This window comes from Nitrospirae bacterium YQR-1 (genome assembly GCA_039908095.1).
Lineage (GTDB): Bacteria > Nitrospirota > Thermodesulfovibrionia > Thermodesulfovibrionales > Magnetobacteriaceae > Magnetomonas.
This window is the reverse complement of record JAMOBJ010000007.1, coordinates 1-101245: the sequence shown is the minus strand read 5'-3', so window position 1 is coordinate 101245 and position 101245 is coordinate 1. Positions and strand designations below refer to the sequence as shown.

General features: G+C 43.1%; 97 protein-coding genes, 2 tRNA genes and 1 pseudogene. 59 read left to right on the top strand and 41 right to left on the bottom strand.

Translation table 11 applies throughout. From position 1 onward, the window contains the following. Nucleotides 1-395 precede the first annotated feature (395 nt). Together H7844_05875 and H7844_05870 are read left to right on the top strand one after the other, a co-directional pair. Nucleotides 396-554 carry a rubredoxin gene (locus tag H7844_05875; GenBank protein ID MEO5356811.1) on the top strand — a complete coding sequence of 53 codons (159 nt, stop codon included), beginning with the start codon at nucleotides 396-398 and terminating at the stop codon, nucleotides 552-554. A 27-nt stretch (nucleotides 555-581) separates the two neighbouring features. Continuing rightward, nucleotides 582-1811 carry a PAS domain-containing sensor histidine kinase gene (locus H7844_05870; GenBank protein MEO5356810.1) on the top strand — a complete coding sequence of 410 codons (1230 nt, stop codon included), beginning with the start codon at nucleotides 582-584 and terminating at the stop codon, nucleotides 1809-1811. A gap of 168 nt (nucleotides 1812-1979) precedes the next feature. Here the strand turns inward: H7844_05870 and H7844_05865 are convergent, their stop codons facing one another. Both H7844_05865 and H7844_05860 read right to left on the bottom strand, forming a co-directional pair. After that, nucleotides 1980-3512: an alginate export family protein gene (locus H7844_05865; GenBank protein ID MEO5356809.1), complete on the bottom strand. Its 1533-nt coding sequence runs from the start codon at nucleotides 3510-3512 to the stop codon at nucleotides 1980-1982. A gap of 357 nt (nucleotides 3513-3869) precedes the next feature. After that, nucleotides 3870-4031, bottom strand: coding sequence for a hypothetical protein (locus tag H7844_05860; protein MEO5356808.1), 162 nt, complete (start codon nucleotides 4029-4031; stop codon nucleotides 3870-3872). A 172-nt stretch (nucleotides 4032-4203) separates the two neighbouring features. Here H7844_05860 and H7844_05855 point away from each other — a divergent pair, with 172 nt between their 5' ends. Further along, nucleotides 4204-5280 carry an LptF/LptG family permease gene (locus tag H7844_05855; GenBank protein ID MEO5356807.1) on the top strand — a complete coding sequence of 359 codons (1077 nt, stop codon included), beginning with the start codon at nucleotides 4204-4206 and terminating at the stop codon, nucleotides 5278-5280. Next, nucleotides 5277-6341, top strand: coding sequence for an LptF/LptG family permease (locus tag H7844_05850; protein ID MEO5356806.1), 1065 nt, complete (start codon nucleotides 5277-5279; stop codon nucleotides 6339-6341). The genes H7844_05855 and H7844_05850 overlap by 4 nt, the downstream gene beginning before the upstream one ends. 73 nt (nucleotides 6342-6414) lie before the next feature. Here H7844_05850 and H7844_05845 read toward each other — a convergent pair whose 3' ends face one another. After that, nucleotides 6415-7890 (bottom strand): PilZ domain-containing protein, encoded by a 1476-nt coding sequence (locus H7844_05845; protein MEO5356805.1) that lies wholly within the window; start codon nucleotides 7888-7890, stop codon nucleotides 6415-6417. A gap of 372 nt (nucleotides 7891-8262) precedes the next feature. Between H7844_05845 and H7844_05840 the strand changes: the two genes are divergently transcribed. The 13 genes and pseudogenes from H7844_05840 to H7844_05780 all read left to right on the top strand — a co-directional run bounded on the left by H7844_05840 (nucleotide 8263) and on the right by H7844_05780 (nucleotide 18365). Beyond that, the gene (locus H7844_05840; GenBank protein MEO5356804.1) at nucleotides 8263-8817 is read left to right on the top strand and encodes a flagellar basal body-associated FliL family protein; all 555 of its coding nucleotides are present in this window, start codon (nucleotides 8263-8265) and stop codon (nucleotides 8815-8817) included. A 13-nt stretch (nucleotides 8818-8830) separates the two neighbouring features. Then, nucleotides 8831-9799: a flagellar motor switch protein FliM gene (gene fliM, locus H7844_05835; protein MEO5356803.1), complete on the top strand. Its 969-nt coding sequence runs from the start codon at nucleotides 8831-8833 to the stop codon at nucleotides 9797-9799. Nucleotides 9800-9830: 31 nt separating this feature from the next. Then, nucleotides 9831-10133 (top strand): annotated as a pseudogene (fliN, locus tag H7844_05830) (flagellar motor switch protein FliN). Beyond that, nucleotides 10130-10477, top strand: coding sequence for a flagellar biosynthetic protein FliO (locus H7844_05825; GenBank protein MEO5356802.1), 348 nt, complete (start codon nucleotides 10130-10132; stop codon nucleotides 10475-10477). Before fliN ends, H7844_05825 begins: the two are co-directional and overlap by 4 nt. Beyond that, complete coding sequence (locus H7844_05820) at nucleotides 10474-10668, top strand: hypothetical protein (GenBank protein ID MEO5356801.1); 195 nt, start codon at nucleotides 10474-10476, stop codon at nucleotides 10666-10668. The genes H7844_05825 and H7844_05820 overlap by 4 nt, the downstream gene beginning before the upstream one ends. Beyond that, a complete protein-coding gene (gene fliP / locus H7844_05815) occupies nucleotides 10665-11303 on the top strand; it encodes a flagellar type III secretion system pore protein FliP (protein ID MEO5356800.1) in 639 nt (212 codons plus the stop codon). The genes H7844_05820 and fliP overlap by 4 nt, the downstream gene beginning before the upstream one ends. Beyond that, nucleotides 11300-11569: a flagellar biosynthesis protein FliQ gene (gene fliQ / locus H7844_05810; GenBank protein MEO5356799.1), complete on the top strand. Its 270-nt coding sequence runs from the start codon at nucleotides 11300-11302 to the stop codon at nucleotides 11567-11569. Before fliP ends, fliQ begins: the two co-directional genes overlap by 4 nt. Before the next feature lies 1 nt (nucleotide 11570). Next, nucleotides 11571-12359 (top strand): flagellar biosynthetic protein FliR, encoded by a 789-nt coding sequence (locus tag H7844_05805; GenBank protein ID MEO5356798.1) that lies wholly within the window; start codon nucleotides 11571-11573, stop codon nucleotides 12357-12359. A gap of 11 nt (nucleotides 12360-12370) precedes the next feature. Further along, nucleotides 12371-13405 (top strand): flagellar biosynthesis protein FlhB, encoded by a 1035-nt coding sequence (flhB, locus tag H7844_05800; protein MEO5356797.1) that lies wholly within the window; start codon nucleotides 12371-12373, stop codon nucleotides 13403-13405. 8 nt (nucleotides 13406-13413) lie between these two features. Next, entirely contained in the window at nucleotides 13414-15447 is a 2034-nt protein-coding gene (flhA, locus tag H7844_05795) for a flagellar biosynthesis protein FlhA (protein MEO5356796.1), read from the top strand. Further along, complete coding sequence (gene flhF, locus H7844_05790) at nucleotides 15437-16780, top strand: flagellar biosynthesis protein FlhF (protein ID MEO5356795.1); 1344 nt, start codon at nucleotides 15437-15439, stop codon at nucleotides 16778-16780. Before flhA ends, flhF begins: the two co-directional genes overlap by 11 nt. Next, complete coding sequence (locus tag H7844_05785; GenBank protein ID MEO5356794.1) at nucleotides 16774-17610, top strand: MinD/ParA family protein; 837 nt, start codon at nucleotides 16774-16776, stop codon at nucleotides 17608-17610. The genes flhF and H7844_05785 overlap by 7 nt, the downstream gene beginning before the upstream one ends. 17 nt (nucleotides 17611-17627) lie before the next feature. Continuing rightward, on the top strand, nucleotides 17628-18365 hold the full coding sequence (locus tag H7844_05780; GenBank protein ID MEO5356793.1) for a FliA/WhiG family RNA polymerase sigma factor: 738 nt from the start codon (nucleotides 17628-17630) through the stop codon (nucleotides 18363-18365). 84 nt (nucleotides 18366-18449) lie between these two features. Here H7844_05780 and H7844_05775 read toward each other — a convergent pair whose 3' ends face one another. The 6 genes from H7844_05775 to H7844_05750 all read right to left on the bottom strand — a co-directional run bounded on the left by H7844_05775 (nucleotide 18450) and on the right by H7844_05750 (nucleotide 26601). Beyond that, nucleotides 18450-18950: a SoxR reducing system RseC family protein gene (locus H7844_05775; protein MEO5356792.1), complete on the bottom strand. Its 501-nt coding sequence runs from the start codon at nucleotides 18948-18950 to the stop codon at nucleotides 18450-18452. 210 nt (nucleotides 18951-19160) lie between these two features. Further along, nucleotides 19161-19826, bottom strand: a complete 666-nt coding sequence (locus H7844_05770; protein ID MEO5356791.1) for a metal-dependent hydrolase — start codon at nucleotides 19824-19826, stop codon at nucleotides 19161-19163. Between the two features lie 108 nt (nucleotides 19827-19934). Further along, nucleotides 19935-21614: a tetratricopeptide repeat protein gene (locus H7844_05765; GenBank protein MEO5356790.1), complete on the bottom strand. Its 1680-nt coding sequence runs from the start codon at nucleotides 21612-21614 to the stop codon at nucleotides 19935-19937. After that, entirely contained in the window at nucleotides 21556-23172 is a 1617-nt protein-coding gene (locus H7844_05760) for a tetratricopeptide repeat protein (protein ID MEO5356789.1), read from the bottom strand. Before H7844_05760 ends, H7844_05765 begins: the two co-directional genes overlap by 59 nt. A 9-nt stretch (nucleotides 23173-23181) precedes the next feature. Continuing rightward, entirely contained in the window at nucleotides 23182-24819 is a 1638-nt protein-coding gene (locus H7844_05755) for a tetratricopeptide repeat protein (GenBank protein MEO5356788.1), read from the bottom strand. A 36-nt stretch (nucleotides 24820-24855) separates the two neighbouring features. Next, nucleotides 24856-26601 (bottom strand): tetratricopeptide repeat protein, encoded by a 1746-nt coding sequence (locus H7844_05750; protein ID MEO5356787.1) that lies wholly within the window; start codon nucleotides 26599-26601, stop codon nucleotides 24856-24858. 167 nt (nucleotides 26602-26768) lie between these two features. On the opposite strand from H7844_05750, the gene H7844_05745 reads away from it, so the two are divergent. From H7844_05745 to H7844_05690, 12 genes are all read left to right on the top strand, one after another. Continuing rightward, a complete protein-coding gene (locus tag H7844_05745; GenBank protein MEO5356786.1) occupies nucleotides 26769-27698 on the top strand; it encodes an ROK family protein in 930 nt (309 codons plus the stop codon). A 380-nt stretch (nucleotides 27699-28078) separates the two neighbouring features. Next, complete coding sequence (gene lepA, locus H7844_05740; GenBank protein ID MEO5356785.1) at nucleotides 28079-29872, top strand: translation elongation factor 4; 1794 nt, start codon at nucleotides 28079-28081, stop codon at nucleotides 29870-29872. Beyond that, nucleotides 29869-30483 (top strand): signal peptidase I, encoded by a 615-nt coding sequence (gene lepB, locus H7844_05735; GenBank protein ID MEO5356784.1) that lies wholly within the window; start codon nucleotides 29869-29871, stop codon nucleotides 30481-30483. Before lepA ends, lepB begins: the two co-directional genes overlap by 4 nt. Then, nucleotides 30480-30830 carry a hypothetical protein gene (locus H7844_05730; GenBank protein MEO5356783.1) on the top strand — a complete coding sequence of 117 codons (351 nt, stop codon included), beginning with the start codon at nucleotides 30480-30482 and terminating at the stop codon, nucleotides 30828-30830. Before lepB ends, H7844_05730 begins: the two co-directional genes overlap by 4 nt. Before the next feature lie 7 nt (nucleotides 30831-30837). Next, entirely contained in the window at nucleotides 30838-31515 is a 678-nt protein-coding gene (locus H7844_05725) for a riboflavin synthase (protein MEO5356782.1), read from the top strand. Between the two features lie 14 nt (nucleotides 31516-31529). Beyond that, nucleotides 31530-32729, top strand: coding sequence for a bifunctional 3,4-dihydroxy-2-butanone-4-phosphate synthase/GTP cyclohydrolase II (locus tag H7844_05720; GenBank protein MEO5356781.1), 1200 nt, complete (start codon nucleotides 31530-31532; stop codon nucleotides 32727-32729). 72 nt (nucleotides 32730-32801) lie between these two features. Next, nucleotides 32802-33215, top strand: a complete 414-nt coding sequence (gene ribE / locus H7844_05715) for a 6,7-dimethyl-8-ribityllumazine synthase (GenBank protein ID MEO5356780.1) — start codon at nucleotides 32802-32804, stop codon at nucleotides 33213-33215. Further along, a complete protein-coding gene (gene nusB / locus H7844_05710) occupies nucleotides 33212-33697 on the top strand; it encodes a transcription antitermination factor NusB (GenBank protein ID MEO5356779.1) in 486 nt (161 codons plus the stop codon). Before ribE ends, nusB begins: the two co-directional genes overlap by 4 nt. Before the next feature lie 19 nt (nucleotides 33698-33716). Then, nucleotides 33717-34445, top strand: a complete 729-nt coding sequence (locus H7844_05705) for a metallophosphatase family protein (GenBank protein ID MEO5356778.1) — start codon at nucleotides 33717-33719, stop codon at nucleotides 34443-34445. 27 nt (nucleotides 34446-34472) lie between these two features. After that, entirely contained in the window at nucleotides 34473-35768 is a 1296-nt protein-coding gene (purB, locus tag H7844_05700; protein ID MEO5356777.1) for an adenylosuccinate lyase, read from the top strand. Nucleotides 35769-35890: 122 nt separating this feature from the next. Next, nucleotides 35891-36511, top strand: a complete 621-nt coding sequence (locus tag H7844_05695) for a TetR/AcrR family transcriptional regulator (GenBank protein ID MEO5356776.1) — start codon at nucleotides 35891-35893, stop codon at nucleotides 36509-36511. 45 nt (nucleotides 36512-36556) lie between these two features. Beyond that, a complete protein-coding gene (locus H7844_05690) occupies nucleotides 36557-37759 on the top strand; it encodes an MFS transporter (protein ID MEO5356775.1) in 1203 nt (400 codons plus the stop codon). Nucleotides 37760-37944: 185 nt separating this feature from the next. Here H7844_05690 and H7844_05685 read toward each other — a convergent pair whose 3' ends face one another. The 4 genes from H7844_05685 to H7844_05670 all read right to left on the bottom strand — a co-directional run bounded on the left by H7844_05685 (nucleotide 37945) and on the right by H7844_05670 (nucleotide 41101). After that, complete coding sequence (locus tag H7844_05685) at nucleotides 37945-39564, bottom strand: ABC transporter substrate-binding protein (GenBank protein ID MEO5356774.1); 1620 nt, start codon at nucleotides 39562-39564, stop codon at nucleotides 37945-37947. After that, nucleotides 39530-40588 (bottom strand): AI-2E family transporter, encoded by a 1059-nt coding sequence (locus H7844_05680; protein ID MEO5356773.1) that lies wholly within the window; start codon nucleotides 40586-40588, stop codon nucleotides 39530-39532. Before H7844_05680 ends, H7844_05685 begins: the two co-directional genes overlap by 35 nt. 97 nt (nucleotides 40589-40685) lie before the next feature. Then, nucleotides 40686-40901: a type II toxin-antitoxin system HicA family toxin gene (locus H7844_05675; protein ID MEO5356772.1), complete on the bottom strand. Its 216-nt coding sequence runs from the start codon at nucleotides 40899-40901 to the stop codon at nucleotides 40686-40688. Next, the gene (locus H7844_05670) at nucleotides 40898-41101 is read right to left on the bottom strand and encodes a type II toxin-antitoxin system HicB family antitoxin (GenBank protein ID MEO5356771.1); all 204 of its coding nucleotides are present in this window, start codon (nucleotides 41099-41101) and stop codon (nucleotides 40898-40900) included. The genes H7844_05675 and H7844_05670 overlap by 4 nt, the downstream gene beginning before the upstream one ends. A 279-nt stretch (nucleotides 41102-41380) precedes the next feature. Between H7844_05670 and H7844_05665 the strand changes: the two genes are divergently transcribed. Further along, nucleotides 41381-42607 (top strand): Nramp family divalent metal transporter, encoded by a 1227-nt coding sequence (locus H7844_05665; protein ID MEO5356770.1) that lies wholly within the window; start codon nucleotides 41381-41383, stop codon nucleotides 42605-42607. Nucleotides 42608-42897: 290 nt separating this feature from the next. Here H7844_05665 and H7844_05660 read toward each other — a convergent pair whose 3' ends face one another. Beyond that, nucleotides 42898-43077, bottom strand: coding sequence for a hypothetical protein (locus H7844_05660; GenBank protein MEO5356769.1), 180 nt, complete (start codon nucleotides 43075-43077; stop codon nucleotides 42898-42900). A gap of 293 nt (nucleotides 43078-43370) precedes the next feature. Between H7844_05660 and H7844_05655 the strand changes: the two genes are divergently transcribed. Beyond that, nucleotides 43371-44957 (top strand): HDOD domain-containing protein, encoded by a 1587-nt coding sequence (locus tag H7844_05655; protein MEO5356768.1) that lies wholly within the window; start codon nucleotides 43371-43373, stop codon nucleotides 44955-44957. 476 nt (nucleotides 44958-45433) lie between these two features. Here the strand turns inward: H7844_05655 and H7844_05650 are convergent, their stop codons facing one another. From H7844_05650 to H7844_05630, 5 genes are all read right to left on the bottom strand, one after another. Then, complete coding sequence (locus tag H7844_05650) at nucleotides 45434-47149, bottom strand: thiamine pyrophosphate-binding protein (GenBank protein MEO5356767.1); 1716 nt, start codon at nucleotides 47147-47149, stop codon at nucleotides 45434-45436. A gap of 227 nt (nucleotides 47150-47376) precedes the next feature. Then, the gene (locus tag H7844_05645; protein MEO5356766.1) at nucleotides 47377-48216 is read right to left on the bottom strand and encodes a type 1 glutamine amidotransferase domain-containing protein; all 840 of its coding nucleotides are present in this window, start codon (nucleotides 48214-48216) and stop codon (nucleotides 47377-47379) included. Nucleotides 48217-48233: 17 nt separating this feature from the next. Continuing rightward, a complete protein-coding gene (locus H7844_05640; GenBank protein ID MEO5356765.1) occupies nucleotides 48234-50759 on the bottom strand; it encodes an alpha-amylase family glycosyl hydrolase in 2526 nt (841 codons plus the stop codon). 58 nt (nucleotides 50760-50817) lie between these two features. Next, nucleotides 50818-52668: an AGE family epimerase/isomerase gene (locus H7844_05635; GenBank protein MEO5356764.1), complete on the bottom strand. Its 1851-nt coding sequence runs from the start codon at nucleotides 52666-52668 to the stop codon at nucleotides 50818-50820. A gap of 24 nt (nucleotides 52669-52692) precedes the next feature. Continuing rightward, nucleotides 52693-53274 carry a DJ-1/PfpI family protein gene (locus H7844_05630; GenBank protein ID MEO5356763.1) on the bottom strand — a complete coding sequence of 194 codons (582 nt, stop codon included), beginning with the start codon at nucleotides 53272-53274 and terminating at the stop codon, nucleotides 52693-52695. A 614-nt stretch (nucleotides 53275-53888) separates the two neighbouring features. Between H7844_05630 and H7844_05625 the strand changes: the two genes are divergently transcribed. The 7 genes from H7844_05625 (at nucleotide 53889) to H7844_05595 (ending at nucleotide 59990) form a co-directional block, all read left to right on the top strand. Continuing rightward, complete coding sequence (locus H7844_05625) at nucleotides 53889-54170, top strand: hypothetical protein (GenBank protein ID MEO5356762.1); 282 nt, start codon at nucleotides 53889-53891, stop codon at nucleotides 54168-54170. Then, entirely contained in the window at nucleotides 54167-56245 is a 2079-nt protein-coding gene (tadA, locus tag H7844_05620) for a Flp pilus assembly complex ATPase component TadA (GenBank protein MEO5356761.1), read from the top strand. Before H7844_05625 ends, tadA begins: the two co-directional genes overlap by 4 nt. Before the next feature lie 27 nt (nucleotides 56246-56272). Continuing rightward, complete coding sequence (locus H7844_05615; GenBank protein MEO5356760.1) at nucleotides 56273-57280, top strand: FecR family protein; 1008 nt, start codon at nucleotides 56273-56275, stop codon at nucleotides 57278-57280. Between the two features lie 40 nt (nucleotides 57281-57320). Further along, a complete protein-coding gene (locus H7844_05610; protein MEO5356759.1) occupies nucleotides 57321-57863 on the top strand; it encodes a DUF4337 domain-containing protein in 543 nt (180 codons plus the stop codon). A gap of 397 nt (nucleotides 57864-58260) precedes the next feature. Beyond that, nucleotides 58261-58932 (top strand): F0F1 ATP synthase subunit A, encoded by a 672-nt coding sequence (gene atpB, locus H7844_05605; GenBank protein ID MEO5356758.1) that lies wholly within the window; start codon nucleotides 58261-58263, stop codon nucleotides 58930-58932. A 32-nt stretch (nucleotides 58933-58964) separates the two neighbouring features. Continuing rightward, nucleotides 58965-59306: an ATP synthase F0 subunit C gene (gene atpE, locus H7844_05600; GenBank protein MEO5356757.1), complete on the top strand. Its 342-nt coding sequence runs from the start codon at nucleotides 58965-58967 to the stop codon at nucleotides 59304-59306. Between the two features lie 57 nt (nucleotides 59307-59363). After that, complete coding sequence (locus tag H7844_05595) at nucleotides 59364-59990, top strand: MBL fold metallo-hydrolase (GenBank protein MEO5356756.1); 627 nt, start codon at nucleotides 59364-59366, stop codon at nucleotides 59988-59990. Nucleotides 59991-60165: 175 nt separating this feature from the next. Here the strand turns inward: H7844_05595 and trpD are convergent, their stop codons facing one another. Genes trpD through trpE form a run of 3 tightly spaced genes read right to left on the bottom strand, consistent with a single transcriptional unit; the run spans nucleotide 60166 to nucleotide 63312 of the window. Then, a complete protein-coding gene (gene trpD, locus H7844_05590) occupies nucleotides 60166-61182 on the bottom strand; it encodes an anthranilate phosphoribosyltransferase (protein MEO5356755.1) in 1017 nt (338 codons plus the stop codon). 3 nt (nucleotides 61183-61185) lie between these two features. Next, nucleotides 61186-61788, bottom strand: a complete 603-nt coding sequence (locus H7844_05585; GenBank protein ID MEO5356754.1) for an aminodeoxychorismate/anthranilate synthase component II — start codon at nucleotides 61786-61788, stop codon at nucleotides 61186-61188. A 36-nt stretch (nucleotides 61789-61824) separates the two neighbouring features. Continuing rightward, entirely contained in the window at nucleotides 61825-63312 is a 1488-nt protein-coding gene (gene trpE / locus H7844_05580) for an anthranilate synthase component I (GenBank protein MEO5356753.1), read from the bottom strand. A gap of 149 nt (nucleotides 63313-63461) precedes the next feature. Here trpE and H7844_05575 point away from each other — a divergent pair. After that, nucleotides 63462-63536, top strand: a tRNA-Gly gene (locus tag H7844_05575). A 163-nt stretch (nucleotides 63537-63699) separates the two neighbouring features. Here the strand turns inward: H7844_05575 and H7844_05570 are convergent. The 5 genes from H7844_05570 to gcvH form a co-directional block, all read right to left on the bottom strand. Continuing rightward, nucleotides 63700-64266, bottom strand: a complete 567-nt coding sequence (locus H7844_05570; protein ID MEO5356752.1) for a DUF4412 domain-containing protein — start codon at nucleotides 64264-64266, stop codon at nucleotides 63700-63702. Between the two features lie 131 nt (nucleotides 64267-64397). Beyond that, nucleotides 64398-64754, bottom strand: coding sequence for a septum formation initiator family protein (locus tag H7844_05565; GenBank protein ID MEO5356751.1), 357 nt, complete (start codon nucleotides 64752-64754; stop codon nucleotides 64398-64400). 88 nt (nucleotides 64755-64842) lie between these two features. Then, entirely contained in the window at nucleotides 64843-66126 is a 1284-nt protein-coding gene (eno, locus tag H7844_05560) for a phosphopyruvate hydratase (protein MEO5356750.1), read from the bottom strand. 84 nt (nucleotides 66127-66210) lie between these two features. Next, nucleotides 66211-67596: a dihydrolipoyl dehydrogenase gene (lpdA, locus tag H7844_05555; protein ID MEO5356749.1), complete on the bottom strand. Its 1386-nt coding sequence runs from the start codon at nucleotides 67594-67596 to the stop codon at nucleotides 66211-66213. Next, a complete protein-coding gene (gene gcvH, locus H7844_05550) occupies nucleotides 67593-67979 on the bottom strand; it encodes a glycine cleavage system protein GcvH (protein ID MEO5356748.1) in 387 nt (128 codons plus the stop codon). Before gcvH ends, lpdA begins: the two co-directional genes overlap by 4 nt. A 178-nt stretch (nucleotides 67980-68157) precedes the next feature. Between gcvH and lptD the strand changes: the two genes are divergently transcribed. The 4 genes from lptD (at nucleotide 68158) to H7844_05530 (ending at nucleotide 72458) form a co-directional block, all read left to right on the top strand. Continuing rightward, complete coding sequence (lptD, locus tag H7844_05545) at nucleotides 68158-70155, top strand: LPS assembly protein LptD (GenBank protein MEO5356747.1); 1998 nt, start codon at nucleotides 68158-68160, stop codon at nucleotides 70153-70155. 101 nt (nucleotides 70156-70256) lie between these two features. Next, on the top strand, nucleotides 70257-71000 hold the full coding sequence (locus tag H7844_05540; GenBank protein MEO5356746.1) for an N-acyl homoserine lactonase family protein: 744 nt from the start codon (nucleotides 70257-70259) through the stop codon (nucleotides 70998-71000). A gap of 167 nt (nucleotides 71001-71167) precedes the next feature. Further along, nucleotides 71168-72166: a hypothetical protein gene (locus tag H7844_05535; protein ID MEO5356745.1), complete on the top strand. Its 999-nt coding sequence runs from the start codon at nucleotides 71168-71170 to the stop codon at nucleotides 72164-72166. Nucleotides 72167-72281: 115 nt separating this feature from the next. Beyond that, on the top strand, nucleotides 72282-72458 hold the full coding sequence (locus H7844_05530) for a hydrogenase maturation nickel metallochaperone HypA (protein ID MEO5356744.1): 177 nt from the start codon (nucleotides 72282-72284) through the stop codon (nucleotides 72456-72458). A 26-nt stretch (nucleotides 72459-72484) separates the two neighbouring features. Here H7844_05530 and H7844_05525 read toward each other — a convergent pair. The 4 genes from H7844_05525 to H7844_05510 form a co-directional block, all read right to left on the bottom strand. Then, nucleotides 72485-72561, bottom strand: a tRNA-Arg gene (locus H7844_05525). Nucleotides 72562-72638: 77 nt separating this feature from the next. After that, nucleotides 72639-74114, bottom strand: a complete 1476-nt coding sequence (gene cysS / locus H7844_05520; protein ID MEO5356743.1) for a cysteine--tRNA ligase — start codon at nucleotides 74112-74114, stop codon at nucleotides 72639-72641. Continuing rightward, a complete protein-coding gene (gene cysE / locus H7844_05515; GenBank protein MEO5356742.1) occupies nucleotides 74102-74743 on the bottom strand; it encodes a serine O-acetyltransferase in 642 nt (213 codons plus the stop codon). The genes cysS and cysE overlap by 13 nt, the downstream gene beginning before the upstream one ends. A gap of 106 nt (nucleotides 74744-74849) precedes the next feature. Next, on the bottom strand, nucleotides 74850-77762 hold the full coding sequence (locus tag H7844_05510; GenBank protein ID MEO5356741.1) for a hsp70 family protein: 2913 nt from the start codon (nucleotides 77760-77762) through the stop codon (nucleotides 74850-74852). A 331-nt stretch (nucleotides 77763-78093) separates the two neighbouring features. On the opposite strand from H7844_05510, the gene H7844_05505 reads away from it, so the two are divergent. Then, entirely contained in the window at nucleotides 78094-78966 is an 873-nt protein-coding gene (locus H7844_05505; protein ID MEO5356740.1) for a hypothetical protein, read from the top strand. A 271-nt stretch (nucleotides 78967-79237) separates the two neighbouring features. On the opposite strand, the gene H7844_05500 is transcribed toward H7844_05505, so the two are convergent. The 3 genes from H7844_05500 to H7844_05490 are packed head-to-tail and all read right to left on the bottom strand — an operon-like array spanning nucleotide 79238 to nucleotide 82505. Next, entirely contained in the window at nucleotides 79238-80326 is a 1089-nt protein-coding gene (locus H7844_05500; protein ID MEO5356739.1) for an N-acetyltransferase, read from the bottom strand. 26 nt (nucleotides 80327-80352) lie between these two features. Beyond that, nucleotides 80353-81552 (bottom strand): pyridoxal phosphate-dependent aminotransferase family protein, encoded by a 1200-nt coding sequence (locus tag H7844_05495; GenBank protein ID MEO5356738.1) that lies wholly within the window; start codon nucleotides 81550-81552, stop codon nucleotides 80353-80355. Next, complete coding sequence (locus H7844_05490) at nucleotides 81543-82505, bottom strand: NAD-dependent epimerase/dehydratase family protein (GenBank protein MEO5356737.1); 963 nt, start codon at nucleotides 82503-82505, stop codon at nucleotides 81543-81545. Before H7844_05490 ends, H7844_05495 begins: the two co-directional genes overlap by 10 nt. Before the next feature lie 127 nt (nucleotides 82506-82632). Here H7844_05490 and scpB point away from each other — a divergent pair, with 127 nt between their 5' ends. Then, entirely contained in the window at nucleotides 82633-83157 is a 525-nt protein-coding gene (scpB, locus tag H7844_05485; GenBank protein MEO5356736.1) for an SMC-Scp complex subunit ScpB, read from the top strand. A 24-nt stretch (nucleotides 83158-83181) separates the two neighbouring features. Here the strand turns inward: scpB and H7844_05480 are convergent, their stop codons facing one another. Next, the gene (locus H7844_05480) at nucleotides 83182-84171 is read right to left on the bottom strand and encodes a hypothetical protein (protein MEO5356735.1); all 990 of its coding nucleotides are present in this window, start codon (nucleotides 84169-84171) and stop codon (nucleotides 83182-83184) included. Between the two features lies 1 nt (nucleotide 84172). Further along, nucleotides 84173-85648 carry an MBOAT family protein gene (locus H7844_05475; GenBank protein ID MEO5356734.1) on the bottom strand — a complete coding sequence of 492 codons (1476 nt, stop codon included), beginning with the start codon at nucleotides 85646-85648 and terminating at the stop codon, nucleotides 84173-84175. Between the two features lie 264 nt (nucleotides 85649-85912). Here H7844_05475 and H7844_05470 point away from each other — a divergent pair, with 264 nt between their 5' ends. The 3 genes from H7844_05470 (at nucleotide 85913) to H7844_05460 (ending at nucleotide 87675) form a co-directional block, all read left to right on the top strand. Beyond that, nucleotides 85913-86200 (top strand): acyl carrier protein, encoded by a 288-nt coding sequence (locus tag H7844_05470; GenBank protein ID MEO5356733.1) that lies wholly within the window; start codon nucleotides 85913-85915, stop codon nucleotides 86198-86200. Nucleotides 86201-86445: 245 nt separating this feature from the next. Next, complete coding sequence (locus tag H7844_05465) at nucleotides 86446-86922, top strand: OsmC family protein (GenBank protein MEO5356732.1); 477 nt, start codon at nucleotides 86446-86448, stop codon at nucleotides 86920-86922. 24 nt (nucleotides 86923-86946) lie between these two features. Continuing rightward, nucleotides 86947-87675 carry a YjfK family protein gene (locus H7844_05460; protein ID MEO5356731.1) on the top strand — a complete coding sequence of 243 codons (729 nt, stop codon included), beginning with the start codon at nucleotides 86947-86949 and terminating at the stop codon, nucleotides 87673-87675. A gap of 120 nt (nucleotides 87676-87795) precedes the next feature. On the opposite strand, the gene H7844_05455 is transcribed toward H7844_05460, so the two are convergent. From H7844_05455 to H7844_05435, 5 genes are all read right to left on the bottom strand, one after another. After that, on the bottom strand, nucleotides 87796-88698 hold the full coding sequence (locus H7844_05455) for a tetratricopeptide repeat protein (GenBank protein MEO5356730.1): 903 nt from the start codon (nucleotides 88696-88698) through the stop codon (nucleotides 87796-87798). Nucleotides 88699-88716: 18 nt separating this feature from the next. After that, nucleotides 88717-89367 carry a histidinol phosphate phosphatase domain-containing protein gene (locus tag H7844_05450; protein MEO5356729.1) on the bottom strand — a complete coding sequence of 217 codons (651 nt, stop codon included), beginning with the start codon at nucleotides 89365-89367 and terminating at the stop codon, nucleotides 88717-88719. 51 nt (nucleotides 89368-89418) lie between these two features. Then, complete coding sequence (locus H7844_05445; GenBank protein MEO5356728.1) at nucleotides 89419-90456, bottom strand: deoxyguanosinetriphosphate triphosphohydrolase; 1038 nt, start codon at nucleotides 90454-90456, stop codon at nucleotides 89419-89421. A gap of 177 nt (nucleotides 90457-90633) precedes the next feature. After that, entirely contained in the window at nucleotides 90634-91695 is a 1062-nt protein-coding gene (locus H7844_05440; protein ID MEO5356727.1) for an amidohydrolase family protein, read from the bottom strand. Between the two features lie 110 nt (nucleotides 91696-91805). Beyond that, nucleotides 91806-91988 (bottom strand): hypothetical protein, encoded by a 183-nt coding sequence (locus H7844_05435; protein MEO5356726.1) that lies wholly within the window; start codon nucleotides 91986-91988, stop codon nucleotides 91806-91808. Nucleotides 91989-92117: 129 nt separating this feature from the next. Between H7844_05435 and H7844_05430 the strand changes: the two genes are divergently transcribed. The 11 genes from H7844_05430 to H7844_05380 all read left to right on the top strand — a co-directional run bounded on the left by H7844_05430 (nucleotide 92118) and on the right by H7844_05380 (nucleotide 101230). After that, a complete protein-coding gene (locus H7844_05430) occupies nucleotides 92118-92381 on the top strand; it encodes a hypothetical protein (protein ID MEO5356725.1) in 264 nt (87 codons plus the stop codon). Nucleotides 92382-92520: 139 nt separating this feature from the next. Next, nucleotides 92521-93543 carry an N-acetylneuraminate synthase family protein gene (locus tag H7844_05425; protein ID MEO5356724.1) on the top strand — a complete coding sequence of 341 codons (1023 nt, stop codon included), beginning with the start codon at nucleotides 92521-92523 and terminating at the stop codon, nucleotides 93541-93543. Then, nucleotides 93540-94214 (top strand): glycosyltransferase, encoded by a 675-nt coding sequence (locus H7844_05420; protein MEO5356723.1) that lies wholly within the window; start codon nucleotides 93540-93542, stop codon nucleotides 94212-94214. The genes H7844_05425 and H7844_05420 overlap by 4 nt, the downstream gene beginning before the upstream one ends. A gap of 2 nt (nucleotides 94215-94216) precedes the next feature. After that, a complete protein-coding gene (locus tag H7844_05415; protein ID MEO5356722.1) occupies nucleotides 94217-94942 on the top strand; it encodes an acylneuraminate cytidylyltransferase family protein in 726 nt (241 codons plus the stop codon). After that, nucleotides 94935-95630 carry a hypothetical protein gene (locus H7844_05410; protein ID MEO5356721.1) on the top strand — a complete coding sequence of 232 codons (696 nt, stop codon included), beginning with the start codon at nucleotides 94935-94937 and terminating at the stop codon, nucleotides 95628-95630. Before H7844_05415 ends, H7844_05410 begins: the two co-directional genes overlap by 8 nt. Before the next feature lie 64 nt (nucleotides 95631-95694). Further along, complete coding sequence (locus tag H7844_05405; GenBank protein ID MEO5356720.1) at nucleotides 95695-96699, top strand: radical SAM protein; 1005 nt, start codon at nucleotides 95695-95697, stop codon at nucleotides 96697-96699. Between the two features lie 47 nt (nucleotides 96700-96746). After that, nucleotides 96747-97808, top strand: coding sequence for an NAD-dependent epimerase/dehydratase family protein (locus H7844_05400; GenBank protein MEO5356719.1), 1062 nt, complete (start codon nucleotides 96747-96749; stop codon nucleotides 97806-97808). 39 nt (nucleotides 97809-97847) lie between these two features. Further along, on the top strand, nucleotides 97848-99194 hold the full coding sequence (locus tag H7844_05395; GenBank protein MEO5356718.1) for a hypothetical protein: 1347 nt from the start codon (nucleotides 97848-97850) through the stop codon (nucleotides 99192-99194). A 227-nt stretch (nucleotides 99195-99421) separates the two neighbouring features. Further along, on the top strand, nucleotides 99422-99619 hold the full coding sequence (locus H7844_05390; GenBank protein MEO5356717.1) for a hypothetical protein: 198 nt from the start codon (nucleotides 99422-99424) through the stop codon (nucleotides 99617-99619). Further along, a complete protein-coding gene (locus tag H7844_05385; protein ID MEO5356716.1) occupies nucleotides 99619-99885 on the top strand; it encodes a type II toxin-antitoxin system RelE/ParE family toxin in 267 nt (88 codons plus the stop codon). The genes H7844_05390 and H7844_05385 overlap by 1 nt, the downstream gene beginning before the upstream one ends. Nucleotides 99886-100321: 436 nt before the next feature. After that, nucleotides 100322-101230: a response regulator gene (locus H7844_05380; GenBank protein MEO5356715.1), complete on the top strand. Its 909-nt coding sequence runs from the start codon at nucleotides 100322-100324 to the stop codon at nucleotides 101228-101230. The last annotated feature ends 15 nt before the right edge of the window (nucleotides 101231-101245 follow it).

The window sequence follows — 101245 nt, the reverse complement described above, 5'->3', positions numbered from 1 at the left end:
AAACTTTTGAATATAGCCTGTTATGTAGTGGCTAAAAAAAGTTGGAGCAAAGATGGAAAAAAGAAAATACAGGGAGAGTTATGTTCAAAAATATATAAAATGATGAAAATCCATATTGATTTTAGTATTGTTGATGAAAAAATAAACTTTTTATAGTGGAACAAAATACATAGGTCTGCTGTAATCTGAAGTTTCTCCTCTAAAACCACTTTTAACGGGATACAGGTTTTTCTATATCGGATTTCGGGCGACGTATTGACATAGCCAGGCACAGAAGTTTATAATAAACATCAGGGTGGCTGTGGGGGCAGGCATTAACCGCTGAAATACATGAGACATTATAAATAAGTTACCGGTAACCGTTTTTTTCAGACTTGTACTTAGAGAAAAGGAAGATGACCAAGTATATTTGTATCGGCTGCGGCTATATATATGATCCCTCAAAAGGAGATGAGCGGCAGGGAATAGCCTGTGACGTTACCTTTGCAGCGCTTCCCGATGCATGGCGCTGCCCTGTATGCGGAGTTACAAAGAGCGAGTTTGCACCATGGTAACTAACCAGAGATTTAAATGTCGTGTTTATGAGCACAAATACCGATAAATCTCAAAGCGCTGAACAATCGTACTGTAGCACTGATTTTCTTCAGGCTATAATGGATAATATTCCTGACTCAATATTTTTTAAAGACAGAGAAAGCCGTTTTGTACGTGTAAACAATGCTAAAGCAGAACACTCTAAAACAACAGCAGCGGAAATGATAGGAAAAACAGATTTTGACTATTTTCCACCGGCTCAGGCTCAAAAGGCATTTGATGATGAACTCCAGATAATCTCCTCCGGAGTTGCCATCAAAAACAAGATTGAAAAAATAACACATAGAAATGGTAAAGAAACATGGGTATCTGCAACAAAAATACCATGGTATGACAGCAGCGGCAGCATAGTCGGCACTGTAGGAATCTCAAGGGATATTACCGATATGATAACCTACGAAGAAAAACTCAGGGAAAGTGCCAATGCCCTTAGGATACTAAACGAAAATCTTGAGGAAAAGGTCAGAGAAGAAGTAAAAAAACGCACGGACCATGAACAGTTGCTTATACATCAATCAAGACTTGCCGCCATGGGTGAAATGCTCTCCATTATAGCCCACCAGTGGAAGTCTCCTCTTAACAGTCTTGCTCTGATAATACAAGACTATGCCGGAGCAGTTGAATCCGATGGTGAAACAACAAAAGGTGTTATGCATCTTGTTGAGGAGACCATGGATCAGATTAATTTCATGTCCCAGACAATAAAAGATTTTAAAGATTTCTTTGAACCATCTAAAGAAAAATTTATGTTTTGTTTAACTGATGCTATCAACAACGTCATATCTATAATATCAGCACTTTTAAAGCATAATTCTATTGACGTTTCCTTAACTGTCGATACACAAGTTAAACCGGAAATAACGGGATACCCAAATGAGTTTAAGCAAGCTGTGCTCAATATTTTAAACAATGCAAAAGATTCCATTATTGAAAAGAGAAAGACCATGGCTGACAGACGTTATAAGGGTAACATAGATATTGCGCTTTGTGACAACGGCACCGATTATAAATTAACTATAAAAGACAACGGCACAGGTATCAGCGACAACGTCAGAGAACAGATATTTGACCGGTATTTTACGACAAAGAATAAACACTCGGGAATGGGAATAGGGCTATATATGGCAAAAACCATTATCGAAAACAACATGAATGGTTCAATCACAGCCGAGAACCATCCTGATGGCGCTGTGTTTACTATTTTACTTCGTAGTTAATAAAAAACTTCAGTCTCCTCGCCACCTGTAGGCTACTGTGGTTCAGGCGACAGAGGATACTTCTTACTTTCCTACCCACTCGATCCGGTAAAGAGCCGTAAAATTCTTACAAAAAAAAGGGCTGCCAAAAGGCAGCCCTCTCTTATCATACATCTCTATTAAGAGATGTTAGAAGTTTAACTGTATGCCATGCCTGATTGCATATGCATCGTTTCTGGTGTACTCATAGGTTGTAACAGGGTTTGCAGTGCTGAGGTTTGTATAAGTAAATGTCTCAGTCTTAACTCTGTCATAAGAGTTACCTGTAAAGAAGTAACCGCCCTCTACATAGTACTGAAGGTTCTTTGCAATCTTGTATGCAAGTTTAGCATCAACTTCCCATCCGAGGTTGCCGGAAGGGTTGCCATTGTAGATTGCTACGTTTCTGGAAGCGTGCAGCCAATATAAATAGAGCTCGCCATAAAGGGACTTTGACATATCTGCCGCTACTCCACCCTTTAAGTACATGGTGTTACAAATACCTGAATTGGTTAAGCCGCCGCATGCTGTAGGTGTGTGGTACTCATATACATAGGTGTAGTGCTGGTCGTTGCCCAGTGAGGTTACAAAGTACTTGATATCGTTAGTGGTGTCTTCATCGCCGTTTCCGCTGCCGTAAGCAAACTCAAGTGTTAACTTAACTGGAGGAGTTATTTTGTAATCAACGCCGGCTAAAAGAGCCCAACCTCTCATTTTTGCATCGCTGCCGGAAGCTATCCTGTAATTTCCTGCCTGAGCCTCAATATCGCCTCTTAAGGTTAACCCGTTGCTCCATGTACCATCAGCGCGTACGCCGAAGTTCCATAAGTGCACTTTTGCATCGGTGCTGCCGCCAAATGACTGGTCATCAACATAAGTTATATCGCCGCTGATACCCCAGTGTGGGTTCCTGTATCTAACTTCCGCTACATATGCGTCTGCATCATCAGGTGCGCCGATTGTGCTTTCTTTAAACTTTATTGTTTTTACTTCAATATGCCATTCCTTTGAAGGGTCTGCTATGAACCTGATACCATCATCGCCGAATTTTGTGTGATCAAAAAACAGCCCGTTTCCGAGTTTGAAGAGCTGATGTCCAATCTGCACGCCAACGCCGTTCTTGTAGTACTTAAGCCATGCCTGGCGAAGCCTGAGGTCTCCAGCTTTTGCGTTACCAACCTGAGCTATGCCGGTTGCTGCCGAGCTTGTGCCCCATCTTTCAGTATCTGTGGTGTTTGTATCACCCTGGTTTGATTCAAGCTCAATAAAGCCCTGTGTTGTATCGGCAACCTTTACATCCATGCTGACTCTTACTCTGGTATCATAAAATGACTGGTGGTCGTCACCGGAGCTTATAACCCTGGAGCCAAGTGTCTGGGTACCGTTAGTTCTAACGCCGGTATATCTGTTACCATAGATGCTTGTTACATCATAAGCCACTGGTGTGGCTATGCCATAGCCGGTTACATTTAACTGTGTATAAGCTACCTGACCGTCATCTACCTGGTCAACTACGTTACTTCTGTAGGAACCTCTGAACCTGAGCTCTCCACCAATAGTGATCTTGGTGTCACCCTTTGCAACCATTGCCGTATCGGACTTAGCATCGTCTGCTGCAAACACAACAACGCTAAAACCTAACGTAAGGATTGCAATCATTGCCATTATTAAAAGTTTCTTCAATGTGTTACCCTCCCAAACCAAACTTGAGTTTTTTCTGCCTACGGCAGAATTTAATCTTGAAATTAATATTTCCACAGTCGCTTCATTCCGAATCCGATGTCTCCTTCATTGGCATTACCGCCAAATCCCTCAGCCTCCAACTATCACCTCCTTTTTTATTTATGTAAATTCTCCACTTTAAAATTCTCTTCCTGCCTCATCAACCGCTATATTTCATCTTCATCTGTCCGCTATATTATAATTCATCTCAACACATTACTTGCAATTCCTGTGCCAGCCCATAAAAACAACACTTTCAACACATTACCGCTCATTTCATGTTGTTTTTTTACAACACACTGTGTTCAAGTGACACATCTATAAGCTTCCACCTTTCAAACACCTGTTAACCACTACTTTACCTCCACTCATTGCGGCAGGCAACCTGACCGGCACCTTCTGAAACCAAACTAACACGTTACCCACCTTGCTGCCGTTAGAACACCCTTTTGGCTTACCCTGTGCCTGCAACCCACTCATCTTAATTATACATGACAGTTTTTAATGCACACTAAAGTTACCTGAAACGCAGGTTGTGGTAGTATAACCTATCTTTATAAAAAAAGCAAGCCTTTTATATACCAAAAAAAATTTTTTTATTTTTTTATTTTTTTAGGGCGAATTTTGTTATTTTTGCTATTATATCGGAGCTGTGAAATCTAAGATCAAAATTATAGAAAAATATATACTTAAAGAAATATTCTATAACTTTGTTCTAAGCCTTTTGGCGTTTAATCTGGTTTTAATGATGGAGAGGATACTGAAGTTCAGTATGCTGCTTTCGGGAGTGGGCGCTTCATTGTGGGATTTTCTGGGTATAATAGTGCTGATACAGCCACAATTGTTTTTGTTAACCATCCCTATGTCCTTAATGTCGGCGGTGATGTTTACTTACGGCAGGCTAAATACCGACAATGAGCTTACAATTTTGCGCACATGCGGCATGTCTTTTCTTTCCGTCTCAAGGCCGGTATTTTTTTTCGGCTTTATTTGTTTTACTTTAAGCCTCTTTAACAGCTTTTATCTTGGCCCTAAAACCGCTAAGGAGCTTCGTCTCAGTATCACAGAGCTGATTACAACTAAATCGCCCAGGGCAATAAAGGAGGGAAACTTTTATACATTATTTAAAGATGTTGTTATTTTAGTCAAAAAGAAACCGGCTGCGGATATTCTTAACGACATTTTTATTTACGATAAGAGGGACCCTGCACGTTCCTTTACCATTTTCGCAAGAGAGGGAATTATATCTGTATATGGAGGCACAAAGATAGGCTTCATCCTTAAAGATGGAGAGGTGTTTTTGCCGGAGGGCCTGGACTTAACGAAAATAACTTTCAGCAGCTACAACATGATACTTAACCTGACTCCACAGATAAGCTCTCAGATAAGCGAGCTTACCCCTGCTGAGATACTTGCAAGGGCACAGGAAACAGAGGGAGAGGAAAGAATCCAGGTACTTTTAGAGTTACATAGAAGGCTTGCCCTGCCGTTAATCGTGCTGGTACTCAGTGCCCTTGCCCCTGCAATAGCCTTTGCCTCCAAAAAGACCGGCAGGCTGGGAGAGCTGAGTCTTGCCATGCTGGTCTTTATAACCTACTACAGCGGCCTTATTTATTTTGAAAAGCTGGCACGTACCGGAAAACTGCCTCACTACGTAAGCGGATGGCTTCCTCTTATAATTCTCCTAACATTTACGTCGGTCTTTTTCAGCAGGATGACCAAACGATGAAAATCCTCACAAGACTTTACGTAAAGGAGACAGCTTCAGTTGTGTTTATCGTCTCCCTCGGTCTTTCAGTTTTAATTGCCTTGTTTGAGGTTATAGACAAACTCGATAAGCTGGTTAAATTCTCTCCCGGTTTTAACGATTTTGCCTTGTACTGGGTTTATGTGCTGCCTAAGTATTTAAAGTATCTGCTGCCTATGGCAGTGTTGATGGCAGTGCTTGTTGTGTTTGGCCATGCATCCAAAGCCGGCGAACTGGTTGCTGTTAAAGCCTCCGGTGGAAGGTTAAAGAAGCTCTTTCTGCCTGTTATTATTATGGCGCTTATGGTCTCAATTTTTGACTTTGCGGTTGATGAATTTATTGCCGGCAAATTTAACCTCTATGCCAACAACCTGCTTTTTAAGATTAAAAACAAAAAAGAACGCCTTGTATTTAAAACAAAGGATGTGTGGTTTATGGAAAAGGGCAATATGATTATCTACGCCTCCAGCTATCAACCTGAGGATAAATCACTGACCGACGTAAGCATATTTATCACAGAGGGCGGCAAACTGGCTGAAATTATAAGAGGTAAGAGATGCTACTTCAACGGTACGCTCTGGGTCATGGATGAGGCGCTGAAATACGACCTCGGTGCAATGAGCGCCTCAAAAGTCAAAGAGCTGCATTTTGAAGAGTTTAAAACCACCAACATTTATGATGAAAGCGTTATGATTTCTGATGAAATGTCCTTTGTGGATTTATACAAACATAACAGCAGGCTGAGAGTTGCCGGCTATAACAACCAGAGGGTGCTCGTTGACTTAAATGCAAAGCTCTCGTATCCGTTTACGTGCATGGTTATGGTGTTGTTGGGGCTCTCCATATCGGCACGGTTTAAAATGGGAGGCAACATAATCAACGTGGGGCTCTCCATTGCCATAAGTCTCATTTACTGGATTTTCTTTGCCATGGCCATATCTCTGGGGTACTCGGGGATTTTACCGGCATTTCTTTCCGCATGGGTCATTCCTGTCTCCTTTGGCAGTGTCGCCGCTTACTTCTTTAATAAAATTCCGGAGTAGTAACCGGAGCACTAATACCAAGTAGCAGTCATCCGATTAACTTTGTCAGCATCGTCACAAGCTCCTTAACGGTTTAAGATTGTGAGTTAACAAAAGTCTTTACAATTTCTGCATGTTCTGCAGTAAGGTTAACAAATTCCATGCCGACAAGTGAGTGGTCGTACTTACGCTGTATTGACCTTGATGTGGCTTGTATGTTTTCAAGAGTTCTGTTAAGCAGCCGGAATGTGATATAGAACTCCTTATTATATTGGAATTCCTTATCCGTTGCGGTCTGAATTCTGATAAAGCATCCATTGTTGCTTATATTTAGAATAACAGCATCGTAAGTGGAAATAGTTTGAAGCTCCAGTACCTTTGCAGGTATTGTTACCTGAATTCTCTGCTGCTTGCGTTTAGCGACCTTGGCACGCTTAAACACGCCATATCCCCACAACTGGTAACGGTTTATTATAACATTTACTTTAGAAGGAGGTACAATTGTTTTAACGGTAAACTCATCTAAAGATGTATCTCTTTTTATGGCAACAGTCGGCACCTTGTTATTATGCCTTAACACCGTATAAGCAATTGGAGCGTTAATTCTCTCTCCCCTTTGCGTAACAATAGCAATCTCATTGTTTGCCAGCTGTACGAAAGTGCCCGGGGGATATATACCGAGGTTTTTAATAAATACGGCGGATATATCAGGATCGAGACTTTCGTTTTTATTGAGAAATAATTCCTTCAGTGCAACCGTGGGCAACAGTGGTTTGCGGTAATGCCTGCCGGAGACCCGTGCACAGTAAATATCTGCAAGAGCTATTACTCTGGATGGTTCCTCTATGCCTTTGTCTTTTAGTTTTGAAGGATAACCGGTGCCGTCAAGCATCTCATGGTGCTGAAGCACGGCGGTAAGCCATAGATCGTTTTTAACACCAAACTGTTTAAGTACTTTAACGCCCTCTAACGGGTGCTTGTTTACCTCCTCTTTCTGATACGGTGAAAGCGGCTCCTGTTGAAAATGAAGCCTTTCCTGAAGTTCTATCATTCCAATATTCATTGTTAATGCGGCAGAGATGAGATTAGCACGTTCTTCCTGAGACCAGCCCATTTTCTTTGTCACTATTTCACTCACTATCGCCGTATGAATAGGATGTTTAACCGTGTAACGCGATTCATGTTCAAGCATTATAGTTCCAAGGGCTAAGTCCTCATCAATACTGCAAACATCCTGAACAATTTTGGCGGAATTACGGACTTTCTTCTGAAAATCCTTCTCTCTTTTTAAATTGTCAAACAGTCCGTCTATTTTTATGTTAAGCAAGTCAAGGTTTTCAAAAGGCAGGTCAGCATCAACTATTTGCTCTATGTCAATGTCTTCATCTTCCTCAGGGATAACCTCATCCCCCTCCGGCTCTATTACTATTGCACGTGATATTTTGGCAACGTCTTTGTCGGTCATGACATAGCCGCGCCCAAGCATCAGATTACCATTTTCATCATACAGGGGCTTATCCAGGGGTTTCCCTACCATTGCAGTTGAGAGCTTAAGCACTCGCATTTTCATCTTATCAATACCACCTACTTAAAATCTATCATTGTTACGGTGCTTTTATCAACAGTAGTGATGTAAGTATCATTAGGTTTTTTATCGGTTATTATATCACATATCTTAAAGAAACCCTTCTTTCTCCGTCATTTCCGGCCACAGGGACTGTGTCATGTGTGTGTATGTCCTGAAAAAAACCTCGACTCAGCCTCCCTCATCGGCTTCTCTCCTGTGAGTGTTCAAAAGGCGGCTTTTTGTCAATTCATTGACATATTAATTGCTCTCTATGTGTATAAAAGAGACGGTTTTATTAGCTATTGCACTCTGGCATGAAATTTGATATTATTAAGTATAAGGTGAAATTTATAGAATGGGGGGTGTGCAAAGATTATGCAAAAAGAAGATTCTGAAGAAGAACAGCTGGACGGTCCCAAACCAAAAAAGAAATTAAACATGAAGCAGCTTATAATTTTTGCAGGCATCATTCTTGTGTTAGTTGGAGCCGGCTACTTAGGATATAACAAATTTCTGAAAAAGCACGACGATGCCGCCGGTGCCCCTGAACAGGTGGAAAAGAAGGTGGAAAAGCATGAAGAGAAGAAACCGGAAAAAAAAGAACATAAGGAGAAAAAGAAACCAAAAGATATTCACGCCGCCATACTACCGCTTGATCCATTTGTAGTAAATCTGATTGAGGCCGGCAGATATATGAAAATAACGGTACAAGTTGAAATAGAGGATAAAAAAATGGAGGCTGAGATGAAAGAGAAACTGCCCATTCTCAGAGACGCCATTATTATCTTGCTAAGTTCTAAATCGCTGGAATCCGTCTCCGGCCCGGACGGTAAGTTAATGTTAAAAGATGAAATGCTTGCAAGGGTTAATCAGGCTCTGGGAGAGGATTTAATAACAAATATTTATTTTACAGACTTTGTAGTGCAATAAACTAAGGAAAATTATGAATAAGATACTGTCACAAGATGAAATTGATGCCCTGTTAAAAGGAGTACAGGCAGGGAGCATAGATACTGAACCGGCTGCCGGTGATGAAGCCGGCGTCAAAACCTACGACTTAACCAATCAGGAAAGAATCATCAGGGGCAGGATGCCCGGACTTGAAATAGCCAATGAGCGTTTTGCAAGATTTTTCAGAAACTCCATTTCCGCCATCATAATGAAGTTTGTTGACGTTAATATTCACGGTGTTGAGATGATGAAGTTCAGCGAGTTTATGAAAACCCTTCCTCTGCCATCGAGCATAAATATATTTAAAATGGAACCTCTGAAGGGGTATTCTCTGTTTGTGATAGGCGCTCCTGCCGTCTTTGCCTTCGTAGAGTACTTTTTTGGTGCAACCACGGCACGCAATACCAAGAGTGAAGGACGCTATTTTACTCCAATTGAACAGCGAATAATCAAGAAAGTCGTAGGAATGGTTTTAAAAGACCTTGCTTTGGCATGGAAAGGTATTGCCACGGTTCAGCCGGAGCACGTAGGCTCTGAGATGAACCCCCAGTTTGTTACCATAGTTACCCCTACTGAGGTTATCATAAAAATTGAGGTACATATTGAGGTCGAGGACTTCACAGGTAAGATGTATTTCTGTGTACCTTATTCAGTCATTGAGCCTGTGAAGGAAAAACTCTACTCAGGTATTCAGGCTGAAAAGCTTGAAACCGACCATCGCTGGGTGGCACGGCTTAAAGACATATTGTTTGTTTCAGAGATAAATGTCAGCGTTGAACTGGGTAGAACAGACCTCCTCATTGAGGAGCTCTTAAACCTTCAGATAGGTAACATCATTCCCCTCAACAGATCTGTAACTGATGAACTGACTGTTAACATTGAGGGTGTGCCTAAGCTTAAGTGCGTTCCAGGGGTAAGAAAGGGTAATCAGGCAATTAGAATAACAGGAGTTATTCAATGATTTTGGAGGTTGAGGTATGGATGCAGTGAAAGCTGATTTTCAGGAATTTGAAAAAGAAGCCCCTCAGGAGGGTATGAGAGATATAAAGTTCCTGCTTGATATTCCACTTACAATTACAGTTGAAATTGGAAGGACTAAGATGTTGATTCAGGATTTGCTGCAACTAGGGCAGGGCTCAGTTGTGGAGCTTGATAAGCTGGCAGGTGAGCCTATGGAAATACTCGTCAACCAAAAGGTAATAGCAAGGGGTGAGGTTGTCGTTGTTAATGAGAAATTCGGAATCAGGCTTACAGACATAGTGAGCCCCAACGAGAGGCTGAAACAGTTAAGATGACAGCTGCCGTTATACAGATGGTTTTTGCTTTAGGGGTGGTGATTTTTATCATCTACGGAATATCATATTATATGAAAAAACGGAACAAACAGGGCGGTTTTCTCTCTGTAAAGGAGTACCTGCCGCTGGGCCCTAAGAGGGGAATCGCTATGGTTAAGGTTGGGGCTGAGTTTTTAATCTTGGCGGTTACGCCTAACGACTTACGCCTTCTTAAGACAATTAAAGAATTACCGCAGCCGGAGCAGGATTTTCACACCAGTCTAAGCGCTGAGGTTGTAAGACTGGGAGATGAAAACATCTCATCAGCCGGTTTAGGATCTACCGATTCACGGAGTGGATTATGAATTTTTCAAGAAAGAACATCTCAATAAAAACCAGGAAATGTTACCTCTCCCCTTGCGGGGAAGGGTTAGACCGGGGGGTAAGATTTGTTACAAACGCCCTCCCCCAGCCCCTCCCGTCAAGGGAGGATAGTGATAAAAAAAATCTTAAAATACAAGCACTTGAATTGAGTTTCCTTGGAGGTAACAGATGAATTTCAACATAGATCATCCACTGGTTTCGATGTTTCTGTTGATGAGTTTTCTTTCACTTTTGCCTGCAATGCTTATAATGTTAACGTCTTTTACACGAATTGTGGTTATCCTGTCTTTTTTACGGCAGGCAATAGGCGGGGCACAGATACCGCCAAATGCAGTGGTAATAGGGCTTTCTATTTTTATTACTTTCTTTGTTATGGCTCCAACATTTGATAAACTTGCCAAAGATTCAATCGGCCCCTATATAGACAAAAAGATTACCCTTACCGAGGCTTTTAAGCGCGGCGAGGAGCCTGTTAAGTCCTTTATGCTCAAGCAGACCAGACAAAAGGACATAGCCCTGTTTATACAACTCTCCAAATCGGAGCAGCCCTACGAGGCTAAGGATGTACCATTTAAGGTGGTCGCTCCGGCCTTTGCTATCAGTGAGCTCAAGACAGCTTTTGAGATGGGTTTTTTGCTGTATCTGCCCTTTATTATCATAGACATGGTGGTAGCAAGCGTTATGCTCTCAATGGGTATGATGATGGTGCCTCCGGTAATGATTTCACTACCGTTTAAACTTCTGCTGTTTGTTTTAGTTGACGGGTGGAATCTTATTGTGGGGTCAATTGTAAGGAGCTTCCAATGACAGTCGAAATGGTTAAAGACATATCCGGCGAGGTATTTAAGACTCTGTTGACGGTATCCGCCCCCATGCTTTTAGTCAGCATGGTGGTAGGCTTGCTTGTCAGCTTTTTTCAGGCAATAACCCAGCTTCAGGAATTTACACTTACCTTTGTGCCTAAAGTTGTGGCGGTATTTGCCTGTATTTTCATTCTTATGCCGTGGTTATCGAGGGTTATGATAGCTTTTACAACTCATTTGATAGAAAAGATGCCGATGTATGTGAGGTGACATGGAGCAGTTAAGCCAGCTTATAAATGCTAAGGAGGCATCAAAAGAGATAGGTAATTTCCTGTTTATACTTATCAGAACGTCCATATTTATGGGTATGATGCCAATCTATGGCAGCAAGAACTTTCCATCTCAGTTTAAAATCGGCTTTGCCGTGGCTCTTGCACTACTTTTAGCCCCTATTGTAGATGTTAATATTACGGAAGAGGACAGAATTCCATCTTTTTTGGCAAAAGAAGTACTTTTTTCTATGCTGTTTGGAGGCGCTGCACGATTTATTTTTACCGCCGTCAATATGGCAGGCAATTTTATAAGCAACAGCATGTCTCTTTCCGTTGCCACCACGTTTGACCCTGAGTTTGGCCAATCGGCGGAGGTTAGCAGGCTTTTAGGGATTATACTGACGCTGGTGTTTGTTGCTATGGATGCGCACCACGATTTACTCGTTATGTTTGTAATGAGTTATGAGCTGCTCCCCCCCAGCAGGATTGTTTTAGACAAATCAATGATTAATGCCTTTATGGGTGGAACAAAATTATTTATTGTGGCAATAAAGGTTGCCTCTCCGATAATGGTGGGAATGTTGGTTGCAAATCTGCTGTTAGGGCTGCTCTATAAGGCGGCCCCGCAGATAAACATATTTTTCGTTAGTTTTCCAATATTTATTTTTGTAGGATTGCTCCTCATGATAGCCGGAATGCCGGTAATGATTTATGTTTTCGGCCTGAACATAGCAAATATAAAAAACGACATGTATCGTGTGATGGAACTGTCAACGAGCGGGAGATAGGTTAGAGGGAGATGGCGGAGGGACAGGAAAGAACAGAACGAGCTACACCGCGGCGGCGGCAAAAGGCACGCGAGAAGGGACAATTTGCCCGAAGTAAAGAGCTAACCTCCGTGGCAGGCATGGCAGGCATGATTGGTGTCCTTTACTTTGGCGGAAGACACTTCATCTTTAGTGCTAAGGAGGTAACCATCAACTTCCTAAACCTCTCCTACGGCCTTGATCCTTTTGTCAACATAAAAGTTGCAATGGCTAAAACACTGCTTTTGCTGCTTCCGTTTATGTTGGGGATTATAGTGCTTGCAATGACATCAGAGATAGCACAAGTGGGTTTCATGCTTAAGGATATGGAGTTAAGTTTTTCAAGGCTTAATCCTATAGAGGGGATTAAGCGTATATTTTCAATAAACGGCCTTTTTGAGTTTCTTAAAAATCTGTTTAAATTTATTGGTGGAATACTGATTTTTTATTTAGTAATTAAGTCGGACATTGTTAAGCTTCCGCTTCTTATGGGAAAGGAGTTCAACCAACTTACCTATGCGGCTTATGATTTCTTGAAAGAAGCTATATGGTATGGGTTTTTGTATCTTTTTGTTATAGCAGTGGTGAGTTTCGTTATAGAAAAGTACCGGTTTGAAGAGTCAATCAAGATGTCTAAAGAGGAGATCAAAGAGGAGTTCAAAGAGACTGAAGGTGATCCGAAAATAAAGTCGAGAATAAGAAGCATCCAAAGGGAAATTGCCAGGAAGCGTATGATGGCGGAAGTACCTAAAGCCACAGTGATAATAACAAACCCAACCCATCTTGCCATTGCCTTGATGTATAAGGAAGGCGGCAGCGCTCCCCCTCAGATAATAGCAAAGGGCTCGGGGTTTATAGCGGAAAGAATCAGGGAAATTGCCAGGGAACATAAGGTGCCTGTTGTTGAGGATAAGCCATTGGCGCGGTTGCTTTTCAAACTTGAGCTTAACACCTACATTCCACAGGAACTCTATAAGGCAGTTGCACGAATCCTTGCATACATATATAAACTTAAGGGAAAGATTTAGGATAGCAAGTGAACTGGCTTAAAATTATACAAGACAGAGCGGAGATAGTAGTATCCATAGCAGTGGTAAGCATTCTTGGGGTAATGCTTATACCACTGCCTCCTTTTTTGCTTGACATGCTGCTTTCCATATCGATAGCCATATCGATAGTTATATTGATAACCAGTGTTTATATACAGAAACCACTTGATTTCTCGGTGTTTCCCACGATGCTTTTGTTGACCACTCTCTTTAGGCTTTCCTTAAACGTAGCAACCACACGGCTTGTTCTTCTTAAGGGCAATGAGGGAATGGACTCGGCGGGGACGGTTATCATGGCCTTTGGAAACTTTGTAGTAGGTGGTAACTACACGGTAGGGCTTATTATATTTCTGATTCTGGTTATTGTGAATTTTGTGGTAATAACCAAAGGTTCAGGGAGAATTGCAGAGGTGGCGGCGAGGTTTACCCTGGATGCTATGCCCGGTAAGCAGATGGCAATAGATGCCGACTTAAATGCAGGCTTAATCGACGAAAAGGGGGCAAAGAAACGCCGTGAGTTAATAGCTCAGGAGGCGGACTTTTATGGAGCTATGGACGGTGCGAGTAAGTTTGTCCGCGGAGATGCCGTTGCCGGCCTTATCATTACCGCTATAAATATTTTCGGCGGAATTTTTATTGGTGTTATTCAAAAGGATATGCCCATAGTTGATGCACTTCAGACCTATACAATCTTAACTATCGGGGATGGTATGGTAACTCAGATACCGGCCCTGTTAATATCAACGGCGGCAGGTATCGTGGTCAGCCGTGCAGGGAAGGAGTCCGACATGGGCCATGATATAACCCAGCAGGTGCTGGTTAACCCTAAGACTCTTTTCACAGCGGCAGGTATTTTATTTGTTTTTGCAATTGTGCCGGGGCTTCCGCATGTGCCGTTTTTATTGATAGCGGCGGCAGCTGCCGGTTTAGCATATCTATTGACATTAAAAGCTAAAGAGGATGAGACGGCGGAGCATCCCGCCGAAATACCGGCTGAGGAGCCCAAACCTGAGACGTTTATTGAAATTGATCCACTTACACTTGAAATCGGTTATGGCCTTATACCGCTGGTTGAGGAACAACGTGGTGAGCTTCTCGGTAAAATAAAGGCGATGAGAAAACAGCTTGCCAAAGAAATAGGTTTTGTTATTCCCGCTGTCCATATAAGAGACAACCTTCAGCTGCGCCCGCATGAGTACAGCTTTATGATAAGAGGTATAGAGGTGGCAAGAAACGAGGTTATGATGAACTACTGGCTGGCTGTGGCCTCAGAGGATGTGGAAAGAATAGACGGCATACCTTCCAAAGAGCCCGCCTTTGGTCTGCCTGCTTTCTGGATAGAAGAGGCTAACATAGATAGTGCTCAGATAGCTGGATATATGGTTGTAGATACGCCTACAGTTATTGCCACGCATCTTACCGAGTTAATAAGAAAGCACTGTTGGGAGCTGCTCTCAAGAACCGAGGTTCAGAATATTCTTGACAACGTCTCACGCTCATACCCAAAAATAGTGGAGGAACTTGTACCTGCCTACATGACCCTTGGCGGAATTCAGAGAGTGCTGCAGGGGCTTCTCAAAGAGCGTGTGCCCATCAATGATATAGTGACAGTGCTTGAGACAGTATTGGATTATGCCCCAAATGTAAAAGACCCCGACATACTGGCCGAACACGTAAGGCAAGCCCTTGGCAGACACATAAGCAAACAGTACGCTATGCAGGATGGCTCGGTGCCGGTATTTACACTGGATCCACGCTTTGAATCCTCAATCGGCAGAAGTGTTCAGACCGGCGAGGCTATAAATCCTGATATTATTAACAGGTTGGTTAAGGGCGTGGAAAAACTTATGGACAAAGAGGGGTTACGGGGAGTGCAGCCGATAATTTTATGTTCCTCGCACATAAGGAGATTTTTAAAACGTTTATTGGACAGGTTTGTACCCTCAGTGGTGGTTCTGTCCAATGCTGAGATTTCCTCGGCAAGGCTTTATACGTTAGGAGTGGTCAGATATGAAGATTAAAAAATTTCAGGCAAGAACATTTTCAGAAGCGCTTTCGATGGTCAAGAAGGAATTGAGTGACGATGCCATAATACTGTCCACAGAGGAAATCAAGGGAGCAACTCCATGTGTGGAGGTAACGGCGGCAGTTGACTATGACGCACCAAAGGCGGCAACTTATGACACCCGTGCGGTAAGACTTAAAAATGACCTAAATATTTTGGAGAAAATACGGAATTTGAGCAAGGAAAGCACGAAAGAGACAAAGGTGACGAAACAGGCTAAGGATGGCGGAAAGGCTGCAAGGGGGAAGGCTCTTCAAAGGGTGGATTCCGCTGACAGTGCTGAGAGTGTCTTTCAGGCAGAGCCTTCAGGGAGTGTAAGAAGTGTTAAGCCTGCTGCGGATGATATTAAATCCGTTGAGATAAAAACTCCTGAGGCTCCGGAGAGAGCGGCTGTGGCAGCGGAGCCAAAGGCTGAGCCTGCCTTTACCCAGAGAGAGCTGGAGTATCTCTTCAATAAGATGACAAATAAAGTAAAGAATGAGATAGAGTTTTTAAGAGACAGCATAGAGGATATGAAAAATCTTGGTTTTGAAACGTCTTTACCGCCAAAGAAGAGAATGTTGTTGTATTATCTAAAAGAGCGGGCGATACGTGAGGAGTATGCTATACTATTATGTGAAAAGGCGAAGGATTTGCAAGACATACCGGCTCTTATCATGTCAAACATCAAAGTAAAAGATAAACTTACAGATAGAAAAGCGGTAATGCTGATAGGCCCAACCGGTGTGGGTAAGACTACAACGATAGCCAAACTAGCCGCCAATTCTATAAGAGAGGGCAAAAAGACAGCGATTATTAATCTCGACACATACCGCATAGGAGCAGTGGAGCAGGTACGCATCTATGCCCGCATAATGGGAATACCAGTGGCTGTGGCCTCAACCCCTACAGAACTTAAAAGCACTCTGTTACGGTTTGCAGAGACAAGGGATGTAATATACATAGATACAACGGGCAGGAGCCCGATGGATGAGGCATATATGGACGATATGGCGGAGATATGCCTCTCTGACTTGCCGATAGAGGTGCATTTGCTGATGAGCGCTAACAGTGATGATGAGTTTATGACCGAGGCGTATCGCTACTACAGACGTCTTCCGATAAATTATCTTGGCTACACAAAGGTGGATGAGGCGGTACGATATGGTTCGATGTATAATATGGCATTAACATACCAAAAACCAATAGCCTACATAACAACGGGACAGAAGGTACCGGATGACATAGAGTTTGCAGGGATGCAACGGATAACGGATTTGGTTTTAAAAAAGGAGTTTTTTAAATGTTAAGAGGTGGAGGGAGAGAGAAACACATCCGCACGATAGCGATGGCCAGCGGCAAGGGCGGGGTGGGCAAGACCAACATAGTGGCAAATCTTGCAATAGCTATGAAAAAGCAGGGCCATGAGGTGCTCATTCTCGATGCCGACCTTGGACTAAGTAATATAGACGTGCTTTTACACCTTGCACCCAAGTATAATATGCAGAATGTTCTTAATGGTGAGATGGCACTGGCTGATATAATGGTGGAGGGGCCCCACGGGATAAAGATACTGCCCGCCTCATCCGGAGTTCAGGAGTTAACGGTATTAGATGAATTTCAGAGGCTGCGGCTACTTGACGAATTTGAGTCATTTAATAGTAATCTAGACGTAATGTTGATAGATACGGCGGCGGGGATATCGGAAAATGTGGCGTTTTTCTGTATAGCGGCGCAGGAGATCATAATATTGGCAACACCTGAGCCAACGGCAATGACTGATGCGTATGCTCTGATGAAGGTGCTATATACACGGTATCAGGAGAAGGAGTTTAGTGTTTTGGTAAATAACGTAAGGGGTGAAGACGAGGGCAGAGAGGTCTTTAAACGTCTTGCCACGGCGGCCGAGAAGTTTTTAAGTGTTTCTCTTGATTATTTAGGCTACATACCTTATGATGCAGCCGTACCGGCTGCCGTGAGACAGCAAAGGGCATTTCTGGATGTAAACCCCAACGGTAAAGCATCTAAAAAGGTAACCGACCTTGCTTACAAACTAATGAGCAGAACCAAACACAGGGTTAAGGGCTCACTACAGTTTTTCATCGGCAATTTGCTGTCGGCGGCATCTGATGAAAAATAATAATTCGGGAAGGTAACGTGAAAAAATATAAATCTGAACTTAGCGACGAACAGAAAGAAGAGATAATAAAGGACTTTCTTCCTTTCATAAAATACACGGCATACAGGTTGTCAAACCGGATGCCGCCGCAGTTGACCACAGATGACCTGATAAGTGTGGGAGTGATGGGCTTGCTTGACTCAATAGATAATTACGATGCAAACAGGGCTAAACTTAAGACCTTTGCGGAGTTTAGAATAAAGGGAGCGATGCTTGATGAAATCCGCACCTTTGACACAGCACCGCGCTCTTTGAAGGAGAAGGTCAACGAGTTAAAAGCCGTTCATGCCAAACTGGAGAAATCACTGGGCAGAGTGCCTGAGGATGTTGAAATTGCCAATGAGTTAAATATCAGCATAGATGATTACTATAAGATACTGAAAGACGCCAATTCCGTGATAACGCTCCGGTTTGAGGATTTTAGCAGTAAGACCTCAGACGGCGAGGACATGAACATCATGGAGAACATTCCTGATGTTGCAGGCCGTGATGTTCTGAGTAAACTAGTTGATGAGTCACAGAAGAGGATTCTTGCCGGGCACATTGCCTCCTTACCGGAGAAAGAAAAATTGGTTCTTTCCCTGTACTACTGGGATGAGTTAACGATGAAGGAAATCGGCAAAGTGTTAAGCCTTTCAGAGGGCCGTGTCTGCCAGCTGCACACTCAGGCGGTCCTTCGCCTTAAGTCCAAACTAAGCACAGATCCGCTAAATTAGTTATAAGCACCCGGAGATAATTGAGAAACACTTTGGTATAACGTACGAAAAAACATGTCCACTATAGTATAAGGATGTCCCGTATTACTCAGCAAATCGTTTAAGGTAATCGTCACCCTCGGTGTTGCCGGTATTATTAAGTGAGGCGTCTGCCTTTGCGTTAACAACTCTTTTGATGTGCATTTTTTTATCTTTTTGAAACTTGTTTAACGCTCTGTAGGACCAGAAAGTTACAAAGCCAAAAAGAAGCAAAGCAACCATGACGTCAACAAACACCAGGCCTGTCCACCTGTCAATCACAAACCCAGTAAATGCGCCCAGAATGAGAGCCGCCAGAGGTAACATATATGCGTAGAAATAGCCTTTAAGCAAAGTGCCGGAATCTATCCCTATGGTGACTCTGTCGCCGATTTTAGCATCTATCAGATTTTCCACGGTAAGGGACATTCCGGCACCACCTGGTTTACAAAGTCCCATCTGCCCCAGCCCGCAGCCCTTACATGAACTCCCCCTGTCTATCTGAACCGTTGCAAGGCCGTCTGCATTTTCCACCACTGAGCCTGTTTCCACCACTGAGTTTTTCATATACCGCCTCCCACAATCTTATTTTAGTACGGGTGGCATTGTATCTCATATGATATTTGTCATACGGGGTTATAGCAAAAAGCAAAAGTATGTTCTTATTGAATTTATTAAAGAAGAGATTGCCACACCCCCTGCGGGGGTTCGCAATGACGGCATATAGCTGATTTTACTGTGTTTTTTTGTTCGTCATTGCATGGTTTTCGCTATAGGTTATAATAAGACAATATGACATTTCATCAGAAAAGGGTACGAACACCATGCAAGGTAAAGCAACACTGTATACACAAACAGGGTGGTTATCTTAGAGTGCCCAAAGAGCTTTAATGCCGAGCCGGCTGACTTTTTGGGTGACCAGAAAATAAGGAATTTAAAGTGGACAAGCGACTTTCCCTCATCAAGGACAAGGTGGCTTATGTAGCCGGCGCCTAGTGACAGCGCAATATAAAATCTTTCGTTCATTTCAATGCTGACACGTTGTAACAGAAGAAACGCCGCTAAAGAGGCAATTACGGCTGCCGGTATTGAATGCCACATACCCCTGTGGGTAGTCAGAGTTTTTTTGATGACAGGACAGAGTATAAACTTTGCGGTGGCAGCAGGCCCTACAGCCCATATCAGAAGCTCCTCAATGCCGGACACTTTTTTTTTGAAGTAAAAAAACACAATGATTCCTGTTAGTATTGAAAAGATTGAAGATGCAACGTGAAATGGGACAGAGGATTCGGAATCGAAATCAGCAATCACAGCGCCGGCAGTTGTGCTCAATATAATTGGAAGTACTAAAGAATGCTTAACGTCTGACACAGACACAGCAGTAATTGAAAGAGCCGCCCCTGTAATCAAGCCAAATGTCAGATGGCCTTTAAAACCCGGCATTGACCTCTGCAACAAGTTTTAATTCCGGCCATTTACCTATTTTTTTATCTGTATTCATTTCGCTGTTTAAAAGAAATAATTTATTGCAGTAAATTACTCTGTATTCATTCACTTTTGGTTTCCATAAAGCCTTTTTAGATTATTGATGGCAGAGAGGTAAAACGGATCGGCAGAAAGTGCTTTCCTAAAATACATCTCAGCACCCGCCGTGTCTCCCTTGAGCATCATCACCACACCCATGCCGTTATAAACATAGGGGGAGCCAGGCTTTAAACTATCCGCAATCTGGTAATTAGCTGCCGCCTCATCCAATCTTCCCATGCGCACTAATGTATTTCCCAAATTAATATATGCAGGCGGGTAATTCCTTTGTGTGATGATTGACTTTGTCAGCATTATTTCAGCCTCTTCATATCTTCCTTTTGTCGTGTAGGCTGCACCAAGGTGGCTCATAGCTATGTAGTTATTCCTTGTCACCGATAGTGCATGTTCAAAGAGTCTAACATCACTTGCCCAGAAACTTACCTGTCTGTGCGCAGTGAGCATAAAAAACATGGTTACCCCTGCAAATATAATTGCAACGGCTGCCGTGTAAATTTTATTTGAAGGTTTTTTCGGCACTGCCATAGCTATAGCAATAAAGAGTCCCACATAGGGAATATAGGTATATCTGTCCGCCATCGCCTGTGACCCCACCTGCACTATGCCTATCACAGGCACAAGAGTTGTCATAAACCAAAACCAGCCGGTAAAAAATGACGGCTGCTTTTTTACATAAATTACTGCTAATACCGTAAATATTATCAGGCATAGCAAGGATGCCAAAGCCTTTACCACTGGAAACGGGTTTTCTATTGTATATATGGCTGCCATTGCGGTTGGAAATATCATTTTTATTATGTATGTTATATAGGCGGCAAAGGCATTTTTAAAACGTTCACTCAGAGGCAGATACTCCAGCTTCGCAACAGAGCCGCCGGCTTTCTGGGCATAAAAGGTGACAGCAGAGGAAACAACACTCAGGGCAAACATTGGAATTTTCTCCATAATTAACAGTAACAGTTGTTTAAACCCTGAGTTTAGCTGAAATCTCTTAAGAGGCCAATAATCCATTAGAAGCAGTACAAAAGGAAGCGTTACCGCCATGGGTTTAGACATAAGAGCCGACATGTAGAGAAATGCTGTGAAAATGAGCAGCCATGCCTTCCGTTTTTGGACATATTGCACATAAGAGAGCATTGTCAGCATCCAAAAAAACCCGCAAAGAACGTCCTTACGTTCGGCTATCCATGCAACAGACTCAACGTGCATCGGATGAACTGCAAACATCAAAGCTACAAATGCCGCCGTCCATTTTGATACGAGCAGTCTCTCAAACAAGATAAACAACAAAACTGAGTTTAGTGTGTGCAGAATCAGATTTGTAAAATGATGGCCTCCCGGTTTTAGCCCATACACCTCTACATCAATCATATGTGTTATCAGAGTAAGGGGAAGCCAGTTGCTGTCCACTATGGATGTAAACGCCCATTTTATGTTTTCAAGACTTAACCCCTTTATTACATGGTAATTACCGGCCACATATTTGGGGTCATCATAATCAATAAACTTGAAATCTTTTACCTGAATGTATATAAAAAGTGTCAGAGCTATAATAAGTAATACTATTGCATCCGATGTTTTTAACGGAACCTGCCGGAGTTTACCGGTCATGCCGGCCTGTGTCACCTCATGGACGGACATTTTCTTTCCATTTGAGTTGGCTTTCAATCTCAGCAAGACTTTCACGGGCAGTTCTGAAATAAGGGTTTAGGTTAAGAGCCATCGTAAAGCATCTCTTTGCATCCTGCAGTTTACCCTGCGCCTTGTAAAGCATTCCCAGGCCGTTATAGGCCGTGTAAAGCATAGGATTGCGTTTTATCGCTTCCTTATAAACATACATAGCATCACCGGTACGGTTTTGGTTAAGCAGCACAAAGGCAAGGTTTATATAGGACTCAAGGTAGTCAGGGTTTATTCTTATTGCTTCACTAAGGTACTGCTCTGAAAGAGTAAGATTTCCCCTTATGGCATAAGCCGTGCCCAGGTTATAAAGTGCAACAAAATTGTTTTTAGTTACCTGTGAGGCACGTCCAAAAAGAGTAAAATTATCCCGCCAGTAATTGACCTGTTTTTTGGAGACCACCGTAAAGACAACCACAACGATGGCCAATATTAAAAAAAGTGAACCCGTTTGTTTAACTGTTTTGGGTTTAGGAAGCAACATGGAGACAATAAGAAACAGGCCGATTGATGGAATATAGGTGTATCTGTCAGCCATGCTGTGTAGGCCAATCTGAACCGCACCTGCCACCGGAAATAGCGTGCCCAGATAAAACAACCAACCTGTCAAAAGCCACGGAGCTCTCCTTATATACCTTATAGAAATTATGGTTATAAGGACAATAACTACCGCCGATACCAAAAACCAGCTAATCGGGATGTTTTTCTCAAGCGGATACAGAGGTGAGAGTCCTTGTGGCCAGACCATCATGTACATATACTTCACATAGGCAACAACAGCATTTTTAAGCCTTAAAACCAACGGGATAGCCTCAAATTGCTCCTCCCCGTCAAAACCAATCTGAATCCTGTAGGTGATGATGCTGGAAAAAGCCGAAAAAATTAAAAAAGGGATTTTCTCGGCAATCAGCCACGTTGTTGATTTACTCTCAAGGGTTGCATTTGTGAAAGTAAACCTTCTTAGCGGCCAGAAATCAAACAGTAGAAGCACAAAAGGCAGCGTGACAGCCATTGGTTTTGACATAAGTGACAGGATGAAAAAAAGCAGGGCGGGAAGATACCTCTTTATATGTGGCCTTTTAACATATAAAACGTACATCAGCACTGTAAGCATCCAGAAAAAAGCGCTGAGGACGTCCTTTCTTTCAGAAATCCATGCAACAGACTCTACATGGGTGGGATGGACGGCAAATACGGCTGCACAAAAGGCACCGGCCGGTAAGTTTTCAAGCATGAGCCACAGGATTATAAAAAGAAGCACTGAGTTGGCACAGTGTAGTACCACATTAGTAATGTGATGGCCCCCGATGTTGTTGCCATAGAGAGACACATCCATCATGTGTGTTATAAGCGTAAGGGGAAGCCAGTTGCTGTCCACTACGGCAAGTGAGGCCCACTTCAACGACTGCACATTTAAACCGGAAAGAACATTACGGTTTTGGCTCACGTAGAGATTATCATCGTAGTCAACAAAACCAAAATGAGCCGTATCTGAGTAGATGAAAGAAATAACTGTTATGAGGGAAATGCAGATGGCAATTTTAATATAAATGTCTTTTTTCATGTCTGACAATTACTTTATCCTTCCCATCATTTCATTTACAGTATCCAGATTTATCTGAGCCTCCTGCATACCCGGGTCATGCTTTAGTGCGCTTTGAAACGCATCATGAGCTTCCGCTATTTTACCATCTTCTAACAGGGCAATACCAAGGCCGTTAAATGCGCGGGAAATATTAGGGCCTGCCACAGGTATGGATTTTTTAAAATACCGGACGGCCTCATCAATTCTTTGCAAAGCCAGAAGCTCATATCCGGCATTTATGTATGGTTTGCCGAAATCGGGTTTAAGGACAACAGCCTTCTTATAACTTATGAGTGCCTCCTCGTGCTTTCCCTCAGAGGCTTTTATGTATCCAAGGTTATAGTAAGCCATGTAGTTTTTGGAGTTAACCTCTATGGCACGGTATGTTAGACTGAGACTGTCCGTCCAGTATGAGACCTCAATACGGGCAGCGTAAGACAGCAACAGGATACTTAGTGCGGCCAATATGCTAAGTGGTAATTTCAATTTAGGAAACCCTTCTGTTATTTCAAACACGCAAACAACGGCTATGACAAAAAGCCCGATGTATGGAATGTACGTATATCTGTTAGCCATGGCCTGAAGTTCCACCTGAATAAGGCCGATTACCGGCAGCAGGGTTACAAAAAACCAAAGCCAGCCAAATATAAACCACGGTTTAGTTTTTGCTTTCAGCAAAGCCACCGTGGTTATACCAACAATTATAAAAGCTGAGATGACGGCGGAGGGCAGTGGGATGCTCTCCGGCATAGGATAAAAATTGGAAAGACCGGTTGGCCAAACCGCAAAATATAAATATTTGACATATGACAACACTGCGTTTTCAACCCTCAAAGGCAGCAGGAAACGTTGCGAGGACATTAAGTGACCGCCGGTTTTCTGTACATACACTGTTATGACACAAGAGGCGGCGGAGAGTATGATAAACGGGATTTTCTCCATTGTCAACCGTAGCAGCCTTTTTACAGTCTCCGCAGAAGGTGCATTTGTTAATCTGCCATGTGGCCAAAAATCAAAAAACAGCAGTACAACTGGAATGGTTACGGCCATTGGTTTAGACATAAGTGCAAAGGCAAAAGAAACCACGGTCAGCATATACCGGAAAATGCCTCTTGTGCGTACCCAGGATACATAACACAGCAGGGTTGTAAAAAACCAAAAAGCACACAGCACGTCTTTTCTTTCCGACACCCATGCCACCGACTCAACATGCATGGGATGAATGGCAAAAAGCGCTCCGATTACGGCCCCCTGCAGTGTTCTTTTAAGTAGTACGGTAAAAAGCATGAAAACCAGCAGGGAATTAACAGTGTGTATTACAAGGTTGGTTATGTGATGTCCGGCAGGGCGTAAACCATAAATTTCAAAATCAACCAGATGCGTCAGCCATGTAAGGGGAAACCAGTTGCCGTCGTTATCTGTTGTAAATGCCCACAGGATGCTCTCCTTTGTAATACCCATTTGTACATATGGGTTGCCGGTAACGTAGCGGTTATCATCATAAATAAGGAATTGGGCGTTCTTTGTGTTCCAAAACACGCTGAGGGTTAAAGCTACAATTAAAACGGCATATGTAAATACGTTTATCCACTCCGGCTTGGGGTTATAGGTACAGGTATCATCCATCTTTGGTTATATTATACTCTAACCTCTGTTTTCCATTTAATGTTTTTTTTCAGATGTGATTTTCTCTAAAACAGCCATATTCTCTTTAGCCTCAGCATAGAATGGGTTTACCTTCAGAGCCTTGTGGAAAAAATCGGCGGCCTCATCGTATTTTCCTTGTTTTGCAAGAACAACAGCCATTCCATTTAAGGCAATAAAGTCGTTATTGTTTGTTTTAAGTGCATAGGCAAATAACTCGGAAGCCTGTGAAATCTCATTTTGCTTTAAGTAAACTGTTGCCATGTCTGTATATGCTGACAAGGACAAAGGGTTATAGTCAATAGCTTTTTGGTAGCATTCAACAGCTTTTTTATAATCACCTGCTGCATCATAGGCGTGAGCTAGGTTTGACCACGCCTCGTGGTATTTTGGATTTATCTCCAGGGATTTTTTAAAGTTTTCTATTGCCTCATTTGTTTTCCCTCTTTGGAGCAATCCTGTGCCAAGTAAACTGTAGGCTATGTGGTTATTGTGTGTAACCTCTGTGGCGTGTTTAGAGAGTGTCACGGTGTTTTCCCAATATTTAAGTTGTGTTTTGGAAATAAAAATAAAGACAACAATAACTGTTACCGACACAGCGGTGAGAATCTTTTTTTGTAGAGGCTTTTTAAAATAATCGGCGGCAACGTTTACACAAATGACTGAAAGTCCCACATATGGAATATACGTGTATCTGTCGGCCATGGACTGAAGCCCCACCTGTATAATGCCTATAACCGGAAGCAGCGTTACCAGATACCACAACCAGCCGCTAAAAAAGCAGGGGAACTTTTTGGCTTTTACAACCATAAACGCAGTTACTACAAACAGACTCAAGGCCGCCGGAGCGTATTGCCAAAGGGTGGTATCCGGAATAAATGGATAAAAGCAGGCCATATCGGCAGGGAAAAAGAATTTTTTCAAATAAAGCCAATAAGACATCACGGCATTTAACACCCTCTTAGTAAGCGGTATAGAATCAAAGGAAATATAGGCACCGATTTTTTTCTGGTTACTGAGTGTTACTATTGACATAAGGGCTGTAAGGATAAAAACCGGGATTTTTTCAACCAGAAGGCGAATAAACCGACCAGGTGTATGCTTTTGGGCTAAATCTATCCTTTTGAGGGGCCATAGGTCAAAAAGTAACAGAGTTACAGGTAAAGTGACAGCCATAGGCTTTGACAAATAAGTACATAGGCAGCAGATAAAAAAAAACGTGTATGTCATAATTGCAGGATTTTTAACATACTTTGTGTATGAGTAAAGCGTAAGAAACCAAAAAAGGGCGCACATTACATCTTTTCGTTCGGCAATCCACGCTACCGACTCAATATGCATGGGGTGTATTGCAAACACAAGGGCGACAGCGGTGCTCCTTACCACGTTTTGTGTGGCCAGGTGAAAGGTGAAAAATAACGCACAGGAGGCTATAATGTGCAGCAGGAGGCTCATTAGATGGTGCCATCCCGGATTAAGGCCAAACACCGTAACATCAAACATGTGTGAAAGCACTGTGAGGGGCTGCCAATTGTCCATACTAACAGTATGAAAGGCCCAAAGCACATTTGATAAAGTAAATCCATACCTGAGGTTGATGTTCTCCGTAACAAACTTTTGGTCGTCATAGAGGACAAAATCAAACCTGCCTACAGGATAATAAACAAAAATGGTTGTAAGCGTAATGACGGCAACGGCAATATCCACAGGAGTAAAGCCATAATTCCCCGGCAGACCTTTAATTTTTGTGTTTTTCATCATCATTTTACACACTACGGCAGATAAATACCAGAGGCTATTATCATAAATTAAATAAAATTAAAAAATCCATTATTAATAAAGACACAAATTATGTATAATAACAGGCTTAGGAAAAGGCATATAAAAACCTGAGTTGAAAAAAAACTAAAAAAGGGGAATTTGTAAAAAAGATGCCGGAGAAATATTCAATAGGTGTTGACCTTGGGGGCACAAACCTAAGGGTTGCCCTGGTTTCAAAAAAGGGCGAGATATTGGAAAGGATAAAGATTTCCTCAACAGGTGATGTGCTGAAAAACTTGACGGATTCGATAAAAAGCATTATGACGCCGGAGGTCTCAGGTATAGGACTTGCAGTTGCCGGTGTGATAGATAAGGAAAACGGACTAATAAAACACTCACCAAATCTTCCCTCTCTGGAGGGAATTGGAATTGTTGCCGAGATAGAGCGGGAAACAGGACTTAAGGCCGCTCTGGGCAACGATGCAAGCATGGCAGCCCTTGGCGAGAGTATATCCGGAGCCGGGCAGAACGTTGAGTCCTTTGTTTTGTTAACATTAGGGACAGGTATAGGCGGCGGTATAATATACAAGCGCTCCCTTCTGGATATAGCCTCAGAGGTTGGGCACATTACGGTGGAGTCAAACGGACGCAGATGTTTTTGCGGCGGCACCGGCTGCCTTGAGGCATACGCCTCCTCCCGTGCCATGATGGCTTTTCTTTCAGAGGGCATTTCAGAGGGCAGAGAGACAGCCATGAAAAAAGAACTCCAAAATATCAAGCCTAAAGATATATACTGTTATGCTAAATCAGGGGATGCCTTTGCAAGGGAGATACTGAAAAGAGCCGGCCGGTACCTGGGCATAGGCATAGGGAATTTTATAAATCTCTTTAGCCCCGGGGCCGTGATTCTCTCCGGAGGGCTTACCGGTGCATGGGATATATATGTGGCGGAAGCAATAGAGGCTGCATCAACAAGAGCGTTTAGAGAGCTTTATGATAAAACAAGAATAATTCCGTCGGGTTTGGGTGGAGATGCCGGGCTGGTCGGAGCGGCGGCACTTCCGCATATGTGTTACACCACTTATTGCAGGGAAGGTTAAAAAAGCATATTTTGTATATTTTCGTGTATAATAATGAACTGTACTTTTACTTGCGAACTATTAATCCCTGCAAGGGGATTGGCGTGTTTTTGGAGAGATATTTTTGGTATGGAATATGCGCTATATTGTCATTGCAGCGAAGACAGGACACTATGTCACCTCGGAAAGGGAAAAAAGAATGGGTTCCCTATCCCCTTGCTGAAGAGGGATAGGGAAGGAGTATGATTTCTTATAATCACCCTCCCCCACCCCCTCCCGTCAAGGGAAGAGGGAAAGAAATGCATATTACCATGTGTGCGGTGAAATAAATTATCCTTTAAAAACAAACACCAGGGAGAGTTTCTCAGGAGATACCAAATTGTGGAGCCTGTAAAAAGTTAATGGCAAAAAAAAATATAAGGAATTTTTCCATAATCGCCCATATAGACCATGGCAAGTCAACACTTGCCGACAGGTTTCTGGAACTAACCGGGGCACTGGCTAAAAAGGATATAACAAAGCAGGTGCTGGATTCCATGGACCTTGAAAAGGAACGCGGCATTACCATTAAGGCACATGCTGTAAGGCTTACGTATGAGGGGACAGACGGCACACCGTATGTGCTTAACCTTATAGATACGCCCGGGCATGTGGACTTTTCATACGAGGTATCAAGAAGCCTTGCCTCATGTGAGGGAGCTATCCTTGTGGTGGACTCCACCCAGGGGGTTGAGGCACAAACCCTTGCCAATACCTACCTTGCCCTTGAACATAACCTGGAGATTATTCCGGTTATTAACAAGATAGATCTTCCGCAGGCTGAACCGGACAGAATCATTCAGCAGATAGAGGATATAATCGGGCTGGACTGTGCGGAGGCTATACAGTGTTCGGCTAAAAGCGGCATTGGTGTGGATAAAATCCTTGAGGCTATAGTGCGTAAGGTTCCCGCTCCCGGGGGGAATGAGACAGCACCGCTGAGGGCGCTGATTTTTGATTCATGGTTTGACAACTACAAGGGCGTGATTGTGCTGGTAAGGGTGTTTGACGGCTCAATAAGGCCGGGCATGGTAATGTCAATGATGTCAACGGGTAAGACCTATGAGATAACCGACGTCGGAGTGTTTACCCCAAGGCCTCAGTTGATGGATGTACTGAGTTGCGGGGAGGTTGGATTTATCTCAGCCGCTATCAGAAATGTTGAGGATGCCAAAATGGGCGATACGATAACCAATGCCCTTAACCCTGCAAAAGAACCTTTGCCGGGCTACAAGGAAGTAAAACCCATGGTGTTTTGCGGGATTTACCCTACAGAGACAAACGACTACGAATTTCTCAGAGACGCTCTTTTTAAGCTCCGGCTTAATGACGCATCGTTTTCCTTTGAGCCTGAGACCTCAACCGCCCTTGGCTTTGGCTTCAGGTGCGGCTTCCTCGGTCTCCTGCACATGGATATAATAAAGGAACGGCTGGAGAGGGAATTTAATCTCTCTTTAATAAACACATCTCCAACTGTTATCTACAGGATAACTCTCAAAGGCGACACGGTTGTGTTTGTGGATAACCCAACACTGCTGCCTGAGAACTATGATAAACTTGAGGAGCCCTACATCCTTGCAACCATATTTGTTCCGGAACGTTTTGTCGGCAACGTGTTGGATTTGTGCCGGGAAAAACGGGGAATACAGAAGGAGTTTACTTTTTACGGTAAGGACAGGGTAAAAGTAGCATATGAGCTTCCTATGAATGAAATTCTCTGGGATTTTTATGATAAACTTAAATCTATATCCAAGGGGTATGCTTCAATGGATTATGACTTTACGGGCTTTAAGGAATCTGATTTGGTAAAGCTCGATATTTTAATAAATGGTAGTCCTCTGGATGCCCTGTCAACGATAGTTCACAGGGAAAAGTCATACTATAAGGGGAGACAGATAGTGGAAAACCTCAGAGAAGTGATTCCAAGACAGATGTATGAGGTGGCGATACAGGCGGCCATAGGCAGAAAGATAATAGCCCGTGAGTCGGTTAAGGCCCTAAGGAAAGACGTAATTGCCAAGTGCTACGGCGGGGATATAACGAGAAAGAGAAAACTTCTTGAAAAACAAAAGGAGGGCAAAAAAAGAATGAAACAATTCGGCAAGGTAGAAATACCCCAGGAGGCGTTCCTTGCCGTTATGAGGGTAGGCAAGTGAAAATTAAAAAAGAAAAAAGCATATACAGAGAGTATATAGAGGCCCTGGTAACAGCCCTTGTACTTGCCCTTATAATAAGGACATTTGTCGTACAGGCCTTTAAGATACCCTCAGGGTCAATGATTCCCACTCTTTTGGTTGGAGACCATATTTTAGTAAACAAATTCATATATGGAATACAGATACCGTTTACCGACAAGAGGATATTTGCATTCAATCATCCGCAAAGGGGCGATGTCGTAGTGTTTAAGTTCCCTCAGGACCCCTCACGTGATTTTATAAAGCGGGTGGTGGCAAAAGGTGGAGATACTGTTGAAGTCCTAAACCGTGAGGTATATGTAAACAAGAAAAAACTCGATGAATCATATATTCAACACAGTGATAATGTGGAAAACAAGGATATGGTACCCAGAGACAATATGTCTGCATTAACCGTACCGATAAACAAAATCTTTGTCATGGGCGACAACCGTGACCACAGTTATGACAGCCGTTTTTGGGGCTTTGTGGACATAAGTGCGGTGCGCGGAGAGGCGCTGTTTATCTACTGGTCATGGGATAAGGAAAAGACATCCGTCAGATTTCGCAGAATAGGGAGGGCAATTAAATGAATACCGTTATTAGTAACCAGTCAGGGTCGATAAAGCCAATAATAAACATAATCGTTGTCATAGCTGGTTTATATGCAGGTTTTGTTTTTGCCATGCCACACTACAGAGCCCACACTATGAAATCCGAGGCTAAGGCAATAGCGGTATTAGGACTTGAGGAGTCAAAAACTATGGCTTTGTTTTTGGAAAAAGCTGCGGAATTGAACATTCCAGTAAAGAAGGAAAACATCAAGGTCTCTGTTGACGAAAAGAAGGTTGTCACCATAAGAGCACAATGGAAGGAGACTATCAATATTTTGGGCATATACGAGGATACATTAGCATTCAAACTGGATGTGAAACAGTAGGGGGCGGATGTTTACAGGCATAACAGTATCACAGGGCACAGTTGTGTCTTTCAGAAGAGGCGGCACACCGGCAGTCCTGACGATTTCAGATGTGGTTGTGCTGCCCGGGGCCAAAATCGGCGAGAGCATTTCAGTTAACGGAGCGTGTTTGACGGTGTTTGAAAAAGGCTCGGGAACTGCGTCTTTTCACGTCTCAGAGGAGACACTGAGAGCTACGACTTTGGGGTTGCTGACCCAGGGAGGTAAGGTTAACCTTGAGCCTGCCATGGCAGCCACTGAGAGATTCGGGGGGCATTTTGTCACAGGCCACGTTGATGCAGTGGGCACAATAACGGCTAAAAAGCAAACAGGACAGGGCGGCCTGGATTCTGTTAAAATAGAGATCACAATACCGGCTGAACTAATGAAGTATGTAGTGCGCAAGGGTTCAATAACCGTAGAGGGTATCAGCCTGACAGTAGTTGACTTGCTCCAGAGCGGCTTTACGCTTGTAATCATACCACACACATTAGAGCAGAGTACTTTGGGAACAAAGAAACCCGGTGATAAGGTAAACATAGAAACTGATATATTAGGAAAGTACGTGGAGAGGTTCGTTTCCGGTTATTTGGAAAACGGCAAAGAGGAGGGGCTTGGAGATAAAGCACTCTTAATCAAACTAAAAGAAAAGGGTTATGTAAGATGAAAGAACAAAAGCGCATAATGGATAGCGTGGAGGCTGCCATAGCTGACATAAAAGGCGGCAAGATGGTAATTCTCATAGACGATGAGGACAGGGAAAACGAGGGGGATTTATGTATGGCAGCGGAGAGGGTAACCCCTGAGGCTATAAACTTTATGGCTAAATACGGCAGGGGATTAATATGTCTGAGCCTGACTCAGGAGCGTGTGAATTATTTAAACCTTCCTATGATGACTACCGAAAACACCTCATCCTTCGGCACAGCCTTTACAGTGTCAATTGAGGCACGTAAGGGGGTAACCACAGGCATATCGGCCAAAGACAGAGCAAGGACAATACTGACGGCAATAGACCCAAAGGCAAGGCCGGAGGATCTTGCGCGACCCGGGCATGTTTTTCCCCTGAGGGCGCGTCCCGGCGGTGTCTTGCAGCGTGCCGGGCAGACCGAGGGCTCGGTTGATTTGGCAAGACTTGGGGGCCTTATTCCGGCCGGAGTCATATGTGAAATCATGAACGATGACGGCACGATGTCAAGAGTGCCGGAGCTTAAAGTGTTTGCCGAAACTCATAACCTTAGAATAGTTACAATAGAGGATCTGATAAAGTACCGGTTACGCAACGACCGTCTTATTCACCGTGTGGCGGAGGTTAAACTTCCAACCGGGCACGGTGATTTTAAAGCAATCGCCTATGAGAGTATGGTGGATAAGAGCGTTCACATGGCCCTTGTTAAAGGTGACTTGCACAGAGATGAACCCGTATTGGTACGCGTACATTCGGAGTGTCTGACCGGTGATGTTTTTGGCTCAAAGCGTTGTGACTGCGGCGATCAGCTTCAGAGGTCTATGGAAATTGTAGATGCAAAGGGCAGGGGAGTGGTTCTCTATATGAGACAAGAGGGCCGTGGCATAGGGCTTGCCAATAAGATAAAAGCCTATGCGCTACAGGACAGCGGCATGGACACGGTAGAGGCCAATTTAGAGCTTGGATTTAAAGCGGACTTGCGGGACTACGGTATAGGGGCACAGATTTTAGTGGATTTGGGCCTTACGGAGATTATTCTCATAACCAATAATCCGCGTAAAATAGTGGGGCTTGAGGGATATGGATTAAAGGTAGTGGACAGGTACCCAATAGAGGTTAAGCCCGGCGAGAAGAACATTGTGTATTTAAAGACAAAGAAAAAGAAACTCGGCCATATACTTGATGAGGTGTAGGGCTTAAAATCAGGAGGACTGTGTGTGAAAGTAATAGAGGGTGATTTAAATGCTTCAGGGTTAAAGGTGTGTATGATAGTGAGCAGATTTAATGATTTCATAACAAGCCATCTGCTTGAGGGGGCGGTAGATGCTTTTATAAGGCACGGTGGTGAGGATAAAAACATAACGGTGGTAAGAGTGCCGGGGTCTTTTGAAATACCGATGGCAGCGTTAAAGACGGCAAAGAGCGGCCTTTATGATGCTGTGATAACTCTTGCCGCTATAATAAGGGGGGCAACACCCCACTTTGAGTATGTCTCTGCGGAGGCCTCAAAGGGAATAGCCATGGCCTCTATAGAGAGCGGTGTGCCGGTCAGTTACGGGGTAATAACATCTGATTCAATAGAGCAGGCCATAGAGCGTGCCGGCTCTAAGAGCGGCAATAAGGGCTGGGATGCCGCCGTGACGGCTATAGAGATGGCTAATGTGATTAAAAAATTATGACAAGACGGCAGGCTCGGGAATATGTGCTGCAGTCGCTTTTTCAGCTTGAGTTTACAGGAAAGACTCCGGACAGAAGGGAGCTGCTTGATTTTATGAAAGATAATCCTCCCACCAATGAGACTCTGGAGTTTATAGATGACTTATTAAAGGGAACGATAGAGCATATGGCGGAGCTGGATGCGCTGATCCAAAGAGCTTGTAAACACTGGGAATTAGACCGCCTGGCCGCTATTGACAGAAATATTATGAGATTTGCTTCATATGAAATCATCTACAGAGCTGATATTCCATATGCGGTGACGATAAATGAAGCTGTTGACATAGCCAGGAGGTTTTCCACTGAAGACTCATATTCATTCATTAACGGAGTGCTGGATAAAATAGCCCATCAGAAGTATGACAAAGCAGCTACCGGCAAGAGAGCTGATAAAAAGCCGGATAAGATGGTAAGCAAAAGAGCAGTTAAAGAGCGGCAGGCTTAAAACGGCAGGAGGGTGAAAGATGGCTTATGCAGTCATATCTGATATACATGGCAACCTGGCGGCACTTGAAGCTGTACTTAGAGATATAGAAGGCCGCTCCATAGAGAGTGTGTATTTTACGGGAGATGCGGTAGGATACGGGCCTGCACCCAATCAGTGTGTGGAGCTGCTTAAGAAGTCTTGTGAGATACTGATAGCCGGCAACCACGACTGGGCGGCTATTAACTATACGTCTGCAGATTATTTTAATGATATGGCACTGATGGCAATCCTCTGGACCTCTGATACCTTAACTACGGAAAACATAGCGGAAATCGAGAATTTCAAACTATTAAAATCATCGGAGGAAAGAGATGTACTGTTTGTCCATGCCACACCAAAGGAACCCGAGAATTGGAATTACCTGTTGTCCCTCAGTGATGCCCGAGAGAATTTCGAACATTTTACACAGAGATTTTGTTTTATAGGGCACAGTCATATGCCGATTATTGTGGAGAGAAATGGTGTTACCGGAAGGCTTTTTTCAGACAGGCAACGGGTGGAGTTAAAGACTGAGGGCCGGTACATTGTTAATGTGGGAAGCGTGGGACAGCCCCGTGATAATGACCCCAGGGCCTCCTATGCCGTGGTGGATGACGAGACCATAGAGATTGTAAGGGTGCAGTACGATATTGTGAGAACACAAGCCGAGATGGAGTCCTTCGGGCTGCCGGCTAAGCTTATTGAGCGTCTTTCCTATGGACACTGAGAGTGTTTTGAAAGGGGGAACCATATAATGATAGAGAGATACACCAAAGAGATAATGGGGCGTTTATGGGCACTTCAGGCAAAGTATGAAAAGTGGCTTGCGGTGGAGATAGCCGTGTGTGAGGCATGGGCTGAGGTTGGTGAGATACCTGCGGCAGCTCTGAAGGCTATTAAGGAGAGGGCCGCCTTTGACGTTAAGAGGATAGATGAAATCGAGGCGGAGGTAAAGCATGATGTAATAGCGTTTTTAACATCTGTTGCCGAGTTTGTGGGTGCAGAGTCGAGATATATTCATAAGGGGCTGACGTCCTCTGATATTTTAGATACGGCCAATGCGCTTTTGATGATTGACGCCGCCGATATAATCATAGATGACATAAAGGCACTCTTAACAGTGCTCAGGGAACAGGCATTTAAGCATAAAGATACGGTTTGTATGGGCAGAAGCCATGGGATACATGCCGAGCCGATGGTCTTTGGCCTTAAATTTGCGCTTTGGTATGAGGAGATGCGGCGAAATCTACAGCGAATGGAACAGGCAAAGAGCATGGTATCAGTGGGGAAGCTTTCCGGGGCAGTGGGGACATTTTCATCAATACCGCCAAAGATAGAGGAGATGGTGCTAAGTAAACTGGGGCTTACGCCTGAGCCTGTAGCCACGCAGGTGGTACAGAGGGACAGATATGCAGAGTATATGACAATGCTTGCGGTAGTGGCGGCAACTGTGGAAAAGATAGCGGTGGAGATAAGGCACCTTCAAAGGACAGAGGTGCGTGAGGTGGAAGAGCCCTTTAGTAAGGGGCAGAAGGGCTCATCTGCAATGCCTCACAAGAGAAATCCGGTGGGGTGTGAAAACCTCTCAGGGCTTGCGCGCCTTGTCAGGGCAAACGCTATGGCGGCACTTGAAAACGTGGCGCTGTGGCATGAACGTGACATAAGCCACTCTTCAGTTGAACGCGTGATAATTCCTGACAGCACCATTTTAGTAAACTACATGTTAAACAGGCTAAAGGGTATAGTTAGCGGCCTGCATGTGTATCCCGGCATTATGGAGAAAAATATAAACAGGAGCTACGGGTTATTTAATTCCCAAAAGGTACTTTTGGCACTTACCGGAAAGGGACTAAGCCGTGAAAAGTCCTACGAGCTGGTGCAACGTAACGCTATGAAGAGCTGGGAAGAGGGCTTTTCTTTTATAGAACTTCTAAAGGCTGATGCTGAGATAACCACAGTGCTTAAGGATGATGAACTTGAGAGCCTTTTTGATTTAAAAGAGTATTTTAAACACACAGACCATATATACGAACGAGTGTTTGGCAAGTAGGTGAGCTAAGAGTCGTGGCTTGCCGGGACTCAGAGCCCCAAACCTGTTTGTCCTGAATTTGCCAGATGATAAATGTTTCCCCTATCTTGACAAAGCCTGTACTGTTGTCTTAATGTTAGTGAATGCTTACTACATTAAAGCGCAATAATCTACCTAAAAGGGAAAGCCATCTGGTAAGAAAAGAGCAGATTGCCGAGGCTGCACTAAGTATTATAGGAGCAGACGGCATAAAGGGCCTGACTACGGCTACAATTGCTAAAGAGGTTGGAATTTCGGAAAGCAGCCTGTACAGGCATTTTAAAAACAAAGAGGAAATTATAAAGTCAGTGATTGATCTTGTATCTCAGGTCATGATGAATAATTACCAGAGCGCTCAAAAGGAACCAATAAGCTCGCTTGAAAAAATCGAGCGATTCTTTTATAACAACACCGCTTATTTTGAACAACACCGCGGGTTTGTAAGAATTATGTTTTCGTCCGAAATTGTTTTTACCAAAGAGCTAAAGCAGTACATGTCGGAAAAAATAGCTGCCTATATTGCCGTGCTTTCGGGGCTTCTTGATGAGGGCAAAGCGGATGGCAGTGTCAAAGCAGATATAGATAGTGCTTCAATGGCAGTCATGTTTATTGGAATGCATCAGCTTAACAATTTACGGCGGCTTCTCAGTGGATTCGATTACCCGTTTAAAGATGAGGCGCTGCGCCTTTGGAGCTCTTTTAAAAACATTGTGGCGGTAAAATAAGATTGTTAAACACTGCCTCTGTTGCATTGCTATTGTCATAAGACTATGAATAAAAAACATATACTATCATGGTGTCTGTTTGATTTTGCCAATTCCAGTTATTCAGCTGTGGTTCTTACCGTTGTGTTTCCTGTTTATTACACGCAGGTAATTGTGGGAAACTCTTCCGGGGCCGGAGACCTGTGGTGGGGACGTGCAATATCTCTGAGTATGACTCTGGTTGCTTTGAGCTCACCCGTTTTAGGTGCAATTGCTGATTACGGCGGGCTCAGAAAACGTTTTCTGTTTATATACACTCTTGGCTGCGTTATTGCCGTGAGCTTTTTTTCAATGCTGACTCCCGGCATAATAATTGCTGGTTTTGTGCTGATTGTCATAGCAAATGTGGGGTTTGAGGGCGGTATAATGTTTTATAATTCTTATCTGCCGGAAATCGCCGATAAACAATTTCAGGGAAGGGTATCAGCATGGGGGTTTGCGCTGGGTTATGTCGGCTCTTTCACATCACTGCTTATCGCTCTCCCTCTGGCTAAAAATAACTGCTTCAGTAGTCTCTGGATTTTTATAGCGGTATTTTTCTTTCTGTTTTCCCTTCCTCTTTTTATCTTTCTTCCAAAGGACAGAAAACTTAAACCACTACGGAAGACTGTAGCGGAGAGAATCACCGGATTTAAGCAAACCGCCGTAGAGATATGGAAAAACACTCAATTACGGAAATTTCTAATTTCTTATTTTATCTATGAGGATGGGACAAATACTGTTATAGTGTTCTCAAGCATATTTGCTGCAACCACCCTTGGGTTTAAAAACGAGGAACTGATATATCTGTTTATGACAGTACAAATAACCGCATTCATGGGCGCCGTGATAATGGCTAAACCAATTGACATCAAAGGGCCTAAGGTAATTATAATTCTTTCCCTTATCCTCTGGAGCACTGTAACGATTGCATCGTATTTGGTGGAAACAAAGATAATGTTTTTTACCATTGCCACAGTTGCAGGCTTTGCCCTTGGTACTGTTCAGGCGGCCTCACGTACACTTTTTACAAAGTTTATTCCACATGGCAGCGAATCGGAATATTTCGGTTTCTACGCCACTATCGGTAAAACATCCGCCATCCTCGGTCCCCTGTCCTTTGGTACTATATCGTCCCTCACCGGCAGTCAACGCCCCGCTATCTTGTCTATCATTGCTTTTTTCATTTTAGGCCTGTTTGTGCTTGCCTTTGTTGAAGATGCTAAATGATTGTTTATTTTAGAGCTTATTGGATTGTGCTCCCAGTGCCAGCCATATCATATTAATACCAAGTTGCATTCATTCGATTAACTTTGTTGGCTTCGTCGAAAGCTCCTTGACGTCTCCCCTAAAGGGGAATCCCCTGTATGGGGAGGTGTCGCTTTCTCCTTGCCGCCTCGTTACTCTTTTGACTGCTACTTGGTATAACGGTCAATTTCAATAAAGTTCCCTTTATCAATACTATAAATAGCAGACAGCGTGAAATGCTTTATCCATGGCTGAGTTACAACGTAGTCCTTCCTGTGCCAAAAGAACACGGCGGGAGACTCCTCAACTATTTTTTGCTCTATGTTTTTATAGAGTGCTTCCCGCTTTTTGTTATCCACAGTTCTCTGTGCCTCCTCGATGAGTCTGTCTGTGTTTTTATCTGTAAATCTTGTTCTGTTTCCACCTGGGCCGAAATTAGAGGAATGAAAGAGGGGATACAGAAAATTCTCACCGTCCGGGTAGTCCGCCCACCAACCCAGCCAAAACAAATCCGTCTCCCCCTTATTAATTGCCGACTTATAGGCGCTCCACTCAAGCACCTTTATTTCCACCTCTATGCCGGCCTCTTTTAAAAAAGACGTTATAATCTCAGCTATATCAATTGAATCCTGAATTGCAGCTACATAAAATTTTAACTTCTCAGACTTATTATAGCCTGAGTCGGCAACCAGTTGCCGTGCCCTTTGCGGATCATACGGATACGCCCCGGCAAGTTTATATGGCTTGAGGGTCTCAGGGATAGGCCCATCAGCCAACGTGCCCCGCCCCTGAAAGTACGTTTCCCTGATTTTATTCCTGTCTATGGCATGAGCTATGGCAGCCCTCAGAAGGACATTGTTAAGCGGGGCTTTAGAGTTATTTAACCCTAAGTAGTATGTATTAAGGCCGGTTGCCGTCTTTAAATTTTTTGAGTATTTTGGGTCGGTTGTGAAAAGCTTATAGGACGAAACAGTTACGTCGGTGATATCAAGATTTCCAAGCATAAACTCTGTAACTGTAGTAAGGTCCTCGGGAATAACCCTGTAACGGATGCCGGCAATTTTTGCCTTAGATTCAAAATAACCGTCAAAGCGACTAAGAATTAGTTCACTGTCGGGTTCCCATCGTGAAAACTGAAAAGGGCCTGTTCCTGTGGGTTGATTAGCAAAGCCTTTCTTCAGGCGCTCCACTTCCGCCTCAGGCACAATGTATGCAGGGGGCATGGTAAGAAGTTTTATAAAAGGGGCAAACGGGGTTTTTAAATTAAGTTCCACCGTATAGTTATCCGTCACCTTAATTCCCTCAAGCGACTGCGCCTTACCATTGAGGAACTCCTCTGCTCCCAGCAGGCTCATGACAACCCACGTATTTGGCGATTTCGTTTGCGGCAGAAGAAGACGTTTAAGGGAGTACTCCACATCTTTAGCGGTAAGAAGCCGCCCGTTATGAAAAGTGACATTGTCATTGAGATAGAAAGTGTATTTCAAGCTATCCCGGCTTATAGTCCAGCTTTTGGCGATATCGGGCACGACCTCAAGGTTTTCATTGAGCTTAACAAGTCCGTTAAATATTTTTGCACAAATGGCGCCGCCTGAGACATCTACAACATAGGCAGGGTCCAGTGTTGTGGGGTTAGCGTTAATTCTCAGATGAAGGTAATTATCCGGCTCTGTGGATTTACCGTTGCAAGAGACAATAAGAAGGAGCAGACATAGCAGCAGGATTTTAACCCGGCCGCACCCTGTCTCAGCATTAACCGGATGAGCCGCAATCGGAGTCGTTTTCAAGTCCCTTAAAAATTTCAAACATGGAAATAAACAGAACAAAGACCAGAGGGCCCATTATGATTCCTATAAGGCCGAAAAATTCAATGCCGCCGACAACTGTAAAAAACACCATAACCATCGGCACTTTCGTTCTGCCGCTGACAATAAGGGGCACAAGGACATTATCAATAGCAATGATAGCAATAATTCCAACAACTATGACCACAACGGCCTTAATGTACGAACCGGTTATTACTAAAAAAACAGCAACAACACCCCACATTACGGCAGCCCCCATGGGGACAAACGCAGCAAGGGCTGTTACCGCCCCTAAGAGCACCGGAGCGGTTAAGCCCAGTAAGACATACGTAACACCCGAAACCAATCCCTGAGAAAGGGACAGGGCAACACTTCCGTAAATTGAGGATATTACCATATCCTTTATTTTTTCCTGAATGCGCTCCTTGTGGGTCTCTGAAAAAGGCATGTATTCCATAATAGTTTTAATAAAGTCAGGGCCGTCAAGAAAAAAGAAAAACAGGGTAAACAACACTATAAAAAACTCAAACAGCACACCCAAAAGGTTTTTTAATCCTAACGTCAGCTCCGGTATAATTTTTTGCCAGAACTTTGTCAAATTATCAACAATAAGGTCTTTTGCGTTTAATTCCGTGCCGTCACCCATAGCGTGAAATCTCTCAAGTATCCACGTTATGGGTTTATGTGACAACAGGTCGGTAATAACCTGGAAATTTGTACTTACAAGATGCTCATATGTTTTTTTTGCTTCAGCCCCCATTAAAATGATTATATATGCAATGGGTCCGGCAAGAATTAACATAACAAGCGCAAGGGTTATAATGGAAGCGCCTATCTGCCATTTTACAAGTCTCTGAACAAGTAAAAACACGGGGTAAAAGACAATCCCCAGCACAATAGCCCATGCTATAGCATTAAGAAAGGGTTTTATAACATGGTAACTCAGTACCCCAAGTGACCCAAGAATAATAACAAACGTAAAAGCATATGGCCGGTTAATTAACATAGCCGTATATTAACACATCTGATTTCCAAATACAAAGCTCCCATTTAGGGCGGCAATCCGAACCCGCTTAAAAAGTCATAATACATATTTTACAGATTCAAATATTTTTCAAAAACTCTTCAACATCTATATCTGCATCTTTTAGAGCACCCTTTAGAGTAAATCCGTCAACTTCCTCATGATATGGAACCACGATTGTTCTGCCGTCAAGATGTTTCATTTTAACATGGCTGCCTTTTTTATAAATTTCGATAAAACCAAGCCGTCTCAATGCCGGCAAAACTTGTTGCCCTGATAGCAAGGGTAATTTCATAATACAAGTTCATAAACCTTATGATTTTCATCTTCAACTAAGTCGTAAGGGGCAGGCTCCAAAAACAATTCGATGGCTTCTTTAATATTTGTAAGAGCCTCCTCCTGCGTTTTGCCCTGCGACCAGCAACTTTTCAACGATGGGCAATGAATTACAAAGTAACCATCCTCACCCTTTTCTAATATTACTTTTACATTCACCTCTACGACTCCCTGTGATTCAAGATTACTTCTTAAATGCTATTTCGACTTAGCAGCCAAAAACAAGCTGCGAATATAATTACCACCTGTATTGTAGCATAGTTAAAAATTTTTCACGAAAAAAGTTTTGTGACTTTTGATTTAGGCAGGGATTACTCTGTGATGCGCTATTAAAAAAGTTGTAAAACATAAATAAACGACACAGACGTGTTGCAAAAGAATAAAAAAAAACATAGAATAATGCATTAAACGCTAAGGAGATGTAGATTTTAAGTACAGATGAAAATAAAAAACACAAAAGCATTTGAAATATTCAAATATCTGGGGCCTGGGTTTCTTGTAACCGTGGGGTTTATTGATCCCGGCAACTGGGCAGCTAATATTTCTGCAGGTTCTGATTTCGGGTACAATCTCCTTTGGATGGTGACACTTTCAACCATCATGCTTATAATCCTTCAGCACAACGCAGCGCACCTGGGGATAGTCACAGGGCTTTGCCTCTCTGAAGCGTCAAAGAAGTATTTCAATAAATACATTGGCGGCTTTTTTTTACTTACAGCAGTGGCGGCAGGAGTGTCAACAGCGCTTGCCGAATTGCTTGGGGCTGCTATCGGCTTAAACATGCTATTTGGGCTTCCCATTTCAATTGGCACACCTCTTACTGTGGCATTTGTTTTCGGTATGGTTTTTACAAACACTTACAGAAAACTTGAAAAGTGGATTTTAGCCTTTGTGTCACTTATCGGAATAGCCTTTGTTTTCGAGTTGTTTCTTGTTGATGTAAACTGGGTATCTGTAGTTAAATATTCTTTTACGCCGTCAATGCCCGCTGGTTCGATGCTGATTGTAATGAGTGTCCTGGGTGCTGTCGTCATGCCGCATAATATATTTTTGCACTCAGAGATTATTCAGAGCAGACAGTGGAACCTTCAAAGCGAGGAGGTAATTAACAGACAGCTTAAGTACGAATTTACCGATACGCTGATAGCCATGTTAGCAGGCTGCCTCATAAATGCATCTATGATAATTGTGGCCGCCGCCGTATTTAATAAAAACGGAATCCATGTAACTGAGCTGCAACAGGCTCAAAGCACACTTCAACCTCTTCTGGGAACAAAGGCCTCCGTGGTGTTTGCCCTTGCACTGCTCTTTGCCGGACTGTCCTCATCTATAACCGCCGCAATGGCAGGTGGTTCTATTTATGCAGGGCTTTACCGTAAACCCCTTGATACCTCAGATAGACACTCCCGCTTTGGGATTGCAGTTACAATTATATTAGCCGCTGTGATAATTTACTTTCTTAAGAATCCGTTTCAGGGAATAATAGTAAGTCAGATAGCGTTAAGCATACAACTGCCGTTGACAGTGGTTTTTCTGATTTTCCTGACCTCTTCCAAAGAAGTAATGGGGATACATGCAAACTCACGGCTCGAAAAGACCTCCCTCTGGAGTGTCGCCGCCGTTGTAACATTTCTTAACCTTATGCTGTTATACCAAATGCTTTAACTTCTCTTTAAAATATTGTTGTATCGTAAGCTTATACCAGTTTGCAGCCGGAAGTATAATACCAAGCTGCAGTCAATCGTCTAACTTCGTTGGCTTCATCACAAGCTCCGGGGCGTCTCCTCTAAAGGGGAATCCCCTGTGAAGGGAGGCGTCGCTTTCTCCCAGCCGCCTGTGTTTACTTCCGACTGCAGCTTGGTGCTAATCATGGTTCAAGACAATCCCTTTCTGTTTCCTGTCATTCCCAACCCCGATTGGGAATCCACCCTTCGCTTGTTGGAAAAAGCCACCCACTACATCGCACGCTCTATACCATTTAATATCTCCTCTCCCTTGCTTTTATATTTCAGCGCTTTGTCCTTATATCCCTCTATCGTCTCGAGTTCCATGCCAAGGTTTTTATAAGCAACTCCAATTGAATATCTGTCTCTTATTGTTTCATAAAGTTCAATAGCTTTCAATACCTCTGCCACACCATCATCGCTCCGGTTATCTCGTATAAAACAAAGCCCTATACTCTGAATGCAGTTAGCCTCCGTATTGCCTCACAATAAAATCTATACGAAAGTTATATCATTGCCTCCCGGTTTTCTGCTCTGAGAGTCTTTATTGTGTTTTTTCGTATAGTTTTTTACTTGAGGCAACGTTTCGTTTTCGTATAGTTTTTTGATGAGGCAATTCGGTAGCTGTTTTTTTTGTAAAAAAATATGCTACAATTTACAGGTGATGGAACGTCTTTTATTGAGGGATAAATTGAAGGTGTGGAATGAGTAATTTGCAAGCCTCTAAACAAAAAACAATAGAGCTTTTGATGAACCGCGTAAAGGAAAGAAATGACTTTCCGGCGATGTCCCGCTCAATAGATATAGTAAAAAAGCAAACTTCATCGGTAAATGATACATCAATAACAGAGCTGACAAGCACAATACTGGATGACTTTGCTCTGACCAGCAAGCTCCTGAGACTTGTTAACAGCGTGTTTTATATAAACTACCAGCTTGGGGGCAAAATCGGCACAATATCCCGCGCCGTGTTTGTGCTTGGTTATGAGCAGGTGAAAAATGCCGCAGTAACGCTTCTGCTGTTTGAAAATCTGACAAATAAGAATATTGCAAAAGAGCTGAAAGAAACGGTGTTATCCACTTTTATGTCCGGCCTGATTGCTAAGGGAATGGCAGGCAAAATCGGCCTTGAGGATAAAGAAGAGGCATTTTTAGGTTCTATTTTCCATAATCTGGGAAGGCTGTTAGTTTCTTTTTATCTGCCCGAGCACAGGAAGAAAATAAAAGAAGAAATGGCCATATCAAATATTACCGAGTACAGTGCCGCAAAAGACGTCTTAGGAGCCACATATGAAGACATTGCAGTGGCGATGGCACAGACGTGGAATCTTCCGGATAAACTGATAGTAGCCATGAAGAAGGTTCCGGGTGGCCAGGTGTCGGCCCCTCAGACACACGACGATAAGATAAAAACCCTTGTGAATTTTTCTACCGAAATCTGCGATAAGATGAGTGAGATAAAAGCAAATCCTCAGGTGTTGAAGAACATTCTTAAGCGTTATGCTGACTGCTTCAAGGTCTCGGAAAAGGAAGTTACAGTGATAATGGATACTGCGCTGAAGGAGTTGGGCTCATTTGTCAGAACTATGAGGTTTTCCATCGGCGAAAGTGATTTCCTCAAGAAGATAAGCGGCGTGGTAAGTGACGCCCAACTGGATGACGTGTCAGAGGGTGTGATGGTTTCCCCTACCGATGAGGAGCATGTGGAGCTTGACGATACTCAGTTTATACGGCTTATGGGAGGAGCAGATGAAAGGGAACCGGTAGAGAGCCCTGATGAGGTCTTATCAAACGGCATCCAGGAGGTTGCAAATTCCCTTATGGAAAGCACCTCTATAAATGACATACTGAGAACAATTCTTGAGATAATGTTTAGGGGAATGAGCTTTGCGAGAGTTTTGATTTGCATAAAAAACATAGGAAGCACCGGTGGCACTGACATGATTGGCCGCTTCGGTTTCGGCTCCGATACCGATGAAATAATAAAAAGATTCAGATTTCCCTTAAACGATTCATCGGATATTTTTAATTTAGCCATTTTGCGTAACACCGATGTGGTGATAAGCAACATTAATGATCCACGTTTTAAGTCGCGTATTCCCGACTGGTACAGAAAACACATTAATGCCCAGACCTTTTTGCTCCTGCCCATAGTTGTTAATCACAAGCCCATCGGGTTAATCTATGCAGATAAGCCAAAAGCCGGAGATATACAGATACCTCCCCATCAACTTACCCTTATCAAGACCCTCAGAAATCAGGCCATAATGGCTATCCAGAAACGCAAATAATTCCAAGTCGCCGCCTGTGTTTACTTCCGACTGCAACTTGGTATTACCACTCTTTTCAGCCATTACGCCTCCACTATAGCAAAAAGCAAAAGTATGTTCTTATTGAATTTATTAAAGAAGAGATTGCCACACCCCCTGCGGGGGTTCGCAATGACGGCATATAGCTGTTTTTACTGTGTTTTTTTATTCGTCATTGCGAGGAGCGATAGAGACGTGGCAATCTCAACCACTAAAAATAATGAACGGAATTATGGTTTTCGCTATAATCTGAACATCTGTTTTGCGGGCGGAGCTCGCAGAGAGACTTTTTAAGCGGCGGAACGCCGGTTAAAAAACCTTTTCAACTCACAAGCACTCCAACCAATCTTCAAATACACTACCAATCGCCGATAAAAAACCGGGGGGTCAAGGGGGAATCATTTCCCCTTGTGGGATAGGGTTTAAGGGAAAGGGCAAAGCCCTTTCCCTTAACATCTTTACCTTCCCTCTCCCTTATCACAGCCTTCCTTCCAACCGGCAGGGTTGGATTCAATAACGAGATCAATAAGGAACGGGCCGTTGGTGTTCAGCATCTTATCAATTGCACCGTCTATTTGGTCAGATTTTTCCACTCTTACTGCATCAACGGACAATGCACGTGCTAATTCATCAAACCGGATAGCGGGTTTTTTCAGACAAAATGATTCAGGGAACGTATGTTCACTTTGACCGATTTCTTTCCAGTACTGGATTATGTTGTCCTTTAAGAGCCTGTAGCTTTGGTTGTTTGTTATTATGAATTTTGCACCGATGTTGTAGCGGGCTGCTGTCCATAGCGCTTGTATTGTGTACATGGAGCCGCCATCGCCGCTAAATCCGATTACGGTTTTATCAGGGGATGCCACTTTTATCCCGATTGCTCCCGGGACACCTACCCCAAGGGAGCCGCCGCGTGTTTGAAAATACCGGCTTGGCATGTCTGCCGGCATGTAACGAATTATATCCGGTGAGGTTGTCAGCGCCTCGTCAAAAATTATTGCGTCTTTGGGTAACTTTTTGGACAATGCTTCCATGAATTCTGAGGGATATAGTGGTGTTCTGCCCCGGTTTTTTAGGTCTGCTTCTTTTTGCTGCCTAAGTGTCTCGGCTTTGTGTTCATCCATTGCAGACATTCTGTCTCTTATCTCCTGCCATTGCTCCTGTGTAGGTCTGATTTCTTTTAAAGCAGAAAGAAGGTTATTGAGCGTTAACTTTGGGTCTGCCACTATTCCTATATCAACGGGAAAATTCTTAGCGATTTCGTAGCTGTTGAGATCAATGTGAATAACCTTAGCGCCCGGTTTAAAGACATTATATAGAGCCGGGAAAACCTCCGGAAATAAGTATGTGCCGCAAATCAGAACTGCATCTGCCTTACTTGTGATTGCACTGCTGCGGCTGCCAAACATGTGTCCAAGATCGCCGCAGTACAGCTTGTATGATGTAGGCATATTGACAGTGGATGAGTTTGTTGTCCAAACCTCTGCTCCGATTTCAGCGGCAACCCTCAGAAGTTCATGCTGCGCTCCTGATTCGCTTATGCCGTCACCTGCTATTATCATAGGATTTTTAGATGCTGATAAAATCTGTGCAACCTCTCTCAAAATTTTAGTATCCGGTGACACGGCAGTGTACAGAACAGGAGTTTTTACAATGTCCTCTATATTGGGGGCGTCAAGCACATCCATCGGCAGGCACAAAAAGACCGGGCCCATGGGCGGCGTTTGAGCCATTTTAATAGCCCTTCTTAACATTCTTAATACGGAATTTGGATCAACCACACGCGCAGCCCATTTAACAACGGGTTTTGCAATAGCGACTAAATCAGCCGCCATCTGGGCGTCCATCGAGTCGTATTTAATGCCGGACTCACCTGCTAAAATCACAAGCGGCGAATGCCCACGCATGGCCTGATATATCATCCCAACGCCGTTACCCAACCCTACCCCGGAGTGCAATTGCACAACTGCCGGCTTTTGCCGCTTACGGGCATAACCATCCGCTATCGCCACTGCTATGGTTTCCTGAAGAGTCGTTATATAGGTAAACTCAGGATAACTTGTAACAGCATCAAGAAAACCCTCCTCACTCGTCCCGGGATTGCCAAACATGTGAGTTATCCCGTCTGCTAATAACTGCTCTATTATCTTATACTTACCAGTCTTTTCAGCCATTACACCTCCACTAATATGAACTATCTGTTTTGCGGGCGGAGCTCGCAGAGAGACTTTTTAAGCGGCGGAACGCCGGTTAAAAAATTCTTTTCTCACAACACAATCATTCTAACTAAACATCTTACTAAACCAAGTATACATTTAAATAAAGGGGTCAAGGGGGCCTCGCTCCCTTGCGGATGGGGTATAAGGGGAAGGCAGCGCCTTCCCCTTACCTCCCTTTTCCCCTACCAGCCGTATCTTCTTAATCCTTTATCGAGAACCTCGATGAGTTTCTGACCGGTTCCGTATGATGATTCGTTTGATCTGCCGGTTATAAACGGGTAGTCAACGATGACCGATACGCCGTCTCCGACGTTGCTGATGTACTGACCGTCGGGGCCTGTAGCGTCACGCAGAATGTACTCAAGCGGATACGGCGGCGGCCCCATGTTGAAGTCAACGCCTACAAACCCGGTGCCGTCTTTGTAGTCGTACTCAATCGGGTGTCCGGTTACGCGCTTACCCCAGATTATGCTTTTTCTTTGTCTTAAATCACGTGCAAAGGCCAGACATGCCACACCGTAGCATTCTGCGGCTATGGGTTTACCTAACCTCAGAAACCCTAAAATAACGTCATGCACGCGCTGGTTATTTACCATATCCACAACAGGCCCGCTTCCACCAACCAGCAGTAGCGCTGCGTATTCATTGAGTTCAGTATCCAGGTCATGCAATTTCGCATAATATGCCTCAAGGTCTCTGAGATACGTTTTCGAGCTCATGTATGGCCTGTCGGGAAACCATGTGGATAAGTTAATCGTCTTATTCAGTCTGTCAGAGGCGTCAAGCGCCTTGACCTTATCCACGACCGCCTGAGTCGTCACAGGCTTGCCCAGAGGCGGGTCTATATAATTTGCGTCAATACTTGGCGGAAGGGGCACCGGTTTTAACCCCCGCGGCGTTACAAATACAGGCGTAAACCCAGCCTTGTCTATTTCCTCTACCGGCCCTACCAGCTCCTCCCCCCAGTATCCATAATTTGACACTATCACCAGGATTTTTCCTTTTGTGGTTATAATATTCATTATTCATCTCCTTAATCTTACTGTTTTCTAAAAACTACTACACCGTTTGCTGGGATCACCACAGTAATCGTCCCTCCGGATGAACGAATGGTTTCACTGTAATTGCCAACGTTATGTCCGCCATAGACTGCTGCATCGCTGTTTAGCACTTCACGCCAGTTGCCGTCGCCGCTGCGGATGTTACTTATCGTATAACCGTGGTCAAACGGGCTGTTGTTTAGGCTTCCGACAATCAGGTACTCATGGTTTTCACCAATCCGGCTTGGTATGAACCCCCATCGCCGGAAAGCTATCACACGGTTGGCGTTGTGAACGTGGACGATGTCTATGTTACGGCTGCAAAGCGCCTCTCTGTTGGTCTTTCTGAGGGTTAGCAAGTCCTGATAATACTTATAGAGATTTGCTCCATACGTTGCCCTCATGTTAACAATATCCTCTTTGTGCATGTAGAAGTTGTCATACTTATAGGCATTTTCGGCACCCACCTCCTCCCCAAAGAGAAACATCGGAGTACCGGGCGAGAGCACCGCCATTGAAACTGCAAACTTACAGCGTCCCTCGGCATACCGCCGGGTCTCTCCAAAAAGTGGTGCATAATTGACGGCAACAACTATGGTTCTTGCTGAATTTTCTGCATTGCCTGCCTCATCGTGAGACTCATGATAGACTACCTTGTTGTGTCCCGCCCATGACAGTGCCCCCGAGAAGCTATCAATTCTCAGCGGCTCATTATTACCATAGCCTGCCCTCTTTATCAAACGTGCCTTGTCGGTATAATTGCCGCTTCCGCCGTTTAGATTGTGAAAGAAATCGGCATACCATGCGGCGTCAAACCCTAGCCCTCCGGCACTTACCGGCATAGTAACCCTGTCCCACTCCGAGTGGTCCTCTGCGGTGATTACAACCTCCGGTTTTATCAGTTTAAGCGTGGCGCAGTACTCTCTTAAGAACTTGGCTCCAAATGCGTTTACATTTCCCATCGGTCTGCCGTCGGCATGAAGCACGTTATAGCTGTGCATTGAGGTGGTCTGGTCCAACCTGAAGCCATCCACATGAAACTCCTCCATAAGCATTACCGCACTGCTGATAAACATCTTTCTGACCATCTCCTCATAAAAGCGCGGAGAGTACCCTGTTGACATGTTATCTATGTAGCCGCCGTCGGGAAACGGCGTTCCATCAATTTTTCTGTAATCACCGGAGCGCCCCTCAAACCAGTAGTAAATGTTTTCCTCATGTGTGCCGGAATCATACATCCATTGTGCACGCTCACCATCAGGGGCAAAATGGTTATACACAACATCAAACAGTACACCCATGCCCTTACTGTGGCAAGCTCTGATGAAATGCTTAATCTGGTCCCTGCCCCCTGAGCTGTACTCAACAGCGAAGTAGTGAGACGTCCCGTATCCCCATGACTCAACGCCGCCAAATTCCGATATAGGCAGCAGCTCCACACATGTTACCCCTATATCGCTTATATAATTGTTATTTAACAGAGCTATAGCATCTCCGATATCCCCGGCAACGTTGTTACCGTTTGCATCCTTTTTACCGTAACCCAGAGCGCCTACATGAAGTTCATAGATAATCAAGTCATCAACCCTTTTTGGAAATGCGGCATTAGAGCGGTTTGTGTCATCTCCCTGCCAAAACACCTCCTGAGTTACATAATCAGATGGGTTTATTGAGTTGGCATTCTGAAAATCGGCAACCACCATCTCAGGGTCAACCACAACCGAACAACTGGTCGTACCATCGAGGTCTCTGTAACCGCCGTTATATGGTGCACCCCTTGGGTTTGTTCTCCCTGAGCCTATTTGACACCTTGAGTACAAATCGGTACGATAGACAGTGCGGCCGTTTCTGTTGGTTATCCGGAACATGTACGGCTTTTTGTGGTCATAGGCGGCAAAATCATCTACCGGTGCCGTTACCCAAACACCGTCACGCTGGCGTACCATAGGGATTGACGGAGCGGCAGGGTCTATGCCTACCCCATAGTCGGAAATATAGCCGCAGGACACTGTACCAAAGACAACCTCCACAGCCCTTGCGTTAGGGGCCCACAGGGCAAACTGTATCAATGGTGCACTCTGACCGGCAACAAAATACTTGTTTGCACCCAGACGTCTGCAGTTTGTAAGATAATAGGCCTCCGTCTGAATACCATCTGCCGGGGTGGCGTTTAATGTAAAGACCCGATATTTTTCCGTGGAGTTAATATCATTTACCTCAGTGGTAATTCCCCATAGGTCTTTGCCTGTAACGCTTGAGGCGGTTGTAATCCTGTCAACAGTGACACCCCACCTAAAAAGGTATCCTGCCTGAGAGGAATGAAAGTTAACCACAGCCTCAAACACAGGGCAGCCGTCTGTTCCTGTGACTTCAGTCATCTCCACTTTGGACCAATCATTAGAATACTCGGCTTGATTGAGCCTACCGCGGGTAACCCAGCTCCCGCTTAAGCGCACGTTTTCAAACACACGCCTTGTTATACCCGTTACGTACTGAAACTTTACCGGTATTGATATTTGCGGCATTATCCCATCTCCCCCTTTTTTAGAGTTTTTTTCATCATCCCTTGTAAACAGATTCTCATCATTTAGTACCCAGCTGGGCGATGACTGTAACCTCTTCCCCCTTGTGTTTGTCACCCAGTCTTACCTGAAAACCAAGGTAGTCCTTATAATCCTCACCGTTTACAGTAAGGCTCTTGACTTCAATCTCGTTTCTAGGTAAATAATCCGGCAGCAGGTTCAGACACTCTACGTTTCTGTCAGGGGAGAGGCAGAAGTAAAGAGTGAGTGGTCTGTCCTTTTCCACAAGCAGCCTGTAGTATATGTGTGCTAAATAGTTAAGCTCCATGCTGTGGTAACCTGATTTTGAATGGCTTGCTGACATGGCCCTGTCATCAACTAAGTACGGGTAGCCGTTTTCAAGAACATCGAAATAAGTCTCGCCGTAGTCTTTATCCAAAAATGCCAGATTCCAAAACGCTACAGACTCCCTTGCCAGCGCCCGGTATTTTTCCTTCTTTTTCTCGTCCTTTGTTGTACCCGTTAAGATCAAATAGGCCAGAATTCCCTGCTCCTGCTGCCACCACGCTTTGCGGTTATGCCACGGAAAATCTATCGGCATACCATTCTTTGGATGCCTCTCGACAACGTCGTACCAACCGCCCCTTATCATATCAAGGCCGCCTTCAGGTATCTTATCAGCAATTTTCTCTGCATATTGGAGGTACTTCTCCTTGCCGTAGAGGAAATATAAACGCGTAAGGTTCCATGCGATTTTCAGGTTATGCCCTACAACACTTCTGTCCTGCTGCCACTGATAATGGTCATCGTATGTCCAGTCGGCCAAAAAACGCTCTTTTATGTATAAAGAATCGTTATCTATAAACTTATCACAGATGAGCTCCGCCTGCTCCTCCTGCAAGTCCTTGTAGTACTTGTAGTCATCCTTGTAAAGAGCAATATCCTCGGTGGCAAGCAGCAGGTTAATCATATAAGCAGGAGCGTGGTCTCCAACAGAGTTCCAGTTCTTTTTGTTTCTGTTAAACTCCTGAAGCCCTATAGAGTCGTGGCGGAAATTAACAGGATCAATGTGTGAAAAGAACCCCTTTAACTTAGTATCCCTGTAGTAGTGCTCAAAGAACTCGACCGTTTTCTTAATATCATCATAGACATCCCAGTCATGGGTTAAACGGTAGTACTGTGCCATGCCGGCAATTGCATATATCTGCTCATACAGTGGGATAGTACCGGAGTCCTCGTTAAAACTTGAAGGGAGAATCTTTTTGCCCCTGTCCACGGCATGGTGCCAAACGACAAAAGTGCCGTCAAGGCTTATAGTCTTAAACATGTCCTGTTGGTATTTTATGCCTGCTTTGGCAGCATCGAGATACCTTCTGTTGCCGGTAAGGGAGTATGCTGAGGAGAGGCCGTAAATCAGTCTGGTTATGGTGTCACACTCCTGAACCGTGTAGTCATCCATCTTGCCCCCGGCAGCGTTTAAATTAGTGCGATAGCCGGTGAAATCAAATGTATCGCCCAGTCCAAACTGCCGCTGAAGCCATGTGTCGGCAAATGAGGTTATCTGGGAAAGCCACCAGTGCCCCTCTTCAAAGACGTACTTGTCCGGGCTGTTGCCGAATATTACTACGGACTTAACGTCAAACCTTGTCTTGTCATCATGTATAATAATTATTCCGTATGCCGACACAAGCTGTTTTTCTGCAATGTATCTGTCAAGTTTGTCTGACACAGTGTAGTCCGTCCTGTCTCTGTCAAGAAGATCGGTGTTGCGCACCATGTAAAAATACGTATCGCCTGTAATAAATGCCTCAAAGACGTCACCGCTGTTGGCCGCTATTTCAAACATACCTGCGGCGTTATACTTTTTTCGTACATAACCTGTAACTCTGAGACTTTGCGTAAAGTACTTCATAAGCATTCCTCCTCTTTGTATTTTTTACTTTTTCAGTTGATTGATATATTCCTTTATAAATACATCTGAATTAGCACTCATGCGGCCTGTAATCAGGTTGCCGTCAATATGCACGTCAGTGTCAACATAATTAAATCCTGCGTTTGTTACATCATCAATGATGTTATAGGCGCAAGTCACATTCTTAGCTTTTACCTTGTCTTTGAGAGAGCAAAGCAGCCACATTGAGTGGCAGATTACGCCCACTTTATGCTTGTCTGACTCAAGGATGGAAGAAACCAGCGCTATAGGCTCCGGTATTTCAAGCTTTCCGTTTTGTCCTTTCTTTTTAAACCACCACCGCAGTCTGTCCACCCAGTAACCGCCGCCAAATACAAAACCAGCATAATCACTTATGATTACCTCGTTAACGCTAAGGTCGGCTTTCAGGTACTGAGCCGGCTCGTTATCATACGGAAAACTTTTCTTCATGCCGTCGCCCCATTCCCTGTTTGTTGTAATCACAACGGGCACAAGGCCGGCCTCTTTCAGAGCGCTTATTATTGTGTTAAAACTGACGGCAACCCACTCGTCCTCAATAAAAACACCGATTTTCTTACAAAGCATGATTGTATCCCTCCCCCTTTTATAAAGAAAAAGAGCAGCATGTAAAACACGCACATTCCCCTTTTAGCATATCAAAACAACTGTTAAATACAAATAATAATCAAATAAAACAAAACGGCTTACTATTTATAACCCGCCAAATTTTGCGATGTTATGGAATGTAATCATGATGCAATATCTATGCCAACATAAAATACGTTGTAACATGCTGATTTGTATAAATTTCTTATAGCAGCAACATTAAAAACGTGTGAAAATTACACAAACTGTGGAATATTAGCCACAAATAGGTTCAAAATTTCCATAATGCATAATATAATTACAAAGTTGCAGGCGGAAGCAAACATAGGCGGCAGGTAGAAAACGACACCTCGTTACTCTTTTGACTGCTGCTTGGTATTAACCGGCTGATGTTTTTTTGCGATTTTTTTCTGATTTTTGACAAAAAACAATTCTTATAAAAACAATATTTATAAAAAATTTACATGTAAAAAATTTTTATTTTTGTTATAATCCGTTGATTGTATATTTTTTATTTATATACATGGCAGCTTTAGGCTATTAGGGAAGCGGTGGGGGATATAGTTTGAGTTAGAAAATGGAGGGCTTTGTCAATGTGGATAATAACAGAACCTGGAGATTTGCTTAATTTAGACAATATAATAAGAATAAAAAGAGTACATGGAGATGGTGTGTGCAAGATAGTAGCGGAGACGGTAAGAGGTGAGGAGGTATTTATCAGGCCTGCTCATAGGGCGGATGAATTTAATGAGTGTATCGAATGCGGCAACTCCGGCAAAGAAACCGGTATGATTAAGCTTATGAGGACACTAGAGGCAGTGGATATGAGAATGAAGAATTCCAGTGAATTACATTTCAGGACGGGTAAAAAATGACAACCGAGAAAAAAAAAAGAATTGGCGAGATGTTATTAGACTCAGGGGTGATTAACAAGAAGCAACTGGAAACTGCATTAGAAAGACAACATCAGTTAAGAGAACAGGGTGAAATAGCTCTGCTGGGTAGTGTTCTGACGGAGCTAAAAATATTAACATCAAATCAGTTGCTCTCATTTATCCAGCTCAACAATATAAATATCCCTCTTGGCGAGTACCTGGTTATTGACAAAAAGATAACAAAAGAAGAGCTTAAAGCCGTTTTAGAAATTCAAAGGCAAAATCCGCAAAAAAGAATCGGTTCCATTTTGGTAGAAGAGCTTAAACTCATTAATAACGAAACTCTTCTCAGAACCATAGCAAAACAGCATAATCTGCCAAGAATTAAGCCGGATATTTCAGAATTGGACTCTGAACTATTTTTTATTTTTTCCGCTAAAATGTTGATGGATAACAGATTTATTCCTTACAAGAAGTACCAGGGAGAACAGGGAAGCATAATTTACCATTGCATTATTTCTGAGTCGGATATAAAAAACACCCAAAAGATCAAAAATGAGATGCTGAAGGAAATTAAAAATTACCTGATCGCCTCCGGAGACAGAAGTAAAATGACGTTATCCGTGGAGTTTGCCCTTGCCGGCTTAAATGAAATAATGGAATTCATCCCTCATGTTTTTAATAGCAAGGATGCAATATCATTATCTCAGAAAATAGTCGTGGAAGCTACAGCGGCAACCGAAATCCTTTATATCGGCACAAAGTATTATTCCTCAAATTACAATCTCAATATATTTATGCAGCTTATTATGAAGGCAATAGACCTTAAAACCTCCGATATACATATTGAGCCGACTAAGCATAACTTAAGAATTCGTTTCCGTATAGACGGAATATTAGTGGAGCAGCCTGGTTTGCCAAAGACATTAAATACTGCTTTTGTAAGAGGATTAAAAAACTATTTCAGGTTTAAGGACTCTCATATTCAAAATGTCATTGTGGATGACCGTAAGAGGGTTTTTTATGAAGACAAAAATATAGAAACTGATTTGAGAATATCCATTCTTCCTACTGTTTATGGCGATAAGATGGTGATAAGAATTCTGATACAATCTGATGTAGTGCCGACATTTGAAAAATTAGGGATGTATAAAAACTTAGTAGAAAAGTATAGAATGGTTTGCTCTATGTCCTCCGGCATTGTGATAGTGACAGGCCCTACAGGTTCAGGTAAGACTACCATGCTTTACTCAACTCTGGATGCTCTGAACAAGGAGGAAATCAGCATTCTTACACTTGAGGACCCGCCGGAGTATCTCATAGACGGAGTGGCACAGGCTCGTGTCGGTGCAGATGATACAAGGGAAACATCATACAGCAAAGGGATAAAAGCATCTTTGCGTCAGGACCCCGACATTATAATGTTTGGAGAGATGCGGGATCATGAATCCGCCACGATGGCCTTAACAGCCGGATTAACAGGACACTTGCTCTTTACGACACTTCATACCAATGACGCCTCAGCAGCCATATCCCGTCTGCTTGACATGGGTATAAGGCCGTTTCTGCTATCCTCTACCTTGGTCTCAATACTGGGGCAGAGACTGGTTAGGGTAGTATGTCCAGACTGTAAGGTGGAATATAAACCTCTCTGGGAGGACATTGAATTTTTCACGTTATTTATAAATGGGGTACCGGAGGAAATTGAAAATGGTAAATTGAAGTTTTACAAGGGCGGCGGTTGTAATAACTGTAATAACACCGGATTTAAGGGCAGGGTAGCAATTCACGAACTGCTTTGTATGAATGAAGAGATTAAGAAAGCTGTATTAAACGGAGCAATGGCTAAAGAAGCTGAAAATATTGCCAGAAGCTACGGAATGACGTCACTTGTGGAGGACGGTTTCCTGAAAGCAACTGAGGGCGTTACAACTTTAGAAGAGGTGTTAAGAGTATCTAAGAATCTTGAAAATCCCAGAATTAAACGTAATATTGACGAGATCAGATATCTGCTGAAAGGAAATCTGCCAAGAAATGATTTTCTTTCGGCAATATTTTCAATTACGTTTAGATAACAAGGAAAATTAATGTAACGATGCCACATGAGTATTAAAAAGAAAATAATATTGATTCTCATGATGTCAGCTGTAGTAGTTGCTGTCTATAACGTTGCAGAGAAGTATTTCCGTTATAAAAGATTAATTAATGAATATGTAATTGACAAGTTGGAGGGTTACGTTACTGTTCAGAATCGAGGGAAACCGGAACTCAGAGCTAAAAAACATGAATCAATAAAGCCGGGAGATATTATCCGGACTGTGGATAACTCAAAAACAGATGTGGTATTTAAAAACAGGGCTGCTGTCAGGGTTACAGAAAATACAGCCCTTGAGGTGGATAAAGACGGCCCTGATGCCGAGCCTCAAACAAAATTGACAAAAGGTGCGGTTTTGGTAAAAATAACCCACAAACTTGCCGCAGATCAGGGTGGAAAGTCAAAAAAGGTGTTTTCGGTACAAACGCCTCAAGCTGTTGCCGGCGTAAGGGGTACTTCATTTTTAGTAAAATATAATGATGAAATTCCCAGATCATTTATGGAAAATGTTCCCGGCACAGAGGTTGCAGTGCTTGAGGGAACGGTAAGTTTTTCTGTTTCAGGCAGTACACAGGAGATTGATATAACGAAAGAAAGAAAGGCCGTTGTTGATCATTTTTCTACAACTCCCAGGCTATCATATATCTCCAGTGAAGATGAAACCCGGCTGGAAGAGATTGCCGACATTGAAACTTCATTGAAATTTTCCGACTTTTTGTTTTCCGAAATCAGAGAAACCTTCAGCTCATTGATATGTCCTGTGGTTACTAGAATCACAAAGGCCGAGATGAGTATTATAGAATCAGCGCTGAGTATTTACAGTTATGAACACGAGGGGAAAGTGCCGCGTAAGCTTACTGAGCTAAAATTGAAAAAACCCGATCTCTATGATTCATGTGGAGTGCCGTATTTATACAAAAGGCTCAGTCCATATAAAGCCGAGATACGCTCGGCAGGCGCAGACATGGAATTCTTTACCAAAGATGATTTAGTAAGAACTTTTCAGAGCCGGTAACACAGATACAGAGAACTAATAAGCAGGAGGAAGAGAAATCATGGCAGATGAGAAAAAAGAACCCTGGCTTAATTACCTGGCTATGACCACTGTGCTGTTTGCAGTATTGGCAACCCTATCCACATTTAAGGGTGGCAATTATTCCACAAAATCGCTGCTTTTTCAATCACAAGCGTCTGACCAATGGGCATACTTCCAGGCAAAGAGCATAAAGAGCTACCTATATGAGGGACAAAAGGACAGGTATGAAACAGAATTGAACTTTTCGGAGTCTGAATTATCTGCTTCCGGGATAAAACACTACAACGAAAAAATAGCCTTCTTTGGGGAGAAAATAAAAAAATATGACAGTGAAAAGGCTGCAATATCAGCCGAGGCTAAAAAGCTGGAAAAACTGCGTGAAGATGCTCAACAGCACTCACGAGCATTTGGTATGGCTATCATATTCCTTCAAATTGCGATTCTGATAGGTTCCATCTCGGCCCTTATGAAAAAAAAATCCCTCTGGCTTGTAAGCATTGTTATAGGTTCAGCCGGTATCTTATACTTCATAAACGGTTTTTTACTCTTCCTACCTGTGTAAGGGAAATTAAATAGCGAAAATCGAGGTTTCAGAATATTAACTTTTCAGAAGAGAGTTTAAAATTAAAGAGAAAAAATTAAAATGCTTAAGCAGTTATAGCGAAAACCATAATTCCGTTCATTATTTTTAGTGGTTGAGATTGCCACGTCGCTATCGCTCCTCGCAATGACGAATAAAAAAACACAGTAAAAACAACTACATGCCGTCATTGCGAACCCCCGCAGGGGGTGTGGCAATCTCTTCTTTAATAAATCAATAAGAACATACTTTTGCTTTTTGCTATAACTGTATAGGCAATAACATTACTTATCTATAATTAAAAATTTTTAATCAGAAGTTCTTGACATTTAGACTTTCAGACAAGTATGATATTTTATTTTACAGAGGAGGGTAAGAGTTGGAATCACATGCACTCATACACATATCGGGGGTTCCGCCCTATGTTACGTATTCGTGGGTAGCGATGGCAATTCTAATAACCGTTGCGTTTGTTGTTAGGGGCTCCTTGAAGCTGGTGCCGGTTGGAGCACAAAACGTGGTGGAGGGAATTGTTGAGGCCTTATATGATTTTTGCAAAGACAACATAAACCACCACTGGGTTGACTCAATGTTTCCCATGATAGGCACACTGGGGCTCTATATTCTTGTTTGTAACTTAATGGGTTTAATTCCCGGGTTTGATGCACCCACGGGTAATATCAACACGACGGCCTCCTGCGCTGTACCGGTGTTTATAGCAACCCACTACTTTGGACTCAGAGAGCACGGTGGCGGTTATCTGAAACATTTTTTGGGGCCTATACGGTCAATTTATGCGCTGCCACTGATGATTATGATGTTTATAATAGAGTTCATTGGGCACCTGGCGCGACCTGTTACCCTGTCGGTGAGGCTTTTTGGAAATATGCTCTCAAAGCACATAATACTGTCAGTATTGGCAGTGTTGGCTCCGGCGGTAATTCCTATAGTGTTTTTAGGCCTTGGCATACTTGTCAGTGTTGTACAGGCCTTTGTTTTTGTTTTGTTAGCAACGCTGTACTTTGCCGGTGCAGTTGAAGAGTCACATTAATATTAATAAAAATACTGTGGAGGTTGAATTAAATGAAGAGATTTTTAATGTTGCTGTTTGTAGTAATGACGGTAGCGGCAGTACCTGTAGCGACATTGTATGCAGCCGATGGAGCGGCTGACAGCCAATCGGGCAACGTAAAGGCATTTGCAGCTATTGGAGCATTAATAGGGCTGGGAATAGCGGCACTTGGCACGGGAATAGGCCAGGGGCTGGGTCTTAGTAAGGCATGTGATGGTGTTGCAAGAAATCCCGGGGCATCCGGTAAGATTACAACCACACTGATTATTGGTCTTGCTATGATTGAGTCGCTCTGTATTTATGCATTCTTGCTATCCCTTGGTGTGCTTATTAATCAGAAGCTGTTTTTTTAGGCGGCCACAGGGAAACTTATACTGTGAGCGGGGTTAAATCGTGTTGGGGGCTAAGAGATGGGGCTGTTTCTTAGGTGTTTTGTGGTTGGGCCTTTACAGGTCAACTGCTACATCCTCTCAGATAAGGACACCGGAGAGACCATCGTAATAGACCCCGGCGATGAACCCGACAGAATTATTGATTTTATAACCGATAAGTCTCTTACCTTAAAGAAAATAGTTTGTACGCACACGCATTTTGACCACATAGGGGGTATTCCTGAAATAAAGGATGCCCTTAACCCCCTGCTGTTAATGCATACAGATGACCGCACCATATATGAAGCCGCCCGTGACATGGCGTTATTTTGGGGCCACCAGATGGATCCTATGCCTAAGCCTGACCAGTTTCTCTCTGAGAGTGACACTATTACAGTTGGCAGTCATCAGTTTGAGGTGCTTCACACACCGGGACACACCCCCGGCGGCATATGTATTTATGGCGAGGGAATAATCGTAACCGGTGATACCCTCTTTGAGGGTTCGGTGGGAAGAACAGACCTGCCGGGTGGTAATGCTCTTGATTTAAAAAAATCCTTCAAGCGCCTTATGGGACTACCTCCTGAAACAAGGGTATTTCCAGGCCACGGCTCTGAGACCACAATCTCACACGAAAGAAAATACAATTTCTTTAATAGCGAGTAATTCCAATTCTAATTCAAAAGTATAACGAGGCGGCAAGGAACAAGCGACGCAGGCGTACTTTTAGTACGTTGAGGAGCTTGTGACGAAGCCAACAAAGTTAGACAAATGAATTAGAATTGGAATAACAGCTGCCTGCGTTTACCTTTTACTGCAACTTGGTATGAATGCAAGTTTTTTAATCCTTTAATTTTTGTGAAACTCTCTTTATTTCCTCAAGTTTCCGAAGGGCACTGCCGCTATCCAGAGCATCAGTAACCATGTTAACGGCTGCATCCAGTTCATACTGCTGTTGTGAGACCATAAGAGCACAGGCGGAGTTCATAATAACAATGTCACGTCCCGGGCCTTTGCCTCCACTTAGAATTTCATAAGTAATGCGGGCATTGTCCTCTCTGTTACCACCGGAAAGAGTTGATAATTCCGCCCTGTCAAACCGGAAATCCTCCGGTGCAAACACCAGATTATTAACAGTACCGCCTGAAAATCTCGACACATAGGTGCCGTCGGATATTGTAACCTCATCAAGGCCGTCTGCTCCATGAAATACCATTGCATCAACTGCACCCAAATTCCCCAGCACAGCCGCCAGTGGCTCCGTCAAAGCTGCATCATAGACACCGACTATTTGTCTTTTAGCGCCTGCCGGATTAGTTAGCGGCCCGAGTATATTAAAAATTGTCCTTATTCCAATTTCCCTTCTTGGACTTACCGCATACTTCATGGCAGGGTGAAATAACGGGGCAAATAGAAATCCAAATCCGGTTTCATACAAGCATTTCTCAACTTTTTCAGGGCTCAGATCTATTATGACGTCAAGGGCTTCAAGCACGTCTGCACTTCCCGTGCGGCTTGATACCGAGCGGTTCCCATGCTTGGCTACCGGTATGCCGCAAGCTGCCGTCACTACCGCCGCTGTTGTTGATATGTTAAATGTATGGGAAAGGTCGCCACCGGTGCCGCAGGTATCCACAACACCCTCGGGGGCGGTTATTTTTATCGCCTTTTCTCTCATTACCGTGACGGCTGCCGTTATCTCTTCAACCGTCTCGCCTTTAACCTTAAGGACTGTTAAAAAGGCTGCTATCTGGGCATCAGTTGCCCTGCCCTCCATTATTTCCGTCATACACTCAATCATTTCATTACTGGAGAGGTCTATGCTCTGTGTCAGAATATTTATCGCTTCTCTTATCACGGTTTACCTCCCGCCGTGACTGTGCTTAGCGTTAAAAGCTGCGGAGAGCGTAAGGAAATTTGAGAGAATCTCCTTGCCGGCCTTTGTTAGTATAGACTCAGGGTGAAATTGTACACCCTCAAGCGGGTATGACTGGTGTCTGATACCCATGATTTCATCAGCATCAGTCCATGCGGTAATTTCAAAATCATCTGAAAGCGTGTCTTTTTTAATTATCAGCGAATGATACCGTGTGGCTTCAAACGGATTGGGTATCCCCTTGAATATGCCCTTGCCGTCATGATAGATCAGGGAAGTCTTACCGTGCATAAGCCGCTGCGCCCTGACGATATCTGCATTAAAAGCCGCTCCAATGGATTGATGCCCCAGACACACTCCAAGAATCGGAATTTTACTAAAGAAGTTTTTTATTAAATCAACCGAGATTCCCGCCTCATTCGGAGTGCAAGGCCCCGGAGAGATCACAATAGTGTCCGGCTTCAGTTTCTCAATATCACTAACTGTGATTTTATCGTTTCTGAAGACTTTTATAACCTGCCCAAGTTCGCCCAGATATTGAACAAGATTGTATGTAAATGAATCATAATTATCTATCATTAAAAGCATAACAGTTTTAACTCACACAGTTTCCATGTTTTTTGACTAACATCCGCTCTTAGCCATAACAACGGCACGAAACATGCCTTTTGCTTTATTTACAGTTTCCTCGTATTCGTTTTCAGCAACAGAGTCGGCAACGATGCCGGCCCCGGCCTGCACAAATACCTTGCCCTCTGTAATCAGTATGGTTCTAATGGTAATACAGGTATCCATGGAGCCTGAAAAGCCGAAATAGCCGACCGCTCCTGCATAAGGGCCGCGCATTACAGGCTCAAGTTCATCTATGATTTCCATAGCCCGCACCTTCGGCGCCCCTGTTACCGTCCCCGCCGGAAAACACGCCCTTAAGACGTCAAATGAGTCAAGCCCCTCTCTCAGTGTACCCTCCACGTTTGACACTATGTGCATGACGTGGCTGTAGCGCTCCACATCCATAAGTTCGGTAACTTTCACTGTCCCCACAACAGCCACCCTGCCAACGTCATTTCTACCCAGATCAACCAGCATTATATGCTCAGCCCTTTCCTTAGGATCGCCTTTTAACTCGACCTCAAGAGCCAGGTCCTCATCCTCGGAGCGCCCCCGCCTCCTTGTGCCCGCAATCGGGCGCAGCGTGATTTTGCCCTCTTCCACCCTTACAAGAATCTCCGGGGATGAGCCCACTATCTGAGTATCACCAAAGTTAAGATAAAACATGTACGGGGAGGGATTTATCACTCTCAGACAACGATAAACATCAAATGCCTCTATTTCAATATCTGATTCAAACCGCTGTGACACTACTATTTGAAAAGCGTCCCCAGCCCTGATATACTCTTTTGATTTCTCAACAGCCTCGAAGAACTGCCCTTTTTCAGTAAATGAGGACTTATAGCTGTCGGAGTCATTAGCATTTATGGAATTATTGTCAATAGAGAGAGTCCGGTTGGCTACCGGTTTTTTTAGCAGCTCTACAATTGCCGATATTTTCCCGATTGCTTCCTTGTAGCTGTCCTCTGCGGTTTTACCGATAAGGGAGGCGTTAGCCACAACTTTAATAGCCTGTCTCAGGTTGTCAAAAATAACAATAGTGTCCATAAGCATAAACATCGAATCCGGTAAGCCGAGAGACGGTTTTTCTCTTATTGGTACACTTTCAAAAAACTGTACACACTCATAGCCGATGTAGCCGACCAAACCGCCATAAAAGCGCGGCAAACCGTGTGTTTTAACTGCAGTGTACTGAGAGAGCTCTTCCCTTAACACCTCAATCGGATCAACCACCATTTTTTGGGTGGATTTACCGTCACACGTAATTTCAACCTCGTTACCACGGAACTTCATAGTTTTTTTAGGAGCGATCCCTAAAAACGAATACCTGGCCCATTTTTCCCCTCCCATGACGCTCTCCAGCAGAAACGTATTTGGCCCGCATAGTTTTAAGTATGCCGATACAGGGGTCTCAGTGTCGGCCAGAATCTCCGTGTAAACAGGAATCAGATTGCCGTCTTTTGATATTTTTTTAAATTCTTCTATTTTTGGATAATACATATTGACAAACACTGCCGTTTTCCTTTATGATATTACCGTGTTACAAACACAGTATTTACTATAATACAGTGAACGATGATAAAGTTACAAGAGTAAAGTTGCAAACTGTTAAATAATTATAGTAGCATATCTGTGGTGGTACCGGCAGAGCGGGCGTAGCTCAGTGGTAGAGCACAACCTTGCCAAGGTTGGGGTCGCGAGTTCGAGTCTCGTTGCCCGCTCCAATTTTCCCTCTAAATGCCCTCAGCCCGTTAAACCTCTGCATAGGGGCAGCTGATTTCATGGGCGGCTGATTCTGATACGCGCAGGACTGGTTCAAAACCCTCTTATGCTTATAAAATGGTATCCAAAGAAGCGCTCCTGTGACATATATAAAAAAGGTTTAAATTACTTCATATTCATACCGGCGGGAATTTCCATTTTATTGAAACCGGCGGGAACTTCAAAAATATCAGCCGGCTGAGAACCTGTTTTTATATTTTTGTACTCCTGTGACCATGAACCGTCCACCGCCGAGGTTTTAACCGGAAATATAATATCAGAGGCCATCCATTGATATATCTGTTGCTCTTTACCGCCGGACTTATAAGTAACCATGTACTTTGTGCATGAGTGTCCGTCAATGGTTTCCTTACCAACTTCTTTTCTGCTGAGTTCACCATCCACCTTTTCATCAACCATTGGTTTTTGGGTTGAATGTTGTATAGGTGTCTCCATATACATTTTCTGTTTATGAAGAATGCTCCAAACTACCTTTTTATCCTCTCTTGTGATAGTTGAGACTTTTTCAGGAGTTGACATATCCATCCTGATTTTGTCCTTAGTAAAAAACATCTTACCCTCGGTCTTAGTCCCCTTTGCGGTGTAAATCATATCCGCCGAAAAATCCAACGCGTGTGAAACGGCTGAAAACAACAAAACTAATACGAAACTTACCAGCACTCTCCTTACCATAAGAAAGCCTCCTTGTTTATATTTGAAATTAAAAACGTTGGCAGTATAACAAATGTTATCGCTTTTTTCAATACGCACTGCTTTGGTGCAATCTTGTAGTTTGCACCTCAAAGAGCCAAAAAAGATATGTCTTACTTCTTCGCTTTATGCTCTTTAGCCGTTTCGGGATTTTCGTACTTAAAAATATATTCGTCCGGTTTGGCAAGTCCAAGGTCTTCACGGGCCTGCTTTTCGATGTAAAACGGATCGCTGCGTATAACGCCGATTTCCTCTTTTAGCTTAACTATATTTTTCTCAATGTCAGACAAACTCTGCTCAAGTATCCTCTCCTCTTTTTTGAGCTTCATATACCGCAGTACTCCCATCTCATCAAACACCAGATCAAACATTATAAGCACAAAGGCCACCGTAAAGATAAATACAAAAACACGGCTTCGTCTCTTACGTTCCGTCAAAATCTGTGTCCTCAAAAGATTTCTCTTACCCATGAATAATATTCTTTACCGCCTGTCTTAGGAAATAAACAGGGGGGCACTCCGTGCCCCCGCTGCATCATCTATGTCTTATATTCGTTTATTACTTCAGGTTATAGTAGGTATTGCGTCCCTTGTAAATAGCCATGCTTCCAAGCTCCTCTTCTATCCTTAAGAGCCTGTTGTACTTAGCAATACGGTCACTCCTTGAGGTTGAACCGGTCTTAATCTGTCCGGCATTGAGCGCCACTGCTATATCTGCTATGGTTGTGTCTTCAGTTTCGCCGGAGCGGTGGGATATTACAGCCGTGTATTTAGCCTTCTTTGCCATCTCTACGGCATCAAGGGTCTCTGTCAGTGAACCAATCTGATTGACTTTCACCAATATGGAATTGGCTATTCCCTTTTCTATACCCTCTTTGAGAATTGAAGGATTGGTGACAAACAGGTCGTCGCCGACAAGCTGAATTTTCTTGGTAAGCTTATCAGTCAGCATCTTCCAACCTTCCCAGTCGTTTTCACTACAGCCGTCCTCGATTGAAATTATCGGGTATTTGTCGCAAAGACCGGCATAGTAGTCAACCATTTCGGCCTTTGTAAAGGTTTTGCCCTCACCGGCAAAGTTATACTTGCCGTCCTTATAGAGCTCTGAAGAGGCTACGTCCAGTGCGAGATAGAAATCCGTACCCGGCTTATACCCGGCCTTTGAAATTGCTTCTACGATAATTGCAAGAGCTTCCTCGTTTGACTTAAGGTTGGGAGCAAATCCGCCCTCATCACCGACTGCGGTGGAAAGTCCCTTGTCATGCAGGATTTTCTTAAGAGTATGAAACACCTCGGCTGAGCTTCTAAGAGCCTCGGCAAATGTGCCTGCCCCTATCGGCATTATCATAAACTCCTGAATATCAACGTTGTTGTCGGCATGGGCGCCGCCGTTTATAATGTTAAGCATAGGAACCGGAAGTTCCTTGGCATTTACGCCTCCAATGTACTTATAAAGAGGAAGGTCACACTCCTCAGCCGCCGCTTTGGCTACCGCCAGGGATACTCCAAGTATTGCGTTTGCCCCTATCTTAGACTTATTGTGCGTTGCATCGGCCTCTATCATTATTCTGTCTATCTGGGCCTGATTTATCGCCTCCTCGCCTATTACCTTGGATGCCAGCACCTTGTTTACATTATCGACAGCCTTAAGCACACCCTTACCCAGATACTTGCTCTTATCTCCGTCTCTTAACTCAACAGCCTCTCTCTCTCCGGTTGAAGCACCACTTGGCACGGCGGCACGCCCTGCTGCTCCACTTTCCAGTATTACATCAACCTCCACCGTGGGGTTGCCCCTTGAGTCCATTATCTGTCTTGCATGTACTGCTTCAATCTTTGACATTATCCCTCCGTTAGTTTTTTTATTAAACTATAAAACCGGCATCTCTGCGGCTTATTTCAAGCAACCCTTAATTTTATATCACGGTTATTTTTTAGGCATATGAATAGCGTGTCCCAACACATCCTCGGCTGCCTCCATAAGTCCCTCGGCAAGGGTCGGATGAGCATGAATGGTTTCTGCCAAATCCTGCACTGTTAATCCGTTTCTCATGGCTACCGCCGCCTCATGCACTATGTCTGAAGCGTTTTGCCCTATTATATGCACTCCAAGTATCCGCTTGCCTTCCTCATCGGAGATAACTTTAAAAAGCCCCGATATCTCACCCATGGCGTGGGCCTTACCCAGTGCCCGGTACTGGAATCTGCCGACACGGTACTGCAAACCCTTTTCCTGAAGTTGATGCTCACGCATTCCTACCGAGCCTATCTCGGGATGTGTAAATATCCCTCCCGGCACCACCGTATAGTCCATCTCCTCGGTGTGGCCCATTATATTGTTTGCCGCTACGATGCCTTCTTTTGAGGCTGTATGGGCTAACAACATTCCGCCCGTAACATCCCCTATAGCATAGATATCAGGGTTTGACGTCTCCATGTACCGGTTTACTTTTATCTCACCGCGTTTGCCGGTCTCAACACTTACCCTGTCCAGCCCCACTCCCTGTGAGTTGAAAGCCCTGCCGATAGTTACCAGAAGTTTCTCCGCCGTTAAGTCCTTCCCGTTAGATAAAGATACCCTAACGCCTGAAGTCTCTACCGATACCTTTTCGACCTTTATGCCGGTATAGAGCTTTATCTTCTTTTTCTTTAACTCTCTTTCGATAGTCTGGGAAATCTCAGGGTCTTCCGTTGTAAGGGCTCTGGGCATCAGCTCCACCATCGTTACCTCCGTGCCGAATTCCTGATAAATACAGGCAAATTCACACCCCATAACCCCGGCCCCTACTATTATCATTGAGGAGGGAATTGAGTTAATCTCCAGTGCATCCGTGCTGTTTAGAATGTTTTTACCGTCAAAGGGAAATATTGGAATCTCCGCCGGCCTTGAGCCGGTTGCCACTATGAATTTATCGGCGGTAAGGGATTCCACCCCGCCGTCCTTTAATGATATTCTTATTTCCTTTTCAGATATAAACTCTCCGGCGCCTTCTTTTAGCTTGACTCCCCAGCTTTTAAATAAACCCCTTATTCCTTTAACCTGTATGGATATGACCTCATTTTTCCGCGCTAAAATCTTTGACGGATTAGGTTTAACTTCTCCGGTCAAGTCTATACCGAAATCACTGAGATGTTTGGCTTTGGAGTATGCCTCCGCTGAGGCTATGAGAGTCTTTGTCGGGATGCAACCCTCATTTAAACACGTACCACCCACCTCTTTTTTCTCGATGACTGTTACATCAGCCCCCATCTGAGCGGCTTTTAGTGCCGCTACATAACCGCCGGGGCCGGAGCCTAATATAGCTACTTTCATCCCTCTTCCTCTTCTATAAATTTCTCATACTCCGGCAAATCCATAAGATCGTCCAGCTCCGACTCATCGCTTATCTCCACCACAGCTATCCAGCCCTTACCGTACGGGTCCTCGTTTATCACCTCAGGTGCATCCTCAAGCTCTTCATTTACACTAACCACTGTGCCGCTTACCGGGGCTATGACCGGTGAGGTTGCCTTGGTTGATTCTATCTCAGACATCTCCGTGTTAGCCTCCACTTCGCTGTCCACCTCCGGCAAGTCAAGATAGACTATATCACCCAATGCGTCCTGCGCATAATCCGTTATGCCTATCGTTGCTTTCTTACCTGAAAGACTCACCCATGTATGTTTCTTATGATAACGAATATCCTCTGGATTCATCTTATATACCTCCTGAAAAATTTTTTTCCCGTCTTATATTTTTGGGCATACAGTTTCTTATCATACCTATTATATCTTTGTCAACAAAAAAAAATGGCTACGTGTAATGTAATAACGAAAATGTCGGATAACTATCGAAAAGCACAAATTTGTTTGGATTTCGGGAATAAAGGAGTAGTTGATAAAAAATTATATAGATATGTTAAAATCAAGGCGATTTATGTTAAAGAGAAATCTGTCTTGCATAATTTTGTTGCTTTTTCTTTTTTCCGGCAGAGCCGTAGCAGCTAAGACTATTGAGGCTGACAAGCTTGAGTACGACGGTGATAAGAGAATATACTATCTTTACGGAAATGTGATTCTAACGCAGGACAACACAACTCTTACCGCCGATTTTGGCCGGTATGATGAAAACACATCTTTTGCTTATTTTTCAGGTGCAGTTTTTTACGAGGACCCTGAGGTTAAAATGGAGGCCGATGAGGCAGTTATTTTAACCGACAACAAAACCGGAACTCTCAGGAGAGCCAATATGGTTTTCAAAAAGGACGGTTATTATGTTAAGGGTGAGACCATAGTAAAACGGGGTGAAAATTCCTATTATGCTGAGAAAAGCTCCTTTACAAGTTGTGATACTCCGGTTCCGGCCTGGTGTTTTTATGCTGATACGGCTGATATTTTGACAGAAGACAGACTTCTGGCTAAGGGTGTGTTCTTTAAAGTAAACGATACCTCAGTGTTGTACACCCCGGTTTATCAGGCGGGACTAAAAAGAAAAAGCGGATTTCTGATGCCCTCCTACGGTTACAAAAAAGGTAAGGGAACTTATCTCGATCTTCCTTTTTATTATGTTATTTCAGAAAACCGCGATTTGACTGTTAACATCAACACCTATACGCGCCGTGGCACAGGAGAAGGGCTCGAATACAGGTACATAGAACATGGCGGCATTACCGGCAGCTGGTATATTTATCATTTAAGCGACAGGGTGGATGACAAAGAGTATCTGCAGATTAAAGGTGAACATAAACAGTTTCTCCATGATTTTTATACAAATTTTAATGTAAATTATCTCAACTCAGAGGATTATTTCAAAAAATACAGCCCTAATATTCAACTAAATGTATCGCGCTACCTCCAGTCATCCGGCGACATCGGCTATGCCACGCCTAAAACACGCACCTATCTGCTCTCACAGTTCCAGGTTGACCTTCAGTATTATACGAAAAATGTATCGCAAAAGATCCCTGAGTTAGGCTTTACAGTTCACCCCACGGAGTTTTTTCAATCATCCCTGTTTTCAATGAATTCATCAATAGCCAATTTCATATCCGAGCAGTCGGTTAAAGGACAGCGATTTGACCTCTACCCCAAAATACATCACTCATTTGGAGACATGGCACGCTTTACACAGGCAGCAGGGGTACGGAGCACCTTTTACGATATCTCTCTTAACAGACAGGCGGGTTCGTACAACAGCATGGAAAATATCGCTCTAACTTATGGCGCCTCCTTAGACACCACACTTGTCAAAAACTATGGCAGCCTAACCCACGTAATGCAGCCGGCTGTTTCATATAACTACATCTCCAGTGGTCTTGACACCACGGACAAGTTTACCCTGGATTCAACCGAGTACTTTAAAAAAACCTCAACCGCCGAAATATCACTTATGAACTATCTCAGGGATAAAAACGGTACGTTTTTGTACGGAAGAGTTTCCGAGGGATATGACACTTCCAAAGAGACAAACAAACTTGAACCTGTGAAATTTCAATTCGGCCTTGTGCGCCCTCTTGTTATAAAGGCGGAGTCATTGTACGATTTCAATGACAGCCGGTTGAAAGCAATTAACTCCGAAATGATTTTTAGAATTATTAAAACAGATTTTGCAATAGGTGAGAGATACAACAAGGACAATGACATAATGTACATGACAAGCGGATTGGGATTTAATATAACAAAAGAGCTCAGACTCAACACAGCAGCCTGGTATGACGCCAAGACAGACCGCCTTGGTTACCTTGGCATTTCCCTTCTGTACATGAAGCAGTGTTGGGGACTAGGTCTCCTTTACAGCCAAACCACTGACCAATACGGCATATACCTTTCAATTGAACTTAAAGGTGTAGGAAAATATGAGTTACTAGGCAGCGGCCAGTCAACTGCTCTGTAACTGAGGTATGCACAGTGTCCTGAGTTAGGACAAGGCATGTTTAATTCAGATTTATACGGTGAATTGGTATAATCAAAAAAAAACCCCGAGGAGGCTCCGGTATGGCACAGTATAAGATACATCCCATAGTGATGGGTTCAAAACTGTTTGATAAAACCATGATGACCTACCAGTACGGCTATGGCCGGATGTTTACAATACCTATATATGGCTGGTTGATAGCAGGCGAGGGCGTTAAAATCCTTGTAGATACCGGAGAGATTGCTCCAGATAAGACCCCTGCACGGGAGAAACTTCTCGGTGCTAAAGTATATGCTTTCGAGGAGGCTTTGGCAAGGTGGAATCTCTCCCCTTCTGATATAAACATCATACTCCATACCCATCTGCATAACGACCATTGCGAGAATGACGATAAATGCGTCAATGCTGATATATACGTCCATGAGAAAGAACTTCAGACAATTCATCAACCCCACCCGCTGGATTTCCGGTACATGGAGGACTACATACTTGAAGTGGAAGAGCGCGGGCAGTTTAAAGTGCTCACAAAAGACACGGAAATACTGCCCGGCATCACTATGTTTCACACACCTGCACACACCGCAGGGGGCATGAGTGTGATAGTTGAAACAGCAGCCGGTAAGGCCGTCATCACAGGGTTTTGCTGTATTATGGAAAACTTCAATCCCCCGTCCGCTATACGCGGTATGGACATGGAAGTTATCCCGCCCGGTACCCATATAAACGTTTATGAAGCATACGATATACTTGTTAAGATTAAAGCCATGGCAGATATTCTCTTACCCCTTCACGAGCCGGAATTTGCCAATGTTGACACAATATAGCAAGTATAAACGGCACCCTATGCCGATAATGATACCGAGTTGCATTCAGAAGCATAACGCGGCGGTAAGGAGCCGGCGACACAGGCATACTTTTTCGTGCGCTGAGGAGCTTGTGACAAAACCGACAAAGTTAAACGATTGAATGCAACTCGGTATTAGGCGATTGCATGCAGCTCGGTATAAAACCACTTCACACAGGTACTAAAATCCTGATAGTCTTTATATTTATCAGTGTGGTGTGGTTTGCAATTTTGAACTTTGTAAGTGTATCTTATTTCAGGGGAACTCTTGAGGAAATTTTAAAAGATAGAATGTCTGTTGCTATCAGGCAATATGCACAGAATACAGCTTGCGGGCTGCCTGAGTATGTTATGTCAAGTAACAAACAGCTTACTGAAAAATCCCTGGCTTTATTAACTGAGGAATATATAAGCGGGACTAAAACCTACTTTTATGTAAAGAGTGCTTATATAGAAAATAAAATAAAGGATTTTGCCATTATTGTGCTGGGGATAGAGTCCTCACTGTTTCTTTCCCTTATTCTTATTATGTACTTGATTATTTCTAAATTTGTAAGAGACATCGAGGGTAGCGGTAAGTTTCTTAATCTGCTTCTGATGTCTTTTAACCATAAGATTGGAAACTTTATCTCGATTCTAAAATTAAATATTGAAATTCTAAAAGAGAATCCTTGTGAAAAAAAGGCGGTGCAAAGGCTTTTTACAACAACAGAGAAAATAGAAATAGATTTAAAACGCTCATTTAAAATGCTCAGGGAAAAGGGGAAAACAGCAAAAGAAAAGATTAATATCAGGGACTGTATATTTGAAGCCATAGAGTTTTTTGGTTTGTCTGACATTAAAAGTGTTTTCCACATGAATGTTAAACCGTTTATAATTTATGCTAATCCCAACGATGTCGGAGACGTTCTGTATAATCTTATAGATAACGCCCTGAAGTACTCAGACGGCTGCATTAATATACGGACATCATCAGATAACCGTTATGTTTATGTGTTTATACGAAACGAGCTTGCGGTAAATTCGCTCAGAGGCTCGGGACTTGGCCTTGAAATAACAAACAATATCCTGAAACGCTGCAATGGAAAACTGCTGTTGCGTCAAAAAGGCAAATACTATCTCACATACGTATGCTTTCCTAAGTAAAGCATTTACATCCTCTTAAATATAAATATTCTATATGAGTTGACGAACTAAATTAAGCTATTATAAAATTAAGATGAGAGCAGCAGATTAAACTAAAAATAAGGGAGGCACACAAATGGAGATAACAAGAGGGACATTTGATTGTATGGGATGTGGTGAGACTTTTATAGCAACATATATAAACGAGAAGCCTAAGACGTGTCCAAGCTGTAAGAGCGGCAACATCAAACTGGTAGGCGAGAACAAAGAGACTATGGGTGGCGGCGGTTGCGGCTGCGGTTGTGCACATTAGGCCGTAAACTGATAAAAAAGGTAATATGGTGCGCCTGAAGGGATTCGAACCCCTGGCCCATTGCTTAGAAGGCAATTGCTCTATCCTACTGAGCTACAGGCGCTCCTCTTATTTACCTGCTCCTTAACACACAATGTACTTTAACACATTTAAAACAAATAAGTAAAACACTGCCGAACACTAAATTTTAACCCGCCAGTGAGTTCCATCTGTTTTATCCTCAAGTGTTATGCCCATGTGTTCAAGCTCTTTTCTTATTGCATCTGATTTAACAAAATCCTTTTCTTTTCTGGCCTCATGCCGTTTATTGATTAATTCACTGATTGTCTCTTCAGTAATTTCTATTTTTCTGGTTCTGATAAGAGAGCGATACCAATCCTGCGGCGTTTTTTGAAAGATATTCAAGACGCCTTTTAACTCATCAAGAGTTCCTAAAGCAAGTGTTATAAGCTCATTAGCCTTGTTGCCGGATGGTCTTTTATCCAGATAACGGTTGATTTCACGAATCAGCTCAAATATGCAGCCAACGGCAAGAGCGCTGTTTAGGTCATCGTCCATGCTCTCGTTAAAGCTGTTTTTAGCAGTTGTAATAAACTCTCTGAACTCTTCCTCAATTCCTGCCGGTTTGTCTTTTTTTGAAGTAACACTCAGAAATTCAGAGATTCTCAGCACAGTTGAGTAGTACCTGTCTATGGAGGCCTCGGTTTGGGCAAGCTGTTCGGGTGAAAACTCTATCGGGCTTCTGTAGTGGGTTGAAATCATAAAAGCTCTGAGTACCTCTGCATCAAAGTCCTCAAGTATATCCCTGATTGTAAAAAAATTACCAAGTGACTTTGACATCTTCTCCTTGTCAATAGTGATAAAGCCATTGTGGACCCAGCAGTTTACAAATGGTTTACCGGAATGAGCCTCGGACTGGGCGATTTCATTTTCGTGGTGCGGAAAAATTAAATCAGCGCCTCCTCCGTGAATATCAAATGTGCTGCCCAGGTATTTCATAGACATGGCGCTGCATTCGATGTGCCAGCCGGGTCGTCCCTGTCCCCACGGGCTGTCCCATGAGGGCTCCCCAGGCTTAGAGGCTTTCCACAGGGCAAAATCCATTGGATTACGCTTTTTTTCATTAACGGCAACACGGGCGCCGGCCTCCATAGAGAGCAAATCCCGCTTTGAAAGCTGCCCGTAACCGGAAAACTTCTCAACTTCAAAATACACATCCCCTTCCACCTCGTATGCGTATCCTTTATCAATTAGGCCGCTGATTATTGTCAGAATCTCTTCTATGTGCTCTGTGGCCTTAGGTTCAATATCGGCGTTATCCACGCCAAGGGCTGCCATGTCCTCGTAGTATGCCTTAGTAAACTTACCGGTTACCTCCTGCCACGGCACACCGAGTTCGTTAGCCCTGTTGATTATTTTATCGTCTATATCGGTAAAGTTTTTAACAAAAGTTACGTTAAATCCCCTGTATTTTAAATACCGCCGCAGCACATCAAACACGATTGCACTTCGTGCGTGTCCGGCATGACAAAGGTCATAGACCGTAACCCCGCAAACGTATATGTTTATCCGGTTTTCGTTTATCGGTATGATTTGTTCCTTTTTGCCGGTTTTAGTGTTATAGAGTTTCAGAGTTAAACCTCCTAATTTCTTGATTGTAGTTCCGTTTTAAGTTCATGAATTAACCTTTCCATCGCCTGAAGTCTTTTTTCAACCGGATCGGGCAGTTGGTTGTGATCCAGTGCATCGGTTGACTCATGAGCAATATGGTGTCTGTCTTTAACGACTTTCCCAGGTACTCCAACCACAATGCTGTGGGCGGGAACCGGATTGAGCACAACTGAGTTTGCCCCTATTTTAACAAAATCTCCTATCACAATTGGTCCCAGCACCTTTGCCCCAGCCCCTACCACTACATATTTGCCCAGAGTCGGATGGCGTTTTCCTTTTTCTTTACCTGTACCACCGAGAGTGACACCCTGATATATGAGGCAACCCTCTCCAATTTCCGATGTTTCACCTATTACCACCCCCATGCCGTGGTCTATGACAAACCCAGGTGCAATGCGGGCTGCCGGATGAATCTCCACTCCTGTAAGAAACCGCCCCACCGTGGAGACAAACCTTGATAGCACAACAAGCCCTGCTCTGTAGAGCCGGTTAACAATCCTGTATATGACAACGGCATGAAAACCGGAATGATTCAGGATTACGTCAATAACACCGGCGGCGGCAGGGTCCTTTTGCAACAGTGACCGAAAATCTTCCTTTATTTCCTTAAAAATACTCATTTATTAAGTATATCGTGTTAATCCCTGAAACACAACTCTTATTATAGCAGACACTAAACGTATAAGGCCGGTACTGCCGCCAACCACGTGTTCATAGTTGTCATTTCCCTTTCTCAATTATTAAACCAACCGGCAGCGCCTCGCCGAAAACTTCCCTTTCCTCGTCAAAATCAACCGGCAGCGCCTCCGACATTCTTTTAGTGTAACGCTCCGCCGTTGCACCCGTGACCTTATGTATCCACCTTAGTGCCTCATCCCTTAGCGCCTCATCCGTATCATTTGCCCTGTCCCCGGTCTTTCTTGCCAATTGTGATATGGCATAGGCGGCATCCTTAGGGGCGTTCCACTTTAAGGCCATAATCTGTTCTATCCATTTCTCCGCCACGGCTTTTGGGACAGTTTTTTCCGCAGGGCCGTAAAAGGGTAGCCTCCCGCCAAGGCGCGAAAGAGACCACATCAACTTGGCTGTGTTTTTATCACCAAATTTTTTAATCTGTCTTAACAACTCATCCCCAAGCTCAACCTTTACAGTGCCGCCCATACGCTCAAGGCTTGAGGCAAGCATCCAAATCTCCATAATCTCAGGCGGCTGAAGTTTAGGTGTGTCTTTCTTTTTCCTGCCGGGAAGCAGATGTTGAGCTGTCTTTTTAAATATTATTTCCTGTTGCTGCTCATTTAATCCGCCCGCAACACGCCGCCACAGAATCCACCACTGCAAAGAACACCCTCCGTCACGGTAAAACTTAACACCCTCCGAAAATATCTTCCAGAGTTCCTTTATACGCTCGGCATCAAGAAAGTATCCAAACCCGGGCCTGAGCAAGAACCCCGACAGATTCAACCACCTGGCCTCGTGCCCCGGCGTTGTCAGCCGCCGTTGTTTAAACTCCATCAGTGCATCCCACAGCTTACGAATTGTGGGAAGCGGCCAGTTGTCTCTTTCCACACCAAGGATTTCCGTAATCGTTTTTGTTAACGCCCCAAGCACCTGCTCATTGCCCCACAGAGCCACTCTTATTGCCTCACATGCCTGCTCCACAGTTTCTGAGTCAAGCGTGCGGGTATCAGTTAAGGCGGAGGATGATTCCTCAGCAGCATCCGGGTCGTCATCCGGCGCACTGTCTCTTAACTGAAAAGACAGTTTCCAGCGGTGCGGCGACATTTTAGACTCACACCATATGTCAAGAGTTCCGTACTCATTGAGTTTTACGCTAAGTGATACAGGAAGCCTGGCACCTCCAGCTTTTTTCCCAAATTGTAATACAGTTCTGACCGGAGGCAGTTTAAAAAAGAAATCCTGCTCGGCCGTGACAATATCACCCTCTTTATCCCCGACACGGTAGCTTGAGCTGTACATGTTAAAAGAGGCCGGGGTGTTGGCCATAACGTGAAATTCCAGCTCTGAAAGTACAATGTCGGCTCCGGGCTCCGCCCCGCGTGCAAGGATGCAAACGGAGGTAAGAGGTGATTTCAACCCCTCAACTGAAGCCCCCTTGTGCGCAACCTCGATGTAGTATGACTTCCCGGTGCCGCCTGTTATCCTCACCCCTTTACCTCTCAGCACCATGCCGTAATAGGCTGCTCCCAGAGCTACAGCGTGGTCTAATTTATCGTTTTGCAGCACATCCACACTATAGCCCGGCTCGGAGGAAAACCACCGGTTAATCATATCCACTGAGGCCTTCCGCAGTGAGGCGGACTTAAACACGCCGCCGTTAAAAATAATGGCATCAGGGCGTACGGCGCTGACACCGCCCGTGGCGGCAGATTTAACCCAAGGTGCAAGAAAAGGATTAGTGGCATGCCGCCTCAAAAATGCCGACAGATGTTTAAACACCGCAGGCTCTGAGACATACGGCAGTCCCAGTTCCTGAAATCCCAGCCGGCGCTCCGATACTTCCTCATCTATTTCCACGTGTTTGAAAAACCCGTTAAGTATGATATTTTTAACCGCCCCTACTGTTATTACTCCCCTAACTGAGCCTCCAATGACGCTTCGCCCGGAGCCCAGAAAGGTAACTTCCACCTCGTTAATATCGCTATCTGCAAGGAGTGTCTCTTTTGCGCTCCGGCACTGATGGGTAAGAGCTGTCCAGCCCGCAATACCCATCTTTTTACCGGTATCTGCAAAAATACTCTCCTCAACATCCTTAGCAAGCGCAAGATCCATGTTATCACCGCCAAGCATGAGATGGTCACCGACAGCCACGCGTTTAAACTCCGGCTTACCGCCCCTTTCCTCAACTGTGATGAGATTAAAATCCGTCGTGCCGCCTCCCATATCAAAGACCAGGACGAGCATATTTTTCTGAATTATATCACTGAGGCGGCTTTCATTTTGAGAAATCCAACTGTAGAATGCCGCCTGCGGCTCCTCAAGCATTGTGATGTTTTTAAATCCGGCCAGTTCTGCGGCTTCAAAAGTAAGCTGCCGGGCGGTTTCGTCAAACGAGGCCGGAATTGTGATTGCCACCTGCTGGAGTTCAAGCGGGTTGTACTTACCGCGCATTGCGCCGCCGTCTGAGTTCCATGCATTAATTATATGTTTTAGATATGCAGCTGAGGCCGTTACAGGGGAGAGTTTACCGGCAGTGTCTTCACGTCCCCAGGGAAGTATCGGAGCATTTCTGTCAACACGGCTATAGCAAAGCCATGACTTGGCGGAAAAGACAAGATTAGACGTTTTTTTGCCGCCGATAATCCGCGCATATTCGCCGGTTATGACTCTTTCACCATCGGTTTGCCACGGCAGCCCTGAGGTTATAATCTCCGCATCGTACGCTCCGGGAATATACAAAAATGACGGCAAAGTGGAGAGTTTTTCCACTTTTTGCTCATCAACAAACTGTGGAATATCAAATATTGCTGGAGATTTTTCCCTGTTATTTTGACTTTTTAAGTCTTTTGATTTTTTAGTTTTCTCAGACGGTGGCTCCTCAGTATCAATATAAGACACAGCCGAATTAGTTGTCCCTAAGTCTATGCCTACAATAAAGCGGGTTTCTTTATTCATATTTTATCCATTTTGATGGAATCATAAAAAATTCACATCCGCTTATTTCATTATAATTCCACATATATGTGTTTTATTATACTTGCAGACAAGGTAAAAATGAAAGGCGGCGAATTATACCAAGCTGCACTCAATCGTCTAACTTTGTTGGCATCGTCAAAAGCTCCGGGGCGTACTCTCCCCCCTGTAAGGGAAGGCGGCGGGGAGGGCCGTGGGGAAGGGTTTCGGTGGATTTCATGTGCTTTTAGAGTTGTCTGCTTTTGAAAAGACGGTGATATATTATCAGGCCGGGTATGTTATTATAGAAAAATGACAAGATAGGGGATTTTAAATGCCACAGAGACACGACATTACATTGAAGGACATTATGAAAGGGCTGCCGCGAAAATTTATGAAGTTGTTAACCGGATTTGAAACAGCAAACTTTCTGGATGTTCAATTTCCGTCAGTTAAATACAGACAACCCGACTTGTTGCTGGAGCTTCCGGATGAATCCCTGTTTCATATGGAAATTCAAGCCCAAAATGACCGTGATATGGATTGCAGAGAGTTGGATTATTTAAGTGTAATATTTTGTACGCTTAGAAAACCTGTCCGCCAATTAGTTTTATATGTAGGCTATGCAAAACTAAATATGAAAAATGAAATTAAAATGCATGGTTTACATTTTACCTACAAGATAATAGACATCCGTGATATTGACTGCAGAGAGTTGCTTAACAGTGATGACCCAGGGGATAATATTTTGGCTGTACTATGTAAAACAGAAGATGCTGATGGAACGATAAAAGGAATTCTTGCAAAATTATCGGAATTACCTGTTGAAGAAAAAGAAAGCTATGTTCTGAAATTACTACAACTGTCAAGACTAAGGAATTTAACAAAAACCGTAGTAAAGGAGGTAAAAAAAATGCCGGTAACTATTGACGTAACTAAAGATGAACTTTATTTGGAAGGTGTGGAGAAGGGGTTACTTGAGGGTGAACGTAAGGGGCTACTTGAGGGTAAGATTGAGGGTAAGCTGGAAGGGTTACTGGAAGCTATTGAGTTAGGGCTTGAACTAAAATTTGGTTTAATTGGACTTGAGCTGATGAATATGGTCAGAGCAATAAGTACTGTAGTTAAGTTGGAGGAGTTTAAAAATCTTATTAAGAAAGCCGACTCAACAGATGAGTTGAAGGAGTTTTTGACAAAGAATGTATAAAACCCCTGGGGGAATACTTATACCAAGCTGCATTCAACTTGTAGTGAACGATATTTAATCTGACAGGTGCATAGTTTCTTCCTTGGCAAAACTGTAAGACAATCTTGAGCTGTCCGATATGTACCAATAACATTCGAATGACACAGTAAAATCCACGCTCTGTCATTCCGAGCAAAAGCCGGAATCCAGTTCTTTGTTAACGGAGTTAACTACAAAGGCAATATAATTTATACAGAAATATGAAATAGCAGGCTTTGAAAGCGGCAACCGGCTATATCACTCTTTCAAAAATTCTGAAAGTTTTGTAGTGAGTGCCCCCTATCATTTTAACCAGCATTTGGGTAGGCAGGTTATCCTCTAATATCCACGAAAACTCCACACTGGTAAATCCGTGTTTGAGGCAGCCCTTAAAACCCTCCCTGTAAAGCAACGCATCAACCCCCCGGTTTCTGTACCGTGCTTTAATACCAAGAAGCAGCATCCTTGTCGTTGTAATCTTTCGTGAGTAATACAAAGCTTTTAGTACTGTAACAGGATTAAGTTTACCCTTCATTTTTCTCAGTACAATATTTAAATCAGGAATAAGCCCTAGAAAGCCAATCGGCTCGCCGTCTTTTTCAGCAATTAAAGCCGTATCAGGCTCAATCACCTGCTTAAGCCGCTTGCCAAGGTATAACAGTTCGTCTTCGGTAAGCGGTATAAACCCCCAGTTTTTCTCCCAGGCGTCGTTATATACCTCTTTGAATTTCTCTAACCCCTCATCAAAGCGCCGTTTATCAACCTTTTTTACACAGACGCCATTTTTTTCCGCTATCTGTGCCACCCGGTCAATTTTCTCAGGTAGCACCTTCGGTATGTCCGTTATGTAGGCATAGAGGTCCTTCGATTTCCCCATTCCACAAGATTGCATCAGATCAATGTAATACGGTGGATTGTGCGGAGTCATCAGAACCGGCGCATATTGAAATCCATCAACAACAAAACCACACTCATCGTTTGTCGAAAAATTCATAGGGCCCCGCATTATGGTAAGTCCGCAGGATTTCAACTGCCCAGCCACTGTTTCAAGCAGGACTGCGGCAACGGCTTTATTATTTATAGAATCAAAAAAACCAAAAAAACCGGCGCTGTCATTGTGGAACTCTATATGTCTTCTGTTTAATATCGAGGCTATCCGGCCAACACACTTGCCGCCGCTATACGCAAGAAAATACCTCACATCGGCATTTCTAAAAAAAGGATTTTTATGTGGTGAAAAATGTTTTTTCAGGTCAGTGGTTAACTCAGGTGTAAAAAGTGGATCGTCTCTATGAAGCTTTAATGGAAATTTAATAAACTCAAGTAGCTGCCGTTTATCCATTACCTCCCTTATTTGTATTTCCATTACTATTTAATAACGCCAAATGCCTTTCCTGTTTTTTGAAAAGCACTAAGGATAATATCCAGGTGTTCATCCGTATGCGTTGCCATATAACTGGTTCTGACAAGTGCCATACCGGGAGCAACAGCCGGAGAGACAGCCACGTTAACAAAAACCCCCTCATTTAGAAGCATTTTGGACATTTTAAAGGCCAGCTCATCCTCACCAACTATTACAGGGACTATGGGGGTTTGAGTTGGGCCAATCTCAAAGCCCATTGCCTTAAACCCTGCCATCATCTTCCCTGTATTTCTCCACAGGGCTTTAATCCGCTCCGGTTCAGCCTCAATAATATCCAGAGCTGCACTCACTGAGGCGGTAGCTGCAGGGGTCGGACTTGCACTAAACATTAAGGACCGTGCACAGTGTTTTATATAATGTATTATGTCTGCACCTCCAGCTACAAAACCACCTACTGAGGCCAGTGACTTGCTGTACGTACCCATGATAATATCTACATCTTTTTCCAACCCAAAGTGTTCCGCCGTGCCCCTTCCAGTTTTACCCAGTACTCCTATGCCGTGAGCATCGTCCACCATGATTTTGGAATTGTATTTTTTTGCCGCCGATACCAGCCCGGGCAGATTTACAATGTCACCTTCCATACTAAAAACGCCATCTACTACTGTAAGAGTACTCCTGGGGGAGGTTTCCTTTAGCACTCTTTCGTAGTCTTCCATGTTGTTATGGCGAAACTTTTTAACCTCTCCATATGAAAGCCGGCAGCCGTCTATTATGCTGGCATGGTTGAGCTTATCTAAGATGACTGTGTCATCCTTGCCGACAAGGGCTGAAATAACTCCAAGATTTACCTGAAATCCGGTTGTAAAAATTAAGGCCGCCTCCGTATTCATAAACCGCGCTAACTTATTTTCCAGATTAACATGTATATCCAGTGTGCCGTTTAAAAATCTGGAACCGGCACAGCCTGTTCCATACTTCCTGACCGCCTCTATCGCCGCCTCTTTGACCTTTGGATGGTTGGCAAGCCCCAGATAGTTATTTGACCCGGCCATGACAACCTGTCTGCCGTTTATTGTCACCACAGGCTCCTGCGCACTCTCTATCATCCTGAAATACGGATAAAGCTCCAATGCCATTAAATCTTTTGCCCTTGTAAATTTAGAGCATTTATCAAATATGGATTTTGAGTTCTCTACAGCCATTTGTTTATTTTGTACCAGTTTGCCGTCCACCTAATCCCCTCTCTCAATGTTACTTCCGGTTTAAATGAAAAATCCTTTGAAGCATCTTCACAATTACATACCCAATGTGTATGTTTCAATTCTGCTATCTTGTCGGAATTTATTATGCTTGCTTTTGATAGTTTTGATATTACCTTAGCAAGCAGAGGAACCACCCCTATTGGTATTCTGAGTTTAATATACTTACAGTTAAGCTCCCCGGCTATGGTATCTGCAAGGAACTCGTTTGAATACATCTCAGTATCGGTAAGATAGTATGTTTTTCCCACAGACTTATCCGTCTTAACCGAGTTTGCTATACCCCTTGTCAAATCCTCCACATATATAAATGAATAAAACGACTTGCCCCAAAATGGCAAATACCCGCGTTTAACCATTTTAAAAAGCATGTAAAAATCCTTATCCCTGGGACCGTAAACTGCCGGTGGTCTTATTATTGTTACCGGAATCTCACCACTGTGCCTGGCTACCGCCTCCTCGCCCTGAAGTTTACTCCTGCCGTAGTCGGACACCGGATTGGGTGGTGTGCACGGGCACAACGGCATTCCATCCATTGAGGGCCCCCCTACTGCGAGGCTGCTGATATGCACAAATCTTTTTATGTTTCTATTATATTTAACCACATTTTTTAACAGATTATCCGTCCCCGTTACGTTGGTACTGTAAAAGTCTCCGGATTTTGCCTCCTTTGTTAGGCCGGCTAGGTGAAAAACGTAATCAAACTGCTCCGGGGTACTATTAAGGATTTCAGGATTTAAACAGTCACCTGTGAGTTTCTTAACAGGATAACCCTCTATCCACTTCAGATCGGAGCCGTCTCTGACTAAGCACGTTACATAGTAGCCCTGTCGTATCAGCTCTTCCACTAAGTGGCTCCCTATAAAGCCGGTTGCTCCGGTCACCAACGCTTTCATAACAGATACAATTATATACGATTTTAAACTCTTTTTTCCTGTATTTTTGTTTATACTAATAAATTATTATTTTGATTTTATAACATAAATGAAAAAATACAGATAAACATAAGGGAAATTATATATTATGGAAAAAATGCAGCAGATTGCAGTAATTGAGACCCTGTTGTTTATAGCCGGCGACCCTCTTTCTGCATCTGATATAAAAAGGATTACCAATTTCACAGATGGTGAAATAATGTCTGTAATTAATACTCTGACAAGTACCTATAAGGAGAGAAACGGCGGAATAGTTATAACTGAAATCGCAGGGGGCTACCAAATGACAACAAATCCGGCCTATGCGCACTGGGCAAAAGTATTAAAGAAATCAAAAACTATGGGAAAACTTTCTATTACAGCCCTTGAAACCCTCGCTATTGTAGCATATAAGCAGCCCATTACAAGGGTTGAAATTGAGGAAATTAGAGGTGTAAGCTCAGACTGGACTATTAAGATTCTGCTTGAAAGAAACCTGGTAAAAATAATCGGACGTAAAGACGCACCTGGAAAACCCCTCCTTTTCAGCACTACCAAGGAATTTCTTCAGTACTTCGGCCTTAAGGAAATTACCGACTTACCCACTCTTAAGGAGTTTACAAAGGATATATAATAATCATACCAAGTTGCAGAACATCTACCGCCGGCCATCACCGGCATATGTTTTCAGTCCGTTAATTATTTTGACGGCAAAACGTTCTCTGCCTTTGGCATTGAGGTGGTACGGGGAGTCGTACATTTCAAGCATGTCAAAATGAGTATCCTCAGGTTTATTCAAAATATCAAAATTTAATTTTTTCCTGATATTTAGTTCAACCAGGTTTATAAATCCTTTGTTTAAATTATAATCTTCTATATCGACAGGAGGGAAGCTAAAATAAATTTTTACTCCTTTTGTTTTTAGCTCATCGGCGTATCTGTTTAAAAAGTCTGTCAGTTCAAAAGAAGTATTTTTAGTGTTCCACTTTGAGGGAGTAAATGTCTTTGGCTGTCTGTTTAAATGCCAGATAAAATCTCCGTTTTGATTAAAACCGCTCCTTACAAAATTGCCCTCTAAAATTCCATATGGCTGGTTTGTCAGCCTTGAAATTAAATATTTTAAATAAAAATAGTTTTTTTCCGTAATTACCTTCGGAAAATACTTCAGCAGATACACAAACTGCCTGAAATCGAGGTATTTAAAGCCCTGTGGATAGATTTCAACCAGAAGAGATGCTAAGCCGCCCTCACCTTCATAAAGATTATCTGAAAAGGTCAGGTATGCAGGCATTATCAACACAATATCATTTTCCTTTAAATACGGTTTAATGAATCTAAGTATAAACTTAATGCTGACACCACCATACAAACCAAAATTAACTGACGGAATGTTTAATATTTTCTCTATTTTACCGCAATCGACACCAAGGGCTATATCAGAGCCACCGACAACAATGAGCTTTGGAGAGGGGATTCTTTCCAGTATTTTGATTTTATCTATAAAAGCATAAATATAATCATCCTCATATTTAAATGGTACTAAAAAAATAGTTACAACACTGATCATAAGTACCAGAATCAGCGTGGATACAGTGAAAAAAATAATTTTATACCATAGCATTTTTAAATCATTCAACTTTATGCCCATTTTAAAATGCAAAATAAATAAACTGGTTATTACTAAAAACACCAAGAAAAATAATACTTAAAGCCCCTGCCCAGTAAACAGACCATCTGAAAATAAACGGTCTGCTTGAAAGCCAGTCTCTGATACGATAGCGTGTTTGAAACACATGTACGGTTTCAATAAACAAAACGGCAACAACAGAAATGCTCAGGTCAAGTAAGCTAAACTGTGGTGTTGCAAGCACTGCTTTGAGGTAGTGCAAATTTGAAATATTTCCGATATTAATAAAAAGAGTTTTGATTATATAAAAAGCATCTGAGAGATTCTTTGCCCGAAACAGTATGAATGAAAATGTCATAAGGATAAACACTATGATTATTTGCCATACCTTATAAACTATACCGAGCTTATGCAGCCCAATGGTTTTCACAATTTTTCCCCTGAAGTTCTTTGTTAAATTGCCAACGATAGAATAAATGCCGATTAACACGCCCCAAAGTACAAAAGTCCAGTTTGCGCCATGCCAAAGACCGCTAATGAAAAAAACAATGAGTACATTGAGATGAAAAAGGGTTTTCGAGCATTTGTGGCCTCCTAATGCGATGTAGATGTAATCGTAGATGTAATCCTTAAACCATGTTGTCAGGGAAATGTGCCACCTTTTCCAAAACTCAGATATCGAATGTGACAGGTACGGCTGCCTGAAATTTTGCCTGAGTTTAAACCCCATTACCTCGGCTGAGCCCAGTGCTATATCTGTATAACCGGAAAAATCACAGAAAATCTGAAATGAAAAGAAAATCGTTGCTATTATCATTGGAATACCCGCATTTTGCTCCGGTGATGCGTATGCTCTGTCAACAAAAACTGCAAGCCTGTCGGCAACTACGACTTTTTTAAACAATCCATATGCCATTAGTTTTAAGCCATTGGTTATGCGTTCATAGTCCGGTTTATACTCCTCATAAAATTGCTTTAAAAGATTCTGTGGCCTTTCTATCGGACCGGCTACCAGTTGCGGATAAAACATAACGTAAAGGGCATATGTCAGTATATTCCTTTCTGTTTTTTGATTTCCCCTGTAAACCTCTATAACATAACTCAACGACTGAAATGTATGAAAAGAAAGTCCCAACGGTAACACTATGTTTAAGGTGGCAAATGAGTAATCAACATGTAAGAGATTGGCTGCGTACGATATGTTGTTAATAAAAAAATTAAAATATTTAAACACAAAGAGTACACAGCAGGTTGAAATAATGCTTAAGATGAGGTAGAATTTTTTCCTGTGCACAGGGGAGTCTTCTATGAGAATTCCGCAAGTAAAATCAAGCATTATCAAAAATGCAAGAATCAGGATATATGCAGGGATGAATGCCATGTAAAAGATTACACTAGCCGTCAGAAGCATCAGGTTTCTGTATTTAAACGGAAGTGTAAAATAAAGAATCGTTACAATAGGAAAAAATATGGCAAACTGTACTGAGTTAAAAAGCAAACATCCTCCACATTCGTTTAAACATATCACAGCGGCTGCATAGCAGCAGTAACTGCAAACATATATTATACCATTGAAACACTTACAGCGCAATAGCGCGGAGTTGCCGGATGTATGATTTACAGCAAACAGATTTACATTGACATAATTCAAAAAATTTTTCTACCATAGACATACTAAAAATGCTAAAAAAGAGCGGTGGGAGTGTGAAAGTGCAAGGGTGCATACACATACATACAAAAGTGCCGGAGTTCTCTATAAGGCATGGCAATTACATATCCCTCCCTGCCGGAGTCTTATATGGCATTGAATAAATTAACTGATACGATGAAAGACACTGTCAGAAAAATACTCTCCTCTGTGCTTGAGTTGCCCGAGGAGGCCATCACCGGCAGTTCGTCTCCTGAGACAATAGAGCAGTGGGATTCCTTCAACCATATAAAAATTATTGCTGCACTGGAAAGTGAGTTTAACATAGAACTCAGTGCAGAGGACGGTATCAGGATGCAGAGTATTGAACTGATAGAAACCACTTTACTGAAGTATTTATAGATATGCAGAGACTATTACAAAAATGAACTTCATAGCCCAGAGTATCTCCTTGTTTGGTTTCCCCGCCCCACCTATCCTATACCCTTAGGGGAGACACCCCGGAGCTCTCGACAAAGCCAACAAAGTTAATAGAATGAATGCAGCTTGGTATAAAAACATTAATATTGACCTGCAAAAGGCAATTAGTGTAGATTATACAAGTTTTACCACATTACTACATAAGAGTGCAGGAGGGAGGCATAGAGATGTCTGAGGAGCAGGAGATACAAGGGCTGGAGAGGGAGGTAGAGGGATATAAATCTAAGGTTTCAACGGTGTTTAAGGCTACGCTTAACTGGGACAGGGATTTCATCTTTGTTGGACGCACTCAGCGTGGGTATGAAATAGAGTATGACGCTAACGTTCAGTGGGGTTGTCAGCCCTCTGAACCCTTTATGATGAGCTTAGGAGCTTGTATTGCTACCGACTGTGTGATGTTTTTACAGAAAATGAAGGTTGAAATTACGGCATTTAAGGTTGACATCACAGGTGTAAAGCCTGAGACCCCTCCCCAGTATTTTTCAGGATTTGACATTATGCTAAACATTACTGCTAAAAACATTACGGAAAAGAAAGTTCAAAGAGCTATTAACCTTTCCCTGGACAAGTACTGTGGAATTTATCATTCACTCAGAAAAGACGTTAAGCTTGATGTAAAATATCAGATTAACAATGTGGAATAAACCTCCCCGGAGGACGGATTACAGATGAGTGGTGCCGGAATATTCAGACATATACATGAAAAAAGTAAAGTCAAACTGACAGGGGTTTTTAGAAAAAAACCTGAGCGGATTGATATAAACCTTCCTCTGGGAATAAAAATAAACAGTATGATTCGATTGGATGAAACAAAATTTATAACAAATGCCGATGTTTTGAAAGTGCAGTCTCCGGGGGGTGGAATTCACACTGTGGTGGCAGGGGAAAAGTTCATGATTGGCAGCCTAAAAGTCTATCGGTTTTATATCGAGGAAAATGAGAGTAGAAATCAATCTGTTTTACAGATACCCGTGGCAAATGATGAGATTGAAGGAATAGTTCTCTATCAAATCATTGAAGAGGTATATCCACAGAGTGATGAGCAGTGGGATTTCTGGCTGAATGAGGGAACCGGCTGTATCGGTTATAAGGATTTTAAGATTCAGGAAGAGGACGGCAAAGAGACATTATACTACAGACTTTGGGGAGGGGATGAAAGATATACAAAGCCGATATTTTTCAGAAGTGTAATTTCAACTGATTCATATGGAATTACCGGCATGAAGACGGAAAGCCACGGGATGGTCTATGGCAGGGAAATAAGCGAGACACTTCAGGAATACTTGTTTATAGTCCATGAAAAGCTGCTTGACAACGACAGAGAGCTGGAAGAAGCAAAAGTTGTCCTTATGGCTGGAATAGATATTGACCTTGCTGAAATAGACGTACTGGTATAGCCCACGGCCCCCTATGAGAAAGGGCTATAAATCTCCCCTGAGAGAGGTTTATTAGAGGGGGAAGCTCTTTGGCGGCACTATAACACATTGATACCAAGTTGCATTCATTGCCCAGGGATGTCATTCTTTTGTCTTCTTTTTATCATGATGGTTTTGTTTTGATTTCACTTTTTTATCATCCGTCTTAGGTTTAGGCTTAGGCTTTACTGTTACGTTATCGCTTTGAGATTTTACTACTGTTTTATTATCACTTTGGGGTTTTTCCACTGTCTTATTATCGCTTCTGGTCTCAGGTGCGGGCTCCGGTGCTTTAATGTCATCAAGCGTAAGCGGACTTTCCTCAGTACCAGAGAGCATTGGGTTATCTGTATCTTTCATAACATAGGGTGAGTTTGGGTAATTCTTTTTGAGTTCTTCATATTTATCTTTACCCTCCTGCGCCTTACCCATTTCAGTAAGAAGCATAGCCCATTCGTTTAAGGCCACATCCTTGTAGATGGAGGTGCGCAAGGCATAGAGCGCTTTTACAGTCTCCAAAGCTTTTTCAAAGTCCTTTCTCTCTCTGTATATATTGAATAGCTTAAGATACGAAAGGGGCAGAATTTCATTGTTTTGTGCATACTTAAGGTTTAAATCAACCAGCAGTTTGACAGCCTCATCCTGTTTTCCCAGCTCATAGTTACACGAGGCTATGTAGAGCATAGTAAGGGGTGAGGGTTTTAAAGAGTTGGAGCGCACAAAGGCATCCAATGCGGTTTTAAGACGCTCCGGCCTGTCGGCGCCGGGCGGGGAATAGTAATTGGCAAAGCCCGTCATTTTCAGGTTTTCCGCCTCTGCTGCCGTGTATTTCATATAACCTATAACAGCTACCGTAGCAAGCAATAAAAAAGCCAATATTCCGGCTGCAATGTGTATTTCTTTTTTTTGTCTTTCGTAAAAAGAACTTATCTCATGAAGCGTTCCCTTCAACTCCTCGCCCTGCTTTGTATGTTTCACTGTTTTTTTCTTAATTTGCTTTGGCATTTAGTACTCCGATTGGTTTTATATTTTAAGTTTAGACACTATATCTTCCGAATTTTTAAACACAGCGGCAATGTCGTCTCTGCCGATTCCGGCTGAAAGCAAAATAGCCTCAGCCATAGTGCGGTTTATTAAATCCTGCGGCCCGTGGGAATCACTGTTGATTACCAGCAGGGCAGAGTGTTTTAATGCCATCTTTGCCACATAACCATTTGACAGACAGTGCCCCTTTCGTGCTGATATCTCTAAAGCCACGCCACGGTGTTTTGCAAGCTCAACGTCCTCTTCAGTGATAAGCCCGGGGTGTGCCAAAACGTCAACCCCCGCCTCTATAGCTGCCCGGTTGGTGCCTTTTGCAATGGGCTCCACGATTGTTTCACCGTGAACCAAAACCACTTTAGCCCCCAGAGAGCGGGCCTCTTTAGCAATATCCGCTATCATCTGCGCAGGCACATGTGTTATCTCAACCCCAGGGATTACCCTTATTGACCAATAGCGGTTTAAATCACCGGCAATCCTTACAATATTTGGCACTACCGAGCCCAGATTTGATGTATCCACATGATCGGTAATTGCTATAGCCTTATAACCGCAGTCTGCCGCCCTTGCAACAAGCTCAGAGGGTATCAGCTCACCGTCACTGAATATGCTATGGGTGTGCAGGTCTATCACAAAACTATTATATTCGATTTCAGGTATTTTTGTGCAAGTTTTTTGATTAATTTAAATATCCGTCCACCTCTCCGGTATAAAAATCCTCTCATACCTTGCAAGAGCAAACCTGTCTGTCATGCAGGCTATGAAGTCGCGCACTATTGTGTGGTCGTGTTCGTCCGCCTCAGTTGGTATATGTTCCAGTATTAATTGTATGTTTTCAAGATAATAACCGTAGAGACTTTCCAAAATATGTTTAGCCTTAATAAATTCACTTTTCAAACGGTCGCTTTCGTAAACTCTTTCATACAGGAATTCCCTTAGTTTATACACTGCCCCTAAGACCGGTTCGCTCATCTTTAGTGTGTCGAGGTTATTGTCAATGGTGTTTTGCACAAGGTCGGTCACCATTGTGTTTATTCTTTTGGCATGAGTGTCGCCAATGGCGTTGGAAATTTCAGAAGGGATATCAGTTTTTTGTATGACCTCGGCCCTTAGCGCATCATCAAGGTCGTGGTTAACGTAGGCAATGATGTCGGATATTCTGACAACCTGTCCCTCGAGGGTTTCGGCCATTTTTGCTGAGTTATCGGGCAGGATGCTTCCCTTACCCTTAGAGTGTTTTATGATACCGTCTCTGACCTCATGCGTGAGGTTTAGTCCTCTGCCGTCTTTTTCTATGAAGTCAACCACTCTGAGGCTCTGCACGTAGTGGTCAAAGCCGCCGGGGTGGATTTTCCTGAGGACGGACTCACCGGCGTGTCCAAATGGGGTGTGTCCGAGGTCGTGTCCCAGGGCAATGGCCTCGGTGAGGTCCTCATTGAGGCGCAGGGCGCGTGCAATGGTTCGGGATATCTGAGACACCTCAAGCACGTGTGTGAGTCTGGTACGGTAGTGGTCGCCCTTTGGGGCAAGAAACACCTGAGTTTTGTGTTTAAGACGGCGAAATGATTTGGCGTGGATAATCCTGTCACGGTCTCTTTGAAAACAGGTACGGATGTCTCCCTCCTGTTCAGCTCTCCGGCGCCCCTTACTGTTTATGCTTAAACAAGCACGTGGGCTCAGCACCGTGCGCTCGATTTGCTCAGTCTGTTCTCTTATTGTCAAGTCTTACGCCTCCTTAAATGTAAAACACCATATCATACCACAAATCAGCCGCATAGTTTCTATCTGTTATCGTTTATACCACCCGGAGAGGTTAAGTAAAAAAAGGCTCTTAAACTGGAGACTTTTACCTCCAAAGCGGGCCAGTGTCCAACTGCCGGCAATGTTAAATAAATCCTGTTACTTATCAGGCAGGTTTAAGACTTTTAAGGCTGTGGAAAGTGTGGCATCGGAAAAACCGTGTGCACGTTTAATAACGACATCTCTGTCAAGGGGATTTGAGGTGGCAAGTATCTGAAGGTAATCTGTAAGAGTAATGTTGTTAAACGGGCTTGGCATGATGGGGGTGGACTCCACAGGAATCGGGAAATCAGAGCCGTGAAGCATCCTGTTTGAGGGTATTCCCGTAAGTATTTCCGAGATTACGTGCATCCGTGTTGAAAGAGAAAGATTAGAAGTATCGGCATAGAGTTTTAATCCCTCTCTGTCGGCCCACTCCATAAAACGGCAAAACTCTCCCACACGGTTAACATCAGTGGGAAACACGGGTGCGGCACAGTGGGCGGCTATCACAGTGACGCCACACTCCAGAGGCAGCCGAAGCTTTTCAAACTCATCCCTTTCCATGTGTTTAATCCCCTCGGTAAGGGCATACTCAGGCCCGGTGTGGCACAAAAGAGGCATGTTGTTGTCTGAAAGTTTTTTGTAGAACTTCACATAGCGCTTATCTGTTAAATCTATGTGCTGAGCCGATGGTACAAGCTTAAAGAGTACAGGGCTTCCAGTCTCAAGGGCATAGTCAAACTCTTCAATCCAGTCTCTTCTGTTAGGATTAACCGAGGCGCCATAATAAACGCTCTTGTTTATTCTGTTTATGCGCAGGTTGTAGTTCATTGTTTTTATCCGGTTTATGGTAAACTTGTTGGGTACCCAAAACTCACAAATGTTACTCATAAGGGCCCCGTTGTTGGCACTGAAAGGTGCATCCAGGGCAAGCACAACCACTGCGTCAATCTCTTTGGAAGTTGAAAGCGCCCAATAAAAAAATTCAAAGAAATCATCTGTGGTAAAACAATCCTTTTTGTTGTTGGGAAGAAACGATGATACATTCCGTTGTATATATGAAAAAACAGAATTTACAAACCAATGAGAATTGTTTCCGATAAGATAGAATGCCTCATTATCGGCATTGGCTATGTCTTTACCACAACCCCAGGCGTGGCAGTGCATGTCAATTTTCAACAGCACTCCCCAACGTTATATGTTCACTGTTAAAAAACACATCCTGCTTATAAATGAGATGAGCTGACAGCAGAGACATTCTTGACAACTCAGAGTAACCACTTGCGAAATTAATCAAAGAGTCTGCCTTTTTTCATTTTATATTCGTTAAGCAGCAACTCTATAGCCTCTTCAAACAGCTCATTCATACGTTTGTTTTCCTCAACACAGATGAACTTCATTTTTTTGATAAGCTCGGGACGTACTCTTGTAGAAAGCATCTCCCTCACAACAGGCTCCTTTAGTCTTGCCACAGCTGCATTATAGCACAGATGGTGTAAGATTTCAACAATTAATTCAATATTAAAAGGTGTTGACTTTAAATATTGTAAGAACGTAATATAAATGTAAGCAAGTAATCATTTTGAAGGGGGGCAGCATAAATGGATAAGAAAAGCGATGGTTTAAACCAAATCAGTGAAGACAGCGGCATAAGCAGGTCAGATACCAGCCTTACAAAAGGAACCTCCACGTTGGATTTATTAAACCGCCTTGCTGGCCGCTCTGTAACAGAAGACGCCGTGGAGCACTCTGTCAACTGGCTTATGCTTACAGCGTGGACAAATTTTGAAAAAATGAAAAAACTCAAAGAAGATATGCTGCAGCGCCTTACTGAGGCTAAAAAAATCGCAGGTATAATGCACTAATTATAATCACTGGTTGGTTAAGTACCCTTATTTTACATGCCCTGGGCATGTTTAACTATCGTTTGCGTTGCATTTGCCGCTACACACACCTCCAGCAGCACATTGACTAAAAAATTAATAAAATGTTAGCATAAGGCATATGGGTAACGTGCTTAGAGTCAGCAAAGATTCTGTATATTTTATCTCAGAAATAGGTTTAAACCATAACGGAGATTTTTTCCTGGCTAAAAATCTCATTGATATTTCAATAACTGCTAAGGCCAGTGCTGTAAAATTTCAAAAAAGAGATGTCAACAGGATGTTTATAAATTCTATTCTAAATCAACCATTTGACCGGTTTCCCGCTCTTGGCACTACTGTAAGAGAAGTTCGACAGAGCCTTGAGTTATCCAAAGAGGTATATACCGAGCTAAGAAACTACTGCAGGGATAAGATTGATTTCATAGTAACTCCATTTGACATTCCCTCGCTTGAATTTCTTGATGACCTCGATTTAGACGCCTTTAAGATCGCCTCACATAACAACACTGACATTCCCCTGCTGAAAGAACTTAACCTACGCGGTAAACCTGTGATAGTTTCAGTGGGGATGTGCAGCCGCAATGAGGTGGAAAGGTTGATTAACACCTTAAAGGATGTGGAGTTGACCCTGCTGTACTGTGTCTCCAGCTACCCTGTCAACTCAGATGATGTTAACCTCAATATGATACAGTGGTTAAAGCACTACGGCTGCAGGGTAGGCTACTCCGACCACGAGGACGGATTTATGTTTGCTCCGGTTGCCGTGGCATTGGGCGCTGAGGTCATCGAAAAGCATATAACTCTTGATAAAAACATGAAAGGGTTTGACCATCATATGAGCCTTGACCCCACACAGTTGATCCAATGTGTGAGAAGTGTCAATCTGGTTAAATCATCTCTGTTAAAGCCTGCTGACAAACAGCTTCAACCCTGTGAGATACACATGTTTGACAACCGCAGGTATTCTATCTATGCCGCCTGTGATATAAAATGCGGAACAAAGCTGCAAAAGGAAATGCTTGCCGTGAAAGCTCCCTTAAAAGGACTTACACCGCGATTTTTTGAAAAACTAATCGGCGTTGAAACCCTGTATGACCTTAAAGAGGATGATCCGATAACTTTTGGAGTTGTAAACCTATGATTGCATCGGTAATTGTCAGAACATACAACGAGGGACAGTGGATACGGCGCTGTCTTGTGGCGCTTCAAAACCAGGACTGCGAGGATTTCGAGATAATAGTCGTGGACTCCGGCTCAACCGACAACACCATTGAAATAGTTAATCAGTTTGACGTAAAGCTTCTCAGGGTGGAGGGACGGTATTTTCCGGGAAAATCCTTAAATGCCGGAATTTCCAACTCAAGCGGCCGTTATGCGGCCATTCTATCGGCTCACTGCATCCCCCTTAATGACAAGTGGCTGCAACGTATGCTGGTGTGCTTTGCAGAGCCCAACATTGCCTGCGTCTATGGAATGCAGGAGCCACTTCCTGACAGCGATCCCTTTGACAAGCGTGACTTATGGACAGTATTCGGTAAAGAAAAAAAGATTCAAAAAAAGGATTATTTTTTCCACAATGCTAACTCTATGATAAAAAGAGATATTTGGGAAAATCTCCGTTTTGATGAGACACTGCCAAGTCTGGAAGATCAGGCATGGGCAAAGCAGGTGATAAACCAGGGATACTATATAATGTATGAGCCTAATGCAAGTGTCTATCACTTCCACGGAATTCACCAGGGACGTGACGAAAAACGGGCTGACAGGGTCGTAAAGGTAATAGAACTACTAAAACAAGACGGTATAACCTGAAAATGTCCTCAAAAGTTGTGGCAATAATACCGGCACGGGGCGGCTCAAAGGGGCTTCCACGAAAGCATCTCTTGAATCTGGGTAATAAACCGCTTATAGCGTGGACTGTGGAGGATGCTAAAAACTGCCCTCTGGTGGAAAGAGTTGTTGTCAGTACCGATTGTGAACATATCAGGGAGGCATCGATAAAATACGGAGCGGATGTTCCGTTTCTGAGGCCACCTGTGCTTGCAGAGGATATGAGTCCGGCTGAGGATGTTTTGATACATGCACTTAATTGGTTTATAACTGCGGAAAAAGTGACATATGATATTGTACTTTACCTTCAGGCAACCGACCCCTTCCGCAATAGCACTATTATAAATGATTGCGTAAAAGCTCTTATTGCCGATGAAACTCTTGATACCGTGTTTGCCGCATATCCCGAGCACAAGAACTATTGGAAGAAGGTTGACGGCAGGTACGTCCGGTTGGATGAAAGAGGACATACGCCAAGACAGATTAAAGAGCATGTTTACAGAGAAGACACCGGTGTGGCATGTGCCACAAGGACGGCTGTAATTATGTCGGGGAAACGGATTGGGGAAAATGTAAAAATAATACCACATCATACTTTGGGTAGTTTTGTAGATATTCATACGGAACTTGATCTGTTTATTGCAAACACAATCTGGGAGAGGTTTTTGTCGGAAGAAAAATATAGCTACAAGGAGATGCAAAATGTATAAGTGCATAGCCTTAATCCCGGTAAGAAAAAATGATGTTTACAGTAGTAACGGTGAGGTAATAAAAATCGGCGGCAGGAATATCCTTGACAATACTATTGCCACGGCCCTTAAGTCAAAACACATAGAGGGGGTTTTTGTAGCCACCGACAGTGAGGAGCTTGCTGAGTCGGCAAGGAGCTTCGGAGCTCAGGTGCCTTTTTTGCGTCCGGGTAACTTTAGTGCCCCGGATGTTACCTTACCTCAGGTACTTAAGTTTTTTCTGGATAAATTAAGGGCAGACTGTAATGTTACAACTGAAATCGTCGTCTTTATGGAGGTTTCACACCCCTACAGAGAGGCAAAGCTAATTGATGAAATGGTTGAGACCATGTATGTGCAACAGCTTGACAGTGTCTTTACAGTCATTGAAGAGAAGAGCAACTTTTGGCAGTTTGATCAAAATGGTAATATTAAGCGGGTTTATGAGGGAAATCTTTTTACAGGAAGAAAAAACAAAAACCCTCTTTACAGAGAAGTGCTGGGCCTTGTGTGTGTCACTTATGAGAGATTTATAAATGACGCCTCAATAATCGGCCAAAAACTTGGCATAATCCCTGTTCGAGATGTTAAAGGACAGATTGACTTGTACGATGATATGGGCAAGCTGCTGATGTCATACATAGAGCACAGGGCCGGAGACGGTGAGTAACCTGCACCGGCTGCCTGAACCTTAATGCACTATAATCAGTCAGTAATAGGGAAATGGTGAAAACATGAGAAAGGAATTTTGCGATCCACCACTGCCCGCTAATTTTCATATAATTAAAAACAGTAATGAAGTAAAAAGAACCAAAGAGTATGAGAAATACAGAGAACTCTGGGAAAAAACCGCTGCAGCACATATCATAACTCCTTTCCCGTTACATCTTGACATCGAGGTAACGTCCTATTGTAATCTGAAGTGCCCTATGTGCCCGCGCACCCACAGAGTAAAAATGGGACAGTGGGAAAGCAAGCATATGAGCCTGGACTTTTTTAAAAAAATTATAGACAGTGGTGCCACACTGGGATTGTGTGCCGTTAACCTTAATAACTTCGGTGAGTCACTCATGAATAAGGATTTACCGCTTATGGTAAAATATGCCAAAGACTCAGGTATTATAGATATTATGCTTCACACAAACGGAACTCTGCTGACTGAGGAGTTATCAAAACAACTGATATTTTACGGGCTTGATACGATAGTGTTTTCTTTCGATTCAATAACCAAAGAACTATATGAAAAGATCAGAAAGGGTGCAGACTTTGAAACTACGGTTAATAATATCAGGCGTTTTGCAGCTTTAAAAAGGCAGTTGGACTCCGCATCTCCTCAGATAAGGGTCGGCATGGTGTATATGAAGGAAAACGCACAGGAGAAGGACTCTTTTGTATCATTTTGGGGCGGCGATGTTGATGTGGTCAGCTACACAGATTATAGAAACCAGGACGGCCTTGATGAGACCGACAGATATATTAAACGGAAGTCGGCAAATCCGGCATTTGCATGCCCTTCATTGTGGCAAAGGATGACGATTAATGTAAACGGCCTTGTCACAGCCTGCTGCAGGGATGCAGGGAAAAGGCTTGTAATTGGTGACTTAAACACCGGCGCCACACTTAAGGAAATCTGGGATGGTGATGCTCTCAGAGATGCAAGGTATTTGCACGAAATCGGCCGTGCCGCTGAAATCCCCGCTTGTAACGGTTGCGACCACATCAGAGGCCATCAGGTTTAGTGGTTTTCATGCCACTGTTATGATTAAGGAAACAATGGGACATTAAAATGGATGTTTGTCTGGTTACAGGTTCAGCAGGGCTCATAGGTTCTGAAAGCGTAAGGTTTTTTTCAAAAGAGGGCTTCCATGTTGCCGGCATTGATAATGATATGAGAAGTGTTTTTTTTGGTAAAGAAGCTTCTACAAAGTGGAATCTTGAAAAACTAAAGAGTGATATAAAGAACTATAGACATTACGACTCCGACATACGTAACAAAGAGGCGATTGAGAAAATCTATAAAGAGTACAATAGTGATATAAAAGTGGTAATTCACGCAGCCGCCCAGCCCTCACACGATTGGGCTGCAAAGGACCCTTATACGGATTTCAGCATAAATGCTCTGGGAACTTTGATAATGCTTGAAACAACACGGAAGGTGTGCCCCGGGGCGGTGTTTATTTTTACATCAACCAATAAGGTATATGGCGATTTGCCCAATGCGTTACCTCTTATTGAGACCGATACACGGTGGGAACTGCAGAGCACTCATCCATATTACGCTGGAATTGATGAAACCATGAGCATAGACCAGTCTAAGCATAGTCTTTTTGGAGCGTCAAAGATAGCCGCCGACGTTGCCGTTCAGGAGTATGGCAGGTATTTTGGCATGAACACAGTATGCTTTCGGGGCGGCTGCCTAACCGGCCCTAACCACTCAGGAGCCATGCTTCATGGTTTCCTGGCGTACCTTATGAGATGCGCAATTAAGGGCATGCATTATGAAATTCTGGGATACAAAGGCAAACAGGTAAGGGACAACATTCACAGCTTAGATTTAGTAAATATGTTTTGGCATTTTTATAAAAACCCGCAACCGGCAAAAGTGTATAATGCCGGAGGGGGCCGCCATAGTAATTGCTCTATAACAGAGGCTATACGTATGTGCGAGGAGATTACCGGCAAGAGAATGATTTATTCCTACACCGACACTAACCGGATTGGCGACCATATCTGGTGGATTAGTGATGTCGGCAGGTTTAAGAGTGATTATCCCGACTGGAATTACCGCTACGGTATTTATGATATTTTATCAGAGTTACATGGTGGTATGACACGCAGGGTAATTTGACGGTTAATACCAGTGTGTGAGTATCAGGGAATATGTTAAGTGATGAGTATGACAGATTATCCTAAAGTGCTGGTTGTTTCATCGTGTGCTTTTAATAAGGTGACAGGTTGCGGAGTTACTATAAACACATTATTTCAGGGCTGGCCCAAGGAGAGGATTGCAACCGCCACAAATGACCCTGTGCCTGTAACATATGATGTTTGTTCAAACTATTATTTTCTGACGGATAGTGAACTAAAAAGAAAATTTCCTTTTAACATCCTGAGAAAAACAAAAAACGTCAATACCTCTGAGAAAACTGTTGAAGCAGCCACAATGCGGCAAAGAGTTATTTCATCTGTTAAGAGAGCGATAATAAACAGGATTAATGTGCCTGAGAGCGGGGTGCTTTCCCTAAAACTGGAGCAATGGATAAATGTGTTTAAACCTGATTTGCTCTATAGCGTATCAGGAGGCCTTGGTTATATTGAGCTTGTAACTAAAATAACAGAGAGGTTTGACATTCCATTAGTAATGCACTTTATGGATGACGGAGTTACCGATACGTACAGAGACGGCTTACTAAAAGACATTCCCATGAGAAACTACAATGCAGGGTTTATTAGACTTTTAGCGAAATCCGCACACAGACTGGCAATTTGTAAGGAAATGGCGGATGTTTATGAGAAACGTTTTGGGAATAGTTTTGATTATTTTCAAAGCACAGTGGATGTTGCAGGGATTTCAAAAAATTTCAAGGTTAAAATCAATGAAAAGGAGCATATAAGGGTAGTTTATGGCGGTTCTATTTTGCCGTTTGCTCAGTTGCAAAGCTTACAGGATTGTTGCAAGGCGGTAGTTGAGCTCTCTGATGAGGGCTATAGCATTTCCCTGCACATATACTCTCCAATTGATCTGTTCAGGGAATCCATAAAAAAATTATTCACAGACCATGAAGCTGTAAGTATTCATGACGCTGTTGTCGGGGACGGTTTTTTATCCGTGTTAAATGAGGCGGACATACTGTTGCTACCGGTTAATTTTGACAAAAAGAGTACGGATTTTATTAAGCTCTCGATGCCCACGAAAGTGCCGTTTTATCTGGCAATCGGTACACCGGTACTTGTCTATGGCCCGCCGTTTGTTGCACAGGTTATGTACGCAAGGGATGAAAAATGGGGATATGTTGTCAGTCAAAAAGGTGTGCAACACATAAAAAACGCCCTCACAGAGCTGATAAACAACGCAGAACTAAGAAACACTCTCTCTCAAAAAGCCCGTGAAATCGCACTTAAAAACCACTCAGATTCAGAGGTCAGACTCAGATTCCAGAAATTGATAAAAGACTGTGCCGCCGGTATCTTACGTTGTAATGATAGTTATACCAAGTTGCATTCATTCGATTAACTTTGTTGGCTTCGTCTAAAGCTCCTTGACGTCTCCCCTAGCTCCTTGACTGCTACTTGGTATAAGACTGAAAGGTGCTTCTAATGCTGCAACTCCAACGCAAAAAACCACTTGACTGATACCATTTAATTATGTTCCACTTTATTTAGAAGGGAAATGAAGATGAAAGGCTATAGTGCTAACAGTAACAACCTATAAATAGTTCAAGGTTTAAGGAGAACGACTTAATGCTGGAAATAGTAAAAAAATATGTTGTAGATGAGAACAATAACAGGTTGGCAGTTGAGATTGACATTGAGACATTTGGCAAGATTGAGGATATTTTAGAGGACTACGGACTTTACCATCTAATGATTGACGACAAGGATACGGAATCTCTTAGTCCTGAACAGGCAAAAGAATATTATCAGTCAGTGTCCGGTTAATGGAATTCAGGTATAAGAAACAGTTCTTAAAAGACCTTGCTTCCCTGCCTATGCCATATAAGAAACAGATAGAGACCCTTGTGTTTGAAGAAATACCTAATGATAATCGCGAATCGCTTTTTTTCAGAATATCAAAAATGAGAGGATATGATGGATTTTATAAGATACGGGTTGGAGATTATCGCATTGGCTTGTATATCGCTTTAGGCAAACTGGAATTCAGAAGAGTGCTACACAGAAGAGAGATTTACAAGTTCTTTCCATAGAAAAGTAAGCGTTTAGTTAACTCCTCCCGCATTTTTTGTGCTAATGCTTTTCGATCGATATATTGTGGGAGCAGAACTCTGTAATCATTTTCGCATAAGGCAACCGCTCAAAGATGTAGGTCAAATATTTATGTGGGAATCGACAGTAGTCCCTGTGAAACTCCATCTTTATAGCTTATACCGAGTTGCAGTCAGAAGTAAACACAGGCGGCAAGGAGAAAGCGACGCCTCATTATTACTCTTTTGACTGCAACTTGGTATTAGACGATAGACTGCAGCTTGGCATTACAAAATGTAAACTAATGCTCCTTACAAAATGTACAGATTTCCCCTTCCATTAATAACATAACTCTCTATAAATGCTTATTTTTCTAATGTTTTCACAATATAATATTTGGCACTGTTTTTGTATATTGACAATTGAGGGGAAAACGAAATGGATAAAATGGTGACAATAGAAAAATTAAAAAATTACTCTACTGGAATTACAGTGTTATATGCCGAGGACAGTGTTGATATAAGAGAGGAGACGGCAGCCTTTCTAAAGAGTTTTTTTAAGGTAGTTGATGTGGCGGAAAACGGCAATGAGGCTATAAAGCTATATAATACGTGTAAATACGATATTGTAATAAGTGATGTCAGGATGCCTGAGCTTGACGGCATCGGGTTGACAAGAAAAATCAAAGAAATTGACCCTGAGCAAATTGTAATTATAACCACAGCCTACGATAACAGTCCGGTGTTGTATGAACTAATTAACCTGGGTGTGGATAAATTTATTACTAAACCGGTGTTGTTTGAGAAGTTACTTGCTGTTTTGTTGGAGATTAGTGAAAGAATACACCATAAAAAAGAAGATTTCAGAAATGTATTGCTAAATACACGCATAAGCGCAATGAATGAGATTTTGGTCAATATCGCTCATCACTGGAGACAGCCTTTAACAGCGGTTGGGGCAATTGTTCAGGAAATATATGACATATTTATGTATCAGGATCTGACTCGTGAATCTTTAATAAAAAATGTCAGTGAAGCAACGAGAATCATTAAATCTATGTCGGATATTATAGATAAATTCAGTACCTGTTACAATTCAAATAATGGCAAGGAGGACTTCAGCATAGAGCATGCTGTGGCGGATGCAGTATTTATAGTTAAGGATGCGATGTGCATACATGGAATAGATTTAGTTAGAGAGATTGAGAAAAACAGCATAATCAAAGGTAATCGGGCAAACCTTGCATATATAATTGTTGAAATCCTGTGTAACAGTATTGACGCTGCTGCTATGTTGAAATGTCAAGCCTTCTTTTTTTTCTTTTCTAAATTTTCTCCAAAAATTTAGTAGTAGAGCCTGTGG

Bases quoted from the DNA above. Each gene is read 5' to 3' on its own strand.
- H7844_05875 (MEO5356811.1), top strand. From the start codon at position 396: ATGACCAAGTATATTTGTATCGGCTGCGGCTATATATATGATCCCTCA.
- H7844_05870 (MEO5356810.1), top strand. From the start codon at position 582: ATGAGCACAAATACCGATAAATCTCAAAGCGCTGAACAATCGTACTGT.
- H7844_05860 (MEO5356808.1), bottom strand. From the start codon at position 4,031: ATGAGTGGGTTGCAGGCACAGGGTAAGCCAAAAGGGTGTTCTAACGGC.
- H7844_05850 (MEO5356806.1), top strand. From the start codon at position 5,277: ATGAAAATCCTCACAAGACTTTACGTAAAGGAGACAGCTTCAGTTGTG.
- H7844_05845 (MEO5356805.1), bottom strand. From the start codon at position 7,890: ATGAAAATGCGAGTGCTTAAGCTCTCAACTGCAATGGTAGGGAAACCC.
- H7844_05840 (MEO5356804.1), top strand. From the start codon at position 8,263: ATGCAAAAAGAAGATTCTGAAGAAGAACAGCTGGACGGTCCCAAACCA.
- fliM (MEO5356803.1), top strand. From the start codon at position 8,831: ATGAATAAGATACTGTCACAAGATGAAATTGATGCCCTGTTAAAAGGA.
- H7844_05825 (MEO5356802.1), top strand. From the start codon at position 10,130: ATGACAGCTGCCGTTATACAGATGGTTTTTGCTTTAGGGGTGGTGATT.
- H7844_05820 (MEO5356801.1), top strand. From the start codon at position 10,474: ATGAATTTTTCAAGAAAGAACATCTCAATAAAAACCAGGAAATGTTAC.
- fliP (MEO5356800.1), top strand. From the start codon at position 10,665: ATGAATTTCAACATAGATCATCCACTGGTTTCGATGTTTCTGTTGATG.
- fliQ (MEO5356799.1), top strand. From the start codon at position 11,300: ATGACAGTCGAAATGGTTAAAGACATATCCGGCGAGGTATTTAAGACT.
- H7844_05805 (MEO5356798.1), top strand. From the start codon at position 11,571: ATGGAGCAGTTAAGCCAGCTTATAAATGCTAAGGAGGCATCAAAAGAG.
- flhB (MEO5356797.1), top strand. From the start codon at position 12,371: ATGGCGGAGGGACAGGAAAGAACAGAACGAGCTACACCGCGGCGGCGG.
- flhF (MEO5356795.1), top strand. From the start codon at position 15,437: ATGAAGATTAAAAAATTTCAGGCAAGAACATTTTCAGAAGCGCTTTCG.
- H7844_05785 (MEO5356794.1), top strand. From the start codon at position 16,774: ATGTTAAGAGGTGGAGGGAGAGAGAAACACATCCGCACGATAGCGATG.
- H7844_05775 (MEO5356792.1), bottom strand. From the start codon at position 18,950: ATGAAAAACTCAGTGGTGGAAACAGGCTCAGTGGTGGAAAATGCAGAC.
- H7844_05770 (MEO5356791.1), bottom strand. From the start codon at position 19,826: ATGCCGGGTTTTAAAGGCCATCTGACATTTGGCTTGATTACAGGGGCG.
- H7844_05760 (MEO5356789.1), bottom strand. From the start codon at position 23,172: ATGAAAAAAGACATTTATATTAAAATTGCCATCTGCATTTCCCTCATA.
- H7844_05755 (MEO5356788.1), bottom strand. From the start codon at position 24,819: ATGGATGATACCTGTACCTATAACCCCAAGCCGGAGTGGATAAACGTA.
- H7844_05750 (MEO5356787.1), bottom strand. From the start codon at position 26,601: ATGATGATGAAAAACACAAAAATTAAAGGTCTGCCGGGGAATTATGGC.
- H7844_05745 (MEO5356786.1), top strand. From the start codon at position 26,769: ATGCCGGAGAAATATTCAATAGGTGTTGACCTTGGGGGCACAAACCTA.
- lepA (MEO5356785.1), top strand. From the start codon at position 28,079: ATGGCAAAAAAAAATATAAGGAATTTTTCCATAATCGCCCATATAGAC.
- H7844_05730 (MEO5356783.1), top strand. From the start codon at position 30,480: ATGAATACCGTTATTAGTAACCAGTCAGGGTCGATAAAGCCAATAATA.
- H7844_05725 (MEO5356782.1), top strand. From the start codon at position 30,838: ATGTTTACAGGCATAACAGTATCACAGGGCACAGTTGTGTCTTTCAGA.
- ribE (MEO5356780.1), top strand. From the start codon at position 32,802: ATGATAGTGAGCAGATTTAATGATTTCATAACAAGCCATCTGCTTGAG.
- nusB (MEO5356779.1), top strand. From the start codon at position 33,212: ATGACAAGACGGCAGGCTCGGGAATATGTGCTGCAGTCGCTTTTTCAG.
- H7844_05705 (MEO5356778.1), top strand. From the start codon at position 33,717: ATGGCTTATGCAGTCATATCTGATATACATGGCAACCTGGCGGCACTT.
- purB (MEO5356777.1), top strand. From the start codon at position 34,473: ATGATAGAGAGATACACCAAAGAGATAATGGGGCGTTTATGGGCACTT.
- H7844_05695 (MEO5356776.1), top strand. From the start codon at position 35,891: ATGCTTACTACATTAAAGCGCAATAATCTACCTAAAAGGGAAAGCCAT.
- H7844_05690 (MEO5356775.1), top strand. From the start codon at position 36,557: ATGAATAAAAAACATATACTATCATGGTGTCTGTTTGATTTTGCCAAT.
- H7844_05680 (MEO5356773.1), bottom strand. From the start codon at position 40,588: ATGTTAATTAACCGGCCATATGCTTTTACGTTTGTTATTATTCTTGGG.
- H7844_05675 (MEO5356772.1), bottom strand. From the start codon at position 40,901: ATGAAATTACCCTTGCTATCAGGGCAACAAGTTTTGCCGGCATTGAGA.
- H7844_05665 (MEO5356770.1), top strand. From the start codon at position 41,381: ATGAAAATAAAAAACACAAAAGCATTTGAAATATTCAAATATCTGGGG.
- H7844_05655 (MEO5356768.1), top strand. From the start codon at position 43,371: ATGAGTAATTTGCAAGCCTCTAAACAAAAAACAATAGAGCTTTTGATG.
- H7844_05650 (MEO5356767.1), bottom strand. From the start codon at position 47,149: ATGGCTGAAAAGACTGGTAAGTATAAGATAATAGAGCAGTTATTAGCA.
- H7844_05645 (MEO5356766.1), bottom strand. From the start codon at position 48,216: ATGAATATTATAACCACAAAAGGAAAAATCCTGGTGATAGTGTCAAAT.
- H7844_05640 (MEO5356765.1), bottom strand. From the start codon at position 50,759: ATGCCGCAAATATCAATACCGGTAAAGTTTCAGTACGTAACGGGTATA.
- H7844_05635 (MEO5356764.1), bottom strand. From the start codon at position 52,668: ATGAAGTACTTTACGCAAAGTCTCAGAGTTACAGGTTATGTACGAAAA.
- H7844_05630 (MEO5356763.1), bottom strand. From the start codon at position 53,274: ATGCTTTGTAAGAAAATCGGTGTTTTTATTGAGGACGAGTGGGTTGCC.
- H7844_05625 (MEO5356762.1), top strand. From the start codon at position 53,889: ATGTGGATAATAACAGAACCTGGAGATTTGCTTAATTTAGACAATATA.
- tadA (MEO5356761.1), top strand. From the start codon at position 54,167: ATGACAACCGAGAAAAAAAAAAGAATTGGCGAGATGTTATTAGACTCA.
- H7844_05615 (MEO5356760.1), top strand. From the start codon at position 56,273: ATGAGTATTAAAAAGAAAATAATATTGATTCTCATGATGTCAGCTGTA.
- H7844_05610 (MEO5356759.1), top strand. From the start codon at position 57,321: ATGGCAGATGAGAAAAAAGAACCCTGGCTTAATTACCTGGCTATGACC.
- atpE (MEO5356757.1), top strand. From the start codon at position 58,965: ATGAAGAGATTTTTAATGTTGCTGTTTGTAGTAATGACGGTAGCGGCA.
- H7844_05595 (MEO5356756.1), top strand. From the start codon at position 59,364: ATGGGGCTGTTTCTTAGGTGTTTTGTGGTTGGGCCTTTACAGGTCAAC.
- H7844_05585 (MEO5356754.1), bottom strand. From the start codon at position 61,788: ATGCTTTTAATGATAGATAATTATGATTCATTTACATACAATCTTGTT.
- trpE (MEO5356753.1), bottom strand. From the start codon at position 63,312: ATGTATTATCCAAAAATAGAAGAATTTAAAAAAATATCAAAAGACGGC.
- H7844_05570 (MEO5356752.1), bottom strand. From the start codon at position 64,266: ATGGTAAGGAGAGTGCTGGTAAGTTTCGTATTAGTTTTGTTGTTTTCA.
- H7844_05565 (MEO5356751.1), bottom strand. From the start codon at position 64,754: ATGGGTAAGAGAAATCTTTTGAGGACACAGATTTTGACGGAACGTAAG.
- eno (MEO5356750.1), bottom strand. From the start codon at position 66,126: ATGTCAAAGATTGAAGCAGTACATGCAAGACAGATAATGGACTCAAGG.
- lpdA (MEO5356749.1), bottom strand. From the start codon at position 67,596: ATGAAAGTAGCTATATTAGGCTCCGGCCCCGGCGGTTATGTAGCGGCA.
- gcvH (MEO5356748.1), bottom strand. From the start codon at position 67,979: ATGAATCCAGAGGATATTCGTTATCATAAGAAACATACATGGGTGAGT.
- H7844_05540 (MEO5356746.1), top strand. From the start codon at position 70,257: ATGGCACAGTATAAGATACATCCCATAGTGATGGGTTCAAAACTGTTT.
- H7844_05535 (MEO5356745.1), top strand. From the start codon at position 71,168: ATGCAGCTCGGTATAAAACCACTTCACACAGGTACTAAAATCCTGATA.
- H7844_05530 (MEO5356744.1), top strand. From the start codon at position 72,282: ATGGAGATAACAAGAGGGACATTTGATTGTATGGGATGTGGTGAGACT.
- H7844_05510 (MEO5356741.1), bottom strand. From the start codon at position 77,762: ATGAATAAAGAAACCCGCTTTATTGTAGGCATAGACTTAGGGACAACT.
- H7844_05505 (MEO5356740.1), top strand. From the start codon at position 78,094: ATGCCACAGAGACACGACATTACATTGAAGGACATTATGAAAGGGCTG.
- H7844_05500 (MEO5356739.1), bottom strand. From the start codon at position 80,326: ATGGATAAACGGCAGCTACTTGAGTTTATTAAATTTCCATTAAAGCTT.
- H7844_05495 (MEO5356738.1), bottom strand. From the start codon at position 81,552: ATGGCTGTAGAGAACTCAAAATCCATATTTGATAAATGCTCTAAATTT.
- H7844_05490 (MEO5356737.1), bottom strand. From the start codon at position 82,505: ATGAAAGCGTTGGTGACCGGAGCAACCGGCTTTATAGGGAGCCACTTA.
- scpB (MEO5356736.1), top strand. From the start codon at position 82,633: ATGGAAAAAATGCAGCAGATTGCAGTAATTGAGACCCTGTTGTTTATA.
- H7844_05480 (MEO5356735.1), bottom strand. From the start codon at position 84,171: ATGGGCATAAAGTTGAATGATTTAAAAATGCTATGGTATAAAATTATT.
- H7844_05470 (MEO5356733.1), top strand. From the start codon at position 85,913: ATGGCAATTACATATCCCTCCCTGCCGGAGTCTTATATGGCATTGAAT.
- H7844_05465 (MEO5356732.1), top strand. From the start codon at position 86,446: ATGTCTGAGGAGCAGGAGATACAAGGGCTGGAGAGGGAGGTAGAGGGA.
- H7844_05460 (MEO5356731.1), top strand. From the start codon at position 86,947: ATGAGTGGTGCCGGAATATTCAGACATATACATGAAAAAAGTAAAGTC.
- H7844_05455 (MEO5356730.1), bottom strand. From the start codon at position 88,698: ATGCCAAAGCAAATTAAGAAAAAAACAGTGAAACATACAAAGCAGGGC.
- H7844_05430 (MEO5356725.1), top strand. From the start codon at position 92,118: ATGGATAAGAAAAGCGATGGTTTAAACCAAATCAGTGAAGACAGCGGC.
- H7844_05425 (MEO5356724.1), top strand. From the start codon at position 92,521: ATGGGTAACGTGCTTAGAGTCAGCAAAGATTCTGTATATTTTATCTCA.
- H7844_05420 (MEO5356723.1), top strand. From the start codon at position 93,540: ATGATTGCATCGGTAATTGTCAGAACATACAACGAGGGACAGTGGATA.
- H7844_05415 (MEO5356722.1), top strand. From the start codon at position 94,217: ATGTCCTCAAAAGTTGTGGCAATAATACCGGCACGGGGCGGCTCAAAG.
- H7844_05410 (MEO5356721.1), top strand. From the start codon at position 94,935: ATGTATAAGTGCATAGCCTTAATCCCGGTAAGAAAAAATGATGTTTAC.
- H7844_05405 (MEO5356720.1), top strand. From the start codon at position 95,695: ATGAGAAAGGAATTTTGCGATCCACCACTGCCCGCTAATTTTCATATA.
- H7844_05400 (MEO5356719.1), top strand. From the start codon at position 96,747: ATGGATGTTTGTCTGGTTACAGGTTCAGCAGGGCTCATAGGTTCTGAA.
- H7844_05390 (MEO5356717.1), top strand. From the start codon at position 99,422: ATGCTGGAAATAGTAAAAAAATATGTTGTAGATGAGAACAATAACAGG.
- H7844_05385 (MEO5356716.1), top strand. From the start codon at position 99,619: ATGGAATTCAGGTATAAGAAACAGTTCTTAAAAGACCTTGCTTCCCTG.
- H7844_05380 (MEO5356715.1), top strand. From the start codon at position 100,322: ATGGATAAAATGGTGACAATAGAAAAATTAAAAAATTACTCTACTGGA.